Here is a 115,343-nt window from a genome sequence, read left to right as displayed (position 1 = left end):
TCCATGGCCCGGTCAGGCATGCCGCCCGCCGGGGATGGCCGCGAGCAGGGCGCGGGTGTAGTCGTGGTCCGGGCGGTGGAAGAGGTCCCCGGTCGTGCCGATCTCGACGATGCGGCCGTCCCGCATGACGGCCACCCGGTGGGCGATCTGCCGCACCACGGCGAGGTCGTGCGAGATGAACAGGTACGCGACGCCGGTGGCCGCCTGGAGTTCGGCGAGCAGGTCGAGGACCTGGGCCTGCACCGAGACATCCAGAGCGGAGACCGGCTCGTCGCAGACCACGAGGTCGGGGGAGAGCGCGAGGGCCCGCGCGATGGCGACCCGCTGGCGTTGCCCGCCCGACAGTTCCGCGGGCCTGCGGTCCAGGACCGAGGCGGGCAGCGCGACCCGGTCGACGAGCTCGCGGGCGCGTGCCCGCCGGGAGGCCCGGTCGCCGACGCGGAACACGCGCAACGGCTCGGTGATCACTTCGCTGATCGGGAAGCGCGGGTCGAGCGACGCGTACGGATTCTGGTAGACGAGCTGGGCGCGCCGCCGCAACCGGCGCAAGGCCTCCCCCCGGGCTCGGGTGATCTCCTCGCCGTCGAAGACGATCCGTCCGGCGTCCGGCTCGGCCAGGCGCAGCACCAGGCGGGCCGTCGTCGACTTGCCGGAGCCGGACTCGCCGACCAGGGCGAGGGTCTCGCCCCGGTCGATCGAGAAACTCACGTCGCGCACCGCGCGCACCGATCGTGCGGCGCCTCCGGCCACCTTGGGGAGCGGGAACTCCTTGGCCAGGTTCTCCACCGTCACCAGGGGCCGGCCCGGCGCGGCCCGGCCCGCGCCGGTCCGCGGCGGCGCGGCCGGGCGGGCGGGCGACAAGCTCGGGGCGCTGCGCAACAGCCGCCGAGTGTACGGGTGGCCCGGCCGGTCGAGGATCTGCCGGGTCGGCCCGGTCTCGACGACCCGGCCACGCGACATGACCACGATCCGTCGCGCCCGGTCGGCGGCGACGCCGAGGTCGTGGGTCACCAGCAGGACGGCGGTGCCCAGCGCCTCGGTGAGGCCCTGGATGTGGTCGAGGATCAGCCGCTGAACGGTGACGTCGAGCGCGCTGGTCGGCTCGTCAGCGATGATCATCTTCGGCTTGGCGGCGATCGCCACGGCGATCAGTGCCCGCTGCCGCATGCCGCCGGAGAGCTCGTGCGGGTACTGCCGGGCCCGGACGGCCGGGTCGGGCAGACCTGCCCGCTCCAGCAGTTCGACGGCGTCCAGTCGCGCGGAGCGGCGGCCGGCAAGGCCGTGCACCCGCAGCACCTCCGCCACCTGGTCGCCGATGCGTTGCACAGGATTGAGCGACACGGTCGGGTCCTGCGGGATGAGCCCGATCTGGGCCCCCCGGATCCGCCGTAGCTCCCGCTCGGACAGGCCGGCGAGGTCCTGCCCGCCGAATCGGACGCGCCCGGCGTCGATCCGGCCGTTGCCGGGCAGCAGGCCGATGATCGCGTGCGCCGTCGTCGACTTGCCGGAGCCGGACTCGCCGACGACCGCGACGATCTCGCCGGCGCGGACCGTCAGGTCCACGCCGTCGACGGCGCGCACCACTCCCGTCCGCGACCGGTAGGAGACCGCGAGGTCGCTGATCTCCAGCAGGTTCTCCGGTGTCGCGTCCGGACCGCTCGGCGTGCTCATCGCTGGGTCGTCACCTCTCCGTCGAGGGCGCGGGCGATCCGGTTGGTGGCGAGGACGGTGGCCGCGATCGTCAGGCCGGGCAGCGTCGAGACCCACCACGCGTTCGCCAGGTAGTTCCGGCCGGTGGAGATCAAGGTCCCCCACTCCGGGGCGGGCGGCGGGGCGCCGTATCCGAGGAAGCTCAGTGACGAGACGGCCAGGACCGCGATGCCGAACTCAAGGGTGGCCAGGACCAGCACCGGGCCCATCGCGTTCGGCAGCACATGCCGGAGCAGGACCGAGTACCAGCGGGCCCCGGTGGAGCGGGCGGCCTCGACGTAGGTGGCCTGGCGTACCCGCAGCACCTCCGCCCGCATCACCCGGGCGAAGCTCGCGACGCTGGCGAGACCGACCGCGACGGCGACCTTGACGGTGCCGAACCCGAACACCGTGACCAGGGCGAGGGAGAGGAACAGCGCGGGGATGGCCAGCAGCACGTCCACGATCCGCATCAGCACGTCCTCGACCCACCGGCCGGCGAAACCCGCGACCAGGCCGATCGTGCCGCCGGTGAGGAAGGCGACCCCGACCGCGATCAACGTCGCCTTGAGGGAGAGCGCCGCGCCGTGCACGACGCGCGCGTAGAGGTCCCGGCCGAGTTCGTCGGTGCCGAACCAATGCCTGGCGCCGGGGCCCTGGAACCGGTCGGCGGGCACTCCCAGCAGCGGGTCGATCGAGGTGAACAGCGTGGGCCGGAAGGCCATCAGGACGATGACGGAGACCACGAGCGCCGAGAGCACCAGGCCGGGACGACGCAGCAGGAACCGGAGGAGCCGCCGCGCCTCCGCGCCGCGGGAGGCGCCCGGGTCGGCCGGTTCCGCGTCGTACGGACGGTTCGGCCCGGGTCCGGTCCCCGGCTCGGCCTTGCCGACCAGTGGCCGGCTCATCCGGTGCTCCTCGGCCGGGCGGCGACGACGATGCGCGGATCGAGGAGCGGGTAGATCAGGTCGACGACGAGGTTGGCGAGCACGAAGGTCAGCGCGCCGAAGACCACGATGCCCTGGACCATCGGGATGTCCTGCACCGACACGGCTCTGACGGTCTCCCTTCCGACGCCGTTGCGGGCGAAGACCGTCTCGACGATGACCGACCCCGCCGTCAGGTTGCCGACCAGGATGCCGACCAGGGTGAGCGCCGGCAGTACGGCGTTGCGCAAGGCGTGGCGCAGGTGCACCCTGACCCGGCCCGCGCCCTTGGCCCGGGCGGTCTGGACGTACGGCTCGTGCAGTGTGGTCAGCAGGCTCTTGGTGAGCACCTGTGCGAGCATCGCGCCGGTCGGTATGGCGAGGGTGAGCGCCGGCAGGACCAGGCCGGCCGCACCCTCGTCGCCGAACGCGGGCAGCAGCTTGAGCCGGAAGGCCAAGAGCTGAACGAGCATCAGGCCGGTCCAGAAGGTGGGCAGCGACACCCCCACCGACGGCAGCGACAGCAGCAGTTGGCGCAGCCACAGGCGGGCGGTGTAGGTGCCGTACAGAGCCAGGCCGCCGCCGAGGAGAACGGCCAGCACCATGGCGGTGGCCGTCAGCCGCAGGGTGGAGGGCAGGGCTTCGGCCAGTGTCCAGGTCACCGGTCGGCCGGTCGCCACCGAGTCGCCGAAGTCGCCGCGCAGCGCCCGGCCCAGGTAGTCCACGTACTGGACGAGGATCGGCCGGTCGAAGCCGTACTCCCGGCGCAGCGCCTCCAGGTGCGCCGGGTCGACGGCGGCCTGGTCGAGCCCGCCGGCGGCCATCGCGGAGACCGGATCGCCGGGCAGGAAGTCGAGCACCAGGAAGGAGACCGTGTAGGCCGCCCACAACACCACCACCGCCTGCCCGAGGCGAGTGGCCAGATATCGACGCATGCTCGGTCGTTCCTCCTGTCCGGGCTCCGGCTCCTAGCTCTTCCAGGTGTCGTGGAGCTGGATCCGGGTGGACGCCTCGAAGTCCAGGTCGTGGACCCGCTTGGCGACGCCGAGCACGGTGGTCAGCTCCACCACCGGGACGGCGTAGGCGTTGTCGACGATCAGCCGCTGGGCCTGGCCGGCCAACTCCTTGCGCTTGGCGGCGTCGATGGTCGCGGCCTGTTCGGTCAGCACCGTGTCCAGCTTCCCGGGCTTGAGCCGGTAGATGTTGGCCAGCGCGGTCGAGTAGGTGCTGCGCAGAATGTCCGGGTCGGCCCGGGTGAGGTTCCCCCATAGCGCGTCGAACTCGCCGGACTGCTGGATCTGGGTGAGCTGGGGGACCGGCACCTCCCGCAGCTGGATCTCGATGCCGACCGCCTTGAGCTGCTGCTGGATCAGTTCGAGAGCGGGCCGGTTGGTCGCGGCGACGGCGAACCAGATGACCACCAGGCTCAGCCGGGTTCCGTCCTTGGTCCGGATGCCGTCGGCGCCGCGCCGCCAGCCGGCCGAGTCGAGCAGTGACTCGGCCTTGCCCTTGTCGAACGCGAGCCCCGTGCCGAGGTCGGTGTAGAGCGGGGTGGTGTGGGCCAGGATGCTGGTCGCCGGCCTGCTGCCGGCCGGGAAGACCGTGTCGACGATCTGCCGCCGATCGATCGCCGCCTGGATCGCCTGGCGCACCCTGGGGTCGCCCAGCAGCGGGCGCGCGTTGTTGAGCCCCAGGTTGAACACCACGCCGGGGGTTGGCCCGCGCCTGCAGGCCGACGTCGCCGCTGCTCTGCAGCGTGCTCTGGTCGGAGAGGCCGACGCTGCCGATGGCGTCGACCTGGCCCGACGCGAGGCTGCCGGTACGGACTCCTGCCTCCGGGACGATGGTGAACACCACCTTGTCCAGGTACGCCTCGCCGGGCTTGCGCCACAGTGATGACCCCCAGTGGTAGCCACTGCGCCTGGCCAGAGTGATCGACTGGTTCGCTTCGTATCCCTGCAGCGTGAACGGGCCCGACCCGGCGATCCCCTCGGTGCAGCGCTGGTCGGCCGTCTTGCGGGCGCTCGCCGGCGAGACCAGGCCGAGCGAGAAGGTCGATGTCGCCTGCAGGAACTGGGCGTTGGGCTGCTTGAACGACACCTTCGCGGTCAGGTCGTCCACGATCTTGGTGCCGGTGTACCCGCTGAGGTAGCCGATCGCCAGGGTGGCCTTGGCGCCGAGCTTGGGCGCGGCGTCGAAGGTGTCCTTGACGGCCTGGGCGTCGACGGGCGTCCCGTCGCTGAACGTGGCTCCCCGGCGGAGGTGGAAGGTGAAGGTCCGCGCGTCCGGGCTCACCTCCCAGCGCTCGGCGAGCCAGGGAACGATCTCGCCGGTGGACGGGTCCTGGTCGGTCAGCGAGTCGACGATCTGCCGCAGGGCGTAGATGGTGTCGTTGCTTCCGACCTGCTGGGGGTCGACGCAGCCGGCGTACGACCCGACGGCGAACGTCAGCGTCCCGCCGGCCTTGGCGGTGCCGGTGCCGGTGCCGGTGCCGCCGCCGTCCGCGGCTCCGGCGCCGGCACCGCAGGCGGCGATCGGCAGGATCGACCCGGCGACGGCGAGCGACGCGATCAGCCGCCGCCGTCGGACAGCGGTGGGGTGGTGGGCTCGGTGCACGTGTACTCCACTTGTGTCGGAGGCGCCAAGGCCGCCCCTGTGCCGCCCGGACGGGAGCGGACCGATCGGTGAGGTCGATGCCGGAAACGTGGTCGGGGTAGGTATCGGGGTGCCTGGCCGGCGGAGCTGGTCACGCGGAGGTGAGGGTCCGTCCGGGGCGTACGGCCGCCTCGGCGGGCGGCACGGTGTGACGGGCTCGCGACCGAGCGCGTCGTGCCGCCCAGCGCACCCTCTGGCCGGGCTCATGGTAGGCAGCGCGTCAGATTAGAGTCAATCCCTACATGAAAAGTAGAGATATCCGGATGGCACCTCTGAAGGGGAGCGTGGACTCAAAGCCAACTATTTAGGTAGGTATAGACAGATATCTGGAAAGCGGCGTAGCCTCCGGCCAACGGCCATCGATCGGCGGAGGGGCCATCGTGGCGCCCTTCGATCCGGAGGTGGTCAATGCTGATGTCCGATTCGTTTCCCGCGCTCCATGTCGCCGTCGCGCCCGACGGGGCCGGCCGGCATCCGGCCGCACGGCGCGCGCCGCGGGCGAGGGAGCTCTTCACCGCCCGCTACCGGTCCGACCTGGTCACGGAGGCCGAACGGGGCCTGGCCGAGCCGCGGCGGAGCGGCGAGGACAGAGGGGACGGCTCGTGAGATTCCTGCTGATCACCCTGATCGTGCACGCGCCGGATCCGGTGACCGGGGTGCGCAAGCCGACCTACGAGCGGTTCTGCGAGGTGCTCGACAACGCCGTGCTCGCCGAGGAGCTCGGCTTCGACGGCTTCGGCGTGGGGGAGCGGCATGAACGACCCTTCATCTCCTCCTCCCCTCCGGTGGTGCTGAGCCACATCGCCGCGCTCACCTCCCGTATCCGGCTCTTCACCGCGGTCACCACACTGAGCCTGCTCGACCCGGTCCGGGCCTACGAGGACTACGCGACCCTCGACCACCTCTCCGGCGGCCGGCTGGAGCTGATCATCGGCAAGGGCAACGGCACCGCCCAACGGGAGCTGTTCCACGTCACGCCCGAGGACCAGTGGAACCGCAACGCCGAGGGCTACGAGCTGTTCCGCCGGCTGTGGCGGGAGGACCAGGTCACCGCCACGCCGCGCTTCCGGCCGAGCCTCACCGAGGCGGAGGTGTGGCCCCGGCCGCTGCAACGGCCGATCCGCGTCTGGCACGGCAGCGCGACCAGCCGGGAATCGGTCGACCTGGCCGCGCGCTACGGCGACCCGCTCTTCTCGGCGAACGTCAGCAACCCGATCGAACCCTACGCCGAACTGGTCCGCCACTACCGCGAGCGGTGGGCCGCCTACGGTCACGATCCGGCCGCTGCCGTGGTCGGGGCCGGCACCGCCGGCTACTACGCCGACCACCGGTCGCAGGACGCCCTCGCGGCCTACCGGCCGGTCTTCGAGGGAACGCTCGCGTTCCAGCGGCGACTCGGGCTGGAGCCGGTCTTCCCCACCCTGGAGGACTTCGTCGAGCGCAGCTCCGCCCTGATCGGCAGCCCGCAGCAGATCGTCGAGAAGGTCCACCGCTACCACGAGCGTTTCGGCCACAGCGTCATGCACTTGCACGCCGACGCCGACGGCCTGACCGACGCCCAGCACCGCGCGTCACTGGAGCTCTTCCAGTCCGACATCGCGCCGGTGTTGCGCAAGGAGATACCGGACCCGCCCTGGGAGTGGGGGCCGGTCACTCCGTAGCCCGTTTCCGCCTTCGTAGAAGGGTGACACATGGCCACCATCCCACTGGCAGTGCTCGACCTGGTGCCGATCTCTTCGGGATCGACCGCCGCGCAGGCCCTGCGTAACAGCATCGACCTGGCGCGGCAGGCGGAACGCTTCGGCTACGCCCGCTACTGGTTCGCCGAGCACCACCTCAACCCGGGGGTCGCCGGGACATCGCCCGCCGTACTGCTGGCGCTGACCGCGTCGGCGACCTCGACGATCCGGATCGGATCCGGCGCGGTGCAGATGGGCCACCGCACGGCCCTTGCGACGGTCGAGGAGTTCGGGCTCATCGACGCGCTGCACCCGGGGCGCCTGGACCTCGGTCTCGGCCGGTCGGGCGGGCGGCCGGCCGAGACGGCCCGGGAACCGGCGCTGGTGTCCGGCGCCACGGTGGTCGACGGGCGGGCGCCGAACGGGTTGCCGATCCCGCCGAAGTTCTCCTTCGCCCATCTGCTCGCCTCGCCGCGTTTCGCGCTGCAGAAGACGCTGCTGCAACTGCCCGGCGCGCGGTCGCAGGACTACACCGAACAGGTCGGCGACATCCTCGACCTGCTGCGCGGCACCTACCGGTCCCCGGAGGGCGAGGAAGCGCATGTGGTCCCGGGTGAGGGCGCGCAGGTGCAGCTCTGGATCCTCGGCAGCAGCGGCGGCGAGAGCGCGAACGTCGCCGGCGCGAACGGCCTGCGGTTCGCCGCCAACTACCACGTCAGTCCCGGCAGCGTACTGGAGGCGGCCGAGGGCTACCGGGCCGCGTTCCGCCCGTCCGCGGAGCTGGACCGGCCCTACGTCAGCGTCTCCGCCGACGTCGTCGTCGCCGGGACCGAGGCCGCCGCCCGCGAGCTCGCCGCGGGTTACGGGCCGTGGGTGCGCAGCATCCGGACCGCCGAAGGGGCGATCCCGTTCCCGACCCCCGCCGAGGCCCGTGCCATCCCGTGGAGCGAGGCCGACCGTGAGCTGGTCGCCGACCGCGTCGACACCCAGTTCGTCGGGACCGCCGGGCAGGTCGCCGACCAGCTCGAACAGCTTCGGGAGGCGACCGGCGCCGACGAGCTCGTCGTCACCACCATCACCCATGACCACAAGGACCGGGTGCGCTCCTACCGGTTGCTCGCCGAGGAATGGCACCGCCGGTGAGATGGCCGGGCGATAAAAACCCACTAAACAAGTAGGTCTTGACGGGAACATCAGGCTGTGTTGAGGTGAAACTGTCTACCTCGCCCAGAAAGGCGGCATCCATGCCCGTCGAGTTTCTCGGTATCGGCGGGACCAACGACGGCTCCGAAACCTCGCCGCGCTCCGGTCCCTCGTTCGACAAGCAGTACACACTCCGTCTCGCCCGGGCCCATGAGGAGTACGGCTGGGACCGGGTGCTGTTCGCCTACGGATCCGGCTCGCCCGACCCGGCGCAGGCGGCCGCGTTCGTCGCCACGAGGGTCACGGATCTCGGCATCCTCCTGGCCCACCGGCCGAACGTGTCGTACCCGACGTACGCCCTCAAGACGTTCGCCACACTGGACCAGATCAGTGACGGACGGCTGACCGTCCACTTCATCACCGGCGGCAACGACCACGAGCAGGGCCGCGAGGGCGACTTCCTGACCAAGGACGCCCGGTACTCCCGCACCAGGGAGTACATCGGGATCGTCAAGAAGGGCTGGACCTCGCGCGAGCCCTTCGACCACGAGGGGGAGCACTACAGCTTCAAGGACTTCGTCTCCGACGTGTTCCCGGTCCAGGAGCCGCGCCCGTCGGTGTCCTTCGGCGGGTCCTCGGCGGCGGCGTACGCGGCGGGTGGAGCCGAAGCCGACATCTACTGCCTGTGGGGTGAACCCCTGGCCGACACCGCGCAGCAGATCACCTCGATCAAGGAGGCCGCGTCGCGGGCGGGACGTGCGGACGTGCCGAGGATCCAGGTGGCCTTCAGGCCGATCATCGCTCCGACCGAGGAACTGGCCTGGAAGAAGGCGCACCGCATCCTCGGCGACCTGCGGGGAGCCGGGACGACCAGGCGCCGCCTGTCCGGGCCGCCGGAGAACACCGGATCACAACGCCTGCTGGAGGTGGCGGCCAGGGGAGAGCGTCACGACCGTGCGCTGTGGACGCCGACCGCGGCCGCGACCGGCGGCGCGGGCAACTCCAACGCGCTGGTCGGCACCCCCGAGACCGTGGCGGAGGCGCTGCTGGACTACTACGACCTCGGCGTGGACATCATCTCCGCGCGCGGTTACGACATCCTCGACGACGCGATCGACTTCGGCCGGTATGTGATCCCGCTGGTCCGGGAGGGGGTCGCGGAACGCGACCGCGCCAGGGCCGCCGCGCTCAGCTCGGTGGGATCATGACGCTCTCCGGCACCCGGACGGCGCCGGGCGTCCAGCGGGACGAACTCCCGCCGAAGGTCGTCCCGACCCGACATCCGCTGCGCTGGGCGTCGACCGCTCTCGTGCTGCTCCTGCTCGCGATGGCGGCCAACTCGCTCGCCACCAACCCCGCATGGGACTGGGAGATCGTCGGACAGTACCTGTTCGCGCCCTCGGTCCTGCGCGCGGTGGGACTCACCCTGGAGCTGACGGCGTTCGGCATCGTCCTCGGATTCGCCCTGGGCACCGTACTGGCCCTCATGCGCCTGTCGCCCAACCGGCTGCTGTCGTCGGTGGCCTGGGGCTACGTCTGGCTCTTCCGCTCGGTCCCGCTGATCTTGCAGTTGCTGTTCTGGTACAACCTGGCACTGCTGTATCCCCGGCTGTCGTTCGGGATCCCCTTCGGACCCGGGTTCTTCGCCATCGGCACCATGGACCTCATCGGGCCGCTGACCGCCGCCGCCCTCGGCCTGGCGCTGCACCAGGCCGCGTACGCCGCCGAGATCGTACGGGGTGGGCTGCTGTCGGTGGACCCGGGCCAGCGGCAGGCCGCCGCGGCGCTGGGCATCCCCCGCGTGCGCCGGCTGTTCCGGATCATCCTGCCGCAGGCGATGCGCACCATCGTGCCGAACGCGGGCAACGAGATCATCGGCCTGGTCAAGGGAACGTCGGTCGTCTACATCATGGCGCTGCCCGAGCTGTTCTACCAGGTGCAGGTGATCTACATGCGCAACGGCCGGGTGATGGCCCTCCTGCTGGTGGCGGCGGTCTGGTACCTGGTCCTGACCACGGTGCTGTCGGTCGTGCAGTACTACGTCGAGCGTCACTACGGCAGAGGGCGCTCATGACCACGATGGTGGAACTGCGCGACGTGCACAAACACTTCGGCCCGCTGCACGTGCTGCGCGGAGTGAGCCTGAGTGTGCGGCAGGGCGAGGTGGCCGTGATCCTCGGCCCGTCGGGCTCGGGCAAGTCGACGTTGCTGCGGACGATCAACCATCTGGAGAAGGTGGAGTCGGGGACGGTCGAGATCGAGGGCGAACTGCTCGGCTACAGAAGGTCGGGCGATCGGCTGCACGAGCTGCATGAGCGGGAGATCCTCCGGCAGCGGACGCGGATCGGTTTCGTCTTCCAGAACTTCAACCTCTTCCCGCACCTCACCGTGCGGCAGAACGTGGCCGAGGCGCCGCTCTCGGCACAGAAGCGGTCCAGGGCCGAGGTCGAGACCCTGGTGACCCGGCTGCTCGACCGGGTGGGCCTGGCGGACAAGGCGGACGCCTACCCGCGCACCTTGTCCGGTGGCCAGCAGCAGCGGGTGGCCATCGCCCGGGCGCTGGCGCTGGAGCCCAAGGTCGTGCTGTTCGACGAGCCGACCTCGGCGCTGGACCCCGAACTCGTCGGCGAGGTCCTCGAAGTGATGAAGGACCTGGCCCGCACCGGCACGACCATGCTCGTCGTCACCCACGAGATCGGCTTCGCCCGCGAGGTGGCCGACACGGTCGTCTTCATGGACGCCGGCCGGATCCTCGAACAAGGACCCCCGTCCCAGGTCCTGGACGATCCGCTGCACGAACGCACCCGCGCCTTCATCGGCAAAGTCCTCTGACGCTAGGAACCATCATGCGCTCTTCTCCCAGGTGGGCCGCCTCCGCCGTGCCCGCGATGCTCCTGGCCCTCGCCGTCGCCGCGTGCGGCGCCGAGCCGACCGACGCCGCCAAGGGCGCCGCCACGGGTGCCGCCACGAGCGCCCCCACCGGCGCGAACGCCGCCGCCGGAGCCGACAAGAAGATCAACACCGGTCCCGACCAGAACCGCGTGCGCGCACGGAAGGTCGACTCCATCGCCGCGCAGGTGCCCGCCGCCATCGCGGCGGACGGCAGGCTCGCCGTCGGCCACAGCGGCCAGGGCGCTCCGCCGCTGGGCTTCCTCGCCGACGACGACACGACGTACATCGGTGTGGAGACCGACATCGCCCAGCTCGTCGCCGACGTCCTCGGCCTGGAGGTGAAGCAGGAGATCACCTCCTGGGAGAACCTCTTCGTGGGCGCGAAGTCCGGAAAGCTGGAGGTCGTCTTCAACAACGTCACGGTCACCGAAGAGCGCAAGGACATCTACGACTTCGCGACCTACCGCGTGGACCAGCTCGCCTGGCAGGTCCCCAAGAGCAGCCCGATCACCTCGATCACCAAGCCCGCCGACATCGCCGGGCTGCGGGTCTCCGTCGGGTCGGGAACCAACCAGGAGAAGATCCTCCTCGACTGGGACGCGCAGAACAAGGCGGCCGGTCTCAAGCCGGCCGAGATCCAGTACTACACGGCTTACGGCGACGCCCTGCTCGCGCTGAAGTCGGGACGCATCCAGGCGTACTTCGGGCCGAATCCGTCCATCGCCTACAACGTCACGGTGAGCGGCGACTCCCGGATCGCCGGCACCACCTCGGGCGCCGGTCCTGATCTGCAGGGCCTCATCGCGGCGATGACCAAGAAGGACAACGGCCTGGTCAAGCCCCTCAACGAGGCGCTGAACACGGTGATCAAGGACGGGAAGTACAAGGAAGTGCTCGACCGCTGGGGCCTGGGCAACGAGGCGATCCCCGAGTCGCAGATCAACCCGCCGGGCCTGCCCCGCCAGTCGAGCTGATCGAGGACGAACATGCCTGTGACATCACTGATCACCGGGCCCGCCCCCGGCGCGGTCGTGGCCGAGGTGACCCGGTGACGCATCCGCTGGACAACCCCGCATGGGCCTCGCTCACCGGGCCGCACGCGCATCTGGCCGAAGTGCGCGGCGCCGTCCGGCGCTATCCGGCGGACATGTCTCCCTTCCTCGCGGTTGGAAGCGAGCCGTCGGCCGCCGACTGGGACGACATCGCCGCGTTGTCGGGCCCGGGCATCATCGTGTCCGTGGCCGGCGCCACGACCTCACCCCCGGCCGGCTGGGAAGTGGTACAGGTCGTGCCAGGTGTCCAGATGTCGGGCACCGCGGTGTTCGGCGCACCCGACGAGGAGGCGGTACGGCTGACCGCGGCCGACGTGCCCGAGATGCTCGACCTCGCCGGACGCACCCAGCCGGGCCCCTTTCTCCCGCGCACCATCGGCCTCGGCGCCTACCTCGGCATCCGCCGCGGCGGCACGCTGGTCGCCATGGCGGGTGAGCGGCTGCACCCGCCCGGCTGGACCGAGATCAGTGCCGTCTGCACCGACACCGCGTTCCGAGGTCAGGGCCTGGCCACCCGCCTGGTGCTGGCGGTCGCCGCGGGCATCCGGGCACGAGGGGAGATCCCGTTCCTGCACGCCGCGGCGAGCAACACCGGCGCGATCCGCCTGTACGAATCGCTCGGCTTCTCCTTGCGGCGAAGGACGTCGTTCAACGCCCTCCGCGTCCCCGAGAACGAGGTGGTCAGCGCGTCCCGCACGCGACCGTGACCATTCCGGAGCCGCGAACGGCGCGGCCGGCCGCCCTCCCGGGGTGAGGCGTCACGGGCGGGTGGCGGTGACCATGGCGGTGCGGGCGTGCGGGCCGCCGTACCAGAACCGCGGGCCGAGGTCGCGCACCTCGACGTCCAGGGCTCCACACCATGATTCGCACGCGACTCCGTCACGCTGAGTTCCTACCGATGATGAGGCGCCGTGTACAGAGCCGGGCCGAAAAGGGGCCGCGTCCAGGACCGCGAGGCCGCAGGCGAAACCACGCACATAACGAAGTGAAATGCGGCTCGTATATTGTCCGAATCCGTAGATCCTCGTTGCGGGCCGCGGCGGGCCAAGGGCGTCCGCACGCGGGCCCGGCCGCGCACGGCAGGCGCGGAGGCGAATACAGGGAGGCACGGCGTGGACGGAAATAGCCGGGAACAGGTGGCGGGTCACCAGGAGAACGGCGAATTGAACCTCGGTTACGTCGTCGACCTCTATCGGAAATACGCCGACGACCTGCGGGCCGTGCGCGTCGAACAGCACGCGCTGCGCGCCGCGAACCCGGGGGCCGCGACGAAACTGGACGACCTCGAGGCCGAGATCACCTACCTGATGGTGCGCGAGCACCGTCCCGAGGAGGTCGTCGAGATCGGCTCGCTGGACGGATGGTCGACCACCTGGCTGTTGCGCGCCCTGCGGGACAACGGCTCCGGGCACCTGTACACCTACGACCTGATCGACAACGCGCGCCGCAACGTGCCCGAGGACCTGTCGGCCGGCCGGTGGACGTTCGTGCGCGGCGACGCGCGCCAGATGCTCGCCGGCCACGACCACGAGATCGACTACCTGTTCGTGGACGCCGCGCACACCAGGAGCTTCGCGCGCTGGTACGTGAACGAGCTGTTCCCGACGGTGCCCGCCGGTGTGCCGGTGAGCGTGCACGACGTGTTCCACACCAGGCGGCCGTGGCCGTTCAGCGAGGGCCGCGTGGTGCTGTCGTGGCTGGCCGAGCGGGGCATCGGATACTTCACCGCCTCGCGTGCCGCCGCGCCGGAGGTCAACCGGGGGCTGGTGGAGCTGAAGGAGTCTTTGGAGCTGAGCGAGGCCGTGCACACCGGGCGCAACGACCCGATGCTGTGCTTCTACATGCGCTGACCGCGGGCGGCCGGCGCCGGTCAGACCCAACCGCGCCGGCTGGCCTCGGTGCCGGCCTGGAACCGGCTGACCGCGTTCAGGCGCTCGGTCAGGGCGTTCATCATGCGCTGGACGCTGCGCAGCGAGATGGCCAGGTTGCGCGCCGCCGACTCGTCGGTGTGGCCGTCGGCGAGCAACCGCAGGAGGCTGTGCTCCTGCGGGGTGAGGCCGTGCTCGTTGCGGGCGGGCGGCTCGGTGATCGGGGTGCCGCTGCTCCACACCTGCTCGAACAGGGCGTACAGGCCGGTGACGACGCCGCGGCTGCGCAGTTCGAGCGCGCCGCGGGTGGGGTCGATGGGATCCAGGGGGACCAGCGCGATCTCGCGGTCCACGATGACCAGGCGCATGGGCAGGTTCGGCACCGTGCGGCACTGCTCGCCGAGGGCGACCATGGAGCGGGCGTAGGAGAGGGTGACCGGGTCGTTGCGGATACTGTCGAGATAGACGGTGCGAATCTTGACCCCGCGGCCGAGCGCGATCTGGTTGAGCGGCTTCTCCGACTCGATGGTGGAGGGGTTCTGCGCGCCCCCGGGGCTCAGGGAGACGCATTCGACCACGGCGCTGTGCGACAGCTCCGCCAGCCGGTCGCGCACGGTGTCCAGCCCGTTGAGGCGGCGTCCCTCCTCCGACTGCTCCTGCTCGGCGTAGGCGGCCGCGATGGAGGCGATGGAGGCGCGGGCGCCTTCGAGCTGCTGCTGGCGGGTGCCGAGTTCGGCCTCGACGCGGGCGAGCAGCGCCGTCAGGCCGGCCTGGGGCCGCACCGCCCGCACCGTCCCGTCTTCGATGGTGGAGCGGACCAGGGCCAGGTCGATGAGGGTGTCGAGCGCCTCACGGACGTCGTCGGTCGTCAGGCCCAGATGGGCGGCGATATCGGCCACACCGAAATCGGGGCGGTCCAACATGGTGCGGTAGATGGCCTCATCGCGGGTGGACAGCCCCAGCGCGCTCAGCACCGTTACCTCCCTGCACAGTGAAAGCGGCGCCTCCTGCGCCTTTTCTTCGACCCACTGTCGCCCGGTGAGATGGGGGCTGATTCAAAATTAAATCGAATGACCTGGCTTGCTCAGGGTGACTGCCGTTGACGGCTGGTAGCACCGGAGATTGCCTTGACTATCGAAGTCATTCACCCTGCAAGTCTTCTTCCATCCCCCCGCTCGCCCGTAATATAGATCAAGTGACCTTTTCCTCGCAAGGTCGTCCGAAATGCCCGGGGCAATCTCGCGCAAGGTTACTCTCCGAAGTCGCACGCGCGGATTTCGCGCCCCGCTGAGCCCCTGACCTGGGCCGGCCGGCGAACGCCCCATTTTCCGCGGCGGCCGGTGATGCCGCCGCCCGCGCGGCCGCCGCTGGCGGAAGGCCGCCAGGCGGCCTCGCGCCAACCCCTAGCCGATGACATCAGGGGGCCGGCAACGCATTGTGGGGTGAGCCGCCCGGGGAAAGCGGTCCGTACGGGGCGGATGTCGAAGCATTCAGGCGAAGGAGAGTGCGAGAATCATGGCCTACCTCACGAAGATCGTCCGCCGGCACCTGGCCACGCTGGCAATTGTCGCGACCGCTCTCGCGAGCGCCGCCATTATGTGGGTCGATCCCGGCATACCGTGGCAGCCTGACGGGGGTTTCGGCTGGGGCGACCCCCAAGCCATGGGCGAGATCGTCGACTACGGCCCGCCCGACGGCACCGGTTTCGGCTGGGGGTTCGCACTGCGGCCGGCCGACGGGCCGGCGGCCGGGGGCGCCGGGGCCGCGCCACCCGCCACGTCGGTGGGCCTCTGATGCGGATGTCCGCGCTGCGGGTCGCGCCCCTGGTCTCGTGCGACGCGGACGGCTGGCGGGAGCGGGTGCTGGTCAACACCACCGCCGGAGACGGCCTCGAACACATCCAGGTGCGCGCCGGCCCCCAGGGCCTGGACATCTTCGCCTTTTACCGGGTGGCCACGGCGCAGGAGGCCGACGTCAGGCTCAGAAGACTGGTCGAGACCACGATCGCGAACACCCCTGAGCTCCAGTTCTGGAGAATCGTTTAATTCCCGCACCTTGAAGGTGGTCTCGTGAGTGAGCCGTCGGAAACCGCTCCTTCATCGCTGGGGTTCCGCTATCTGGGTCCGCTGGAGGTACAGGCCGGAGGCCGCCGCCTGCGGATCGGCAGCCCTCGCCAGCGCGTCGTGCTGGCCATGCTCCTCCTGTCCTGCGACTGTGTGGTCTCCGTCGACAGCCTCGTCGACGCCGTCTGGGGCGGTTCGCCGCCCGCGACGGGCCGCACCCAGGTCGCCATCTGCATCGCCGCCCTGCGCAAGCTGTTCGCCGCCGCCGGCTACCACGACGTCATCGCCACCGTCTCCCCCGGCTACAAGCTGGTGTCGGAGGGCTGCCGCATCGACGGCGAGCAGTTCGTCCGCCTGGTGGAGGAGGGGCAGGCGGCCCTGCAGCAGGGACGCACGACCGAGGCCAGCGCCAAGCTGGACGAGGCGCTGAAACTGTGGTGGGGCCCCGCGCTCGCGGGCGTCCCGAGCTCCGTCGTGGAGGGCAAGGCGATCAGGCTGGAGGAGACCCGCCTGGCCGTCTACGAGGAGTCGCTGGCGCTCAAACTGGAACTGCGGCAGCACACCGACCTGGTGCCCGACCTCGCCGCCCTCGTCAGGGAACACCCGCTCAGGGAACGCGCGCGGGCGCTGCTCATGCTGGCGCAGTACCGCGGCGGGCGGCGCAGCGAGGCGCTGGAGATCTTCAACGAGGGCCGCCGGCGGCTGGTCGAGGACCTCGGCCTCGAACCGGGGCCGATCCTGCGCGACATGCAGGCGGCGATCTTCCGGGACGATCCCAAGCTCGCGTCGGTGCGCGCGCCGGTCCCGTCGGTGTGGACCAGGGTCGTGCCCGCGCAGCTCCCGCCGAGCGCGCCGCTGTTCACCGGCCGGCAGGCCGACCTGGCCGCGCTGGACGGGCTGCTCGACCAGCGCGCCCGGAGCGGCCCGGTGCCGGTGGGCGTGCTCACCGGCCGGGTCGGGGTGGGCAAGACGGCGCTGGCCGTGCACTGGGCGCACGGCGCCGCCGAGCACTTCCCCGACGGGCAACTGTTCGCCGACCTGCGCGGATGGGATCCCGACCAGCCGGCCTCCGAGGCCGCGGCCGTGCTCAGCGGGTTCCTGCACGCCCTCGGCGTGCCGCTCGCCGAGATCCCGGCGCGGCTGGAGGAGCAGACGTCGCTCTACAACAGCCTGGTGGACGGCCGCAAGGTGCTCATCGTCATCGACAACGTGCGCAACGCCGCGCAGGCCCGGCCGCTGCTGCCGGGCAGCGGCACCTGCTGCGTGCTGCTGACCGGCCGCGCCCTGCCGGACGCGCACGGCAGCGTCCGGCTGCACCTGCGGCCGTTCAGGACGGCCGAGTCCTCGGCGCTGCTGCGCGGCATCATCGGCGAGGAGCGGGCCCGCGACGACCCCGACTCGCTGGAACGGCTCGGTGAACTCTGCGACGGGATGCCGCTCGCGCTGTGGAGCGCGGCCCTGCGGCTCGCGGCGAGGAGCCACTGGACGCTGAAGGACCTGCTGCTGCGCCTGGAGGACCCCGAGCGGCGGCTGAGCGAGATCAGCCACGGCATCTGGGACGTCCGGGCGCGCATCGGCGCGAGCTACCGCGACCTGTCGCCGCGGGCCGCGCTCGCGCTGCGCCGGCTCGGGCTGCTCGGCATCCGCGACGTCACGCCGTGGATGGCGGCCACGCTGCTGGACTGCGGACCGGCAGAGGCCGAGGACCTGATGGAGAACCTGCACGAGACCGGGTTCCTGGAGGTCGCCGCGCGCGACCAGGACGGCCGCCGCCGCTACCGTCTGCCGAGCCTGTTCGCGCAGTACGCCCGGGAGAAGAGCAGGGCCGACGCCCCCGGCGACACCGCGGGCAGCATGGCCGCCCGCGCCCAGTACGCCTGACCGGCGGCACGCACACCTGACCGGCGTGCGGCCGATCCCATCGAAACCTCATCGGCGAGGGGCCGGGCGCGGTCGTCGCGCCCGGCCCCGCACTCCCTGCTAGGCGTTCGCCTCTTCCATGAGGCGGACCAGGCTGGCCGGGCGCATGTCGGTCCAGTTCGCCTCGATGTAGTCAAGGCACTCCTGCCGGCCGTTCTCGCCGAACACGTTGGTCCAGCCGGCGGGGACCTCGATGAACGACGGCCACAGGGAGTGCTGGTTCTCGTCGTTCACCAGGACGAGGTAGGTGCCGTCGTTGTTCTCGAAGGGGTTGGTGGCCATGGTCGTCTCCTCAGGTGCTTGGTGTGGGCGGGGCCTTGACGTCGTGGGCGATCTCGCGGAGGTCCCAGCAGGGTGGTCCCCACTCCTCGCCCGCGTAGTGGTCGTGCAGCCAGGTCTCGGAGTAGATGGAGTCGAGGTAGCGTTCCCCGAGGTCGGGGGCTATGGTCAGCGCGGTGGTCTTCGCGTCGTACCCGCCCGCGGACAGCCACCGCAGGGCGCCGCTGACGACCGTGCCCGTCGAGCCGCCGAACAGGAACCCGTTGCTGGCCATGCGGTGGCAGGCCTGGATCGTGTCGGCCTCGCTGACGTGCACGACGTCGTCCACGAACGACTCGTCGAGCAGGGGAGGGCGCAGGCTCGTGCCCACCCCCGGGATCATCCGCGGGGTCGCGGGACCGCCGAAGGTGACCGAGCCGATGGCGTCCACCGCGACGATGGTCACCCGCGGGGAGTGCTCGCGGAAGTACCGCGCGCACCCCATCAGGGTGCCGGTGGTCCCCGCGCCGACGAACAGCACGTCGAGGTCGGGGAAGGCCGAGGCGATGGCGGGCGCCGTCCGCCGGTAGTGGGCCGTCCAGTTGCTGGGATTGGCGTACTGGTTGAGCCAGACGTAGCGGTCGTCCTCCGCGCACAGGCTCTGGACGTAGTCGATGCGCGCGCCGAGGAGTCCGTTGACGGGGTCGGGCGTGGTGATCACGTGCACCCGCGTGCCGTACAGCTCCATCATGCTTCGCACGGCGGGGTTGCAGCGGGCATCGGTAACGCACACGAACCCGTAACCCCTGCTGGCCGCGATGATGCTCAGGGCCAGGCCGAGGTTACCCGAGGAGGACTCCACCAGCGTCGAGCCCGGCAGGAGCCGGCCGCTGCGCTCGGCGGCCATCACCATCTCGGCGGCCGCCTTCATCTTGATGGAACCGCCGAAATTGAACCCTTCGTACTTGAGATACAGGCGTTGCCCGAACGTGGGCCGCAGGTCGACGTAGACGTCCTCTGCGTTGTACTGGAGTGGATCGCTGATCACCGGCACGATAAAAGGCTATACGGCGGCGATTTCTTGTGGTTATCAGAGCCTTTTCACCGGGCGGCGGAATGCCGTGTCCCGCTGCTACCATTTCAATGGGAAGAATGACCCGAGGAGGGCGCGACGACCATGACAAGTCAGCGGTGGATTTCCTGGCGTCACCAGAATCCGGCGGCCGGTGCCCGCCTTTACTGCCTGCCCTACGCCGGCGGCGGCACCCGGATGTTCGACTCCTGGGCGGGGGCGCTCGGGCCGGGCGTCGAGGTCTGCCCCATCCTGCTGCCGGGCCGGGAGGACCGCATCGCAGAGGACCCGGTGGCGCGGCTGGACGAGCTGGTCCCGATGCTCATCGACGGCCTCGCCCCCACGATGACCAAGCCTTTCGCGCTGTACGGCCACAGCATGGGCGGCCTGGTCGCCTACGAGCTGGCGCTGCGGCTGTGCGAGAAGGGGAACGACGTGCCGGTGCGCGTCTACCTGTCGGGGTGCGGGCCGGCGGCCATCCCCGAGGGGCGCCGCCACCATCTGCTGCCCGACGAGGAATTCATCGAGGAACTGCGCAAGATGAACGGGACGCCGCCGGAGTTCTTCGAGGACCGCGACCTGGTCGACCTGCTTCTGCCCACAATTCGCGCCGATTTCCAGCTTTCGGAGACCTCCGCGGCGGCCGAGGGGTCCGTGCTGCCGGTTCCGATCACCGCGTTCGCCGGGGCGCAGGATCCGAGCGCGCCGCCGGACGACGTGCGCCGGTGGAGCGCGCACAGCGGCGCCGGTTTCGATTTCCACGTCTTTCCCGGCGACCATTTCTTCGTGCACGAATGCCCGGAGATGCTGGCCGTCGTCCGGGAGGGCCTTTCCCGATGACGGGGACGCGGGCCCATTCCCGGTGACCACGACACGGGGACCTTTCCGGTGACCGCCGTCCGGGCGGACGTAAGGGAGAAGGCCGAGACCTTCCGGCCTCGGCCTTCTCCACGGCCGGCTCACCGGCCGTCGGCCCACCTTCCGTACTGCCGCAGCCCGTACAGCAGCGGGACGGTCTCCGCCAGGTCGTCGATGCGAAAGGGCTCGCCGAACACGATGCGCTGGCGGCCCACCAGCACGCTGTCGCTGACCCTGCAGTCGGCCACGGCGTGCGCGTCGTCCAGCAGGTGCGGCCCGCACCCCGGACGGCTCTCCCACCGCACGCCGTCGAAACGGTCCGGCGCACCGGAGGCGAACAGCTCCGCCGTGCGCCTGGCCCGGTCGTGCAGCAGGTTGACCGCGAAGACGCGGCTGTCCAGCAGCGCCTTGAGCGTCGGGCTCTCGGCGCGGATGCCGATGATGAGCGTCGGCGGGTCGGTGGTCGCGCTGCACAGCGCCGAGCAGGTCATCCCCCACGGCCGGCCGTCGAGGTCGGTCGCCGTGATGACGGCGACCCCGCTCGGGAAACCGGACATGAAGCTGCGGAACCGGTCGGGAGTGGTCTCGGCGGGATGGTCGAGGCCGTCTCGTACGGCCCTCGGCGCCATGGTCATGTGATCACCGCTCGGCTAGGTGGATGGAGGAGGGCACGCCCGCCCCGATGCCCGTCGAGCGCGCGTACCGGTCGGTGACCAGCAGCAGCGGGCCGCTGAGCCCCGTGGTGACCAGCGCCATGACCAGCAGCGCCAGGTACATCGCGGGGGACAGGATCCCGGCGGTGAACCCCGCCTGCAGGACCACGATCTCGGTCAGGCCCCGGGTGTTCATCAGCGTCGCCAGGCGCATGCTGGAGATGCGCGACCGGCCGCCCGCCCTCGCGCCCGCGTAGGCGCCGCCGAGCTTGGCCACGATGGCCAGCGCGGTGGCGATCGCGGTGGCCTCCCAGGAGAAGATCCGGTCGGGGCCGGCCACCACGACGGTTCCGGTGACCACGAACGTGACCGGCAGCAGCGACCGGCCGAGACGGCCCAGCGTCTCGGCCGCCTCCGTCCACGGGCCGCGCTCGGCCGCCCCCGGCCTGCCGGGCAGGGCCAGTCCGATGATCACCGCGCCGTACACCTCGGTCAGCCCGAGCCGCTTGGTCGCCAGGGCCGCGCCGGTGGCGGCCGCCGCGATCAGCACCAGGAGCACGACGCGGTGGCGTTCTGCGAGTGCCGCGACTCGCGCGGTGGCCGCCAGGCGGCGCAGCAGCACGGCCACCGCGCCGCCGGCCAGGACCACCGGGATGGTGACGAACCCGCCGCCGCCCTGCGTGAGCCCGATCGTGACACCGAGCAGCACTCCGGTGACCGCGTCGATGCCGGACGCGCTCATCAGGGCGAGCCGCCCGTCCTCGGTGTGCTGGAGGCCGCGGTCGCGCAGGATGCCGGCCAGGACCGGCACGGCGGTGACGGTCAGCGCGATCGCCAGCATCAGCACCAGCGCCACCGTCGGCGCCCCGCCGCGTAACAGCGGGTCGCCGTCCTTGAGCACCCACACGGCGAACAGGGCGCCCGCGGCGAGCGGGACCAGGGTCGCGCCCGCCGACAGCCACGCCACCTGCCGCAGGGAGTGCCCGCCGAAGGACTCGCGCATATGGTGGGCGGCCCCGACCAGGAACATGGCCAGGCCGAGCTGCCCGGCGAACCGCAGGACCTCGAAGGCGGCCGAGCCGGTGAGGTCCCGGCCGAGCAGGGTGGCCGCCACCATGCCGAGGGCCAGGCACAGGGCGATCTCGATCACGATCTCCGGCTGGCTGAGCCGCCGTGCGGCCCAGCCGCCGCAGATCACGATGAGCGCGATCGCGGGAAGCAGCAGCAACACGTACATCTGTTCTCCTAGCGGTGCATCTGGGCGAGGTACTCGTACTGGCTGGGCAGTCGTTTCACCAGGTCCAGCGACTCGTCCTTGAGCATCTGGAACTCCTTGTCGGCCGCCGTGCCGTCCATCAGCGCGAGCGCGGGCGTCGGCTTCATCGGGACGCCGCCCATGCCGAGGAGGATCGCCAGGTAGGAGTAGGCCTCGAAGCCGTGGTAGCGCGGGAAAATGGTGTCGGCCGCGGGGGGCTTGGAGCGCCACTGGTCGAAACGCTCCTGCAGCCCGTCCGGCGTCGTGCGGGTCTTCGCGTCGCGCCAGTACGCGTTGTCGTTGCGGGCCGCCGCCTTGTAGTGCAGGACGAGGAACTCGCGCACGCCGTCGATGGCGTCGGCCATGACGCGATTGTAGGAGTCGGTCAGCGCGGAATCCCAGCCCAGGGCGGGGAAATGCTTCACCAGCTGTTCGATGCCGTGCTGGATGAAGAAGATGCCGGTGGACTCCAGCGGCTCGACGAAGCCGCAGGACAACCCGATGGCCACGCAGTTGCCGACCCACGGGTTGCGGGTGCGGCCGACGCGCATGCGGATGTGGTTGGCCTCCATCTCCTCGGCCTGCGGGCCGACGAACTCGCGCAGGGTGCGCTCGGCCTCCTCGGGGGTGCTGTAGTCGCTGGCGTAGACGTAACCGGTGCCGATCCGGCCGAACAGCGGGATGGTCCAGATCCAGCCGGCGTCCTGGGCGGTCGCCGTGGTGCACGGCCGCAGGCCCTTCTCCTCCATGTCCACCGGCACCCGCAGCGCCACCGCGCTGTCGTTGGGCAGGGTGTCCTGGAAGGAGATGAACGGCTCCTCCATCGTCTTGTTGATCAGCAGGCCGCGGAAGCCGGTGCAGTCGACGAACAGGTCGCCGGTGACGTCGCCGTGCTCGGCCGTCCGCACGTGGCTGATCCAGCCGCGCTCGTCGCGTCCCACCTCGACGACGTCGTCCAGGATCTGGGTGACCCCGCGCTCCTTGGCGTAGCCGGACAGGTAGTTCGCGAGCAGGGAGGCGTCGAAGTGGTAGGCGTAGGGGAACTGGGTGCCCTGGTCGAGCAGGGTCGTGCGGGTGGTCTCCGCCGGCTCCCTGCCCTCGACGAAGTCCTGCTCGAAGAGCCGGCCGTCCAGATACCGGGGCGAGCGCTTGTCGTCGCAGATCGAGGCCATCAGGAACACGTCCCGGTCGAACCGCTCGCTGGGCTTCTTGTGCAGCCACCAGTCGGTCATCGGGAAGCCGTCGACGACCCTCAGCCGCTCGAAGGGGTGGTAGAAGTAGTGGCCCTTCTCGCGCCAGTTCTCGAACCTGATGCCGAGCTTGTAGCTGGCGTTGCAGTGCGGCATCCAGTCCTGCTCGCGCAGTCCCAGGTACTCGAAGAAGTGCCGCACGGTGCTGAAGGTGGCCTCGCCCACGCCGATGGTGGAGATCCTCTTGGACTCGACCAGGGTGATGGAAACGCGGTCGCCGAACGCCGAGGCGAGGTAGGAGGCCGTCATCCAGCCCGCGGTTCCGCCACCGACGATGACAACGTTTTTGAGCATGACAAACCATCCGTTCGTGTCGCTTGGTTTGATCGAGTGATGCCGCGCCGGTCAGTGGTGGCCGCGGCGGGTGTACTGCGTGACCGAGATCGGGACGAAGACGACCAGGATCACGGCGATCCAGGCGAGGGCGCCGGCGATCGGGCCCGCGGCCGCGCGTCCGTCCAGCAGGCCCCGGGAGGCGTTCACGACGAGGGTCACCGGGTTGACGTCGGCGAAGACCCGCAGCCAGGCGGGCATGCCCTCGGTGGGGACCAGTGCGGAGCTGCCGAACTGGAAGGGCAGCACCCACAGGGAGGTGAGGGTGGAGACGGTGGTGATGCTGCGCACCGAGACGCCGATGCAGACGGCGATCCAGGACAGGGCGACGCCGAATGCGAGCAGCAGCGCCACGGCCGCGGCGGCTCCGGCGAGGCCGCCGCCGATGCGGAACCCGATGAGGGTCGAGCAGGCGAGGATCACCACAAGGCTGAGCAGCATGCGCAGGGCGTCCGCGGCGACCCTGCCGGACAGCAGGGCCGAGCGGGCGACGGGCAGGGTGCGGAACCGGTCGACGACGCCGGAATTGAAGTCGACGGCCATGCCGACGCCGGTGTTGCGTGAGACGATCATGAGATTGATGGCCATGATGCCCGGGACGAAGAACTGCGCGTAGTCCGCCGTCCCGCCGGCGATGGCCCCGCCGAAGACCGACACGAAGATGACCGAGATGAGCACGGGGGTCAGGGTCGCGTCGAGGATCAGACCCGGGTCGTTCCTGAACTGGGCGATGTTGCGCCGGGTCATCACCGAGGCGTGCCGGACGGCGTCCATCGCGGTCAGTGCCTGGCTCACGGGTCCTCCTCGGGCGGGCCGGTCGGGGTGGGTCTCACGGGTCCTCCTCGTCGGGTCACGGGTCCTTCTCGCCCGGCCGCGAATCCTCGTCGCCCGGTCGCGGGTCGTTCTCGCCGGTTCGCGGGTCGTTCTCGCCGGGCGGCGGGTCGTTCTCGCCGGGTTCTGACGCCTTGCCGCAGGGTCACTGGTCCTCCCGGTCGCGGGGCACGCTGGTCAGGGCGAGGAACGCCTCGTCGAGGCTGGGCGTGCGCGTCTCGAAGCCGGTGACGACGATGTCCGCGCCGGCCAGGGCCCGCAGCGCGGCCGTCAGGTGGTCGTCCCTGGTGAGCGGCATGCGCAGCACGCCGTCCTCGCCGTCGCCCGCCGGGGCCAGGCCGGCGGCGCGCAGCGCGGACCGCGCCGTCTCGAGGTCGGCCGTGGCGGCCGTGCGGACGTGCAGCATCTGGCCGCCGATGCGCGAGCGCAGCTCCTTGGGGGTGCCGGCGGCGACCACCCGGCCGCGGTCGACGACCACCACGTCACCGGCGAGGGCCTCGGCCTCCTCCATGTGCTGGGTGGTCAGCAGCAGGGTCATGCCCTCGTCGGTCAGGCCGCGGATGAGGTCCCACAGCTCCTTGCGGCTGTGCGGGTCAAGGCCGGTCGAGGGCTCGTCGAGGTAGAGGATGCCCGGCCGGCCGATGAGGCTCGCGGCCAGGTCCAGGCGGCGGCGCTGCCCGCCGGAGTACCCGCCGGCCGCGCGGCCCGCCATCGCGCCGAGCCCGAACAGCTCCAGCAGTTCCTCGGCGCGGGCCCGGGCGGCGCGGGGGCGCAGCCCCAGCAGCCGGGCGACCACGTAGAGGTTCTCGCGTCCGGAGACGCCCTGGTCGACGGTGGCGTACTGGCCGACGACCGCGATGGCCCGCCGGACCAGGTGCGGCTCGCGCACCACGTCGTGGCCGCCGACGGACGCCGTGCCGGAGTCGGGGCGCTCCAGCGTGGACAGGATGCGGACGATGGTGGTCTTTCCCGCGCCGTTCGGCCCGAGCAGGCCGAGGACCGTGCCGGGACGCACCTCCAGGTCGACGCCCTGGAGCGCGTGGACCTTGCCGAACCGCTTGGTCAGCCCCTGGACGCGGATGCCGCCGCCGTTCACCGTGCCGTTCACCGGGCCGTTCACCGGGGCGCCAGACGCACGGGGTCCCCCATGGCGACGACCACCTCGCGCGGCCCCTGGTAGGGCTCGCGGCTGTGCGCCATCCGGAGGTTGTCGACGATCATCAGATCCCCCTTCCGCCACGGTTCGCGCAGGGTGCACGTCTCGTAGACCTTGTTGATCAGATCCACCTCGGCGGCGCCGACCGGTTCGCCGTCGCCGTAGGAGGTGTTGAAGGGCAGGCGCTCGGGTCCGTACACCTCGAGGAGGTACTCGCGGACCTCCGGCGCCATGGTCCAGGCGTTGAGGAAGGCGATCTGGTTGAACCAGGACCGCCGTCCGGTGAGCGGGTGGGCCAGCACCGCGGCCCTGCGCTGGCGGGTGGACAGCGTGCCGTCCGGGCCCCACCGGAACTCGATGGCGTTCTCCGCGCAGTACCGCTCGACCTCGGCGCGGTCGCCGGTGCCGAAGGCCGCCTGCCAGGGCAGGCCGACGTCGTCGCCGTAGTGCCGGGCGAGCAGCCACCCCTCCCGCTCGAACCGCTCGGTCAGCGCGCCGCCCAGCCTGGCCAGCACCTCCTGGCCGTCGGCCAGCCCGGTGACCCCGCCCGCGGCCGGGGCGGTCAGGCAGCCGAACAGCAGCAGCCGCGGCACGGTCAGGGAGTGGCTGAGCTCGTGGTGCATGCACATCGGCTGGTCGGGCGGCCACTCGGCGGAGGAGTACAGGCCGTGTCCGTGGTCGGCGCGCGGGGCGAACCCCTCCCGCTCGACGGCCGGCTCGGCGAGCAGCTCCTTCGCGTAGCCCCGCATGCCGTCGAGGTCGGCGAGGTCCAGGCCGCGCAGCAGCACGGCGCCGTGCTCGGCGACCGTCGCGTACAGCTCGTCGCGGTGGTCGCGGACCCAGTCCGGGCCCGCGCCTTGGGGGACGCCGAGGATCGGCGGCCTGTCCGGGTGGTGCACGGGGGTCGGCATCCGCCGGTCTCCTCCATCGATGTGGGCCGCGAAGGCCGCGAGCACGGGGTGGTCGGCGAGTTCGCGCAGGGTCGTCGCCCTGCCGAGCCTGGCCAGGAACCTGATGGCCGACAGCGAGGTGCCGCCCAGCGCGAAGAAGTCGTCGCCGCGGCCGACGCGGCCGGCGGGCAGGGACAGGACCTGCTCCCACAGCGCGGCGACGCGCCGTTCGGCGGGGGTGCGCGGAGGCAGGTCGCCCGCCGGCCGGGGCGTCTCCCGGGCCAGGACGGCCAGGCTCTTCTTGTCGACCTTGCCGTTGCCGGTCAGCGGCAGCGCGTCCAGCCGGTGAAAGCGCTCGGGCACCATGTAGACCGGCAGGGCCGCGCCGAGCCGGGCGCGCAGGTCGTCCTCGGGGATGTCCGCGCCGGCCGAGTAGAACGCCACCAGCTGCGGGCCGCCGCCGCTCTCGGCGACCAGGACGGCCCCGTCGCGCACGCCGGGCACGCGCAGCAGCCGTCCTTCCACCTCGCCCAGCTCGACGCGGTGGCCGCGGATCTTCACCTGGGCGTCCCTGCGGCCGAGGAAGGCCAGCTTGCCGTCCGGCCGCCACCGGCCGAAGTCGCCGGAGCGGTACAGCCGCAGGCCGGGCCGGTGCGGGTCGCCGGTGAAGGCGAGGCGCGTGCGCTCGGGGTCGCCGATGTACTCCCTGGCCACGCACCGCCCCGAAAAGACGATCTCACCGGGGGAGCCGAGCGGCACCGGCCACAGGTTCTCGTCCACGACGTAGACGCGGGCGCCGGGGATGGCCGCGCCGAGCGGGACCCCCTCGCCGTCGGGCGCGCGTTCCAGCAGTTCGTGGTTGGTGTCGTCGTGGGTCTCTGTGAGCCCGTAGGCGTTGAGCACCCCGATGCCGGGGAAGCGGGCGAACCAGCGGACCAGCAGCTCCTTCTTGACCGCCTCGCCGGTGACCGAGACGAAGCGCAGGTCGGGCAGGTCCCGCGGCTCGTCGTCGAGGTGGGCGAGCACGGCCTCCAGGTAGGAGGGGACGAGCTGGGCCACGGTGACGCGGCGCTCGGCGAGCGTGGCGGCCAAGCGCCGCACGTCCAGGATCACCTCCTGCTCGACGATGAGCGTGCGGGCGCCGGCCATGGGGGCGGCGAGCAGTTGCCACAGCGAGATGTCGAAGCACTGGGGCGCGGTCTGCGCGACCACGTCGCCCGGCGCGATGCGCAGGTCCTCGATCTTGGCGTACAGGTGGTTGAGCATGCCCGCGTGCTCGCACACCGCGCCCTTGGGCAGGCCGGTGGAGCCCGAGGTGAAGTAGATGTAGGCCGCCTGGCCGGCGGCGACGGGAATGCCCGGGTCGTCCTCGCGGGTGACGCCGGCGACGACGTCCGCGTAGGTGACCACCTCGCCGGCGCCCTCCACCGGCCCGTGGCCCAGCACGAAGCGGCACGCGCTGCGCTCCAGCATGGTGGCGACGCGGTCGGCGGGGAAGCCCGGGTCGACGGGCAGGTAGACCCCGCCCGCCTTGAGGATCGCGATGACCGCGGTCATCCAGTCCAGGTCGCGCTCCGCCGCCACGGCGACGACGTCCTCGGCGGCCAGCCCGCGGGCGAGCAGCCCCCAGGCGAGGCGGTTGGCGCGGGCGTTCAGCTCGGCGTAGGTCAGCTCCACGCCGCCGCGGGCCGCGGCCACCTCGTCGGGGCGCTCGCGCGCCCGCTCCTCGAACAGCTCGTGGAAGCGCCGGTCGGGCAGCTCGCGGGGCGGGCCCGCCAGCACGTCGAGCTGGTGGCGCAGCTCCTGCTCCGCCAGCAGGCTCCGCTCCCCGTGGGGGGCGTCCAGGTCGCGGGCGGCGAGCTCCAGGGCCGTGCGGTAGTAGCCGGCGATCCTGCCCGCGTACTCCTCGTCCACCACGTCGGTGCGGTAGCGCAGCAGCAGCCGCCCGCGGGGCAGGTCCACCTCGGCCCGCAGCACGACCTCGCCGAGACCGGCGTCCGGGTCGCCCCCGCCGAGGTCCAGGACCGTCTCGAACCACATGGCCTCGGGGCCGAGCTCCGCGCGCAGGGACGCCACCGGGTGGCCGGCGTGCCGACGCAGCTCCTGCTCGGCGCGGGAGGCGGCGGCGGTCAGCTCGCGCCACGTGCCGTCGCCGACGGTGATCCGGCAGGGGAGCGCCTCGGCCGCCCCGGGGGCGCGGTAGCCGGTGGCCACCGTCGTCTCGCCGGACAGCGCCGCGAGCACCTTGGCGTGCGCGGCGAGCAGCGTCGCCGGCGACGGAGCCGGTGGCGCGGGGGAGCCGGGCGTCTCGGGGGACACAGGGGACGGGGAGAACAGGGGAAAACCGCGCGAGGCCTCGCCTGCGTATCCATGCGACCAGCGGGGCAGCCGTGTGCCGCCTCCCGCTGCGAGTGTTTCGCGCCAGTATTCTTGGTTTCCCCTGTCGGGCACCGTGCCCACCTCCATATTTGTTCCTGTCCCGCAGACTATGGAGGTGTCATATCCGGCACATATCATCTGCTTTTCATAGACGGGTGAAAACGAGCCGATAAGTCGCCGCCCTAGCGTTCGGGCATGGCTATGGTGACGGGCCGAATTGGCGGCGCTCCGGCGAACCTCCTGCACGAGGAGGTGCTGGAGCCGCAGTTCTCCTATGAGGTGCGGCATCTCCTGCCGCACTACCTCCACATTGAGAAGGTCCTGCTGCTCGAATACCGGCGGATGGGGATTCTGGCGCCCGAGGAGGCCGGGGGAATCGCGCGCGCTCTGCATGCGATCACTCCCGAGGACCTCACCGCCGACCCCGAGGAGAATCTGTCCGACATCTCCTTCGGCATCGAGCGCCTGGTGGCCGCGCGGTCCTGCGCGCCGGCGCCGCGCTGGCACGTCGACCGGAGCAGGAACGACGCGCAGGCCTGCGCGCAGCTCATGTTCGGCCGCGAGCGGACCCTGGGGATCGCCGAGGGCCTGGTCGCCTGCGTGGACGCCGCGCACCGGCTGGCCGCCCGGCACACCGAGGCGCCGATGCCGGGGTACACCCACCTCCAGGCGGCCCAGGTGATCACCCCGGGCTTCTACCTCAGCGCGCTGTCGGACCACCTGCTGCACACGCTGCGCCGCCTGCTCGCGACCTACGACCACGCCGACCTGTCCCCTCTCGGGGCGGGCGCCATGGCCGGCCAGGAGCTGCCCTGGGACAGGGCGGCGATGGCCGGGCACCTCGGCTTCGCCGGGCCGCGGACGCACGCGCTTGCCGCCGTCGCCTCCCGGGCGTGGATGCTGGAGCTCGCCGCCGAGGCGGCGACCTTCGCCACCGGGCTGAACAGGTTCGTCAGCGACCTGATGACCTGGGCCGGCAGCCACTACGGGCTGGTCGAGCTGCCCGACGAGCTGGCCGGGATCTCCTCGGCGATGCCGCAGAAGAAGAACTACCCGCTGCTGGAGCGCATCCGCGGCCGGACGGCGCACCTGCTGTCGTGGTTCGTCGACGTCGCCGCCGCCCAGCGCGGCACGCCGTACAGCAACACCGTCGAGGTGGGCAAGGAGGGCGGCGCGCAACTCGATTCCGCGACGCGCACCTTCGCCTCCGTACTCGGCCTGCTCACGCTGGTGCTGGACAACGCCGTCTTCCCCGCCGCGCGGGGACGCGAGCTGTGCGCCGGGGAGCACCTCGGGGGCTTCTCGCTGGCCAACCGGCTGACCCTGGACGCGGGCGTGCCGTGGCGGACGGCGCAGGTCATCGCGGGCCGCTACATCGTCGCCATGATCGCCGAGGGGACGCCCGCCGACCCGGAGGCGCTGGAGCGCGTCTGCGCCGGCGCCGGCCACCCGGTGGCCGACGCGGCCGGCCTGCTGGACGGCACGCTCGAACCGGGCGCCGGACTGCGGCGCAAGCGCTCGCTGGGTTCGGCGCACCCCGACGAGGTCCGCGCGATGCTGGCCGGCCAGGGCGAGGAACTGGCCGTCCTGGCGAGGGAGTGGTCGGCGCGCCGCCGGCGGGCCGAGGCGTCGGTGGCCGCGGTGGACGGGCTCCTCGGTCTCGAGTCCCGGTCGTGATCGGCACAGGGGTGGCCTACGGGACCTTCGGCGAGCTCATGCAAGGGCAGCTCGCCGGCGGCGGCCAGGACTTCCTGGTGACGCTGCCCATCCCGAGGTCCAGCCGGGCGACCTTCCGCCTGGACCCGAAGTCCGCGCAGGTCACCGTGGTGCCCGGGCACAAGAGCAAGTCGCTGCGGGTCGCGAGGGCCCTGCTTTCGGAGCACGGCGTGCTGACCGGCGGCGTGCTCACCGTGCGGAGCGACCTGCCGGAGGGCAAGGGGTTCAGCAGCTCCTCCGCCGACCTGGTGGCGACCGCCCGCGCGGTCGGCGAGGCCATCGGTGCCGTGCCGCAGGCCGCCGAGATCGAGTCGCTGCTGCGGCCCATCGAGCCGACCGACGGCGTCATGTACGACGGCGCCGTCGCCTTCCTGCACCGCGAGGTGCGCCTGCTCACCCGGCTCGGCCACCTGCCTCCGCTGACGATCGTCAGCGTCGACGAGGGCGGCAGCGTCGACACCATCGCCTTCAACCGACGGCCCAAGCCCTTCTCCGACGACGACAGGAAGGAGTACGCACGGCTGCTGGACATGCTCGTGGTCGCCGTGGCCGCCGGCGATGTGGCCGACATCGGGCACGTCGCCACCCAGAGCGCGATCCTCAACCAGCGGCTCAACCCCAAGACCACGATGCGGTCGATGCGCCAGATCTGCGAGGAGGTCGGCGGCCTCGGCGTCGCGGTCGCGCACAGCGGCACCGCCATCGGCCTGCTGCTGGACATCGCCGACCCGCGTTACCGCGACCGGCTCGGCCGCGCCGAGAGGGCGTGCGCGCGGCTGGCGGGACACGCGCACGTCGACCATTCGCTCACCGCCGACGCAGAGGAGGTCCGGTGCTTCACAACAACGTGATCGACGCGATCGGGCACACCCCGCTCGTATCGCTCGACCTGGGCGGCGCAACGGTCTACGCCAAGCTGGAACTGCAGAACCTGTTCGCGATGAAGGACCGGGTCGCCCGGCAGATCATCCTGTCCGCCCGCGAGTCGGGCGAGCTGGCCCCGGGCGCGGCCATCGTCGAGAGCTCCTCGGGGACCATGGCGCTCGGCGTCGCGCTGGTCGGCACCGCGCTCGGCCACCCGGTGCACATCGTCACCGACCCGCGGATCGACCCGATCACTCTGGCCAAGCTCCGCTTCCTGGGCTGCTCGGTGCACATCGTCGACAAGATGACCTCCCACGGCTGGCAGAGCGCCCGCCTGGAGCGGCTGGAACTGCTGCGCGCCGAGCTGCCCGGGTCGTTCTGGCCCCGGCAGTACAGCAACCCCGACAACCCGCGGGCCTACGCCACCCTCGCCGCCGAACTGCTGGCCGACCTCGGGCACATCGACGTGCTGGTCGGCGCGGTCGGCAGCGGCGGCTCGCTGTGCGGCACCTCGCGGGCCCTGCGCGAGACGCTGCCCGAGCTGTGGACGGTCGGCGTGGACTGCGTCGGCAGCGTCATCTTCGGCCAGCCCGACCTGCCGGGACGGCTGCAGAGCGGCCTGGGCAACAGCCTGGTCCCCGACAACGTGGACCACTCGCTGATCGACGAGGTGCACTGGCTCAACGACCGCGAGGCGTTCCAGGCGACGGCCGACCTGGCCGCCGAGCAGCAGATCTTCGGCGGCAACACCGCCGGCTCGGTGTACGGGGTGCTGCGCCACCTGGCCCGCAGGGAGGGCCCCGGCACCCGGATCGTCGGCATCATGCCCGACCGCGGCGACCGCTACTGCGCCACCGTCTACGACGAGGGCCACTGGCTGGAGAAGGACCTGCACGGCATGCCGGTCGCCGACGCGCCCGTGGAGGTCGACGCCTCCCAGACCGTGACGACCTGGTCCAACTGCTTCCCCGGACCGAGACGCCGGGAGGTGCGATGCGAGGCCGCCTTGCCTGCGTAGAGGCCAACACCACCGGCACCGGCATGATCGCGCTGCGGACCGCGGGCGAGCTCGGCCTGGACCCGCTGTTCCTCACCGGCAGGCCGGAGCGCTACCGGGGCCTCGCGGCCACCGGCGCGCAGGTGGTGCGCTGCGACACCAACGACCCGGGCTCGCTCCTCGCCGCCGTCGCTCCCTACGCGGCCGAGCTGTGCGGAGTGACCACCACCAGCGACTTCTACGTCGCCACCGTCGCCGAGCTGGCGGCCCACCTGGGGCTGCCGGGCAACCCGCCCGAGGCGGTGCGGATCTGCCGGGACAAGGGCCGCACCCGGCGGGCGCTGGCCAAGGCCGGGCTCCGGCAGCCGCGCTTCGCCGTGGTCCACGACCAGAGTGAGACCTCCGCGGCCGTCGCGCGGGTGGGGCTGCCGTGCGTCGTCAAGCCGGTCAGCGGCTCGGGGTCTGAGGACGTCCGGCTGTGCGCGACCCCGGCCCAGGCGCTGGCGCAAGTGGCCCAGGTGCTGTCGGTGCGGGTCAACGTCCGGGGCCAGGTGTGCGAGCCGGCGGCGCTGGTCGAGGAGTACCTGGAAGGCCCCGAGTTCAGCGTCGAGATGGTGCACACGGACGGCGAGGCCAGGTGCGTCGGGATCGTCGCCAAGTCGCTCACCGGGCACCCGTACTTCGTCGAGTCCGGCCACCTGTACCCCGCGCCCGTCGGCACCGCCGACGGCGAGGCGATGCGCGAGACGGTCCGCCTCGCGCTCGCGGCGGTCGGCGTCCAGCACGGCCCCACCCACACCGAGGTCAGGCTCCTGCCCGACGGCGTGGCGGTGGTGGAGATCAACCCGCGCCTGGCCGGCGGCATGATCCCCGAGCTGATCTCCCTGGTCGACGGCCTTGACCTGCTCGAACAGCAGATCCGCGGCGCCATCGGCATGCCGGTGACGCTGGAGCAGAGGCACGAGGGCTACGCGGGCATCCGGTTCCTGGTCGCCGACCGCGCCGGCGAGGTCCGCGCCGTCTCCGGCGTGGAGCGGGCGGCGGCGCTGCCGGGCGTCGCGCGGGTCGGCGTCACCGCCGCGCCGGGCACGCGGGTGGGCCCGCCGCGCAGCGCCTACGACCGCTTCGGCCACGTGATCGCGCGCGGCGGGACCGTCACCGAACTCACCGAACGGCTGGACCTGGCGGCCGCGGCCCTGCGCGTGGAGGTGGGCGAATGATCCGGCACATCGTGCTCTTCAAGCTGAAGCCCGGGCACACCTGGGCGGACGAGCGCGTCATCGAGGCGGAGCGGATGGCGGCCGACGTCGGCGCGGAGGTGGAGGACCTCCTCGAGTGGCGGACCGGCAGGAACATCTCCGAGCGCGCCATCGCCTATGACTTCGCCGTCATGGGCCTGGTCCGCGACGCGGACGCGCTCCAGAGATACCTCCTCCACCCCTTCCACCAGAAGTCGGCGGCGCTATGGCGAGAGATCAGCGACTGGGTCATCGCCGACCTCGAAGAGTAGAGACACGAGGCTTTCGATGTTCACGATTCACCACCCCGAGCTCGACGAGATGGCCAGGTCGCTGCGGGATCTGCACCGGGAGTTCCTGGCCGGGGAGTGGGACGAGGCGCGCGTGGCGGCGCACCAGGCCCGCCTGCTCCGCCAGACCATCTCCTACGTCAAGGAACGCTCCCCGTTCTACCGCGCCAGGCTCGACGGGGCGGCCGAGGACGACGACCTGGGCTCGCTGCCCTTCACCACCAAACAGGACCTGCGCGACGCGCAGTTCGACATGCTGTCGCGCCCGATGCACGAGGCGTGGATCTTCTACGAGACCACCGGCACCACCGGCAGGGCCACCCCCTGCCCGCGCGACAACACCGACACCCTGCACAACAACACCGTGCTCACCGCCTACTACCAGACGGTGTTCGACCAGTACGGCGACCGGCAGGTCGTCGGGGTCTCCGGCCCTTCGGAGCTGCACGCGACCGGCGACACCTTCGGCGACGTGTGCCGCAACCTCGGCATCGCCGTCGCCAAGATGTGGCCGCACTCGCCGATGATCGGCTTCGACCGCGCCCTCGAGGTCATGCGCATGCTGCCCGTCACCGGGCTGTTCGCGACGCCCGGCATGGCGCTGTCGCTGGCCAAGAAGGCCAGGGAGGCCGGCCTGGACCCGGCCGCCGACTTCTCGCTGGACGTGCTCATGCTCACCGGCGAGCTGGCCTCGCCGAGCCTGCTCGCCGGGATCGGCGCCCTGTGGGGCGCGCGCGCCTACAACGCCCTGTACGCCTCGCAGGAGGCCTCCGTCCTGGCCGCCTCGGGCGCGGACGGCGGCCTGTACACCGCGCCGCTGATCAACCACTACGAGGTCATCGACCCGGTGACGCTGCGGCCCGCGCGGGCCGACGGCGCCGGCGTGCGCCAGGGCGAGCTGGTGATCACCAACCTCTACCAGGGCGCCAAGCCGCTGGTGCGCTACCGGACCGGCGACATGGTGCGCATGCACCCGGTGGCGCCGGGCGCGACGATCCCCGCGCCGCGCGTGGAGGTGCTCGGCCGGGTGGGCGACCAGATCATGCTGAACGGCCACGCCGTCACCGGCTACGACCTGGAGGACCTGCTGCTGCGGCACGTGGGCGGGTTCATGGACTACCAGATCAGGCTGGAGCGCACGCCCCTCGGCGAGGACCGGGTCGACCTGATGCTGCACGGCGCCTCCGAGAGCCACCCGGGCCTGCTGCTCGCCCAGGAGGAGTGCCGCGAGGTGCTCGGCACCGAGCTGGTCGTCTCCTTCGGCGACCCGGGGAGCATCACGAGCACGGGCGCGATGGTGAGCTGGAAGGCCGCCCGCGTCGTGGACGGCCGCGGCGACGAGCCGGCCCGCGACGACCGCGAGTCCCGCGCCGCCCTCGCCCTGGCCGCGAGGAGAGGGTGATGCGGCCGCTGCCGGGCCGCTGGGTCTACCACCGCGTCCAGAACGAGGGGGGGTTCGTCCGCTTCGACGATGTTCGCCTGCCGCCGACCACCCAGGGCCTGCACTACGGCACCGGGGCTTTCGAGGGCATCAGGGCGCACGCGGCCGCGGGCGGCGGGCGGGTGCACCTGTTCCGGGTGCGCGACCACTACCGCCGCTTCCTGCGGTCGTGCCGGCTGCTGCGCATCGAGGTGGGGCTGAGCGCCGACGAGCTGGCCGACCTCACCGTGGAGCTGCTGCGCCGCAACGGCGACATGGGTGACGTCTACATCCGGCCGCTGGCCTACAAGCTCGGCCTGCTGCCGGGCACCCCGCCGGGGGTGGGCCTGGGCGGGATCTCCGAGGCGGTCACGATCGTCGCCTCCCGCCTGGGCGCCTACACCCCGCCGGGCGGCGTCCGGTGCCTGGTCAGCTCGTGGCGCAGGCCCTCGCGCGCGGCCGTCCCCGTCCAGGCCAAGATCACCGGCGGGTACGTCAACAGCGCGCTGGCCGTCGAGGACGCGCGCGCGGCCGGCTACGACGACGCGATCCTGCTCAACGACGCCGGGCAGGTCGCCGAGGCCAGCACGGCCAACGTCTTCGCGGTGCGCGGCGGCGCCCTGCTCACGCCGCCGCCCGACGCCGACATCCTGCCCGGCATCACCCGGGACACGGTGCTCACGCTGGCGGCCGACCTCGGCCTGACCGCCGCCGAGCGGCCGCTGCACCCCGCCGACCTGCTGCTGGCCGACGAGGTCTTCCTCACCGGCACCGGCGTCGGCCTCACCCCGGTGATCGTGGTCAACGGCAGGCCGATCGGGACGGGTGAGCCCGGCCCGGTCACCTCCCGGCTCGTGGAGCGCTACCGCCAGGTGGTCAGGGCCGAGCGGGAGGACACCCGCGGGTGGCTGACCGCGGTGGAACCGGGTGTGCCGGACTCAAACAGGGGCGAGCCAGTGGAGCGACCGGCATGAAAGGAGCGAGCGGGATGGAACTGCTCGGGTGGATGGAGATCGACGCGCTGAGCCGGGTGGTGCTGAAGGAGATAGGAACGCTCGGCCCCGCGGGGACGAGCAGCGAGACGGCCGCCACCCTGCTGTGGGAGAAGCTCTCCGAGCTGCCGAGCGAACCGCAGCTCTCGCTGTACGACACCTACGAGGGGGCGTGCGACGCCCTGCTCAACCGGGACATCAGCCACTTCATCGTGGCCAACGCCTACCGGGCGGTCAACGAGTTCTACATGGACACGCGGCTGGCCCTGGCGGGGGCGTTCATCATGGACACCCCGCTGTACGGGCTGGCCAAGTCGCGCGGCAACGACGCCCTGCCCGTGCGGCCGTCGATCGCCACGCACCCGGCGCCCGCCCCGCTGATCGCCCAGCTGCTGCCCGCGCCGTTCGCGCAGGGCAAGGTCATGATCATGAACTCGACCAGCGCGGCTGCCATGGCCGCGAGCGGCGGGTTCAGCGACCTGGCGCTCACCACGGCCCCGGCCGTCGACCACTACGGCCTGGAGTTCATCTCGCGCACCCGGCCCATCCGCATGGTCTGGTCGGTGTTCGTCCTGGACGACCTGGACGCCACCGCCGCCGACATCCACAGGGAGAACGCCGATGTTGTTCCTCGATAGCGGGGCGGTGCGCAAGGCCCTGCCCATGGAGCGGGCGATCGGCCTGATGGCCGGCGTCATGCGCTCCTACAGCGGGGGAGAGGTCACCCAGCCGCTGCGCACCATCCTGCGGCCCCCGGGTGAGGGCGGCGTCTTCGCGTCCATGCCCTGCCACGTCACCGGCGACCTGCCCGGATACGGCCTCAAGGCGATCATGCTGCGGCCCGGCAACCGGGACAAGGGCCTGCCCGTGCACATCGGCGTGGTCCTGGTCTTCGACCCCGAGACCGGGTACCCGCTGGCGCTGCTGGACGGCGCCGAGCTGACCGCGATCCGCACCGCCGCCGTCTCGGCGGTGGCCACCGACACGCTGGCGCTCCCCGGCGCCGGCGACCTGGCCGTCATCGGGTCGGGCGTGCAGGCCCGCTCGCACCTCGAAGCCCTCGCGCTCGTGCGCGACCTGCGCAGGGTCCGCGTGTACAGCCCCACGGAAGGGCGCGCCGAAAACTTCCGGCGGTGGGCCGCGTCCTGGCTGACGGTCCCCGTCGAGGTGACGCCCACGGCCGGCGACGCGCTGGCGGGCGCCGACCTGGTCTGCACCGCCACCTCCGCCAAGGAGCCGGTCGTCTTCGGGCGCGACCTCGCGCCCGGCGCGCACGTCAACGCGGTCGGCGCCTCGGTCGCCGACGCGCGCGAGCTGTCCGGCGACGCGGTCGCCAGGTGCGCGGTGTTCGTGGACAGTCGGGAGTCGGCGGCGAGCGAGTCGGGCGACCTGCGCGTCCCGCTGGCCGAAGGGCTGATCGGCCCCGACCACGTGCGCGCCGAGCTCGGCGAGGTGCTGCTCGGACGGCACCCGGGACGCGGCGACGCGGCGGAGATCACCCTGTACAAGTCGCTCGGCATGGCCGCGCAGGACATCGTCTCGGGCTTCGCCGCGGCCCGCGCCGCCCGCGAACTCGGACTCGGCGCCGACGTTCCCTACCCCGCGCCATGAGGATCTACGTGGTCGACGCCTTCGCCGACGCGGCGTTCCAGGGCAACCCCGCCGCGGTGTGCCTGCTCGACCGGCCGCGCGACGCGCGCTGGATGCAGGCGGTGGCGGCCGAGATGAACCTGTCGGAGACCGCGTTCGTCGACCGGTCCACCCCGGCGGACTCCCCGGAGGGCATGGGCCTGCGCTGGTTCACCCCCGCGGGCGAGGTCGACCTGTGCGGGCACGCGACGCTGGCCGCCGCGCACGTGCTGTGGGAGGGGGAGGGCGAGGACGGCGCCCGGCCACTGCGCTTCGCCACCCGCAGCGGCGTCCTGTCGGCCGAGCGGGGCCCGGACGGCATCGGCCTGGACTTCCCCGCCGAGCCCGCCGAGGAGACCGAGGTCCCCGGCGGGCTGCCCGAGGCGCTCGGCGCCAAGCCCGTCTGGATGGGCCGCAACCGCTTCGACTACCTGGCCGAGCTGGCCGACGAGGAGGAGGTCGCCGAGCTGCGGCCCGACTTCGCCGCGCTGAGCGCCTTCCCCGTGCGGGGAGTCATCGTCACCGCCCGGGGACGGCGGGAGCACGACTTCGTCTCCCGCTTCTTCGCCCCCCGGCACGGCGTGGACGAGGACCCGGTGACCGGCTCGGCGCACTGCTGCCTCGGCCCCTTCTGGAGCGCCAGGCTCGGCCGGCGCCGCCTGACCGGCTTCCAGTGCTCCCCGCGCGGCGGCCGCGTGCGCGTGACGACGCGCGGCGAGCGCGTGGGGCTGTATGGCCGCGCGGTGATCTTCATGAGTGGAGAGCTACACGAACGGGAGGAACGATGACGACGTTCGTCATTGGCAACGTGGCCGCCATCCCCGACAAGGAGAAGATGGCCCTCTACCGGGACAAGGTCCTGGCGACGCTCCAGGCGTACGGCGGCGGCTTCGCCATCCGCGGCGGGGCGTTCGACGTGCTGGAGGGGGACTGGCACCCCACGCACCTGTCGGTCATGCGGTTCCCCAGCGCCGAGCACGCCCGGCGCTGGTACAACTCGCCGGAGTACGCGGAGATCACCCCGCTGCGCGAGGGCGTCGAGATGGACCTGATCCTCGTGGACGGGGGCGGCTCGGATGACTGAGCTCCCCGCCGGCCTCCCCGCCGGCTTCTCCGCCGGTCTTCCCGTCGATCTGGACGCGCTGGACCTGGCCGACCCGCGGACCTTCCGCGCCCACGACCAGTACGCGATCTGGCGCCGCCTGCGCGCCGAGGCCCCGGTGTTCTGGAACGCCCCCCGCGGCGGCCGTCCCGGGTTCTGGGCGCTCACCAGGTACGACGACATCATGGCGGTCTACAAGGACGACGACCACTTCACCTCCGAGCGCGGCAACGTCCTGACCACGCTGCTGGCGGGCGGCGACTCCGCGGCCGGCCGCATGCTCGCGGTGACCGACGGCAAGCGCCACCAGGACCTGCGCAACGTGTTCCTCAAGGCGTTCTCGCCCCGCGCGCTGTCCTACGTCGCCGAACGCGTGCGGGAGAACACCCGCGCCCGGGTCCGCGCGGGCGTCGAGATGGGCGCCTGCGACTTCGCGCGGGACGTCGCCGAGAAGATCCCGATCAACACCATCTGCGACCTGCTCGGCGTCCCCGAGGGCGACGAGCACCGCGACCACCTGCTCGACCTGACCAAGACCGCGCTGAGCAGCGACGAGGTGGACGCCGACGACGAGGACGCCGCCGAGGCGTCGCTGGAGGCGCGCAACGAGATCCTGATGTACTTCGACGACCTGGTCACCGAGCACCGCCGCACCCCCAAGGACGACGTCATCGGCGCGATGGTCGCCAGCAGCATCGACGGGGTGCCGCTGACCGACGACGACATCGTCTTCAACTGCTACAGCCTGATCATCGGCGGCGACGAGACCAGCCGCCTCACCATGATCGGGACGGTGCCGGCGATGGTCGGCCACCCCGGGCAGTGGGCCGCCTACCGCGCCGGCGAGATAGAGACCAAGACCGCCGTCGAGGAGATCCTGCGCTGGGTCAGCCCGGCCATGCACTTCGGCAGGAGCGCGCTCAAGGACGTCACCGTCCGCGGAACGACGATCGCCGCGGGCGACATCGTCACGCTGTGGAACTCCTCCGCCAACCGGGACGAGGACGTCTTCGACGGCCCCGAACGCCTGGACCTGCGGCGCTTCCCCAACCGGCACGCCACCTTCGGATACGGGCCGCACTTCTGCCTGGGCGCTTACCTGGGCCGCACGGAGGTCGGCGCCATGCTGGAGGCGCTGCGAGAATTCGTCGCCGAAATGCACATCACGGCCGAGCCCGAGCCGGTCCATTCCAACCTGTTGAGCGGAATAAGCAGCCTCCAGGTGAAACTGCTCCCGGCCTGATCCGGGGCTTCGGGAAATGCGCGGACGAGAATGCGGAATTCGATCGGTGATGCGCGCCCGATAACAAGACGAAACGGCGCGTTTTTAGACTCGGTTCGTCGTGGCGCGAATAGTGACTAGGAGTCGAGTGATGGCTGGCATGCTTATGGACCAGGATTTGCTGCACGACCCGCACGGCGACGACGCGGCGCGCCCCGCCGAGTGGCTTCCTGGCCTGTTCGCCGCCCAGGCACGCCGTACGCCGGACGCCCCCGCGGTCCGCTTCGCGGGCGCCGAGCTGACCTACGCCGAGCTCGACCGCCGGGCCGGCCGCCTCGCCTCCCGCCTGGCCGCGCTCGGCGCCGGCCCCGAGCGTCTGGTCGCCGTGGCGCTGCCGCGTTCGGCGGATCTGGTCGTGGCGTTGCTGGCCGTGCTGAAGACGGGCGCGGCCTACCTGCCGATCGACGTCGAGTACCCGCGTGACCGTGTCGCGTTCATGCTGCGGGAAGCGCGGCCGGTGTGCGTGCTCACCGGCGGCGCCGCGGCGGCCGCCGTGCCGGACGAGGGGCCGCGGGTTTTGGTGGAGGAGCTCACCGAGGACGACGGCGAGCAGCCATGGCCCGGCGAGCCGCTGCTGGCGCCCGCCGGCCACCCCGCCTACGTCATCTACACCTCCGGCTCCACCGGCCGGCCCAAGGGCGTGGTCATCGGGCACGGCGCGCTCTCGGACTATCTGCTGTGGTCGCTGCGCGCCTACCCGAGCCTGGCCGGGGAGTCGCTGTGGCACTCCTCGGTGTCCTTCGACATGACCGTGACCTCGCTGTGGGCGCCGCTGGTCGCGGGCGGGTGCGTCCGGGTGTCGCCGCTCGCCGAGGAGGGCGTGCCCGGCGACGCCGGCGCGTGCACCTTCCTCAAGGCCACCCCGAGCCACCTGCCGCTGCTGGACATCCTGCCCGAGCGGTTCTCCCCGACCCGCGAGCTGATGTTCGGCGGCGAGGCCCTGCGCGGCGAGGCGCTGCGCGGCTGGCGCGAGCGCCACCCCGGCGTCACCGTGATCAACGTCTACGGGCCCACCGAGGCCACCGTCAACGTCGCCGAGTACCGCGTCGAGCCGGGGCAGCGGGTGCCCGACGGCGTCCTGCCGCTCGGCCGGCCGATGGACGACACCCGGGTCCACGTGCTGGACGCCGAGCTGCGCCCGCTGCCCCCCGGCGAGGTCGGCGAGCTGTACATCGCCGGCACCGGCCTGGCCCGGGGGTACATCAACCGGCCAGGGCTCACCGCCGAGCGGTTCGTCCCCGACCCCTCCGGCGTGCCCGGCGAGCGGATGTACCGCACCGGCGACCTCGCCCGGTGGCGCGAGGACGGGGTGCTGGAGTTCGCCGGCCGCGTCGACGACCAGATCAAGGTGCGCGGGCACCGCATCGAGCCCGGCGAGATCGAGGCCGTCATCGGCGGCCATCCGCGGGTCGCCCAGGTGGCCGTGATCGTGCGCGAGGACCGCGCGGGCGACCAGCGCATCGTCGCCTACGTCACCCCGCGCGCGGACGGCCTGAACGGCGCGGACGGCCTTAGTGGGGCGGACGGCCGGGACGGCGGGCACGCCGGCCCGGCCGAGCGGGTGAAGGCCGCCGTGCTGGAGCACGCCGGGGCCGCCCTGCCCGCGTACATGGTGCCCTCCGCCGTGGTGGTTCTGGACGCCCTGCCGCTCACCGCCAACGGCAAGCTCGACCGCCGCGCGCTGCCCGCCCCGCCGCCGCAGGCCGTCGCCGGCCGTGCCGCGCGCACCGCCGCGGAGGAGCTGCTGTGCCGCCTGTTCGCCGACGCGCTCGGCGTGACCGGGATCGGCGTGGACGGCAACTTCTTCGAGCTCGGCGGGCACTCCCTGCTGGCCACCCGCCTGGTCGGCATGGTCCGCGAGGCGTTCGACGTCGAGCTGCCGCTGCGCGCCCTGTTCGAGGCGCCGACCCCGGAGGCGCTCGCCGGCCGCGTCGCCACCGCCGCAAGGGGCCGCAGGCCCGCGCTCACCGCCCGCCCCCGGCCCGAGCGGATGCCGCTGTCCGCCGGCCAGCGCGGGCTGTGGTTCCTGCACCGCCTGGAAGGGCCCAGCGCGACTTACAACCTCCCGCTCGCCGTGCGGCTGACCGGCGCCGTCGACACGGGGGCGCTCGGCCGGGCCGTCGCCGACGTCGTGGCCCGCCACGAGCCGCTGCGCACCCTCTACCCCGACCTCGACGGCGAGCCGTACCAGCTCGTCCTCGACCCGGGGGCCGCCGTCCCCGAGCTGCCGGTGGTGCCCGTCACGGCCGGGGGCCTCGCCGCGGCGCTGGCCGCCGAGGCCGCGCGGCCGTTCGCCTTCACCCGCGAGGCGCCGTTCCGGGCGACCCTGTTCAGGCTCGGCGAGCGCGAGCACGTGCTCATGCTGGTCACCCACCACATCGCCAGCGACGGCCTGTCGGAGCAGCCGCTGCTGGACGACCTGGCCGCCGCCTACGCCCACCGCACCGGGCGCGGCGAGGCACAGGACGCGCCGCGGATCCAGTACGCCGACCACACCCTGTGGCAGCGCGAGCTGCTCGGCGACCTCGACGACGCGACGAGCCCGGCCGCCCGCCAGGTGGCGTTCTGGCGCGAGACTCTGGCCGGCGGCCCCGCGCTGCTGGAGCTGCCGCTGGACCGTCCCCGGCCGGCCGTGGCCGGCAACGGCGGCGCCAGGGTGGCCTTCCGCCTCCCCGAGGGCCTGCACCGCGACCTGGTCGCGCTCGCCCGGCGCGACGGTTCGACCGTCTTCATGGTCGTCCAGGCCGCCGTGGCCGCGCTGCTCACCCGGCTCGGCGCCGGCACCGACATCCCCATCGGCACGGCCACCGCCGGCCGCGGGGACCGGGCGCTGGACGGGCTCGTCGGCAAGTTCCTCAACACGCTGGTGCTGCGCACCGACACCTCCGGCGACCCGAGCTTCCGCGAGCTGCTCGCCCGGGTGACCGAGGCCGACCTGGCGGCCTACGCCAACGCCGACGCGCCGTACGAGAGCGTCGTGGAGGCCGTCAACCCGGTCAGGTCCCTGTCCTACCACCCGGTGTTCCAGGTCATGCTGACCTTCGAGCGCACTCTGCGCGCGCCGCTGCTCGGCCCGGAGCTGTCGCTGTCGGTGGAGCCCACCGTGCACACCGGCGCGGCCAAGGTGGACCTCAGCTTCTTCGTCAGGGAGCCCGCCGAGTGGGGCGGGGCCGGCGAGGTCGAGTGCGCCCTGGACTACGCCACCGACCTGTTCGACGAGCGCAGCGCCGAGGTGCTCGCCGCGCGGCTGGTGCGGCTGCTCGAAGGCGCCGTGCGCGACCCGGCGCGGCCCATCGGCGAGCTGGACCTGCTCACCCCCGGCGAGCGGGACACGCTGCTGGAGGAGTGGAACGCCACCGCCCACCCCGTTCCCGACGCCACCCTGCCCGAGCTGTTCGAGGCGCAGGCGGCCCGCACCCCCGGCGCGGCGGCCGTGGAGTGCGGCGGGGAGATCCTCACCTACGCCGAGCTGGACGCCCGCGCCTCCCGGCTGGCGCGGCTGCTGGCCGGGCGCGGCGTGGGCCCCGAGCGGTTCGTCGCCGTCGCGCTGCCCAGGTCGGCCTCCCTGGTGGTCGCCCTGCTGGCCATCGCCAAGGCCGGCGGCGCCTACCTGCCCGTCGACCCCGCCCTGCCCGCCGAGCGCGTGCGCTTCATGCTGGACGACGTCGCCCCCGTCCTCACCCTGGCCGCGCCGCAGGACCTGGCCGCGCTGGAGGCCGAGGCCGCCGCGCTGCCCGCCGGGCCCCTCGACAGCGGCCCGACGCCCGCCAACCCGGCGTTCGTCATCTACACCTCCGGCTCGACCGGCCGGCCCAAGGGCGTCGTGGTCGAGCACCGCTCGCTCAACCAGTACCTGGCCTGGACGCGGCACACCTACCACAGCGTCGCCGGCCGCGCCCTGGTGCACTCGCCGGTCTCCTTCGACCTGACCGTCACCGGCCTGTTCGGGCCGCTGACCAGCGGCGGGTGCGCGCACCTGGTGGACCTGGACGACGGCGACGCCGCCGCGGCCGCCATGGCCCGCCCGGACTTCGTCAAGGCCACCCCGAGCCACCTGCCGCTGCTCATCGGCCTGCCCGACCGGTTCTCCCCCTCGGCGCAGCTCGTGCTGGGCGGGGAGTCGCTCATGGGGGAGGTGCTGGACGAGTGGCGCCGCCGCCACCCGTCGGCCACCGTGATCAACGAGTACGGTCCCACGGAGACCACCGTGGGCTGCATGGAGTACCGCGTCGAGCCCGGCGACCGGGTGCCCGCGGGCGTCGTCCCCATCGGCCGGCCCATCTGGAACACCCGGCTCTACGTGCTGGACGCCGCGCTGCGCCCGGTGCCGCCCGGCGTGGTCGGCGAGCTTTACATCGCCGGTGACCTGGTCAGCCGCGGCTACCTGAACCGGCCGGGGCTGAGCGCCGAACGGTTCGTGGCCGACCCGTTCGCCGCCGGCACGCGGATGTACCGCTCGGGCGACCTGGCCCGCTGGCGGCCCGACGGCCAGATGGAGTTCGCCGGGCGCGTCGACCACCAGGTGAAGGTGCGCGGGTTCCGCATCGAGCTCAGCGAGATCGAGTCGGTGCTCGGCGAGCACCCCCGGGTGTCGGCCGCCGCGGTGATCGTCCGCGAGGACCGGCCCGGCGACCAGCGCCTGGTCGCCTACGTCACGCTCACCCCCGGCGAGCCGGTGGACCTGCTCGGACACGCCCGGGCCATGCTGCCCGCCTACATGGTGCCCTCCGCCGTGGTGGCGCTCGACGCGCTGCCGCTGACCGCCAACAGCAAGCTCGACCGCGCCGCGCTGCCCGCGCCCGGACCGGCCGCCCCGGTCGGCGGGTCCGCTCCGCGCACCCCGCAACAGGAGATCGTCTGCGGCCTGTTCGCCGAGCTGCTCGGCCTGCCCCAGGTCGGCACCGACGCGAACTTCTTCGAGCTCGGCGGCCACTCGCTGCTGGTGACCCGGCTGGTCGCCCGCGTGCGCTCGGTCTTCGGCGTCGAGCTCGGCGTCCGCGAGGCGTTCGAGGCGCCGACCCCGGCCGCGCTGGTCGAGCGCATCGACCTGGCGGGCCGGGGCCGGTCGAAGCCGGAGCCCGAGCCGCGACCCGAGCGCATCCCCCTGTCCTACGCCCAGCGCGGCGTGTGGTTCATCCACCGGCTCGACGAGGACAACCCGCAGTACAACATCCCGACCGTGCTGCGCCTGGACGGCCCGGTCGACAAGGACGCCCTGCGCGCCGCCGTTTTGGACGTCGTGGGCAGGCACGAGGTGCTGCGCACGCTGATCCGCAGCGAGGACGGCGAGCCGTACCAGGTGGTGCTGGCCCCGCGGGACGCCGAGATCGAGGTGGCCTTCACCGGCGTCCGGCCCGAGGAGCTGAAGGAGGCGCTCGCCGCGTTCGGCCACCGCTCCTTCCGGCTCGCCGAGCAGCCGCCCATCAGGGTCGGGCTGTTCTCGCTGAGCGAGCGCGAGCACGTCCTGCACCTGGTCATCCACCACGTCGCCTGCGACGGCTGGTCGTGGCGGGCGCTGCTGCGCGACCTGGCCGAGGCCTACACCGCCCGCATCGGCGGCGGCGCGCCCGCGTGGCCTCCCCTTCCGGTGCAGTACGCCGACTACGCGCTCTGGCAGACCAGGACGCTCGGCCGCGAGGACGACCCCGGCAGCGCGCTGGCGCGGCAGGTCGGGCACTGGCGCGCCGCCCTGGCCGGCATGCCCGAGCTGCTGGAACTGCCGCTGGACCGCCCGCGTCCGGCCGTTGCCTCCAACCGCGGCGAGATGGTCACCCGCCACGTCGACGCCGCGCTGCACCGCGACCTGGTCACCCTGGCCCACCAGGCCGGGGTCACCGTGTTCATGGTCGCCCACGCCGCCTTCGCCGCGCTGCTCACCCGGATGGGCGCCGGCACCGACCTGCCGATCGGCACCGGCCTGGCCGGCCGCAGCCACGAGAACCTCGACGACCTGGTCGGCTTCTTCGTCAACACCATGGTGCTGCGCACCGACACCTCCGGCGACCCGACCTTCCGCGAGCTGCTCGACCGGGTGCGCGAGGTGGACCTGGTCGCCTACGCCAACCAGGACATCCCCTTCGAGCGGCTGGTCGACGTCGTCAACCCGGCCCGCTCGCTGGCCCACCACCCGTTGTTCCAGGTCAGCATCGTGCTGCAGAACTACGCCGGCGCCCAGGCGCGGATGCCCGGCCTGACGGTCGGCCCGCCGGACGTCGAGCTGGAGGCGGCCAAGTTCGACCTGATGTTCTTCCTGGAGGAGGCGCACGAGGAGGACCCGCTGACCGGGCGGGCGCCCGGCGGGATGAAGATCAACCTGAAGTTCGCCACCGACCTGTTCGACCGGGCGACGGCCGAGGGCGTCGCCGAGCGCTTCTGCCGGATGCTGGCCGCGATGGTCGCCGACCCCGACGGCCGGATGGGCGCGGTGGACATCCTGTCGGCCGGCGAGCGGGCGCGGCTGCTGGTGGAGTGGAACGACACCGCCTCCTCCGCCGCCCCGGTGACGATGCCGGCGCTGTTCGAGGCCCAGGCGGCCCGCACGCCCGAGGCGCCCGCGCTGGTGTCCGGCGAGCGCACGCTCACCTACGCCGAGCTGAACGCCGCGGCCAACCGGCTGGCCCGCCTGCTGGTGGACCGGTACGGCGCCGGCCCGGAGTCGCACGTCGCCGTCGCGCTGCCGCGCTCGGTGGAGGCCGTCGCCGCGGTGCTCGCGGTGGTCAAGACCGGCGCGGCCTACGTCCCGGTCGACCCCGACTACCCGGCCGAGCGCATCGCGTTCATGCTGGCCGACACCCGGCCGTCCCTGGTGATCACCGGCGCGGCCGCCGAGACCGGCGGCGAGGTGCCCCGGCTGGTGCTCGACGCGCTCTCCGACCTCGACGGGCTGGACGGGTACGCCTCGGGCGACCTGGCGGACGCCGAGCGGACCGTGCCGCTGGAGCCGTCCCACCCGGCCTACGTGATCTACACCTCCGGCTCCACCGGGCGTCCCAAGGGCGTGGTGGTCACCCACCACGGCATCGCCGCCACCGTCGCCTCGATGCGCGATCGCCTGCTGGTCCACGACGGCGGCCGGGTGCTCCAGCTCGCCTCCCCGAGCTTCGACGTCTCGGTCATGGAGACGCTGATGGCCTTCGGCGCCGGGGGAGCCCTGGTGGTCGCGCCGCCGCACGTGCGCGGCGGCGACGACCTGGCCGAACTGCTGTCGGCCCAGCGGATCACCCGCGCGGTCATCCCCTCGGCGACCCTGGCCAGCGTCCCGCCCACCCCGCTGCCCCACCTGACCACCCTGCTGACCGGCGGAGACGTCGTCGGCCCCGAGCTGGTGGACAGGTGGGGCGAGGGCCGGCTCATGCTCAACGGCTACGGCCCCACCGAGGCCACGATCTGGGCCACCGCGAGCGGCGCCCTGACGCCGGGGGAGAACCCGCCGATCGGCTCGCCCCTGTGCGACACCCGGGTCTACGTCCTGGACGCGGGCCTGCGGCCGGTCGCCCCCGGCGTGGTCGGCGAGCTGTACGTCGCCGGCGAGGGGCTGGCGCGCGGCTACCTGCGCCGCCCGGCGCTCACGGCCGAGCGGTTCGTGGCCGACCCGTTCGGCGCGGGGCGCATGTACCGCACGGGCGACGCGGTGCGGTGGCGGGCCGACGGGCAGCTGGAGTTCGTCGGCCGGGTGGACAGCCAGGTCAAGGTGCGCGGCTTCCGCGTCGAGCTGGGCGAGATCGAGGCCGCGCTGTCGCGCCACCCGCAGGTCAGGCAGGCCGCCGTCATCGTGCGCGAGGACCGGCCGGGCGACCGGCGCATCGTCGCCTACCTGGTCGCGGCCTCGGCCAAGGCCCCCGAGCCGGGGCAGTTGCGCGCGCACGTGGGCGCCACCCTGCCCGAGTACATGGTGCCCGCCGCGTTCGTGACGCTCGACGCGCTGCCGGTCATGCCCAACGGCAAGCTGGACCGCAAGCTGCTGCCCGCGCCGGAGTTCGCCACCCGCTCGGGCGGCCGGGCGCCGCGCACGGCCCGCGAGGAGATCATGTGCGGGCTGTTCGCCGAGATCCTCGGCGTGCCGCACGTCGGGGTGGAGGACAACTTCTTCGAGCTCGGCGGCCACTCGCTGCTGGCCACCCGGCTGGTCAGCAGGATCAGGAGCACCCTCGGCACCGAGCTGCGGGTCCGCGACCTGTTCCGCACCCCCACCGTCGCCGCGCTGGTCGACCGGCTGCGCGCCACCAAGGACGACGGGCCCGCGCTGGCGCCGATGGAGCGGCCCGAGCGCGTCCCGCTGTCCTACGCCCAGCAGCGCCTGTGGTTCCTGCACCGGCTGGAAGGGCCGAGCCCGACGTTCAACGTCCCGCTCGTGCTGCGCCTGTCGGGGGCGCTGTCGGCCACGGCCCTGTCGGCCGCGCTGGCCGACCTGGTCGAGCGGCACGAGGCGCTGCGCACGGTCTACCTGGACGACGGCGGCCGCCCCTACCAGCGGATCCACCCCGCGGGCGAGGCCCGTCCCGCCTTCGACGTCGTGCCCGCCGGCCGCGACGAGCTGCCCGCGCTCATGGGCGACGCGCTCCGGCACACCTTCGACCTGGCCGGCGACCTGCCGATCAGGGCGACGCTGTTCGCGCTCGGCGCGCAGGAGCACTGCCTGCTGCTCCTGCTGCACCACATCGCCACCGACGGCGTCTCGATGGGCACCCTGAGCCGCGACCTGTCCACCGCCTACGCCGCGCGCCTGGCCGGCACCGCCCCCGACTGGGAGCCGCTGCCGGTGCAGTACGCCGACTACACCCTGTGGCAGGCGGCGGCGCTGGGCAGCGAGGCCGACCCGGCCAGCCCGATCTCACGGCAGCTCGACCACTGGCGCGACCGGCTCGCCGGCGCCCCCGAGCCGCTGGAGCTGCCCGCCGACCGCTCGCGCCCCGCCCGCCGCCACGGCACCGCCGAGCGGGTCACCTTCCAGATCGGCGCCGAGCTGCACTGGGACCTCATCGAGCTGGCCCGCCGCAGCAGCGCCACGCTGTTCATGGTGATGCACGCCGCGCTCGCCGGGCTGCTGACCCGGCTCGGCTCGGGCACCGACATCACCATCGGCACCGGCGTCGCCGGACGCGCGGACGAGGCCCTGGACAGGGTGGTCGGCTTCTTCATCAACATGGTCGTGCTGCGCGCCGACACCTCCGGCGACCCGAGCTTTCGCGAGCTGCTCGACCGGGTGCGCGAGGTGGACCTGGCCGCCTACGCCAACGCCGACGTGCCCTTCGACAAGGTCGTGGACGCGCTCAACCCGGCGCGGTCGATGAGCCACGCGCCTCTGTACCAGGTGACCCTCACCGTGGACCGGGACGTGGTCGGCGGCAACGTCCGCCTGCCCGGCCTGTCGGTCGAGGTGGACAGCCCCGACCCCGGCTCGGCCAAGTTCGACCTGTGGATCGGCCTGACCGAGACCTACGCCGCCGACGGCACGCCCACCGGCATGGAGGGCATCGTCAAGTTCGCCACCGACATCTTCGACCGGGCGACGGCGGAGGGCATCGCCGAGCGGTTCCGCCGGCTGCTCGGGTCGGTGGCGGCCGCCCCCGACCGCCGCCTCGGCGAGGTCGAGGTGCTCTCGCCCGCCGAGCGGACGCGGCTGCTGGTGGAGTGGAACGACACCGCCTCCCCGGTTCCGCCGGCGACGATCCCCGCGCTGTTCGAGGCCCAGGCGGCCCGCGCGCCCGAGGCGCCCGCGCTGGTGTCCGGCGGGCAGGTGCTCACCTACGGCGAGGTCAACGCGGTGGCCAACCGGCTGGCCCGCCTGCTGGTGGACCGGTACGGCGCCGGCCCGGAGTCGCACGTCGCCGTCGCGCTGCCCCGCTCGGCGCAGGCCGCGGTGGCGGTGCTCGCCGTGCTCAAGACCGGCGCCGCGTACGTCCCGGTGGACCCGGACTACCCGGGCGAGCGCATCGCGCTGATGCTCGCCGACACCGCTCCCTCGCTGGTCATCACCGGCGCGGGCGCGGCGGACCCGCCGGGGCAGGCGCCCCGGCTCGTGCTCGGCGACCTGGACGGGGTCGAGGGCCTCGCGGAGTACGCCGCCCACGACCTCGCCGACGGCGAGCGCACCGCGCCGCTGAGCCTGTCGTCCCCGGCGTACGTGATCTACACCTCCGGGTCGACCGGGCGTCCCAAGGGCGTGGTGGTCACCCACCGCGGCATCGCGGCGAGCGCCGCCTCCCAGCGGGAGCGGCTGCGCACCCGGCCGGACTCCCGGGTGCTCCAGTTCGCCCCGCTCAGCACCGACACCTCCATCTTCGAGATGCTCTACGCCTTCGGGGCGGGCGCCGCCCTGGTCATCGCGCCGCGCGACGTGCGCGGCGGGGACGACCTGGCCCGGGTGCTCCTCGACGGGCGCGTCACCCACGCCGTGCTGCCGCCCGCCGCGCTGGCGAGCCTGCCGGTCGTCCCCCTGCCCGACCTGGCCACCCTGCTCGTCGGGACCGACGTCCTCGGCCCCGAGCTGGTGGACCGGTGGGGCGAGGGCCGGCTCATGCTGAACGGCTACGGCCCCACCGAGACCACCATGTGGGTCTCGGCGAGCGGCCCGCTCGTGGCCGGGGAGAAGCCGCCGATCGGCTCCCCGCTGTTCGGCACCCGCTTCTACGTCCTGGACGCCGGCCTGCGGCCCGTCGCCCCGGGCGTGGTCGGCGAGCTGTACGTCGCCGGCGAGGGGCTGGCACGCGGCTACCTGCGCCGCCCGGCGCTCACGGCCGAGCGGTTCGTGGCCGACCCGTTCGGGCCGGGGCGCATGTACCGCACGGGCGACGCGGTGCGGTGGCGGGCCGACGGGCAGCTCGAGTTCGTCGGCCGGGTCGACGACCAGGTCAAGGTGCGCGGCTTCCGCGTCGAGCTCGGCGAGATCGAAGCCGTGCTCACCCGGCACCCCGGCATCGCGCAGGCCGCCGTCGTCGTGCGCGAGGACCGGCCCGGCGACCGGCGCATCGTCGCCTACGTGGTGGCCGGCGAGCTGCCGGAGGGCCTGCGGGAGTTCGTGGGCAAGGTCCTGCCCGCCCACATGGTCCCCTCGGCCTTCGTCCGGATGGACGCGCTGCCGCTGTCGCCCAACCGCAAGATCGACCGCCGGGCGCTGCCCGCGCCGGTGTACGAGGCCGGGACGGGACGGGCCCCGCGCAACCCGCGCGAGCAGGTGGTGTGCGGGCTGTTCGCCGAAGTGCTCGGCGTCGCCGAGGTCGGCGTGGAGGACAACTTCTTCGAGCTCGGCGGGCACTCGCTGCTGGCCACGCAACTGGTCAGCCGCGTCCGCTCGGTCCTGGCCGTGGAGCTGCCGCTGCGCGAGCTGTTCGACAACCCCACCGTCGCCGCGCTGTGCGAGAGCCTGGACCGGGCCGCCGGCGCCCGGCCCCCCGTGCGGCCCGTGCCCCGCCCCGAGCGCATCCCGCTGTCCTACGCCCAGCGGCGGCTGTGGTTCCTGCACCGCCTGGAGGGCCCGAGCCCGACCTACAACATCCCCCTGGCGATCCGCCTGTCCGGCGACCTCGACGCCGGCGCGCTCGGCGCCGCCATCGACGACCTCACCGGCCGGCACGAGGTGCTGCGCACCGTCTTCGCCGAGACCGACGGCGAGGTCCACCAGACGATCCTGCCCGCCGTCCACACCGAGGTCACGCTGGTCGACACCACCGAGCTGGACCTGCCCGACCTGCTGGCCCAGGACATCAGGTACCCGCTGGACCTCACGGGGCAGCCGCCGATGCGCGCCTGGCTCTACCGGACCGGCCCCGCCGAGCACGTGCTGATGCTGCTGGTCCACCACATCGCGGGCGACGGCATGTCGATGATGCCGCTGGCCGCCGACCTGGTCACCGCCTACACCGCCCGGCACGCCGGACAGGCCCCCGAGTGGACGCCGCTGCCGGTGCAGTACGCCGACTACGCGCTGTGGCAGCAGGAGACCGGCACCGAGGAGGCCGAGATCCGGTTCTGGCGCGACGCGCTCGCCGGGGCGCCGGAGGTGCTCGAACTGCCTGCCGACCGGCCGCGGCCCGACGTCGCCGGCCACGCCGGCACCACCATCCCGGTCGCCATCCCCGCGAGCGCGCACCAGGGCGTCGCCGCGCTGGCCCGCGAGACCGGGACCACCGTGTTCATGGTCCTGCAGGCCGCCGTCGCCGCGCTGCTCAGCAGGCTCGGCGCCGGCACCGACATCCCCATCGGCACCGTCGTCGCCGGGCGCAACGATGAGGCGCTCGGCGACCTGGTCGGGTTCTTCGTCAACTCGCTGGTGCTGCGCACCGACGTCTCCGGGGAGCCCACCTTCCGTGAGCTGCTCACCCGGGTCAGGCAGGCCGACCTGGCCGCCTACGCCCACGCCGAGGTGCCCTTCGAGCGGGTCGTCGAGGCGGTCAACCCCGAGCGGTCGATGGCCCACACACCGCTGTTCCAGGTGATGCTCAGCCTGATCAGCGAGGGGCTCCCGCGCCTGGACCTGCCGGGCCTGACCGCCGGGTTCGAGCCGCTGCGCGGCAGCGTCGCCAAGTACGACCTGGCGTTCGGCCTGCGCGAGCACCACGCGCAGGACGGCACCCCGGCCGGCATCGGCGGGTCGCTGGAGTACGCCACCGACCTGTTCGACGACGCAACCGCCGTCGCGCTCACCGAGCGGCTGGCCCGGCTCATCGACGCCGTGGCCGCCGACCCCGACCAGCGGATCGGGCAGGTGGACCTGCTGGCGGACCAGGAGCGCGAGCGCCTCGCGGCGGGCAACGCCACCGCCGCCCCGATCCCCGGCGAGACCTTCCAGGAGCTGTTCGAGGCCCAGGTGGCGCGCACGCCCGCCGCCCCCGCGCTGACCTACGGCGAGCTCACTCTGAGCTACGCCGAGCTGAACGAGCGGGCCAACCGGCTGGCGCACCTGCTGATGGAGCGCGGAGCCCCGCAGCAGTTCGTCGCGGTCGGCCTGCCGCCGAGCGTCGACGCCGTCGTCAGCCTGCTGGCGATCTTCAAGGCGGGCGCGGTCTACCTGCCCTTCGACCCCGAGCACCCGGCGGACCGCGTCAGCGCCGTCCTGAACAGCGCGCGGCCGACGCTGCTCATCGGCTCCTCGGCCTCCGCCGTCCCCATCCCCGGGGTCCAGGCGCCCTGGCTGGTGCTGGACCAGGACGACACCCGCGCCGCGCTGGCCCGTCAGCCGCACGGCGACCCGCCGGCCCGCCCCGAGCTGCGCCGCGACGGGCTGATGTACGTCATCTTCACCTCCGGCTCCACCGGCAGGCCCAAGGGCGCGATGGTGCACCAGCGCGGCATGGTCAACCACCTGTACGCCAAGATCGAGGAGCTGGGCATCGGCGCCGGGGACGCCGTCGTCCTCAACGCGCCGCTCACCTTCGACGTCTCGGTGTGGCAGATGCTCTCGGCGCTGCTGGCCGGCGGCCGCACCCACGTCGTCGACAAGGACGTCGCCCGCGACCCGCTGGAGCTGTTCGCCGAGGTCGAGCGCGCCGGGCTGACCATCGTGGAGGTCGTGCCGTCCTTCATGCGGGCCGGGCTCGACGCCTACGACTCGGGCATCCCGGCGGCGGCGATGCCGACGCTGCGATGGTTCATCGTCAACGGCGAGGTGCTCTCGCCGGAGATCTGCAAGCGGTGGCACGCCCGCTTCCCGCGGGCCGCGCTGGTCAACGCCTACGGCCTGACCGAGTGCTCCGACGACAACACCCACGCCTTCATCACCGGCGACGTCGACGCCCAGGTGGAGCACGGGCGGCTGCCGGTCGGGCGTCCGCTGCGCAACAACGTGCTGCACATCCTGGACGACGGCCTGCGGCCGGTCCCGCCCGGCCTGCCCGGCGACCTGTACATCGCCGGGACCGGCGTCGGCCTGGGCTACCTCGGCGAGCCCTCGCGGACCGCCACGCGCTACCTGCCCGACCCCTACGCCGCCGAGCCCGGCGCGCGCATGTACCGCACCGGCGACCGCGTGCGGCTGCGCGCCGACGACCAGCTCGACTTCCTGACCCGGGTGGACCACCAGGTCAAGATCCGCGGCAACCGCATCGAGCTGGGCGAGGTGGAGGCCGCGCTACGGGCCGCCCCCGGCGTCACCGACGCCGTCGTCATCGCCGACGAGCCGCAGGGCGGGCCCAAGCGCCTGCTCGGGTACGTCGTGACCCAGGATCCCGGCGCGTCCTCGGCCGCCCTGCGCGACCACCTGGCCGCGACCCTGCCCGACTACATGGTGCCCGCGGCGCTCGTCGTGCTCCCCGACCTGCCGCTCACCCCGAACGGGAAGATCGATCGCAAGGCGCTGCCCGACCCGTCCATCGCCGCCGGCGAGGCGACGGGACGCGCGCCGCGCAACGCCCGCGAGGAGATCCTCTGCCGCCTGTTCGCCGAGGTGGTCGGGGTGCCGTCGGTGTCGCTGGACGACGGGTTCTTCCAGCTCGGCGGCGACAGCATCATGTCGCTCCAGCTCGTCTCCCGCGCCCGCAAGGCCGGCCTGACCATCAGCGCCCGCGACGTGTTCCAGAACCAGACCGTGGAGGCCCTGGCGGCCGTCGCCAAGGAGACCCCGGGTGCGACGACCGGCGCCGCCCGCCACGCGGCGACCGGAGACCTGCCCGCCACCCCGATCATGCACTGGCTGCGCGAGCTGGGCGGGCCGAGCGACGGGTTCAACCAGGCGATGGTGCTCACCGTGCCGCCCGGCCTGGGCGAGCACCTGGAGGACGCCGTCCAGGCCCTGCTCGACCACCACGACGTGCTGCGCATGCGGTCCTCGGCCGGCGGGGACGGCGCGTCCCTGACCATCCCGCCCGCCGGCGCGGTCGCCGCTACCGACCGCGTCCGCAGGGTCGACGTCGCGGGCCTGGCCGAGGACCGGGTCCGCGCGGTGGTCGCCGAGGAGGGCGAGATCGCCCGCTCGTCGCTGTCGCCCGCCGCGGGGGCCATGGTGAACGCCGTCTGGTTCGACGCCGGACCCGGCCGCCCCGGCCTGCTGCTGCTCGTGCTGCACCACCTGGCCGTGGACGGCGTCTCCTGGCGCATCCTGGTCCCCGACCTCCAGGCGGCGTGGGAGGCCCTGGCCCGTGGTGGCAGGCCCGTCCTCGACCCGGTGCCCACGTCCTTCCGCCACTGGGCGCACACGCTGGCCACGCTGGCCCGCGACGCCAAGGCGGCCCCGTGGGACGCGCTGCCCGCCGCCGAGCCGCCGCTCGGCTCCCGCGAGCTCGACCCCCGCAAGGACGCCGCCGGGACGGCGCGCGAGCTGACGCTCACGCTGCCCGCCGCCGCCACCGAGCCGCTGCTGACCGCGGTGCCCGCCCTGTTCCACGCCTCGGTCAACGACGTGCTGCTCACCGGCCTCGCCATCGCCGCCGGCCAGTGGCGTGGCCGGGAGGAGCTGCTGGTGGACGTCGAGGCGCACGGCCGCGAGGAACTGGCCGAGGGCCTGGACCTGTCCAGGACGGTCGGCTGGTTCACCAGCATGTACCCGGTGCACCTGCGGAGCGGCCCGATCGACCGGCGGGCCGTCCTGGCCGGCGGCCCGGAGGTCGGCGACGCGCTCAGGCGGGTCAAGGAGACCCTGCGCGCCATCCCCGACAACGGCGTGGGCTTCGGGCTGTGGCGCTACCTCGGCGGCGAGCCCAGGGTGACCCCGGTCCCGCAGATCGCCTTCAACTACCTCGGCCGCTTCGGCGGCGGAGGCGGCGGCACCGGCGGGGACGGCACCGGCGCGTACTGGACGCCCGCGAGCGGCATGCCGACCCCGGTCGCCCGCGACCCGGAGATGCCCTCGGCGCACGCGATCGAGCTGGTCGCCACCGCCGTGGACCGCCCCGGGGGCACCGAGCTGTCGGTCACCTGGTGCTGGCCCGGCGAGCTGTTCACCGAGCGGGAGATCGGCGCCCTCGCCGAGGAGTGGTTCACCGCGCTGCGCGGCCTCGCCGCCCACGCCGACCGTCCGGACGCCGGAGGCTACACCCCCTCCGACCTGTCCCTGACCCTGACCCAGGACGAGATCGACAGCCTCGAAGAGGAGCTGATGGGGCAGTGAAGCGCGCAGCGTTCGAAGACGTCCTGCCTCTGGCGCCGATGCAGGAAGGGCTGCTGTTCCACGCCCTGGCCGAAGAGGACGGCGTCGACACCTACACCGTCCGGATGGTGCTGGAGATCGAGGGCCGCCTGGACCCCGGCGTCCTGCGCACGGCGGCCCGCGCGCTGCTGCGCCGCCACCCGAACCTGCGGGTGAGCTTCCGGCAGCGCAAGACCGGGCAGCCGATGCAGGTCGTGCACCGCGACGTGGAGCCGCCCTGGGAGCAGGCCGACCTGAGCGGCCTGCCCGCGAAGGAGCAGGAGGCCGAGCTGGCCCGCCTGTTCGAGGCCGAGCAGGGCCGCAGGTTCGACCTGGCGACCCCGCCCGCGCTCCGCTTCACCCTGGTGCGGCTGGACGACGAGCACCACCGGCTGATGGTGACCAACCATCACATCCTGTTCGACGGCTGGTCGCTGCCGATCCTGCTGCGCGAGCTGCTGGCCCTCTACCACTCCCGGGGCGACGCCTCGGCGCTGCCCCGGGTCACCCCCTTCCGCGAGTACCTGACCTGGCTGGCCGGGCAGGACGAGGCGGAGGCCGAGCGGGAGTGGCGGGCCGCGCTCGACGGGCTCACCGAGCCCACCCGGCTGTTCCCCGGCGCCGCCGAGCAGGTCCCCGAGCTGCCCGGACGGCTCATCCTGGACCTGCCCCGCGAGGTGGCGACGGACTTCACCGCCGCCGTGCGCGGCAGGGACGTCACCCCCAACACCCTGGTCCAGGGCCTGTGGGGCCTGCTGCTCGGGCGTCTCACCGGCCGCGACGACGTGGTGTTCGGCGCGGTCGTCTCCGGACGGCCGCCCGAGGTGCCCGGCATCGAGACCATGGTCGGGATGTTCATGAACACCGTCCCGGTCCGGGTGCGCCTGGACCAGGCCGAGTCGTTCACGGCCCTGCTCACCCGGCTGCAGGGCGAGCAGGCCGGGCTGCTGGCCCACCAGTCGGTGCGGCTCGGCCGCATCCACCGGATGACCGGGCTCGGCGAGCTGTTCGACACCGTGACCACCGTGGAGAACTACCCCGGCGGCTCGCCCGGCCGCGACGACGCCGAGATCCGCCTGGTCGGGGTCGGCGGGCGCGACTCCGCGCACTACCCGCTGCGCCTGATCGCCGGCATGGCCGGCGACCGGCTGCAGATGGAGCTGGAGTACCGCACCGACCTGGTGACCGACGGCGAGGTGCGCGCCCTGGGCGACTGGCTGGTCCACACGCTCACCGCGCTCGCCACCGCCCCCGACGCGCCGCTGCGGGAGGCCGGGCTGCCCGCGAGCCCGTCCCTCGCCGCGGCGGCCCCCGCTGGGTCCGCGAGCCCGTCCCTCACTGCGGCGGCCACCGCCGGGTCCGCGAGCTCGGCCGTTACCACGGCGGCCGCCGACGGCGCCGCGGGCGAGGCCGGTCCCGCTCGGACGCGCCGCCACCGCGGCGGCCCCCGGGAGGAGATCCTGCGCGGGCTGTTCGCCGAGATCCTCGGCGTGCCCGAAGTGGGCCCCGGCGACGACTTCTTCGCCCTCGGCGGCCAGTCGCTGACGGCCGTGCGCCTGCTCAGCAGGGTGCGCGCGGTGTTCGGCGCCGCCCTCCCCGTCCGGGCGATCTTCGAGTCGCCGACCGTGGCCGAGCTGTCCCGCCGGATCGAGACCGCCGAGCGGGCCGGGCCCCCGCTGACGCCCATGCCGCGCCCGGAACGCATCCCGCTGTCCTACGCCCAGCGGCGCCTGTGGTTCATGTCCCGCCTGGAAGGGCCGAGCGCCACCTACAACATCCCCGGCGCGCTGCGGCTGCGCGGCCCGCTCGACGTCGCGGCGCTGCGGCTCGCCCTGGACGACGTCACGGCGCGGCACGAGTCACTCCGCACCGTCTTCCCCGACCACGAGGGCGAGGCCGAGCAGCGGGTGCTGCCGCCGGAACTCGCCCACGTGCCACTGGAACAGGTGGACCTGGCCCCCGGCGAGCTGGACGAAGCGCTGCGGGCCGCGTGCGCGCACGCCATCGACCTGTCCCGCGAGCTGCCGCTGAAGGCGACGCTGTTCCGGCTGGCCCCGGAGGACCACTGCCTGCTCATCCTGCTGCACCACATCGCCGGCGACGGCTGGTCGATGGGGCCGCTGGCCAGGGACCTGTCCACCGCGTACGCGGCCAGGCTCCAGGGACGGCCGCCCGGCTGGGCGCCGCTGCCCGTGCAGTACGCCGACTACACCCTGTGGCAGCGGGACGCCGACCTCCCGCTCGGCCACTGGCTGGAGGCGCTGAAGGACCTGCCCGAGCGGCTGGAGCTGCCCACCGACCGCCCGAGACCGGCCAAGGCCACCTACCGCGGCGGCCAGGTGCCGATCGACTGGGACCCCGCCCTGCGCGACGGCGTCGCCGCGCTGGCCAGGCGGAGCGGCACCACGGTGTTCATGGTGCTGCAGGCCGCGCTCGCCGCGCTGCTGACCCGGCTCGGCGCCGGCACCGACATCCCGATCGGCACGCCGGAGGCCGGCCGCGCGGACGAGGCGCTGGACGACCTCGTCGGGTTCTTCGTCAACACCCTGGTTTTGCGCACCGACACCTCGGGCGACCCGGCCTTCCGCGACCTGCTCGACCGGGTGCGCGAGACCGACCTGTCGGCCTACGCCCACGCCGGGGTGCCGTTCGAGCGGCTGGTCGAGGCGGTCAACCCGGCCCGCTCGCTCGGCCACCACCCGCTGTTCCAGGTGATGCTCGCCATGCAGGACGACGCCGGGGACGGCGGCGACACCCCCGCGCTGGCCGGGCTCGCCGTCGGCGGCCAGGAGATCCGCACCGACGTCGCCAAGTTCGACCTGGCGTTCAGCCTCAACGCCGACCTGCGCGGCGTGCTGGAGTACGCCGCCGACCTGTTCGACCCCGAGAGCGCCCGGCTGCTCGCCGACCGGCTTGGTTGCCTGCTCCGCTCGGCCGTGGCCGACCCGGCCGCGCCGATCAGCGCGCTCGACGTGCTGCCGCCGGGCGAGGCCGCCCGGCTGGCGCGCTGGGGCGACGGCGGCCCCTGGGAGCCCGTGGCGAGCTTCCCCGCGCTGTTCGAGGAGCAGGTGCGCCGCACCCCCGGCGCCCCCGCCGTCGCCTTCGGCGCCGACCGGCTGACCTACGGCGAGCTGAACGCCGCCGCCAACCGCCTGGCCCACCTGCTGATCGCGCGCGGCGCCGGCCCCGAGGACGTCGTGGCGCTGAAGCTGCCCCCCTCGACCGGCCTGGTCGTCGCGGTGCTGGCGGTGCTGAAGGCCGGCGCGGCCTACCTCCCGGTGGACCCGGCCTACCCGGCCGAGCGGATCGCCGCGATGCTCGACGACGCCGCCCCCGCCCTGGTGCTGTCCGGGCCGCTCCCCGACGCCGCCGCCTTCCCCGGCCACGACCCCCGCGACGCCGACCGGGCGGCCCCGCTGCTGCCGTCGTCCCCGGCGTACGTCATCTCCACCTCCGGGTCGACCGGGCGTCCGAAGGGCGTGGTGGTCACCCACCGCGGCTTCGCCGCCCTGCGCGAGAACCAGGCCCGCGCCTACCCGGCGGGCCCCGGCGACCGGGTCCTGCAGTACGTCTCGCCCAGCTTCGACGTCTCGGTGGCCGAGCTGTGCTGCGCCCTGCTCACCGGCGCCTGCCTGACCGGGCCCGGCGGCGGGCTGACCGGCGAGGAACTGGCCGCCCTGATGCGGCGGGAAGGGGTCACCCACGCGTTCATCCCGCCGGCGGTGCTCGAAGGGCTGCCCCGGGACATCCCGTCCCTGCGCACCCTGGTCACCGGCGGCGAGACGCTGTCCGCCGGGGCGCGCGACTCCTGGTCGCGGGGACGCCGCCTGATCAACGAGTACGGCCCCTCCGAGGTCACCGTCGCCGCGACCGTCAGCGCGCCCCTCGCGGGACCCGCCCACCCGCCGATCGGCCGCCCGGTCCCCGGCGCCGCGGTGCACGTCCTGGACGCCGGGCTGCGGATGGTGGCGCCCGGCGTGGTGGGCGAGCTGTACGTGTCCGGCGTGGGGCTGGCGCGCGGCTATCTGCGCCGTCCCGGGCTGACCGCCGAACGCTTCGTCGCCGACCCGTTCCGGGGCGGGCGCATGTACCGCACCGGTGACGCGGTGCGGTGGCGGGCCGACGGGCAGCTGGAGTTCGTCGGCCGGGTGGACGACCAGGTCAAGGTGCGCGGCTTCCGCGTCGAGCCCGGCGAGATCGAGGCCGTGCTGACCCGCCATCCCGCCGTGGAGCGGGCCGCGGTCGTGGTGCGGGAGGACCGGCCGGGAGACCGGCGGATCGTCGCCTACGTCGTGGCCGGTCAGCTCCCCGCGGGGCTGCGCGACCACGTGGCCGAGGCCCTGCCCGCGCACATGGTTCCTGCGGCGTTCGTCCGGATGGACGCGCTGCCGCTGTCGCCCAACCGCAAGATCGACCGCCGGGCGCTGCCCGCCCCGGTGTACGAGGCCGGGACGGGACGGGCCCCGCTCGGCCCGCGCGAGCAGGTGGTGTGCGGGCTGTTCGCCGAGGTGCTCGGCGTCGCCGAGGTCGGCGTGGAGGACAACTTCTTCGAGCTGGGCGGGCACTCGCTGCTGGCCACGCAGCTCGTCGGCCGCGTCCGCGCGGTCCTGGGCGTCGAGCTGCGGGTCGCCGACGTCTTCGAGGGGCCGACCCCGGCCCGGCTGGCCGCGCGCTCCGGCGGCGGGGCCGGCGGCGCGTTCGACGTCGTCCTGCCGCTGCGCGAGGGCGGCGACCGATATCCGCTGTTCTGCGTGCACCCGCTGGCCGGCCTGGGCTGGCGGTACTCCGCGCTGCTGCGCCACCTCGACCCGGCGCACCCGGTGTACGCGCTCCAGGCCCGCGGCCTCGAAGGGCGCGACGAGCTGCCCGCCGACCTCGCCGAGCTGACCGCCGACTACGTCGCCCAGGTGCGCAAGGTCCAGCCCGCCGGCCCGTACCACCTGCTCGGCTGGTCGCTCGGCGGCAACTTCGCCCACGCTGTGGCAGCCCGGCTGCGCGAGGAGGGCGAGGAGGTCGGCCTGCTGGCCGTCCTGGACGCCTACCCGTCCCCGCCGGAGGAGAAGGACTACTCCGACCGCGCGGTGCTGCTCGCCGACATGTGCGAGCACTACGGCGAGGCCTACGGCGCCGAGCCGGTCGACATCGGCGCGATGAGCCCGGAGGAGATGCGGCGGCGCGTCATCACGCTGCTCGGGAGCAGCACGAGCGAGCTCGGCCACCTGGACGAGGCTCAGCGCGGCCACGCCCTGGAGGTCATGGTCAACAGCATCCGCATCACCAGCGGCCCGCCCCCCGTCCTGGACGGCGGCCTGCTGCTGGTGACCTCCGCCCGGCCGTCCTCGCCGCCGGAGTCCTGGCGTCCGTACACCGCCGGCGCCATCGAGGTGCGCGCCGTCGACGCCGAGCACCACCGCATGCTGGAGCCCGAGCCCGCCGCCCACATCGCCGCCCTCATCGCCGACCGCATCCCGCTGAGGGAGCACGCGGGGGTGTGACGGACGCGGCAACGGCGATGGCCACGGAGATTTCATCCCGTGGCCATCGCCGTTCGCCGCTGTTCTCCCGGGCTGATGCTAGGAACTCCTCAGCACCACCATCCCCCCAACGTGAGGATCCGAGGATGATCGCTTCAAGGGCCCTGCCGTCCGTGTTCGCCGTGGCCGCGTCCGTGCTGCTGATCAGTGGGAGCGCGCGGGCCGACGCGGAGGTGCCGTTACCGTCGGCGATCTTCCGCGCCACGCACAACAGCTACTCCGGTGACGTGGACGGCGCCAAGAAGTCCATCACCTACCAGCTCGACCACGGCGTCCGCTTCATCGAGCTCGACGTCCACGACAACGGGTACGCCACGGCCCACGACTACGCCATCGGCCACGACTCGCCCGGTGACCTGGTCGACCACTCGGGCAACCCGGCCTCCAACCTGCTGCGCGACTGGCTGACCGTGATCGACGCCTGGTCGCGGCAGCATCCCACCGCCGCCCCGATCGTCGTCATGCTCGACCTCAAAGACGACTTGACCGACAACCCCTCCTTCGCCGCCGGCAACCTGACCGCGCTCAACCAGGAGCTCGTCTCGGTGTTCGGGCCCCGGCTGTCGGCCGCCGAGGACTACCAGGCGAGCCCGCCGTCGGTGGACGCGCTGCGCGGCCGGGTGCTGGCTCTGCTGTCGGGCGACGGCAAGACCCGCGCGGAGTACAGGCGCGATCTCGGCGCCAACCCCGCGGTCGCGCTGAACGCGAACGGCCAGGTCGTCGAGGTGCACGACTCCGGCTCGGGCGTGCTGTGGTACTGGACCGGCCGGTACGACAACGGCCGGGTGAGCTGGCTGCGCCATGGGAGGTACGACACCGGCCAGACGCCCGCCGTCGCGCTGAACGACAACGGCGACCTGATCGAGGTCCACCAGTCGCCGAGCGCGACCACGCTGTGGTACCGCGTCGGGCATCTCGGCGCCGACGGCGAGATCAGCTGGTCGGCGAGCCACCAGTACGACAACGGCTTCCTGCCGACGGTCGCGTTCACCAGCCCGGCCGGCACGCAACTGCGCGAGATCCACCGCAGCCAGAGCAACAGCCAGAACTGGACGTGGAGCGGCGCGCTGAACACCGCCGCGTCCACGGTCGCGTGGAGCGGCAACGCCAAGACCTCCGACGCGCGCTTCGACAAGACCACCTCGGCCCGTGGCACGGCGAGGGTCCACGTGTGGACCGGGGCGGACGGCCCCACGCCGGCGCGGACGCTGCGCGTGGACACCGACCGGTTCACCGGCGACCGCGTCCGCTACCGGCAGACGGCCTTCGACGAGTACCAGAAGGGCGACGCCGCGGAGCTGCAGCAGGACGCCCTGTTCTATGCCGCACCGGCCACCGAGTCCGCCTTCATCACCTCCGCGCGGCAGGCGGGCCGGCTCGTGCGCGGATGGGACTTCGACTCGGCGGCCATGGCGACGACCCCCCTCGCCAACTATCCCGCGACCAACCACCCCTACGACGCCTGGTACGACGACCTCCTCACCCGGTCCGGCGCCGTCCAGTGATCCCTCCGGCCGCTCAGGCGAGGGCCAGGGCGTCGAAGAGGTCGTCGGTGTAGAAGTCGTCGATCTCGCAGGCGCCGGACAGGGTGGAGAAGTAGTGGTCCACCAGGTCCTGGCGGCCGGCGATGGCGCGCAGCATGGTGACCCGTTCCGGCTGGATCTCCAGTTCGGCGGCCCTCAGCGTGCCGTGGTAGACGCCCGTGAAGTGCTCGTCGCGGTCCTCGCCGAACCGCGCCAGCGCGGCGTCCAGCCGCACCGGGTCGCCGAGGTCGGCGCCGATCCGGTCCACCAGCATCTGCACCTGGAGGAAGGCGTCGGTGATGCCGCTGTTGCCGATCGAGTCCTTGTGGTAGCCCGCGTCCCCCAGCAGCACCCACCCGGGGCCGGCCGCCTGGCGGAAGAAGTTGCGCTGGTCGCCGGTCCCGTACAGCCGCTCCGCCCGGGTGGCCGAGCGCATCCGCTCGTGCACCTCGGGCGCGGTCGTGCGGACGCTGTCCAGGTAGGCCGTCATGGCGTCCCCGCGGATGCGCTCGAACTCCGCCTGCGGGAAGTACGCCCCGACCAGCGTGCGCCCGTCGTTGGTGGGCACCGTGCCGACCAGGCGGCGGGGCCGCTGGTACACCTCGAACGTGGCCGGCAGGTCCTCGAAGTAGCTGAAGTACACACACGACCTCGGGGCGTCCTCCACCATCGTGCGCGCGCCGGTCAGCGCCGCGACCGTGGAGCGCATGCCGTCGGCGCCGACGACCAGCCTCGCCCGCTCCTCGAACCGGCCCTGCGCCGTCTTGACCCGCACGCCGGCGACGCGGTCGCCGTCGGACAGCAGCCCCTCCACCTGGCATCCCTGCCGGAACTCCACCCCGGCGGCGACGGCGGCGTCGGCCAGGACCGGGTCCAGGCGGTGACGGCGCGGCGCGTAGGCCGTGCGGTAGCCGTCCACCCCCCACGAGCAGCCTTCCAGCCGCACGTCCTCCACCTGGTACACGATGCCGTCGATGGGCGGGCAGCCGGTCGCCACCACGGCGTCCAGCACGCCCCACTGGCCGAGCTTGGCCACGCCCGGCTGGTGGAGGTAGTGCGTGGACAGCTTGTCGCGGGGGAAGCGGGCCTTGTCCAGCAGCAGCACCCGGTACCCGGCCCGCGCCAGCAGCATGGCGGCCGGCGACCCCGCGCAGCGGGCGCCGACCACGATCACGTCGTACATGCCCCGCCCCTCTGGTTCGGCCGGGCGATGACGGGCAGGTTCTTCGGCCCCCACATGCCCCGCTCGTGGTAACCGATCTCCGCGCCGCGGTCCACCTCCAGCGAGGGGAAGCGGCGCAGCAGCGCCTCCAGCGCGATCCTGGCCTCCAGGCGGGCCAGCGGCGCGCCGATGCAGAAGTGGATGCCGTGGCTGAAGGCCAGGTGCGGGTTCGGGTCGCGGCGGATGTCGAAGCGCCCCGGGTCGTCGATGCGGCGCTCGTCGTGGTTGGCCGACATCAGCCACGGCGTGACCACGCGGTTCTCCGGGATGGTCACCCCGCCGAGCTCCACCTCCGCGGCGGTGATCCTGCTGGCGGTGGTGAAGGGCGCGCGGTAGCGCAGCACCTCCTCGATCGCCGGGGGGATCAGCGCGGCGTCGCGCCGGACGGCGGCCATCGCCTCCGGGTGGGCGTCCAGGCACAGCACGGAGCTGCCCAGCAGCAGCGTCGTGGTGACGCTGCCCGCCATGAACACGATGTCGGCGAACTTGACGACCTCGTCCTCCGAGAGCCGCTCGCCGTCCACCTCGGCGGTGCACAGCGCGCTGATCAGGTCGTCCCTGGGGTGCAGGCGCCGGTCGCGGCAGTGCTGGAGCAGGTAGTCGGCCATGTCCTTGGTGACCTGTTCGAGCAGGTCGGCGTACTCGGGCGACTCGGAGGTGATGCCCTCGCGGGCGGTCATGCTCTGCGCGTTCAGCATGCGGTTGATCCACGTGCGGAACAGGTGCCGGTCGGAGGCCGGCACGCCGAGCAGCTCGGAGATCACGATCACCGGGAGCGGGAAGGTCAGCGCGTCGACCAGGTCGAACTCCTCCGCCGTCACCTCCTCCAGCAGCTCATCGGCCAGGGAGGCGATGCGGGGCGCGAGCGCGCCGACCGTCCGGGGGGTGAACGCCTTGCTGACCAGGCGGCGCAGCTTGGTGTGCCCGGGCGGGTCCATCGAGTTGATGTTCCCCTGGCTGATCTCGGCCAGCTCGGGGTTGATGCGACTGATGTCGTTGGAGAAGGCGGCGTGGTCGGTCAGCACGCGCTCCACGTCCGCGTAGCGGAAGACGTGGTAGGCGCCGTCGCCCTCGCGCCACACGGGATGGTGGTCCCGCATGCGCGCCATCCAGTCGAACAGCTCGGTTCCGCCGTCCGCGAGCGGAACGGCGTCGATCATGACCTCGGTCATTTGGCGGACTCCATTCTGTCGTCCCCGCCGAATATGCCCGAGCCGCTTATCACCTGGATATCGGGAATCCGTTTGATATCGGGCTGATAACCGGTGGCCATAGTTTGTGCCAATGGATGTTCTCGGTGTGCTCGGTGGGATGGGTCCGCTCGCCTCGGCCGAGTTTCTGAAGACGCTCTACCACGCCAATCTCCGCTCCCGCGAACAGGACATGCCCCGGGTGCTCGTGGACTCCGACCCCGGCTTTCCCGACCGCACCGAGGCCGTGGACGGCCCGGGCGCGCAGGAGATCGCCCGCCGCCTCGACGCCCGGCTGGGCGACCTGCTCGCGCGCGGCGCCGACCGGCTCGTCATGGCCTGCTTCACCGCCCACCACTTCCTCCCGCTGGTCGACCCGCTGCTCCGGGCGCGGCTGACCTCCCTGGTGGACCTGACGATCGAGGAGCTGGACCGCGCCGAGGGCAGGTTCCTGCTGCTGTGCACCGAGGGGACGCGGCGGGCGCGCATCTTCCAGAGCGCACCGCTGTGGGACCGCGTCGCCGGCCGGGTGGCCCTGCTCGGAGAGCGGGACCAGGAGCTGGTGCACCGCATGGTGTACCGGATGAAGCGCAACGGCGCGCTGCCCGACGTCGCGCCGGCCGTCGACCGCCTGCGCGCCCGCTACGGCTGCACGGGCGTCGTCCTCGGCTGCACCGAGTTCCACCTGGTGTCAGGCGGGCTCGCAGCTCTGCTCGGCGAGGCGAACGTGGTCGACGCGCTGCGCGCGTTCGCCCGGACCCTCCAGGCCCCCTACCGAAAGGACCTCCAGCATGCCGGATGAGAAGCTCGGCCCGCCCCCCTTCGGCGTGCTGCCCGGAGCCGTCGTGCGCCGCGTGCTGGCCGGCCGGGAGAAGCAGGTGGTCGAACTGGTCGAGGAGGCCTACCGCCTCCACGGCGAGGGCCGCACCGTCAACCCGCCGTCGTACTTCCTGCGCTTCCCCGACCGGCCCACCGGGCGGATCATCGCGCTGCCCGCCTCCGTGGGCGGGCAGGACGCCGTCGACGGGCTCAAGTGGATCTCCAGCTTCCCCGCGAACGTGGCACGCGGCATCCCGCGCGCCTCCGGCGTGCTCATCCTCAACGACCCCGAGACCGGCTACCCGTACGCCTGCCTGGAGGCCTCCCTCATCAGCGCGGCGCGCACCGCGGCCTCGGCCGTCCTGGCGGCCGACCGTCTCACGCGCGGAGGGCGGCGCCCGGTACGCGCCGGGTTCTTCGGCACCGGGCTGATCGCCCGCACCATCCACTCCTACTTCGCCGCCACCGGCTGGAGCTTCGACAGTGTCGGCGTGCACGACCTGGTGCCCGAGCGCGCCGCCGGTTTCGCGGCCGACCTGGCCGCCGCCGGCCAGGACGCCGTGGTGCACGACCGTCCCGAGGACCTGCTCCGCGCCTGCGACCTGGTGGTGTTCGCCACCGTCGCCGGCACGCCGCACGTGACCGACCCCGCCCTGCTGGCCCACAACCCGCTCGTCCTGCACGTGTCGCTCCGCGACCTCGCGCCCGAGATCGTCAAGGACGCCGCCAACGTCGTGGACGACGTCGACCACTGCCTGCGCGCCGGCACCTCCCTGGACCTGGCCCAGCAGCTGACCGGCGGGCGGGACTTCGTGGACGGGACCCTCTACGACGTCATGACCGGCGCGGTGACGGTCCGCCGCGACCGGCCGCTGATCTTCTCGCCGTTCGGGCTGGGCGTGCTCGACCTCGCAGTCGGGCGGTTCGTCCACCAGGCCGCCGGTCACTCCGGCGACCTGTCCGTCGTGCCCGACTTCTTTGTGTGAAACCGGCCTTGTGTGAAACCGGCTCTGTGCCAAATCGGGCGAATATCGCCCGCATAAACCGGCTCAATACGCTTCACGAGTCGCTCCGCCGCTGTTCTTAGGAGAGTCAGTTGACAGTTCTGGCAACGGCCGAAAGCGCCACCGGGGGTCTCCGGCTGAGCGCCACGGACGCCGACGAATTGGTGACCATCGCCCGGACGGTGATCCGTCAGGTCCCGGGCGGCCGCATCGACGACGCGGAGATGATCGCCGCCTGCCGCCGGGCGTCCATGCTGATGCCCGCCTCCCTCCGCGGGATGCTGCGCGGCTTCCTGCGCGAGTCCGGGGAGCGCGGCGCCGCGATCATCCACAACCTGCCCATCGATGAGGCGTCGCTGCCCTGCACGCCCGGGACCAGCACCTCGGTGCAGCGGTTCGGCACCGTTCCCGCCCTGCTCCTCATGCTGATCGCCGCCGAGCTGGGCGAGCCCGTGGCCTTCCGCGCCGAGAAGTCCGGCGCCCTGGTACAGGACGTCGTGCCGGTGCGCGGCAAGGAGGAGTTCCAGGGCAACGCCGGTTCGGTGCTGCTCAGCTTCCACAACGAGAACGCCTTCCACCCCTACCGGCCGGACTTCGTCATGCTCCTGTGCCTGCGCGCCGACCGCGACCGGGTCGCCGGCCTGCGCACGGCGAGCATCCGGGAGATCATGCCGCTGCTCAGCCCGGCGGCCAGGACGGCGCTGAGCAGCCCCGACTTCGTGACGGCCGCGCCGCCCTCGTTCGGCACCGGCCAGAGCACCGCTCCCCATGCGGTGCTGTCGGGCGCGCCGGAGGACCCCGACATCCGCGTCGACTTCGCCGCGACCAAGGCCCTCAGCCCCGAGGCCGAGCGGGCGCTGGCCGAGATGGGGGAGCTGTGCGAGCGGGTCGCCCACACCGTCGTCCTCAACCCCGGCGACCTGGCGATCGTCGACAACCGGGTCACCATGCACGGGCGAACCGCGTTCCGCCCCCGCTACGACGGCGCCGACCGCTGGCTCCAGCGCACCTTCGTCCTGCGTGATTTCCGCCGCTCCCGCATAGACCGCCCCAACGACGGCCACATCATCGCCTGACCCCCTCCACTCCACACGGCCCGTCTCCGCGCACCGGCGACGGGCCGTTCCATGTCCCGGGACCCTCTGTCGTGACGGAGGGATCCGCAGAGGGGACGGTGGGTGAGGATGGGGGGTTGTCAGGAAATGTTGGTGAAATTTCTTGGGAGGGGATTCGGGGCTGGGGCGGGGTGGTCGAGGGTGAAATCCGTGTCGCCCGGAATCGGGGGCTGAGCTGCCGGGGGGCGGGTGGCGCGTGGCGGTGCACGGCGGGCGCGGCGGCGTCCGCAGGCCCGGCCGGGGAGGGGGATCCACCGTTTTCCGCGTCCCACAATCGAGCCGGGAGGGCGTGAGGGCCGTTCTAGAGGGGGTAAGGCAGAACGGCCCTGTCATCTCGCCGCCGTTCGCGGCGGGCTGACCAGACAAGCCAATGGAGGATCACGGTGACGCCCACCAACCCTGACAAGCCGCACAAGATCGGATCAGGCGGGCCGCGCTGGCGCCTCTCAGGACCGTCCGTCCTCGCCGCCGCCGTCATGCTCGTGACGTCGGGAGGCGTCGGGATGGCCGCCGCTTCGGCCGCGTCCCCCACGCCGCCTCCCTCCGAGACCCCCAGCCCCACCCCCACGCTCACCGACACCCCGACCGTGCCGCCCACGGACGTCCCCACCGGCACCCCGTCGCCCGCCGTCCCTCCGCCTCCGGCCGAGACGCCGACCGTCTCCGTGCCGCACGTGGCCCCGTGGGCGTTCGTCGGCACCCTGCACGGCGAGTTCGTCATCCCGTCCAAGGACCGCTGCACCACCGTCACCCTGCTCACCCAGACCGGCCGGGCGACCTCCGTGTCCGAGGACGCGATCACCGTGCGCAGCCAGGACGGCTACGAGAAGGCGTACTCGATCATCGACGCCACCCGCGTCGTCTCCGGCCGTCGCGGCGACAGCGTGATCAAGCAGGGCGACTGGGTGGCGCTGACCGCCGTGCCGCAGGGCGACGACACCACCCCCGTCCCGCCGAGCCCGACCCCCACGCCCGAAGGTTCCGTGACCCCCACTCCGGAGGGTTCGGTCACGCCCACCCCGGAGGGCTCCGTCACTCCCACTCCGGAGGGCTCGGTCACGCCCGCCCCTGAAGGCTCGGTGACGCCCACGCCCGAGGGTTCCGTTACTCCCACGCCCGAAGGAACGGTGACGCCCGCGCCCGAGGGGCAGAGCGAGACGGTCGCGCCTCAGGGGGAGACCGCGACCGCCGCTCCCGAGCTGTCCGCGACGGCCGGGTACATCGTGGACCTCTCGCGCCCGAACAAGAGGTACTGGCCGGGCAAGGGCTGGAAGCCCAGCACTTACTGGTGGCCGGGCCAGGCCAAGTGGCGTGCTCCCGCGTCCTGCCCCACGCCGACTCCGACCGAGACGCCGACCGAGACCCCGACCCCCACGCCGACCGTGACCCCGACGACCGAGCCGACCCTGCCCACCGAGACCCCGACGGCCGACCCGACGGCCGATCCGACGGTGACCCAGACGGTGACCGTCACCCCGACCCCCTGAGCCGTTCACACTGACGGGCGTCCGCGTTCGCGTTCGCTGAGCGGTTCACACTGACGGGCGTCCGCCCCCGCGGCCGCGGCACGACCTCCGTGCCGCGGCCGTTCCACGCCCGCCCCGCTGAGCCGGTGGGCCGATGCGCCGCCCGTCGGCCCGGTCGAACAGGAAGAGCCGGTCCGCCCGACGTCACGGGTGTGCCGGACGGCGGGCCGGCTGGACGGATGAGCCGATCGGGCCGATGTCATGGGTGGGCCGTCCGGTGGGCCGGCTGAACGAATGGGCCTGGTACCGATGCCACCCGGTGGGCCGGTTGAGTCGGGGGTCCGCCGGGCTGCGGTGGCGGCTGGTCAGTCGCAGCAGCAGTCGCCGTCGTTCTCGTCGGTGGTGTTCTGGCAGGCGGTGACCTCGTCCGAGGGGGCGTCGGTCGTGGTGACGTCGGCGGACTTCGCCTTCTTGCCCTTCCCCGCCGGGCCGGGGTTGATGATGATGACCTTCAGGTGGATGTTGCACACCTTGGCGTTCTTGCACAGCGCGTTCTGGATGCCGGTCGCACCGCTCAGGGTCTCGGCCGAGGTGTGCTGGATGCCCTTGTTGACGGTGGGGCTGCCCACCTCGATGATGCTCTGGTTCCGCGTGCCGTTCCCGGCCTTCAGGACGGCGGGCACGGAGTCGTCGCCGTCGCCGTCGCCGCGCGGGTGACCGCCTCTGGTCCCGTGGGCGAGCGTGCCGCCGCCGGACCGGCCGGGCCCGTGCGCCCGTGCGCGGCCTCGCCCCCCGGTCGCCGGCCGCGCGTGCTCGCGGATCTGTGCGTGTGTACGGGTGTGGTGGGGCCTGCTTGCCGTCCGGCCAGCGCCGGTGTCGGCCGTCGCGGCGGGCGAGGTGACGATCAGGGGCATCGGGGCGGAGGCGCCCGCAAGCAGCCACATGGCGAGGTGGCCTGCCATGCGGACTCGGCCGCGGTGCCGACGCGTCATCTTCCGCCCCCTGATGCCTCACCCGGAAGCCGGGCGGCCAGGTCTCGATCAGGACCGGCCCGGTCAGCGTAACTCCGGGCGGCACGGCGGGCGGGTCCGCCGCGAACGGCGCGAGCGGGTCATTGCCGGGTCATTGCCTTGGGCGGTGCCAAGCGCGGTGCGTGGCGCGGTTTCGCTGCTTGATGACGCAGACGCGGTGGTGCGTGCACAGAGCCGTCTGCGTGCGCGAGTATCCGCCGGTGATGGTGTTGGTCACCTGCTGCTGGCCGCGGACCACCGTAGGGCTGTAGATGGCGGCGTAGGTGTTGTTGCGCCGGCCGTTGCCCGCCGTCATGTGGATCGGCCCCCGGTCGCCGCCCCTGAGCACAGCGGCGCCGCCACGGGGCGCGGCCGTCGCCTCGGCTTCGGCGGCCGGAGGCGCGGCGACCGCGATCAGCGCGCCGGCCAGGGCACCCAGCAGCACCACCGCCGACACGCGGACGCGGCCGAGGACGGGGACGCGGGCGGGGGCATGGTCCGGCGGGCCGCTCGTTCCGGCGGGCCGGCTCTGCGTGCGGTGAAGGGCCATCGGGCGCACCTGCCTCTCCAGGTCCGTCCGGCGGCGGGCGTTCCCTCCGGCCGGACATCGGCGACGTCAGGCTCCCTACCCCGTCACCGGCCACGCGCTGTGCCGGAATGCTCACGACACGTGTGTCTTTGGACGCTCTTTGTCGCCGTCGCGATGGGTGGCGACGGCGTTGGGCGGGCCTGTACGCGACCATCGGCACGGTCACCCGGCGGGCATCCGCGGGCGGCGGGAACACCGGACCGGCCGGAAGGAGTTCGGCTGGGTGGACGACTGAGACGCGGGGAGCGTGAACGGTGATGGGACGGACCACGACGAGGTTGACGGCCGCCGCGGCGGTGGCGGCGGCGGGCTGGGCGCTGCGGGACGTCCCGGCGGAGCTCGGCGCCCGCCCACTGCGCTCCGGCGCGCGCCGCGCCGCCCGCATGCGCGCCTCGGCGCGGTTCGCGGACGGCGTCTTCGTCAACCCGATGCCCGAACCGACGAAGGTGCCGGGCGGGCCGCCGCCGGGCATGCTCCGCGAGCTGCTCACCGGCGCCGAGCGGCGCCGTCCGCCGGGGGAGGTGCCGCTTCTGACCCCGTCGGCCGAGCCGCCCACCCCCGACGGGCTGCGGGTCGTCTGGTACGGCCACGCTTCGACGCTGGTCGAGATCGAGGGACGGCGGGTCCTGTTCGACCCGGTGTGGAGCAGGCGGGTCTCGCCCTCCCAGCTCGTGGGACCGAAGCGGCTGCACCCGGCGCCGGTCGGCCTGGGCTCGCTCCCGTCCCTCGACGCGATCGCCATCTCGCACGACCACTACGACCACCTCGACCTGGCGACCGTTCGCGTGCTGGCCCGCACGAGCACCGCGCCCTTCCTCGTGCCCCTGGGCATCGGCGCCCACCTGGAGAAGTGGGGGGTGCCGTCCGACCGCGTCGTCGAGCTCGACTGGGACGAGGAGGCCGAGGTGGCCGGGCTGCGGTTCACCGCGACGGCGGCCCGGCACTTCTCCGGGCGGACCTTCCGCCGCGACGAGACGCTGTGGGGCTCGTGGGCGATCGCCGGGGAGCGCCGCAAGGTCTTCTACGCCGGCGACTCCGGGTACTTCCAGGGGTATGCCGGCATCGGCGCCCAGCACGGCCCGTTCGACCTCACGCTGATGCCGATCGGCGCCTACAGCCCCGCATGGCCCGACATTCACATGAACCCCGAGGAGGCGGTGAACGCCCACATCGACCTCGGCGGCGGGCTGCTGCTTCCCGTGCACTGGGCGACGTTCACGCTGGCCCTGCACCCGTGGGCGGAGCCCGTCGAGCGGCTGTGGCGGGAGGCCAAGGCCCGTGACGTCCGCATCGTGGCGCCCCGGCCCGGTGAGACCGTCGACGTCGACGCCGCGCCGGCGGTGGACGGCTGGTGGGAGACCCTGATAAGGCGGTGATGTGGACCTCTCCCAGGCGGTGAGCGAGCTGTACGGCGGCGCGCCGGAAGACTTCGTCGAGACGCGCAAGCGGCTGGCGGCCGAGGCCAAGAAGGCCGGGGACGCCGGCCTGGCCAAGAGCATCGGCGCGCTGCGGCGCCCCACGGTGTCCGCGTGGGCGGTGAACCGGCTGGCCCGTGACGCCCCCGACGAGCTGGACGAGCTGCTCGACCTGGGCGCCGACCTGCGCGCGGCCTGGGGGCAGGGCGGGCAGATCGGCGAGTTGGACCAGCGGCGCGGTGAGCTGGTCGCCCGCCTGGCCCGCACCGTCGACGCGCTGGCCGAGCAGGCGGGCCGTCCGCTGCGCGAGGGGGCCGCGCGCGAGATCGAGGACACCCTGCACGCCGCGACGATGGACGCGGCGGTGGCCGAGGAGGTCCGGCACGGCCGGCTGGCCCAGCCGCGCAGACACGTCGGCTTCGGGCCGGCCGACGACCTGTCCGCGCTTCTGGGGAGCTCCGCCGCCGGCGCCGCGCCGGCCGGAACGGACCGGCGCGAGGGCGGCCCCTCCGCGCCGGCCGGTGGGCGCGCCGCCAAGGGCGCCCCGGCCGCCAAGGGCGATCGGGCCCAGCGGGCGGCCGAGGCGGCCAAGGCCCGCGAGGAGGCCGAGAAGCGGGAGGAAGAGGAGCGGCGCCGCCGGCGGGAAGAGCGCGCGGCGGCGGCCGAGGCCCAGGCCGCGCAGGCCGCGAGCGCCCTCGCCGAATGGGAGGCGGAGGCCGGTGAGGCCGAGCGGGCTCACGCGGCCGCCGCCGAGGAGGCCGACCGGCTGCGCCGCGAGCTCGCCGCGGCCCTCGAACGCCAGGAGGCGGCCACCAAGCGGCTCAACATGGCCGAGCGCGAACGCGACCGCGCCACCCGCCGAGCCGCCGAGGCCCGCCGCCGCGCTCGGCAGGCCCAGGCCGACCTGGAGCCCTGATGCCCGGCGCCGCGCTCGGCAGGCCCAGGCCGACCTGGAGCTCTGATGCCCGGCGTCGCGCTCGGCAGGCCCAGTCCGCCCTGGAGTTCTGACGCCCGCCGCCGGGCCTGGTAGGCGTAGGCCGATCTGGAGCTTTGGCGCGATGCCCGCGGACCCGCACCGGGGCGCCGTTCTCCGCCCGGTGTGCGCTGGAGGCGGCTCGCGCCGGGCCGCAGGCCGTACGGTGGCGATGCCGGCGCCGCCGTACGGTGCCCGGCCCGGCGGATGTTCCTCGCGCTTGTCCGCCCTCGCGGCGTCGCACTACCTTGCCGGTGTGGATCTGTTCTCACTCTCTTGGGCGGCGTTGCGCACGGCGGTCGCCGAACTCCCGGACGAGGACTTCGCCCGGCCGTCCGGCTGTACCGGCTGGCTCGTGCGTGACCTGGTGTGCCATTTGGTGATCGACGCCCAGGACGTCCTGATCACCCTCGTGACCCCCTCCGATGCCGAACCCACTCGCGACGCGGTGACCTACTGGGAGGTCGCCGGTACGCCGCCCACCGGCGACGACCCGCTCGACGCGCTGACCGTCCGGCTGGCCGCCGCCTACGAGGAGCCCAGGCTGCTGAAGTTCCACCTGGACGACGTCGGCTCCGCCGCCGGCCGCGCCGCCGAGCTGGCCGACCCGGCTCTGCGGGTCGGTACCCGCGGCGAAGTCCTCACCGCCGGCGACTACCTGTCCGCGTACGTCCTGGAGTGGACGCTGCACCACCTGGACCTGGTCGCGCACATCCCGGAGGCGGCGGAACCGCCCGCCGGGGGGCTCGCCCGGTCCCGCGCGATGCTGGAGGCGATCGCCGGGACCGCGTTCCCCGCGTCATTCTCCGACAAAGACGCGCTGCTCATCGGCACGGGACGGCGAGCACCGGCCGACGCGGAGCAGGCCTGGCTGGGTGAGCTGGCCGCGAGGCTCCCGTTCGTCCTCGGGTGATCGGCCGCACGCCGCCACCCGGAGGACGATGCTCCGCCACCGGGAGGATGGTGCTCCGCCACCGGGGAGCGGGGGTCTACGAGGATTCGCCAAGGGTCTTGTAGAGCTCTTTGCACCGGGGCGTGCGAGTGTCGCCGGGCGCGCACAGCTCGACGACCATCGAGAAGTCGACGCTGTGTCGCCGGCCCGCGGAGGTGTAGGTGAGCCGCACGCCCTCGGCGCGCGCGGTGGCGTCGCCGGTCTTGCCGTACTGCAGGCCGAGTTCGGTGCGGAGCGTCTGGTCGCCGTCCTTGCCGCAGACGGTGGTGATGGCGGGAGGGCGGGCCGGGAATCCCACCTTGGTCAGGGGCTGGTCGACGTTGCCGAGCATCGGCGTGGTCCGGCTCTGCGGCCGGGCCGAGACGGCCTGCAGGCGGATGCCTCCGGACGGCTTGAGCAGCTCGGCCTTGTCGATGGTGACCGATCCGGGCCGGTCCAGGCACACCACCCAGCTGCCCAGCGAATAGGCCTTTCCCGTGGTCGTGTCGGGCAGGGTGGCGGTGAAGGTGACGTCCTGGTCGATGTAGAGCAGCGCGCTCTCACTCGCGCAGCCGGCGGTGGCCACGACGATGGTCATCGCGGCCGCCCAGGCGGCACGAGTGAGAGCGCGCATGGCTACCTCATCCTTCGGTCGAATGCCGTGATCAGTACTTGTGCGCCTCGACGATGCGCGAGTGACCGTCGACCCACCCGTAGCTCGTGTTGCCGCACAGCCAGGACTTCTTGGACACCGTCCAGCTGATGCTGGAGGAGGAGTTGAAACCCGACTGCGCGGTGACGTTGACCACGCCCAGGTCGACACCGCCGCTGACAGTGGCATTCTTACCGCGAGTCTTGGTGTAGGTGCCACCGCTGTAGGACGTGCACTTGCGGGTGTCCCGGAAGATCACCGGCTTGGCCTTGGTGAACTTGCTCAGCAGGCTGTGCACGCCGATCGGCCTGCGCTCGGTGGGACCGGTGATCTTCGTCCCGTGGTAACAGACCCGCGTGTAGTCGCGATAGTTGACCTTGTTGTAGGCCCACACGCTGATGAGGCCGCCGCGCTCGGCGCTGGCCGCCAGGTCCACCTTGAGCGAGCCGCCTCCCGACCACTGGCCGGCCGTGTTCTTGAACCCGATCCCCAGCTGGTGATCGACCCCGTGCGACTGGTTGATCTTGGCTTTGGCGCCGCTCCAGCCGTGGGCCTCCATGAAGCGTTCCTGGCGGCCGGTGAACTTGGCGCGCGCCTCGGTGATGCATCCGGCCGCGGCGGCGGCCATCCCGTACTGGGCGGCCGCCGTGGTGAAGACGTCCGAGCGGGGCTCCACGGCCACGGCCGACGCCTGGGCGCCTGCCGCGGCGCCGAGACTGTCGTCCTGCCACTCCGGCTCGGTCGAGGGGTCGGGGTCGGGCTGGATCTCGGTGTCCGGGTCGATCTCCTCACCCTCGGGACCCGGGTCGATCCACTCGGCGGGGGTGTCGGCGCGGTTCTCCGCCACGCGGGCGTTGCCGCCCAGGTCGATGGCGAGGGTGGCCGGGCCGCTGTTCTCGGCGACATCGGCCGGGGCGGTCGACCACAGCGGGATGACCGTGGCGGACGCGGTGGACACACCGCCGGCCGGTGTCGCGGCGGGCCGGGTGGCGGTGTAGTGCCAGCGCACCTCACGGGTGGCGTCGGCGATCGCCAGCTGCACGTCCACCGAGCCGTCGTCGGCCACGTAGTCCGCCGGCAACGCGTCGGGGTCGACGTCGATGATGAAGCGGCCCGCGGAGTCGGCCTTGGCCACGCCGATGGTGTGGAGGGGGACCTCGGCGCCGTCGGCCAGGCCGTCGAGGATCTCCTCCCTGGGCCAGGCGTTGGCCACGACGTCGGCCCCGGGAACGGCTTGGCCGTCGATGGCGGCCAGGCCGGTGACCGCGCTCTCGGGGATCGTTCCGTCGGGGTTGGTCGGCGGGGTGTAGTCGACGATCAGTTTGGGTCCCTTGGCCGGGTCGCCGTTCTCGGCGGATCGGAACATGCGCCAGTTCGTCGTGTCGCCCTCGTTGGCGGCGCGCAGCTGGAGCCCCTGGTCGGCGGCGCCGTCGGCCCAGGCTTGCACGATGTCCTCGATGGAGTAGTACAGCTCGGCCTCGGCGCAGTCGGGTTCCCCGGCCGCGCGGGCCAGCGTGACGGCGCCCGTCGTAGTGGTGGCCGGCTGCGCGCTCAGCTGGAGGGACGACGGGGTCCAGGCGGCGGTGACCCGGCGCACCTGGATGCCGGAGCCGACGGTGGTGCCGCAGGCGTTGGACTTGTAGTTCCACAGCCGTAGATCGGCGTTGTTGATCACCGCGCCGGCCAGCCGGGTGGTGCCGAACTTCAGGTACGTACGGGCCGTCTTGGCGCCGGAGCCGAACTTGCCCGCATGCAGCCAGGTGGAGGCGTTCTGCGCGGTCGGGTAGTCGGTGGAGACGAAGGTGTCGGTCTGCAGCGCCAGCGTCGTCCACGGGTCCACCGTGACCGGGTATCGCACGGCCGGGTCGGCCAGGAAGCCCGCGTCGGGCTTGAGCACCAGCACGGGGCCGCCCTTGCCGTGTTCGACGGCGGTGGCCACCTGCGCGCGCCGCCCGGCGTCCGGGGACCGCTCGGCGGCCGCGTCCCACATCTGCGGCCGCGGGGCGGAGGCCACCAGGTCGCCGCCGGCGGAGTCGGTCAGCCTCAGCCGGCCGGCGGCGTCCTCGCCGAACTCCAGGCCCGACAGGGCCAGCGGCATACGGATCTCCAGCGGCTCGCTGGGGCGCTCGCGCAGCACCAGGTCGTGGGCCATGCCGGTCGGCAGGGCGGTCACCACCAGATCGCCGCCTGGGACGACATCGCGGTAGGTCGCCACGTTGCCGGCCACCACGGGCCGAGGCAGGGCCTTGGCCCACCGCACGCCGAAGCTGCGGCCCTTGCCGCGGCTGAGCTTCGCCGCGGGCCCGTCACCGCCGGTGGAGATCTCCATGTCGGCCTTGGCCCGTCGCGGCCGCAGCACGCCGCCACTCTCCACCAGGGTGGTGTCGATGTCGCCCCACACGCCCTTGTCCTTGACCCGGACGGGACCGGAGAACAGCTCCGTGCGCAGCGATCCGTCGGGGTTGGCGTAGGTGGTGCTCTGCTCGGTGCGCAGCGACCAGATCTCCACCGGAGAGCCTTGCCGCTCGGCCGCCTCCAGCGCCGAGTGCCGGTCGGGCGAAGAGGAGATCGTCTCGGCGATCGCAGGAGTGGTGACGGTCGCGCCGGTGACCATCAGTGAGCCGGTCAGGACCAGGACGGTCCCCGCGGACAGGACGCGGGAGGGCCGTAACAGCCACGGTGACCTGCGTTTGTCGTACTGTTCGGGCGTCATTCGCTCATCTCGTTCACGAAGAGACAGGACAGCGAAAATATAGATGGTCTATGCATCATTTTCCGTGACGCGAAGTGAGAGATATCTCGTGAATGAAAGCCCTATATCTGGGTAAATTCCGGAAAAGAAATGCTTTCCTGAATTCATCCATCACCCGGAGCGACCACGGCTCCGGCGAGGGTGACGAGGGCGAGGTTCGCCCGGGAGCCCAGGGCTCCGGCTAGGGGCGCGGTAGCGGGCGGCGGGGGGTGGAGCCTCGCCATTCGACGAGCATGACGGTGGCGTCGTCCTCCATCCGCTGGTCGTGGTAGGTGAGCACGTTGCGGATCAGCCGGCGCAGGGTTTCCTGCACGGGCAGGGCGTCCATCGCGCTGCGGATGACGAAGTCGACGAAGCGCGGCAGTCCGAACTCCTGGCCGTCCTCGTTGCGGGCCTCGGTGATGCCGTCGGTGTAGAGCAGCACGCGGTCGCCGGGCTGGAGTTGCTCCTGGCACGTCACCAGGGGCAGGCCGAGGTAGAGCCCGAGAGGGTGGGACGGCCGGCAGTCCAGCGTGGCCACCCAGTGCCCGTCGCGGATCAGCACGGGGGGGTGGTGGCCGCAGTTGATCCAGGTGAGCAGCCCGCTGGGGATGTCCAGGTTGGCCAGCACCGCGGTGGCGAAGCGCTCGTCGGTGCCGAACTCCTCCATCAGGGCGTCCTCGATCGCCTCGACGGTGGAGGCGAGGTCCTTGCCCTGGTGGCGGTGGCTGCGGCAGGCCGCGACGGCCAGGGTGGCGGTCAGGCCGGCGGAGGCGTCGTGGCCCATGGCGTCGTACATCGCCAGGTGCAGGGTGTCGCCCGCCAGGCCGTAGTCGAAGGCGTCGCCGCTGATGTCGTAGGCCGGCTCCAGCGCCGCGGCGATCATCACCTCGTCGCTGGCGAAGCTCAACGGCGGCATCAGGTTCCACTGCATCTCCGCCGTGACGCTCATCGCGCGGGTGCGCACGAGCCGGGCGTAGGTGTCACTGTGGGCGCTCTTGCTCGCCACCAGCAGGGCCACGGTCGAGGCCAGGCAGCGGATGTCCGCCTGGGTCCACTCGGTCTCCTGGTCCACGCTGACGCGCATCACCCCGAGACGCTCGGTGCCGTCCAGCAGGGGCACCCACCACCACTCGGGACGGCCGTCCTCGCCGGTCTTGGGGAGGACCTGCAGTTGCTGAAAGGCCTTGCCCGCCAGCGTGCCGTCGACCCGCAGCTCGCAGGGCCCCAGAGCCTGGTCCTCAGGGCAGGGGAGCAGGTGCAGGTTCTCCTGCTGGAGGTCGACCAGGTACACAAGGACGTCGCGCAGACCCGCGCCCGGGGCGTGCTCGGCGAGCAGCTCCGGCAGCATCTCCAGGCCCGAGAAGTGGCCGGCCTCCATCAGTTCGGCCATCAGATCGGCGGCACCGGCGGACAGCTTCCTCGCGATCACCTGGCCCCCTGCGTCCTCTCTGAGAGCCTTACCCCCGCTCGAGCAGCGGATGGAACATACCGGGCAAATTGTGGTCATAGGCATGGAAAGTGATGGCGCACGTGCGGGTGCGCGTCACCCTTACCTCTCGCTAATCCCGTGCTCCGTAGACATGGTCCCGTCGGCCGGGCACCGGGCCCGGGGACGCGAGGAGGAGATCGAGATGGTTGTCCGGCGGCTGACCTTGGTGGTGGCGTCACTGTCCGTGCTCGCGCTGGCCGGATGCGGGGGGCAGGCGAAGGGGACGGGCGTCGCCTCGGCCGATGGCGGGGCGTCCGGCGGGCCCGCCGCGTCGGCCTCGCCGGCGACGTCCAGCGACCCGCTGAAGTTCGCGCAGTGCATGCGCGAGCACGGGATCGACATGAAGGACCCCGAGCCGGACGGCCGCATCGAGATCAAGATCGACAAGGGGCGGCAGGGCAAGATGGAGGCGGCGCAGAAGGCGTGCGGGAAGTACATGCAGGGCGGCAAGCGGCTGGACGCGGACGACCCGAAGCGCCGGGACGCCATGCTGCGGTTCGCCCGGTGCATGCGCGAGCACGGTGTCGACATGGCCGACCCCAAGCCCGGCGAGGGCATCCTGCTCAGGATGCCGAAGCCGGGCAGCGGAGGGGAGGAGAAGGCCAAGGCCGCGCAGAAGGCGTGCGAGCACTTCATGGGCGGCGGCATGGGCGGGTGACGGCGGCCAGGTCGGGGTGACGGCGGCCGGGGCGGGTGATCGCGGCCAGGGCGGGTGACGGCGGGCCGGGCGGGTGATCGCGGCCAGGTCGGGGTGACGGCGGCCAGGCCGGGTGACCGCGGCCCGGTCGCGCCGCGCCGCCGGTCATCTCGTGGCGGCGGAGAGGCGGGCCGCGACCGGGGGGCGGGCGGCGGGCAGGCTCACGGTGACGAGCAGGCCGCCGTCCGGACGGGGCGCCGCCTCCACCTGGCCGTCGTGCGCGGCGACGATGGCCCGGACGATCGAGAGCCCGAGGCCGGAGCCCTGCGCCGAGCCGACGCGCTCGCGCAACCGGTGGAACGGCTCGAACAGGTCCTCGACCTCGTAGGCGGGGATCACCGGCCCGGTATTAGCCACCTTGATCACGATATTTCCGGAATCATCGGTTACCTCGACCCGCAGCATTCCGTCCTTGACGTTGTACTTCAGCCCGTTCTCCACCAGGTTGAACACGCACCGCTCGATGAGCACCGGATCGCCCGCCGCCGTCGCCGGGGACAGCCGGCGCTCCAGTGTGACGCGCCGCCGCCGCGCGAGCGCCTCCAGCCCTTCGAGCACGCCGAGCGCCACCTCGTCCACCGCCACCGGCTTGCGCACCACCAGCTCGTGCTCCGACCGGGTGAGCAGCAGCAGGCCTTCGATCAGCCGTTCGTGCCGGGCGTTGGTGCCGAGCAGCGCCTTGCCCAGGCGCACCAGGTCGTCGGAGGCGTCCGGCTCCTCCAGGGCCACCTCCAGCAGAGTCCGGTTGATCGCCAGCGGGGTGCGCAGCTCGTGCGAGGCGTTCAGCACGAACCGCCGCTGCGCGTCGAACGCCCGCTGGAGCCGGTCCAGCATGGCGTCGAAGGTGTCGGCGAGCCGCTTGACGTCGTCCCGCGGGCCCGCGAGGGCGATGCGCTCGTGCAGGGTGCTCTCCGAGAGCCGCTCGGCCGTCTCGGTCACCTGCCGCAGCGGGCGCAGGGCGCGGTCGGCCACCAGATGGCCGAGGACGATCGCCAGCACGCCGCCGACCAGCATGATGATGGCCGAGTTCTGGAACAGGTCGCCGAGCACCTGCTGCCTGCCCTGCTCCACCTGGGCGAGCACGTCGCGCTGCACCTTCATCGCGAACACCATGGGCTTGTGCGGCGAGGTGGGCAGGTCAGGCGGCAGCGTGGTGGTCCCGAAGAACAGCTCCCGCTCCAGCGCGCGGGCCGTGAGCAGGTACGTCACCCACAGCAGTGCCGTCCCGGCCGTGAAGAACAGGCCGCTGTAGAGGATGGTGAGCCGGGTGCGCAGCCCGACGCCGCTCCACCACCCGCGCGCCCGCCGGGCGATCACCGCGCACCCCCCGGCCGCCCCGCCAGCCGGTACCCCATCCCCGGCACGGTCTCGATGACGTCCGGCTCTCCCAGCTTCCTGCGCAGGGTGGTGATGGTCACCCGCAACGCCCCCGTCCCCGACTCCACGTTCTCGTCCCACGCCCGCGCGACCAGCCGCCGCGGCGTCACCGCGGCCCCGGCGGCCCGCACCAGCTCCGCCAGCACGGCGAACTCCTTGCGCGTCAGCGTCACCGGCCGCCCGTCCCGGTGGACCGCGCGGACCGCCAGGTCCACCCGCACGCCCGCCCGCGACAGGACGGCGGGACGCTCCGGCGCGGTGCGGCGGGCGAGCGCGCGGATCCGCGCGACCAGCTCGGTGAACGCGAACGGCTTGGTGAGGTAGTCGTCGGCCCCCAGCGACAGCCCCTCGACCCGGTCGCCCACCCGTCCGGCGGCGGTCAGCATGAGCACCCGCCCGGACGCCCCGGCGGCGGCCAGGCGGCGGCACACCTCGTCCCCGTGCAGCTCCGGCAGGTCGCGGTCGAGGACGACCACGTCGTAGGCGGTGTGGCCGAGCCGCTCCAGCGCCTCGGCGCCGTCGTAGGCCACGTCCACCGCGATCGCCCTGCGCCGCAGCCCGCGGGCTATGGCGTCGGCGAGTTCGTCCTCATCCTCGACGACGAGCACACGCATCGCGCGTCCCCCTTCGCTGGTCTGGCGGGCAACAACGGACGACTGACCAGCGTGCCTCAGACGGCGTTAGCAACCGGTAAGCCCGCCGGCCCCGTCCCGCGCTTACCCGCCGCTAATCCGCCGCTGGTTAGAAACCCACCCATGCCGCGGGCGTGGGTCCCGCGGCGCGGAGGTGAACATCGATGGGAGCTCGGCGCCTGGGCGTCCTGCCGGCCGGGATCGGGGTGACCGCGATCCTGGCCGGGGCGGCCGCGGCGGCTGTGGTGATGAACTCCGGCGCCGGCGCGGCGTCGCCGTCCGCGTCACCGGCGAGGAGCACGGCCGAGATCACGCGTGGTGACCTGGTGGACACCTCCTCGGTGGACGGGACGCTGACCTACGCCGGCGAGCGGAAGGTCTACGCGGGCGCGCCCGGCACCGTGACGGCCGTCGCCGCCGAGGGGAGCACCGTCACCCGCGGCCACGCGCTGCTCAAGGTGGACCGCAGGCCGCTCGTGCTGATGTACGGGCGGGTCCCGGTCTACCGGACGATGCGGCGTGGCGTGAGCGACGGGCCCGACGTCCGCCAGCTGGAGTCCAACCTCAGGGCTCTGGGCTACGGGGACGACATGACCGTGGACGAGGAGTTCACCTACGCCACCGACCAGGCCGTACGGGAGTGGCAGGAGGACCGCGGGCTCCCGGAGACCGGCGCGGTGGACGCGGCCCAGGTCGTGTTCCTGGACGGGCCCGTGCGGGTCTCCTCGGCCGAGGTGGAGGTCGGAGACGCCGTGGGGCCGGGCAGGCGGGCGCTCGCCGTCACCTCCACCCGCCGCACCGTCCACGTGGACCTCGACACCGACTACCAGTCGATGGCCAGGAAGGGGGCGGCCGTGACCGTCGAGCTGCCCGGGGGGCGCCGGGTCAAGGGCACGATCTCCGAGGTGGGCACGGTGGCCCGGTCCAGCGGCCAGGAAGGCGATCCGGGAGGTGGTGACGGGGCCACCATCGACGTCGACATCACGCTGAAGTCGGCCAAGAAGGTCGGCCGGCTCGACCAGGCCCCGGTCACCGTGGACATGGAGAGCGAGCGGGTGAGGGACGTGCTGTCGGTGCCGGTCGAGTCGCTGCTCGCCCTGGCCGAGGGCGGCTTCGGCGTCGAGGTCGTCGAGGGCGCGTCCTCCCGCTACGTCGCGGTGGAGACCGGGGCCTACGGCGGCGGACGGGTCGAGATCACCGGTCCCGGGCTGGCCGCCGGCATGAAGGTCGGGGTGCCGGAGCAGTGAGCGCCATCGTCCGGCTCACCGACGTGCGCAAGGTCTACGGCGGGCACGTGGAGGCCCTGCGCGGGGTGAGCCTGGTCATCGAGGAGGGCGAGCTGCTGGCCATCGTCGGCCCGTCCGGGTCGGGCAAGTCCACGCTCCTCCACATGATCGGCACCCTGGACCGGCCCACCTCGGGAAGCGTCCGCATCGCCGGCCACGAGATCGCCGAGCTGTCGGACCGGGAACTGTCCGCGCTGCGCGCCCGCCGCCTGGGGTTCGTCTTCCAGCAGTTCCACCTGGCGCCCGGCACCACCGCGCTGGACAACGTGGCCGACGGCTCCCTCTACAGCGGACGCCCGCTGCGCGAGCGGCGCGAGCGGGCCGCCGCCGCCCTGGAACGGGTGGGACTCGGGCACCGGCTCGCGCACAAGCCCCACCAGCTCTCCGGCGGGGAGCAGCAGCGGGTCGCCGTCGCGCGTGCCGTCGTCGGAGACCCGCCCCTGCTGCTCGCCGACGAGCCCACCGGGAACCTGGACTCGGCGGCGGGCGCCGAGGTGCTGGAGGTGCTGCGCACCCTGCACGCCTCCGGCACCACGGTCGCGATCATCACCCACGACGCGGACGTCGCCGACCGGACGCCCCGGAGGGTACGCGTCCGGGACGGCCTCATCGCCGCCGACGACGGCCCACCGCCGATGCGACCGGCCCGTACCGGCACCGGCGTCGGCGACGATCCCCCGATGAGCGGCCCGGCCACCCCGCGGGAGACCGAAGGGAGCACCCGATGAACGGCGCGACCGCGGGAGTTCGAGGGGAGCGCCTGACGGGCGGCGTGACCGATATGACCGCATGGCGGGACTTCGAGGGGGACCTCCGATGAGCAGCGGGACGACCGCCGTCAGGGCCGGCGGACGCGGAGAGCGGCTGGCGCCGTCGAGGCTCGCACCTCGTGACGTGCTGCGGGTGGGCGCCGCCGGGCTGCGCACCCGGCCGGCCCGGGTGGTGCTGTCGGCGCTCGGCATCGCGATCGGCATCGCCACCATGGTCGCCGTCATCGGCATCTCCGCCTCCTCGCGCGAGCAACTCCTGCGCGAACTGGACCGCCTCGGCACCAACCTGCTGACCGTGGCGCCCGGCCAGACCATGTTCGGCGACGACGCCAAGCTGCCGAAGCAAGCGCTGGACATGGTCCGCCGCATCGGCCCGGTCACCAGGGCCGGCGCCACCGGGCGGCTGGACGCGACCGTCCGCAGGACCGACCGCATCCCCGAAGCCGTCACCGGCGGCATCGCCGTGCAGGCGGCGGACGAGGGCCTGACCGCCACGCTGGAGGGCGCCGTCCGGCAGGGCACCTGGCTGAACGCCGCCATCGGGCGCGAGCCCGCCGTCGTGCTCGGCTCGGTCGCCGCGCGCCGGCTCGGCATCGAGCGCGTCGGAGTGCCGGTCTGGATCGCGGGCCGCTGGTTCACGGTGGTCGGGATCCTGGACGCGATGCCGCTGGCGCCGGAGATCGAACGCTCGGCCCTCCTGGGCTGGGCCGCCGCCGAACGCTACGTGGGCTTCGACGGGTACCCGACCACGATCTACGAGCGCTCGCCGGACGAAACGGTGGAGGCGGTGCGCGGGGTCCTGCCGCGAACCGTCAACCCCGAGAGTCCCGACGAGGTGCAGGTCAGCCGGCCGTCCGACGCCCTCGCGGCCAAGGCGGCGGCCTCGGGCGCGTTCACGAACCTCCTGCTCGGCCTCGGCGCGGTGGCGCTGCTGGTGGGCGGGGTCGGGGTGGCCAACACCATGGTCATCTCGGTCCTGGAGCGCCGCAGGGAGATCGGCCTGCGCCGGTCGCTCGGCGCGACGCGCGGCCAGGTACGGCTCCAGTTCCTCACCGAGTCCCTGCTGCTGTCGGTGCTCGGCGGGGTGGCGGGCACGGCGCTCGGAGCGGCGGCCACGACGGCGTACGCCATGGCCAAGGGCTGGCCGGCGGTGGTTCCCGCCTGGGCGATGGGCGGGGCACTGCTCGCGACCCTGCTTATTGGCACCCTGGCCGGCATCTACCCGGCGATGCGCGCCGCCCGCCTCGCCCCCACCATCGCCCTGGCCGCCACGTGAAGGCCCTGCCGCTTCCGCCCTGAACAGCATGTGATCGGCCGGGGAGCCGTCACCGGGGGCACGGAAAAGGTGTCAAACGGCTGACGAGGGTAGACGCGCAACGGGTAGGCATGAAGGTGAGCCTTCATCGTCCCGCGTGACCAATCCGGTCAGGATGCGGCGACCTGGAAGCGGGGCGCGCACGCCGGACCGGCCGCCGTGCCGAACGTGAGGGGAAGCATCGTGACGCAGAAGTTCTCTCTGGTGGCCATGGCCCGTCAGCAGCTCGACAAGGCCGTCGAATCGTCCGGCGGGCACGCGGCCGACACCGTCGTGGGCGGGCACGAACGCGTCCTGCGGCAGACGGTCATGGCGTTCGCCAAGGGTTCGGAGCAGAGCGAGCACGAGGCCAACGGCGAGGCCACGATCTTCGTGCTGCTCGGACGGGTGCGCGTGATCGCCGGCGAGGTCTCCTGGGAGGCCCTGGCCGGCGACCTGATCATCGTCCCCGACACCCGCCACCGCCTGGAGGCCCTGGAGGACTCCGCCCTCCTCCTCACCGTAGCCATGCCCCGCTGACCACCGGCCCCCGAATCCCGCCGGCCACCTCGCGATGGACGGCCCGGCGGGCACGGGGTGCCGTCGCCGCCGCTCCGGGAAATGGTGCCTTCGGCGTGCCCTTTTCGCGGCGGTCCTCGTCTGCTGTGCCGCGAGGCCGGAATCCCGGAACGAGACTCCCGCGGAGCCCTTACCAGCCATCGGGCGCGAACCACCATCGCCACCCAACTACTCAACGCACGCGAACCGCTGTCTCTAGCTGACCTGCATTACAGGAATGCCTTACTCAGCGGGGTTCATGATCTCGGTGATCCGGAGAAATCCGTCGGCGCCGTGGCCACGCCCGATGGCGCGGCGCGCCAAGCCTTCGGCCGCACGCATCACGCCCGCATCGATGCCATGTGCCTCGGAGGTGTGGACGATATGGGCCATGGACGACACCGCCGAGGTGATCGGGTTGCCCTCGCCGGAAAACCGCCCGCTGTCCACTTCCTCCGCGGCCTGCTCGAAGATCGGCGGGAGGATCGCGCCGATGCCCTTGGCGAACGGTGCCAACTCCCGCGCGGTGACGCCTTCTGCCCTCGCCACGGCCAGGGCGTGCGCATAACCAGCCATCGCGGTCCAGAAGATGTCGAGCAATGCGATGTCGAAGGCAGCCGCCCGGCCGACTTCCTCACCAAGGTGGGTGTGGGTGCCACCCAGAGCGTCCAGCACCGGCCGGTGCTCCCGGTAGATCTCCTCGGGGCCACTGTGGAGGAACACCGCGGCGGGCGTTCCGATGGTCGTGGTCGGAGTCATGATCGCACCGTCCAGGTACCCGATGCCGTGCTCGGCCGCCCAGGCCGCAGTGTCCCGGGCCCGGTAGGGGGTGTCAGCGGTCAGGTTCACGACCGTGCGCCCCTTGAGCGCGTCGGTGACCGCACCGCGCCGCACAATGCCGTCCACCGCGTCGTAGTTCACCACGCAGACCACGGTCAACCTGCTCGCAATGACCGCCTCCTCGGGCGATGAAGCGCCGACAGCGCCCCGCTCGACCAACTCCCGATCCCTGCCAGGCGTCCGGTTCCAGACCGTGGTCCGCAGGCTGGCATCCAAGAAGGCGCCGGCCAGGGCCCGGCCCATCGGCCCCAGGCCGAGCACGGTGACGGCAGACTGTTCAGTGTGCGAGGTCATGCCTCAACTCCTCGACAATCAGTGAACGGTGATGAATGGGGATGACGATGACGCGCAGCCGCGCCCAGGACCCGAACGTGTGCGGAGTGACCGCCGCGATCGCCGTGATCGACGGCAAGTGGAAGACGATATTGCTCTGGCTCCTGGAATCCGGTCCGCATCGCCCCGGCGAGCTACGCCGGCGGCTGCCGGGCCTCACCGAGAAGGTGCTGACTCAGACGCTGCGGGAGATGGAGACCGACGGGCTGGTCCACCGGGAGGTGCACGAAGTACGGCCGCTGAAGACCGTATATTCGCTGACCTCGTTCGGCCGTGAACTCTCCGAAGCGCTGGCACCGCTTTCCGATTGGGGCCATCGCCGCCTGGAGAAGCTGGCCGAGTCGTCCGAAGCAGTTTCCTGAAACACCGCCAACCTCCCCATCTCATCTAGATGTGAGCGCCCTTCGGCCCGCACGACCAAGCTTCAGGCCGCCCCGGCCCGGTCGACAAGTACCCACAAAAAAGTGGCTACCCAAGGTAGCGCCGGGTACCGGTATGACTACGGCTGCCCAGACGACTCCTGGTGGTGCCCGGCGACGGTCGCCGGACGACTCGCGGGCGGCGGCACGATGGCGCCCCAGGCGTGGCGCCGCTTCGTGCCGCCGCCGAGATGCGACGGCGAACGGGGTGGAATTCGCCGCCGCACCGGTTCGTGGCCGGTCGGCGGTGAAACCGATCCGGATGTCAAGCGAGCCGATATGGCGGCTTGTATATGCGGTGCTATTTCGTTGCTCACCTACGTCATGAACAGCGTGATCGCTCAGTTCATGTGCCGGTCAACGAGCGCGTAAGTGAATCAGGCGGCGGTGAGGAAAGCATGCTTCTAATCCGACGCAGAAGATTTCGCCTCCGCTCACAGCTCTTCCCTGCCAGGCCCAGCGTTCTATGAATCGCCCGGTACGCATTTTTTTCGGTGAGGCTTCCGGTGACCGCCCGAGCCGCGTATCCGGCGGTTCGACGTAAGGCGCTCTCGCCGCCGTCCGGCGACGCCCGCACCCAGGGGAGGATCGCGGAGGCGGCCCTGTCGCGCTCGTACTCCACCTGGAACCACACGGTCCGGCTAGTCGCATCCTGACGCACTCCCCAGCGAGCGGCGAGGACCTGCACGATTTGAAGACCCCGCCCACCTTCGCCTGAGTCGTCGCCGCGTACGTGCGGAACCCCTGAGCCGCCCGTGTCCACCACGTCAACGTGAATGAAGTCGTAGCAGTCGGCGAGCGCCAGAGTGACTCTTCCGCCGTGCCGGGAATCCGAATGGACCACCGAGTTGGTGACCACTTCGGAAACCAGGAGCGTCAAGGTGTCCAGCGCCGTGTGGCCTTCGCCTACTCGCTCCCGTACGAACTTACGGGCCGTCCTGGCAGACCTGGGGTCGCCGGCCAGTTCGATGACGCCTAATAGTCTTCCTGTCCGCATTGCGCTCGCCTTTTCGTCCGATCCAGGACTGCGCGTCTTTCAGACTTCGCCCTATCAGAGTGGCGGCAGAGAGTTACGATCGAGAGCGATTGACGCTTACATAGTTTCACATCTTCCGTGAGCTGCCCTGTGAGCGCAGAAATATGTCGGAAATCGCCACAGAAAGGAGTAGGTTGTCCCCCACGAAGGACGTAGACCCGGGTGAGTCCCCCCGCGCCGTCTTCGCCTGCGAACTGCGGCGGTACCGTGAGGCGGCCAGGCTTTCTCAACGGGCGCTGGCGTCTCGCATGGGCTTCTCGGACTCGTTGGTAGCCATGGTCGAAACCCTCAGACGCCCGCCGACCGACGACTTCGCCCGCGCATGCGACCGAGCCCTCGGCCTGGACGGCATCATGTTCGGCCTCTACATCGCCACGACATGGAACCGTGCGCCTGCACACCTCAGGCCCTGGCTCGAACAAGAGGAAGAGGCCGAAGTGCTTCGCAGTTGGGAGCCCATCCTGATCCCCGGGCTCCTGCAAACCGAGGCATACGCGCACGCGATGTTCTCGGCGGCTCCTGGCCTCACCCCTCAGGAGGTGGGGGAACGGCTTGCCAGCCGGATGCAGCGGCAATCGATCCTGCAGAGGGACAGGCCTCCGGCGACGAGCTTCATCATGGATGAGGCCGTGATTCGACGTTGCGTAGGCAGCACGGAAGTTCTACGGGAACAGCTACGGTTCCTGCTGGAGGTCGCACAGCAGCCCAAGGTCACCATACAGATCGTGCCCTACGACGCAGGAGAGCACTGCGGGCTGGCCGGGGGGTTCATCATCGCCGAGCGGAACGGATCCCCCTATGCGGCCTACACGGACGCGCAGCCGAATGGGCGAACGATAGAAGACCGGCAGGTCATCGTGGAGCTGACAGCTAGATATGACGCGGTGCGCGCTGAGGCTCTACCGTTCAAACAGTCACTCCGCCTCATACAGGAAGTGGTGAACCAAAGTGGGTGACCTTTGGGGCGCACAATGGCGCAAGAGCACCTACAGCACAGACAACGGCAACTGTGTCGAGGTCGCGTCGAACGTGCCGGGGATCATCGCGGTGCGGGACAGCAAGAGCGCGGCGTCCGGAGCCCTCGTCCTGCCGCCGGCCGAGTGGTCCACGTTCCTGGGCGCGCTCAAGACCGGGGAAATGATCGCCTGACACCCGCGGCCGCGCACGAGAGGAAGGAGCCCTGGCCCACCCGGCAGGGCTCCTTTCGCATCCGCGCACACCCCCAACCTCAGCGTTGGTCTCACCCCGGCTGCCAGGTCAAAGACGCAGAAGTTCTCTCTGGTGGCCATGGCCCGTCAGCAGCTCGACAAGGCCGTCGAGTCGACCGGCGGGCACGAACGCGTCCTGCGGCAGACGGTCATGGCGTTCGCCAAGGGTTCGGAGCAGAGCGAGCACGAGGCCAACGGCGAGGCCGCCATCGCCGTGCCCCGCTGACCGGACGATCGCCAAGGGGGTCGTGGAGGCTTCCAGGTCCGGTGTGTCGTCCTGCCATCGTTCTCCCGCACAGCGGGCACGCGCCGGGTACCTGTACGTAGCCTGACCTTTATGAGCGCAGAGCCGGTCCATCACGAGGATCCGCACGACCCCGAGGTGATACTGCGGGATCTGCCCCAGCGGGAGCGCGAGGAATTCCTGCGGCAATACCAGGCGGCGGTCGACGCCGCGCACCAGCCTTCCGGCTACCGGGAGCTGCAGCGCTTGTTGCGACACTGGAGTCTGGCGGTGGTGGCCACGAGCCGGTCAGGCTATTACGAGGAGCTGGGGGCCGTGAAGAACGGCACGGCCCGCACCGTGCCGGTCGAGGCCGCCATCTCCGGCTGGGAGGAGCGCGTCGACGCGGCGCGGGCCGCGCGGCGGTGATCTATCGCGTCTAGTTGAGCGCGAGGGCTCTCGGTCAGCTCGGAGGTTTTCCTCCACGGGTGATGGACGCGCTTATTGAGGCACTGTCGTGGGTGGTCGAGTAGTCGGCTGACCCGCTCCGCACGTTTCCCACGAGCGATCCCTACGTCCGGCGGGCCGAGTTCGGCGCGGTCGGCTTGGTGACCTACCGCATCGACGACGGCGCGTTGTTGGTCGCCGTGGCGGACGTGACCTGGGCCGGATGACTTGCGTCAGCTCTCCGCTGGAGATGGGCCGTCATGGTGCCGGAGTTGCGTCGCCTCCACGATCTCCCTGTTCTTGTGAGCCTCTGCCATGATCTTGCGGTAGCGGGTCGAAAGATCATGCTCGCCGCTTTCTCCGAGGCCGACCCAGGGGAATCGTCGCCGGACGGACTCGTAGTCGATCGGCTCCTCGTCGATCATGTCTCCAGCATAGACAGGCTGTCCACAGCAGTTGGTGCGCACTTCGTTGCCAACATTCTCAGCATGGAGTCGGCATCTCGGCACTTTGCGTCGAACCGGTGGGTCCGCCGATGCGCACGACTTTGCGTGGTCAGCCGTACCAGGCGTCGAGTATGAGGCCCTCGCGGGTGCGCAGGAGGACGTGCGTCTGGGTGACGGTGGGGTCCGTCGTGATGACGACCGCGCCGATCTGTTCGACGACGGTGTCGCCGGCCGGCGTGCCGAGGCGGCTCCACCACCATCGGCCGACCCCCATGACCGACCAGGCCTCGCCGTCACCGTCGCCGTCGGTCGCCAGGGCCACCGGCGCATAGTCCTGACCGGCGTGCGGCTGGACGACACCGGCGCCGAGGCCGATGTTCGGCCTCTGCCCGTCCGAGGGCATGCCCGCGTCCTCCCAGCGGGGCGTGGCGGCGTCGGTCACGTACGCGTACATGTGCCCGTCGACGCCGTCGATGATGAAACGTAGGTCGACACGACCGGCTTGCCCGGGCTCTGTACGGCGACCGGGCCGATTCATCAGGTCAGTGAGCCCGGCATCCTGCCCAGATCGGTCCATGTCGAGCCTTTGAGGTCCCAGACGCAACGCCACAGGTGGGAGTCGGCGCAGAGCGCGTATATGTGCAGGGCCTCGGCGCCGGTCGACGGGTCCGCCACGATGACCGCGTCGATCATCTTCGGGAGTATGGACGCCTCCGGGCGGTCCAAGAAGGTCCATACCCAGCTCAGGCCCAGGGGGTTCCACCAGTTCACCCACACCCGGCCGTACTTGTCCAGAACGGCGGCGAACGGCAGGGTCCCCTGTGAGGGCGAGGGCGTGATGGTCCCCGCGCCGACGCGGCAGGCGGCGCGCTGGAGGGGGGTGCGGGGCGGCGTGCCCTGGTCGGTCCAGACCCATTTGGTCCCGGTCCACCAGTTGCACCACAGGTGATCACCCGCCCGGACGAACACCTAGGGGCGGGTCCCGTCACCAGGGCCGTCGTTCAGGGCCGCCACGCCCACGCCTTCGTCGAAGACGCCGCTCTGATCGGTCCACTCCAGTCGAGCGGGGACGACTGGGAGATCATCCAGAGGTTCCCCTTCGTGCCTCTCACGAACGCCATGGGCGAGGGAGACATGGCGAGGTCGGGGTTGCGCACCCTTATCGCGCCGACCCCCTCGGTGATTCCGCCCTCGGGCGGCGTGCCCGTCCCCGTCCAGTGCCACGTCCGGGGGATCGGTGCGCCGACCTCAGGGTCCTCCGGCGGCATCTGGGCGATTCGCAGGTCCCTGCTGGCTTCCATGGCTTTCCTTCCTTCCTGGTGGACTCCCAGAGTGTGCGTCGCGCCGATTGCCGAACCGTCAACACGCGATATGCGACATGTAGGGGACATGGCAGGGACGGTGCGACGGGAAGCGGCGGCCCGCTCGCACGGCACGGCTCGGGCCGGGCGGCCGGTGCGTCCGCGAGGAGCCGGGCGAGGCGGGGTTGGTAGGGTTCTCGGAAGGTTGTCAGGTGTGCCGGGAAGTCTGGTCGGCGATGCAGTTGGAGTTGTCGCAGGCTTCCGGGAGGTGCGCTGGTGATCGCGATCGCGGCCGTCGTCGTGTTCGTCGCCGTCTATGGGCTGATCGCGACCGAGCGCATCCATCGCACGGCCGCCGCGCTCGGCGGCGCCGGGCTGATGTTGCTGATCCACGCGGTGGACGGCCGGTCGGCGTTCTTCTCCGAGCGTTCGGGCATCGACTGGAACGTCATCTTCCTGCTGCTCGGCATGATGATCATCGTCGGCGTGCTCAAGCAGACCGGCGTGTTCGAGTACGTCGCGATCTGGGCGGCCAAGCGGGCCAAGGGCAGGCCGTTCCGGCTGATGGTCATGCTGATCGTGCTCACGGCGCTGGCGTCGGCGCTGCTGGACAACGTCACCACCGTGCTGCTGATCGCTCCGGTCACCTTCCTGGTGTGCGACCGGCTGGCCCTGCCGGTGGCGCCGTTCCTGATCGCCGAGGTGATGGCGTCAAACATCGGCGGCACCGCGACGCTGGTGGGCGACCCGCCCAACATCATCATCGCCAGCCGGGCCGGGTTCACCTTCAACGACTTCCTGGTGCACCTGGCGCCGTTCATCGTCGTGGTGCTGGTGGTCTTCGTCGGTCTGTGCAGGTGGCTGTTCCGGGCGGCGTTCGTGTACGACCCGGCGCGGGCGCTGCAGATCATGAAGCTGAACGAGCGCGAGGCCATCGCGGACCACCGCCTGCTGGCGCAGAGCCTCGCGGTGCTCGCCGTGGTGATCGCCGCGTTCGTCCTGCACCCGGTGCTGCACTACGAGCCCGCGGTCGTCGCGCTGCTCGGCGCCGGCCTGCTCGTCGCCGCGACCAGGGTGACGGTGGAGGAGGCGATCCGCGACGTCGAGTGGGCCACGCTGGTGTTCTTCATGGGCCTGTTCGTCATGGTGGGCGCCCTGGTGGAGACCGGCGTCATCGGCCAGGTGTCGCAGGCGGCGGCCTCGGCGACCGAGGGGAGGCTGCTGCCGGCCACGATGGGGCTGCTGGGCGGGTCGGCCGTGCTGTCGGCGATCGTGGACAACATTCCCTATGTCGCCACGATGAGCCCGATCGTCGCCGACCTGGCCCACGCGAGCGGGCCGTCCGGCGACGTGCTGTGGTGGGCGCTCGCCCTGGGCGCCGACCTGGGCGGCAACGCGACGGCGGTGGGCGCGTCGGCCAACGTGGTCGTGCTCGGCATCGCCGCCCGCAACGGCGTCCGCATCAGCTTCTGGGAGTTCACCAAGTACGGCCTGGTGGTCACGGTGGTGACCGTGGGGCTGGCGGCCCCGTACCTGTGGTTGCGCTATCTCGCCGGTTAGGCTCGGCAAGGAGGTCTTCGGTGCACGCGCGTGATCTCGTCTGCGGCTTTCCCACGGTGACGGCCGGCACTCCTGCGGCGGAGGCGGCCCGGCTGCTCGCCGAGCAGGACCTGCCCGGCCTGATCGTCCTGGACGGTGACGGCCGGCCGCTGTGCGTGCTGCCCGGCACGCAGGTGCTGCGGCTGGCCGTGCCGCGCTACTGCCAGGACGACCCGGCGCTGGCCCGCGTCATCGACGAGGACCAGGCCGACGCGTTCGTCCGCGCGCTCGGCGGCCGCACGGTGGGCGAGTGCCTGCCCGAGCAGCCGCGCGAGCTGCCGATCACCGACCCGGACGCCACCGTGCTGGAGGTGGCCGCCCTCATGGCCCGCACCCGCAGCCCGCTGATCGCCGTCGTGGAGGAGGGCGTGCTCCTGGGCGCGATCACCCTCCAGACGCTGCTCGCCCGCGCGCTGGCCGTCTGAACGCCGACCGTCTGAACGCCGACCGTCTGAACGCCGACCGTCTGAAGGGCGGCCGTCTGAACGCCGACCGTCTGAAGGGCGGCCGTCTGAGGGGTGTCCGTCTGAACGCCGCGGAACCGCGCGCCGCCTCCACGATGCCAGGGGCGGCGCGCGGTCCCGGTGACGCGTCAGGAGAGGGTGGCCTCCTCGGGGTTCCAGGCGGCGGGGAGCGGCTCGGGTTCGCGGACCGTCGTGGACAGGTGCCGGAACTCGCCGTCCTCGGCCGAGCCGGCGATGGCGGCCATCGCCTCCAGCACGTGCAGGGCGAGGCTGCCGGAGGCGCGGTGCGGCACGCCGCCGCGCAGCGCCCGCGCCATGTCCAGCACGCCGAGGCCGCGCCCGACGGTGGTGCCTTCCACCGGCAGCTCGCGCCAGTCGTCGTCGCCGGCCGCGCGCACCTTCAGCGGCCCGCCGAAGGTGTTGGGGTCGGGCAGCGACAGGCTGCCCTCGGTGCCGATGATCTCGATCATCGTCACGTGCGCGGGGGAGTCGAAGCTGAACGTCGAGGACGCGCTGGCCCCGCCCGCGAAGTCGAGCAGCGCCATGACGTGCGTGGGCACCTCCACGGCGAAGCGCGTGCCCCCCTTCGGGCCCGAGCCGATCACCCGGTACGGGCGGGCCCTGCGGGCGGTGGCCGCGACCTTGGCCACCGGTCCGAGCGCGGCGACCAGCGCGGTCAGGTAGTACGGCCCGATGTCGAACAGCGGGCCCGCTCCGCGCTGGAACAGGAACTCGGGGTTGGGGTGCCAGGACTCCGGGCCGGGGTTCTGCATGACGGCGGTCGCGGCGACCGGCGCGCCGATCAGGCCGGACGCGAGGGCCCGCTGGGCCGACTGCAGGCCGGCGCCGAGGAAGGTGTCGGGCGCGTTGCCGACCCGCAGGCCCCGTTCGGCGGCCTCGGCCAGCAGCTTCTCGCCCTCCTCGGGGTCCAGGGTCAGCGGCTTCTCGCCGTAGACGTGCTTGCCCGCGCGCAGGGCGGCGGTGGCTACGGCGGCGTGCGCGGCGGGGATGGTGAGGTTGACGACGATCTCCACCTCGGGGACGGCCAGGACGGCGTCCACGTCGCCGGCCACGGGCACGCCGTACGCGCGGGCCTTCTCCTCCGCTCGCGCGACGTCGAGGTCGGCGACGCCGAGCACCCGCACGTCGGGGAAGGTGGTGAGGTTGCGCAGGTAGGCGTCGCTGATCGCGCCGGCGCCCACGAGGGCGACGCCGACGGGCCCGCCGGTCATGCGCGCTCCAGCTCGGTGAGGTAGGCGTGGCTCTTGGCCAGGGCCTCGTAGATGTCGGTGTCGCAGTTGTCGAGCTCGACGATGCGCAGCGCGCCGGGGGCGGCGGCCAGGAAGTCCGGCACCGGCATCACGCCCTCGCCGAGGGCGGTGTGGGCCTGGCCCTTGACGCCGGGGCCGTCCTTGACGTGCAGGGCCAGGACGCGGTCCCCGAGCCGTCCGAGCAGCGCGGGCACGTCGGCGCCGCCCACGGCCGCCCAGTAGGTGTCGATCTCCAGGAACACGCCGGGGGCGAGCAGTTCGGCGAGCGCCTCGATGGCGTGGACGCCGTCGATCTTCGGCTCGATCTCCCACCAGTGGTTGTGGTAGCCGAGCCGCATGCCGTAGCGGCCGGCGTGCTCGGCCAGGCCGTTGAGCAGGTCGGCGGTGCGGTTGAGGCCGTCGCGGGTGGTGAAGTCCTCCTCGGGGATGCCGCCCGGGATGATCACCAGGTCGGCGCCCACGGTCGCGATGGCGTCCAGGACGGCGTCCGGCTCCTGCGAGAGCAGCGCGTAGGCGTGCGTGCTCGGCACGGTGAGCCCGAGCTCGTCGGCGGTCCTGCGGAATCCCTTGGGGTCGTCGGTGGGGTCGTAGGCCTCGACGGCGCCGTATCCGATGTCCGCTATCCGCCGTAACACCTCGTCACGATCGACCTTCACCTGGTCACGAACGGTGTAAAGCTGTACGCCCAGCGGCTTCGCCATCGGGAGGGAACCTCCTGGTCCAGAGGGCGGAGTGCCCGCGTCGGCACTCCGCGTAACAACCGGGTAATCGGTACGTAAAGACGCTAAGTCGCCGGTATTGGAAAGACAATGGCCAATTTCAGTTCTGAACCGGGAAAGCGCCGGTCGCCGCGATGGACGGCCGGCGCTTTCTCGCCACCCGGTAGCGGGTCAGGCGTGGCCCGGCGCGCTCACGGCGGGCTCGCTGGGCGTCTCCTCCCGCGGGGGCGGCAGAGGCGTCCCGCCCTTGCGGCGCTCGCGCCGGGCGCGGGCCTTCTCCTTGCGGTTCTCGACCATCGTGTACAGCGTCGGCACCAGCACGAGGGTGAGCAGCGTGGAGCTGATCAGGCCGCCGATCACCACGACGGCCAGCGGCCGGGAGATGAAGCCGCCCCCGTGGGTGATGCCGAGCGCCATGGGCAGCAGCGCGAAGATCGTGGCCAGCGCCGTCATCAGGATGGGCCGCAGCCGCCGCCGGCCGCCCTCGACGACCGCCTCGTGCAGAGGCATGCCCTGCTCGCGGTACTGGTTGACCAGGTCCATCAGGACGATGGCGTTGGTGACGACGATGCCGACGAGCATCAGCATGCCGATCATCGCGGCCAGGCCGAGCGAGGTGTCGGTCACCAGCAGCAGGCCGATCGCACCGGTGGCGGCGAACGGGATCGAGACCAGCAGCAGCAGCGGCTGCACCAGGCTGCGGAAGGTCGCCACCATGACGAAGAACACCAGCGCGACGGCCGCCACCAGCGCCAGTCCGAGGTTGCCGAACGCCTCGGCCTGGTCGGCGCTGACGCCGCCGATCTCGACGGAGGCGCCCGCCGGTAGCGACAGCGCGTCCACCCGCTTGCGCAATTCGGCGGTGGTGGCGCCGAGGTCGGCGCCGGTGGACTTGCCCGACACCGTGGCGCTGCGGTCGCCGTCGATGCGGGTGACCTCGACCGGCCCGTTGACCTGCTTGACCGTGGCGACGTCGCCGAGTTCGACCGTGCCTGCGAGCTTCAAGTCGCGCAGGTCGGCCTGCGAGGCCGGCGCCTTGCCGGGCCGGAGCACGACGTCGGCCGTGGTGCCGTCCAGGGCGATCTGGGTGACCGTGCTGCCCCTGAACGCCTGCGCCACCGCCTGCCCGATGGCGACCTCGCTGAGGCCCTTCTCCGCGGCCTTCCTGCGGTCCACCGTGACGTCGATGCGGGGCGCGGTGTCGGCGACGCTGCTGGTCACCTCGGCGACGTCCGGAACGCCGGCCATGGCCCGCTGGACGGTGCGCGCGGCGGTGCGCAGGGTGTCCAGCTCCGCCGCGCGCACGACGACCTGCAGCGAGTTGCCGCCGAAGCCGCCGGCCTGGCCGACGCTGATCTCGCCGATGCCCGGCGTCGCGGCGAGCCGGTCGGTCAGCCGGCGCTCGACCGCGCCCGCGTCGGCTCCGTCGCGCAATGTCAGGGAGTGGCTGGCCCGGGACGTCCCGCCACTACGGGCGCGCCCGCCGAAGCCGATGCCTCCGCCGCCGCCCACGGTGACCTGGTACGAGGCCACCTCGCTGGTGCCGGAGACGACCTGCTCGACCTTCTTGGCCATGGCGTCGGCCGCCGCGAGGGAGGTGCTGACCGGGAAGGTCTGGCGGATGCTGATGGTGTTCTGACCGGAGTCCTCGATGAAGCTGGTGCGGATCATCGGCACCAGGCCCAGCGTCCCGATGAAGATCACCATGGCGATGGCGACCGTGGTGATCCGGTGCCGGGTCGCGAAGCGGATCACCGGGACGTAGGCGCGCTGGAGCAGGCCCCGGCGCTCCTTCTCGTCCGCCGCCCGCCTGATCGCCTCGGAGTCGCCGTCCTTGGGCGCCTTCATGAACCAGTAGGCGAGCACCGGGACGACGGTGAGCGCGACCAGCAGCGAGGCGAGCAGCGCCACCGTCACGGTGATCGCGAACGGGCTGAACAGCTCGCCGACCAGGCCGCCGACGAAGGCGATGGGCAGGAACACCGCGACGGTGGTCAGCGTGGAGGCGGTCACCGCGCCCGCCACCTCGCGCACGCCGTTCTCGACGGCCTGGCGCTTGGGCTCGCCGTAGGACAGGTGCCGCTTGATGTTCTCCAGGACCACGATCGAGTCGTCCACCACCCGGCCGATCGCGATGGTCAGCGCGCCGAGGGTGAGCATGTTGAGCGAGTAGTCGCGGATCCACAGGGCGATCAGCGCGATCAGCACCGACAGCGGGATGGACACGGCCGTCACGATGGTCGACCGCAGCGAGAACAGGAACACCAGGATCACCAGCACGGCCATGGCCAGGCCGAGCAGGCCCTCGGTGGTCAGGCTCTCGATGGCCTGCTCGACCGACGGCGCCTGGTCGAAGATCACGGTGAACCTGGCGTCGTCGCCGAGGGCGGAGGCCAGCGCGGGCAGCTTCGCGCGCACGTCGTGCGAGATCGACACAGCGTTGCCGCCGGACTTCATGGTGACCGCGATGCCCAGGCTCGGCCGGCCGTTGGTGCGGGTCAGCGTGGTGGAGTCGGCGACCCCGAGCTTGACGGTGGCCACGTCGCCCAGGCGTACGGGCTTGGGCTTGGCGGGCGCCCGAGGAGCCCGCGAAGCCGCGGCTCCGGCGGCGCCCGCGGTCCCGGACGCCCCGGGCACGCCACCCTGGCCGCCGGCGCCCGCCCGGCCCTGCCCGGACGCCTGGCCTTGCCCTTGGCCCTGTCCTTGACCCTGTCCCTGGGCGGCGGCGGGCGGGGTGAGGTAGAGGTCCTTGATGTCCTGCACCGAGCCGAGCTTGGTGCCCACCTGGACGCTGAGGAACTTGTCCGACTTCGTCAGCGTGCCCGCGGGTACCGGAGTGCCGGCCGACTGGATGGCCGAGGCGATCGAGGAGGCGCTCAGCCCGTGCTCGGCCAGCTCGTCGTCGTCCGGCTCGATGGTGATCACCTCGTCGCGGGCGCCGGAGACCGACACCTCGCGCACCCCCTCGACCCCGCTGAGCGCCGGGACGACCTCGGCGGTGAGCCGGTCGGCCAGCCGCCGCTGGTCACCGGCCGAGCTGGCGGCGAGCTGGATCACCGGCAGGTCGTCGGTGCTGCCCGTGACGGCCTGCGGGTCCACCCCGTCGGGCAGCTGGGTCTGCACGCGGCCGATGGCCTGCTGGATGCGGTTCTGGGCCGCGTCGATGTCGGTGCCGTAGTCGAACAGCACCTGGACGGTCGCGCTGGACTCGCGGGAGGTCGAGTTCACGCCGGTCACGCCGGACAGCCCGCGCACGGCGTCCTCCAGCGGGCGGGTGACGCCGTCCTCCACGATCTGCGGCGCCGCGCCGGGATAGGAGGCGACGATCGACACGGTGGGGAAGGAGAGCGACGGCAGGAGCTGCTGCTTCAACGCGGGGATGGTGTACACCCCGAAGGCGGCCACCACGATCGTGATGAGGGCGACCAGGCCGCGGTTGGCGAGGCTCAGTCTGGCGAGTAACGACATCGGTCCATCTCTTGGTCGGGTTCGGCAGGGGCGGCCGGCGCCTGTGGGAGGGGCGCCGCTCGCGGTCGCGGGCCGGTCGCCCGGCACCGTACTTCAAGGCTCATCGCCGCCTGGGCGAAGGGTGTCCGTCGCTGGGAGGGTCTTGTCCTACCGCGAACGTCGTAGGGGACCGGGAGGGCTACCGCGCGCGGGGGCGCACGAGGCCCGTCTCGTAGGCGATCACGACCAGCTGGGCACGGTCGTGCGCGCCCAGTTTGATCATCGCCCGGTTGGCGTGCGTCTTGGCGGTCATGCGGCTGATGCCCAGGTGGTCGGCGATCTCGTCGTTGGTCAGCCCGGCGGCGACCAGCGTCATCACCTCGCGCTCGCGGTCGGTGAGCACGTCCAGGTGCTCGGGGGTGTGGTCGGGCCGGGCTCCGGGCGCCGACAGGAAGCGGGCGATGAGCCCCTTGGTGGCGCCGGGGGACAGCAGGGCGTCGCCGCGCGCCACGACGCGGATGGCGTCCTGGAGCTCGCCGGCCTCGACGCTCTTGCCGAGGAACCCGCTGGCCCCCGCGCGCAGCGCGGCGAAGACGTACTCGTCGATCTCGAAGGTGGTCAGCACCAGCACCCGCACCCCCGCGAGGTCGGCGTCGGAGGTGATCGCCTGGGTGGCGGCCAGGCCGTCCATCCCGGGCATCCTGATGTCCATCAGCACCACGTCGGCCCTGGTGTCCCGGGCGAGGCGCACCGCCTCGTGGCCGGTGTCGGCCTCGCCGACCACCTCGAGGTCGGGCGCGGAGTCGACCAGGACGCGAAAGCCGGCCCGCACGAGGGCCTGGTCGTCGGCGAGCAGCACGCGGACGGTCATACGGCGCTCGCCGCGGGAGCGGGCAGGACCGCGTGGACGCGGAACCCGCGGCCGGGAGAGGGGCCGACGCTGAACGTCCCGCCCACCGACAGGGCCCGCTCGCGCATGCCCACCAGCCCGTGCCCGGTGCCGGCCGGCGCGAGGCCGTCCAGGGAGCCTGGGGAGCCGTCCGGAGGGCCGTCCGCGGGGGTGGCGCCCGGGACCGCCGCGCAGCCCCGGCCGTCGTCGCTGACCTCGACGGTCAGCTCCCGCCGCCCGTAGGCGATGCGCACCCGCGTCGTGGCCGGGCCGGCGTGCTTGCTCACGTTGGTCAGCGCCTCCTGCACGACGCGGAACGCCGTCAGCTCCACCGGGGAGGGCAGCGGCCGGGGGGTGCCCTCCAGATGACAGTCCACGTCCATGCCCGCCGCGGTGAAGGAGGTGATCAGCTCGGGCAGGCGGTCCAGCCCGGGCGCGGGCTCGGTGGGCAGCTCCTCGGCGCTGCCCGGCCGGCGCAGCAACCCGACCGTGGTGCGCAGCTCGTCCAGGGCCGCCCGCCCGGCCTGGCGGATGTGGCCGAGGGCCTCGCGCGCCTGCCGCGGCTCGGCGTCCATGACGTGCGCGGCCACCTGCGCCTGGACGTTGATGAGCGCGATGTGGTGGGCCAGCACGTCGTGCAGCTCGCGGGCGATGCGCAGCCGCTCCTCCATGACCCGGCGCTCGGCCTCCTCCTCGCGGGTCTGCTCGGCGCGGCGGGCGCGTTCAACCACGGCGGCGATGTACGCGCGGCGGCTGCGCACGGCGTCGCCGACGGCGATGGCCATGCCGATCCACGCGATCTGCCCGGCCACCTGCGGGGTGAGCCAGGCGTCGCCGGACAGGACGATGCGGGTGCCGCCGAGGACGAGCGCGGCGACCACGCCCCACGTCCACGAGACGCGGCGGGGGGTGTGGACCGCGAGGGTGACCAGGGCCACGGCCGAGACCAGGTCGAACGGGGGGCGGGGGCCGCCCGTGATCAGCTGCGTCACCGAGCCCGCCACGGCCAGCGCGGCGACCAGGCGAGGGGAGGCGCGGCGGAACACCAGCGCAAGGCACATCACCGCCGCAAGGGCCACCGCGGCCGGGGCGGGGCCGGGGATCGGCGGCAGGTCCACGCGGGGCCGGTGGCCGGCCGGCGGCCCGAGGACGGTCCCCGCGAAGGTCAGGCACGCGATGAGGGTGTCCACCAGGTACGGGTGGGAGGAGCCGGCCTCGCGTAGCCGGGTCACGCTAATCACGCCCACCACGGTACGGCCGCGGCGCCGCTTCCTCCTCGTCCGGGGGGACCGTCCTTCGCTACGGCGATCGTGGTACGCCCGCCACCGGGCGATCTTGACCTCGTTGTTGCCGCGGGGTGGAAATTTTCCGTCAGCCGCTCATAATCGAAAACGTGATCGGTGCGGATACCGGGACGACGGCGGACGAACCCGGGGAAGTCACGAACTACGCGAAAAATTTTCTTGACCCGTTCGTGAACATGGCTTTCTCGTCCTTCGGTGCAGTGTTGCTGCAGGTTGAACAGACGGGCGGGCGCCCAGCTCCTCCGCTTGACGGCCGATGGTAACGGCCCGCCGTCGCCTCCGCGGCGGTCAGGCACAACGGCGAGTCGTACGGCGACACGTGAGGAGACGACATGGCCGGACGGAAACGACCCCCCAGCCTGCTCGGTGAGCTGGCCGCGGAATTCGCGGGCACTCTGATCCTGATTCTCATCGGAACGGCCGTCGTGGCCCAGGTCGTCGCCGGCGGCCTGGGCGACCACGACAGCATCGCCTGGGCGTGGGGCCTCGGCGTGACGCTCGGCGTCTACACCGCGGGCCGCATCAGCGGCGCCCACCTCAACCCGGCCGTCACGATCGCCCTGGCGGTGTTCAAGGGCTTCGCATGGCGCAAGGTGCTGCCGTACTCGCTCGCCCAGACCGCGGGCGCGTTCGTCGCGGCGCTCCTGGTGCGGTGGAACTACACCGAGGTCCTCGCCCAGGCCGACCCCGGCCACACGATCAAGACGCAGGGGGTCTTCTCCACCCTGCCGGGCAACGGCACGCTGCCGGTGCACGAGTGGGGGGCCTTCCGCGACCAGGTGATCGGCACGGCCATCCTGCTGTTCCTGGTCCTGGCCGTCACCGACCTGGCCAACAGCGCTCCGGCCGCCAACCTCGCCCCGTTCGTGGTGGGGCTCATCGTGGTGGCGATCGGCATGGCCTGGGGCACCAACGCCGGCTACGCGATCAATCCGGCCCGCGACTTCGGGCCGCGACTGGCCTCGTTCCTGACCGGGTACGGGTCGGCCTGGCGAGATCAGTACGGCAACCTCTATTTCTGGGTGCCGATCGTGGCCCCGGTCATCGGCGGCGTGCTGGGCGCCGGGCTGTACCAGGCGCTGGTCGCACGATTCCTGCCCGAGCCGGGCGAGCCGGAGCCGGGTACCGTGCCCACCGAGAGGGAAGCGTCCGATGGGACCCTCAGGGCCTAGCGGCAGACGGCAGGACGGCGGACGGCAGGACGGCAGGACGCCGTGCAGGGCGTGGACGGCGTGAAAGGCGCGAGGCCCGCCAGTGGCCGGGCCACTGAAGGAGGCGATCATCCATGGCTGACTTCGTCGGAGCAGTCGACCAGGGCACGACGAGCACCCGCTTCATGATCTTCGATCACGGCGGCAACGAGATCTCCCGCCACCAGCTCGAACACGAGCAGATCCTGCCCCAGGCCGGCTGGGTCGAGCACAACCCGGTGGAGATCTGGGAGCGCACCCGCGCGGTCGTCGAGACCACGTTGGGCAAGGCGAACCTCTCGGCGGCCGACCTGGTGGCGCTCGGCATCACCAACCAGCGCGAGACGACCGTCGTGTGGAACCGCAGGACCGGCCGACCCTACTACAACGCCATCGTCTGGCAGGACACCCGCACCGACCGCATCGCGAGCGCACTGGAACGCGAGGGCAAGGGCGAGGTCATCCGCGCCAAGGCCGGCCTGCCCCCGGCGACCTACTTCTCCGGCGGCAAGATCCAGTGGATCCTCGAGAACGTCGATGGCGTGCGCGCGGACGCCGAGGCGGGCGAGGCCGTCTTCGGCAACACCGACACCTGGCTGCTGTGGAACCTCACGGGCGGCACCGACGGCGGCGTGCACGTCACCGACCCCACCAACGCCAGCCGCACCATGCTCATGAACCTCGAAACCCTCGACTGGGACGACGAACTGCTGTCGTTCTTCGGCATCCCCCGCGCGATGCTCCCCGAGATCCGCCCCTCCTCCAACCCCGAGCTGTACGGCGTCACCCGCGCCACCGGCCCGCTGCGCGGGGAGGTCCCGCTCTCGGGGGACCTCGGCGACCAGCAGGCGGCCACCGTGGGCCAGGTCTGCTTCGGCGTCGGCGAGGCCAAGAACACCTACGGCACCGGCAACTTCCTGCTGCTCAACACCGGCAACGAGCTGGTCCGCTCACAGCACGGCCTGCTGACGACCGTCTGCTACCAGTTCGGCCAGGAGAAGCCGGTCTACGCGCTGGAGGGCTCGATCGCCGTCACCGGGTCGGCCGTCCAGTGGCTGCGCGACCAGCTCGGCATCATCTCCGGCGCGGCGCAGAGCGAGCAGCTCGCACGGCAGGTGCAGGACAACGGCGGGGTGTACTTCGTGCCCGCCTTCTCCGGGCTGTTCGCCCCGTACTGGCGCTCCGACGCGCGCGGCGCCATCGTGGGGCTGTCGCGCTACAACACCAACGCGCACATCGCCCGCGCGACGCTGGAGGCGATCTGCTACCAGAGCCGCGACGTGGTCGAGGCGATGGAGAACGACTCGGGCGTGCGCCTGGACGTGCTGCGCGTGGACGGCGGCGTGACCGCCAACGAGCTGTGCATGCAGATCCAGGCCGACATCCTCGGCGTCCCGGTGTCCAAGCCGGTCGTCGCCGAGACCACCGCCCTGGGCGCCGCGTACGCCGCCGGGCTGGCGCTGGGGTTCTGGGGCTCCACCGAGGAGCTCAAGCGCAACTGGAACGAGGACCGCCGCTGGCAGCCCACCTGGAGCGAGGACCAGCGCGAGAAGGGCTACGCCGGCTGGAAGAAGGCCGTACAACGCACCCTCGACTGGGTCGACGTCGACTGACAGGAGACCCCCGCCTTCCGGCGGGCCACGACAGGCCCGCCGGAAGGCAGACCCCACAGGCGATCGCCGCCCGCCGGTTCCGCCGGAAAGGCCTGAAGGCTCAGACGGGTATCTCTCCGCCGCTCGAGAACGCCTCGCCGACACCGGCGACAGATAGGGCTCCAACTTCTCGCTCCTGTTACCGGGGTCATGGCAACGGGCCGGACTACTGTCTCTCGTCTGGCCTATGGATCGTGGCAAAGCGCGAAATAACGTTGAGTGATCGATCCGTGACTGTGGAGGCCAGTGTTTTCTGTCGGACGCCGGGGTTACCTTGACAACAGCAGACCGATTCACGTGGCTCAGCGGAGGTCTGGGAGGAGGTCAGGATGGCAGTCTTACAACACATGGACCCACAGCAGCCCGACGACGTGGAAGTCATCGAGCTGACGCACGAGGAGTACGAGGCGGCGAAGGAGCAGGCGCTGCACGGGCTGGGTGTCACCTATGACGAACTGGCTCGACAGGCTAAAGAGCGCCGGTTCGACTCGCTCCAGCACCGCAAGCTCTGGCTCCTCATCCGCGAGTACTGATGGGGCGAAGCTTCACACGGAGGCACGAAAATTCGGAGAATACGTCCAACGTACTCTTAACGCGACCATTTGTGATCACATAAGGATTTCCGCGGTCATCTCCCCCCGAGACCGCAACGTCGTCATCGTCGCCAAGGGGTTGACGAAGTCGAACCTGATCCCGGAGCCCTTCCCCCTCCGGTATCTCCCCGGGAGTCGCGTCAGGCCATGGATGGACCTGTCGTTTCGGTTCTGCTACGACCCTGAGGGCGAGTACCTGACCGTGCTGTCCTCCTTCGTGGCCATCTATGCGGACCCTGAGGGCGAAGGACGTCTCTGTCACTTCGACTACGAGCGCAACAAGGCAGACGGCTACCCCGAGGCCCACATCCAGGTGTACGGCGACTCGTCCGTCCTCAAGCAGTGGGGTGGAGAACTTCTGGAACGGGGACTGCACCGCCTGCACTTCCCGGCCGGTCACCGCCGCTTCCGCTGGTGCCTGGAGGACGTGATCGAGTTCCTCGTGAGCGAACGTGTCGTCGAAGGCAAGCCGGGATGGGCTGAGGCGATCGGACCCGGCCGACGCAAGTTCCATCAGATGCAGCTCAGGGCGGCGATCAGGCGTGACATGGATACCGCCATCGCCTACCTGGAGACGGAGGGATACACGGTTACGCGCAAGAAATGATCCATGCGTACAGTCTGGAGGCTTTCCGAGTGCCGGGATCTTCGCGGGGTCAGAGGGAGCGGAGGTGGTCGATGGCGGCGCGGGCGGCCAGGCCTATGGCGGCGTCGGCTCGGGGTTGGTGCTGGGCCGTGCCGATGGAGCGGGTGAAGACCGCGACGGCGTAGCGGCCGCCGTCGGGGTACTCCACGACGCCGACCTCGTTGCGGAGGGTCGGCAGCGACCCGGTCTTCCCGCTGACCACCACGTCGTCGTAGGGGAACCCGGAGGCCAGGCGGTGCGGCCACACCTGCAGGCCGAGCAGGCGGCGGATCGCGGCGCACGCCTCGGGGCCCGCCACCTCGTCCCGCCAGACCATGCCGAGCAGCCGGGTCATCTCGCGCGGCGTGCTGCGGTTGGTGGTGGCGGGGTCGAGCACGCGCAGGCGAGCCAGGTCGCGCGGGTGCGGTGGTCCCTCCAGCGGTCCGAGGTCGGCCTCCAGCGCGGCGAGCATGCCGCGGCAGTCGTGCTCGACGAACGTCCCAGGCAGTCCGAACCGGGCGAGCATGGCGTTCACCGCCTCCAGCCCGACGTGCCGGGCCACGACGTCGGCGGCGGCGTTGTCGCTCACCGCGATCATCAGGTACGCCAGGTCGCGCAGCGAGAGGGTGGCCCCGTCGATCATGGCGGCCAGCCCCGTGCCGCCCGCCGTGCGCTCGCCGGGCTCGACGCGGCACGGCAGCGCCGGGTCGAGCACCCCCGCCTCGGCCTGCCGGTAGAACTCGACCAGCAGGGGGAGCTTGAACACCGACGCCAGCACCACCGGGTCGTCGGCCCCCACGCCGACCTGCGCCCCGGTGTCCAGGTCGATCGCGTGCAGGCTGCCGGTGACCGCGGCGGCCCGGAAGACCGACGCCAGATCGGGAGGCCGCGTACGGGCGGCCCGACCGGCCGGGCGGGAAGGCCCGGCGGCGGTGTCGTGCGCGGCGGGGGCCCGGTCCTCGGGGGTCATGCGAGCAGGCCGGACGCCGGGCGCGGCCTGACCGCGCGGGGCGGCGCCGTTCCCTCGTGGACCATCCCGGCATTGTCCCGCAGGACGCGCAGGGCCACCGCGCCGAACTCCTCCAACGCCTGCGACGTGCGCTGCCAGGCGACCGACACCCGCCAGGCCAGCGGGTCGCCGAGCAGCGGCCGCCAGGCGACGCCGGCCTGCTCGGCGCGGGGGCCGAAGGCCACGGCCGTGCCGGACATGACCAGCCCCAGCGTGAACTGCGGGTGCCGCCCGATGTGCACCTCGCCGGGCACGTACCCGTGGCGGCGGCACTCCGACAGCGTCTCCTCGTGCAGTCCCGGCTCGCTCTCGCGGGGGAACAGCACCAGGTGGCGCGGCGCCAGGTCGGCCAGGTGGACCGAGGAGAACGCGGCCAGCGGGTCGTCCTCGGCGAGCAGCACGCCCGGGTGCTGGACCAGCACGGGCCCGAACCGCAGCCCGGGGGCGCTCACCGGGTGGCGGATCACGCCGCCGTCCAGGGCGCCGTCGGTCAGCGCCCCCACCTGGTCGGCCGTGCCCATCTCGATCAGGCCGAGCCGCACCTCGGGGTGGGCCTCGCGGAAGCCGGCGAGCAGGGCCGCGATGGCGGACCCGCCCAGGTCGGGCGGCACGCCGACGCGCAGTGTGGCGCCGCCACCGGTCGCGCGGGCCAGCAGCGCGGGGATGGCGTCCACCCGCTCGACGATGTCGCGGGCCTCGGCGAGCAGCAGCCGGCCCGCCTCGGTGAGCCGGACCTGGCGGCTGGAGCGGTCGAACAGGCGCACGCCCAGTTCGTCCTCCAGGCGTTTGATGCGCTGGCTGAGCGGCGGCTGCGCCATGCCGAGCCGCACCGCCGCGTTGCCGAAGTGCAGCTCGTCGGCGACGACGGTGAAGTAGCGCAGGTGCCGTACCAGGTCCATCACCAGCGACTATATCCAGATCCGTATGAAAAAGGCGTACATAGCAATATTGGACATAACGGTCAGTCGTCTGCTGTCCTCCTCCTGAGTCGAAGGGGGAACGATGAGACGAGTGACAGTGGTGACCGCCATGGCGCTGGTGCCGCTGGCCGTGGCGGGCGGGGTGGTGTGGGCACTGCGCACCGAGGGGTCGGCCCAGGACACCGCCGCCCGCTACCTGGCCGCCTGGTCCAAGGGTGACTACGCCGCGATGCGCGCCATGGTGGCCGCGCCTCTGGGCGACTTCGAGCAGTGGTACCGCCGCTTCCACGACGACCTGCGCCTCACCTCCGCCCGCTTCACGCCCGGCGCGGTCAAGGAGGGCGGTACGGCGACGACGGTGGACTTCCGCGCCGACCTGCGGGGCCCGGTGGACTTCGGGTACACCGCCACCCTGCGGCTGGTCGAGCGGGACCGCGCGTGGAAGGTGTCCTTCTCGCCCTCATCACTGCACCGCGACCTCACGGCCGGCGCGCGTTTCCGGGTCACCCAGGTGCCGGCGGAGCCCGCGCCGATCCTCGCCGCCGACGGCGCCCGCATCGACACGCCCACCGCCCCGGGCTCGGTGCTCCAGATCGTCGACGGGCTCAAGGCCGAGTACGGCTCCCGGCTGAAGGGCAGGCCGTCGGCCCGCGTGGAGATCGTCAAGGACGGCCGGGCCGTCGGGACGGTGGCGGCCGGGCAGGCCGCGCCGGGCACGCCGCTGCGAACCACCATCGACCTGCGGGTCCACCGGGCGGGGGCGGCGGCGCTGGACGGGGTGCGCAAACCCGCCTCGCTGGTGGCGCTGCGTCCCTCGACGGGCGAGGTGCTGGCCGCTGTCAACCGGCCGGGCGGTTTCAACCGCGCGCTGCTCGGCGCCTATCCGCCGGGGTCGACGTTCAAGGTGGTGACCGCTTCCGCGCTGGTCGCCGGCGGCATGGCCCCCGGCGACACCGTCGAGTGCCCGCCGGAGCGGACCATCGGCGGGTTCGCCTTCCACAACGCCGAGTTCCACGACTTCGGGCGGCTGTCGCTGGAGGACGCCTTCGCCCACTCGTGCAACACCACCTTCGGCAGCCTGGCGGTGGACCGGCTCGGCGGCGCGCGGCTGGCCGAGGTGGCGCGCGGCTTCGGATTCGGCGCGCCGATCACTCCCGGGGTGCCGGCCGTGCGCGCGGCCTTCCCGGCTCCGCGCGACGACACCGACCTGGCCTCGGCGGCGATCGGCCAGGGCCGCGTGCTGGCCAGCCCGCTGAACATGGCCGCCGTGGCCGCCGCCATCGCCGACGGGACCTGGCGGCAGCCCCGGCTCGTGCCGCCGTCTCTGGTGCCCGCGGGCGGGTCGGCGCCGCGCGTGCTGGAGCCCGCGGTCGTCCGCGCCCTGCGCGATCTGATGCCCGCCGTGGTGAGCGAGGGCACCGCGAGCGGCGTGGACTTCCCCGGCGGGACGGCCGGCAAGACCGGCACGGCCGAGTACGGGTCGGGCCGCATGCCGCCGACCCACTCGTGGTTCATCGGTTACCGGGGCGACCTGGCGTTCGCGGTCATCGTCGAGGGCGGGGGGACCGGCGCGGCGGTCGCGGCGCCGGTCGCCGCCCGCTTCCTGTCCCGGCTCGCGACCGGCTGAGGCGCCGGTTGAGACGACGCCCCGCACGGAACGGTGGTGCGCGGGGCCCCGCCCCGGGGCGTCGGTGCGGGCGGCGTCCCGGGGCCGGGCGCGGGGCGGCTCAGTGCCGCGCGCGGGCGGCGACCATGTCGCGGATGCGGTCGGCGGCGCCCACGAACAACCCTGCGGCCTTGAGCAGCCCCGGGTTCGGCGGCGTGTGCGGGTGCGGCCGGGTCGGGGCGATCCTCTTCGCCTTCTCCATCTTGGTGCCGAGCTCCATGGCGCGGTCGGGGCTGATCACCAGGCGCAGCTCCGGCCAGACCTGCTCCTCCTCGTAGGCGATGTGCTCGCGCGCCTCGGCGATGAACTCCGTCAGCATGTCCTCGTACCTGGACTCGCCGGGCTCGTAGTCGATGAGGTCGTTGAGGGTGTACTTCGCCCGCTGTTCCTGCTTGATCGCATGCTCGGCCAGCTCGTCGCCGTGCGGGACCAGGTGCCGCACGGCGGGCCAGAAGTACTCCTCCTCGACCGCCTCGTGCTTGGACTCCTCGATGATGAGCCGGCGCACCTGCTGCTTGCGCTGCCGCATCCGCTCGTCCCCGTCGCCGGTGACGGGCATGTCCTCCAGCTCGACCAGCATTCGCTTGACGTCCTGGTGATCCCGTTCCAGAAACTCGAACACGTTCGCCATGGCTCTGCCTCCCGTGCGATGGCGCGTTCCCCCTTTTGTGGGCTTTGCCCGCATCACCGCAGGTAAACATGGGTTTTGGGTATTCGGCGTTTTTTGTCGGACGGCTCCCGTACGCTCCCCGCATTCGATCAAGGAAGGGACGGCCGGCATGGCGCCGCAGACTACGTACCTGGAGCTCTCCGAGGACGCCGGAAGCGCCCACAAGTTCTACGAAGTGGCGGTGTCGGGCACCCAGGTGACCATCACCTACGGGCGCATCGGTGAGCAGGGCCAGACCAAGGTCTCGGCGTTCGCGAGCACCGAGAAGGCCGAGGCCGCCGCGGCGAGGAAGGTCGGCGAGAAGATCCGCAAGGGGTACGCGCCCGCCGTGCGCGGGATGCGGCAGCGGCGCGCGGTCACCCGCAGGACCATGGTGAGCGTCCGCTCCACCGCCAGCCAGGCCCCGGTGCTGTGGCGCTTCGCCAGCGGCGCCGCCGCGTTCGGCATCTTCGTCGACGAGGACCGCTGCTGGGTCGGCAACCAGAGCGGGGACGTCTACACCGTCACCCACGGCGGCACGGTCACCGGCCACTTCCGCCTGCCCGACGGCGTCAAATGCATCGTCGCCGACGACTTCTGGATCTACGCCGGCGCCGACGACGGCAAGGTGTACGACCTGAGCGGCAAGGTGCCGCGGGTGGCCTACGAGATCGCCGAGGACGTCGACATCTACTGGCTCGACATCGACGACGGCGTGCTCGGCGTCTCCGACCGGGAGGGGCGCATCACCACGATCGACCACGAGGACGAGTTCCAGTGGACCCGCACCGGCGAGGGCAGCGCGGCGTGGATGGTGCGCTGCGACCAGGAGGCCGTCTACCACGGCCACTCGCGCGGCGTCGCGCGGTACGACGCCGCCGACGGCACGCCGGTCTGGCACACCGGCCTCGACGGACAGGTGCTGTTCGGCTGGCAGGACCACGGCGCGGTCTACGCCGGCACCAGCCACAACAAGGTGTACCGCCTGGGCAAGCGCGACGGCGCCGTCGAGGCGGTCTACACCTGCGACGGCGCGGTGTTCTCCTGCGCCGCCGCCCCCGACGGGCGGTTCGTCTTCGCCGGCGACAACCACTCCTCGGTCTACTGCTTCGACCGGTCCGGCAACCGGCTGTGGAAGCTCGCCACCGGGTGCGGCTCGGCCTACTCGATGCAGTTCCTGGACGACCGCCTCTACATCGTGACCACCAACGGCACGCTCGCCTGCGTTGACGCGAGCGAGGAGGCGATCAGGGCGGCCCAGGCCGGCACCGTCCCCGAGCCGGTGGACGTCAAGGCCGCCTCCTCCCTGGCCGTGGTGCGGCCCTCCGCCGTCCTGGAGAGCGTCTCTGTCTCGCACGCCGACGGCGGCATCATGGTCGAGTGCGTCCGCGAGGGCGACCGGCTGCGCGTGCGCGTCCTGAGCCCCGGCTACGACCCGGGGTGGAACGTCCAGTTCCCGAAGGGCGTGCGCGAGGCCGGGGCGCGTTACCTGGTCGAGGGCGTCCGCTCCTCCGAGCGCGGCGGCTACTACCGCGCCTACGGCGACATCCGCCGCCTGCTCTGACCACGCCCGCGCCGCCCAGGACCGAGCGCCTCCGCGAGGCCGCCCGGCCCGGCTCCGCTCACCCTTGCCGGGCTCGAGGTCGGGCGCGCTGGTGAGCCGCGCCGTGGCCGGGTTCGCCCGGCGGAGCATGAGACGAGATGGGCATGCGGAGGCCGGCCCTCTCGTACTGTGAGCCTGTCATAAAGTCAGGTTCTCCGGTAAGAAGCGGGCTTCACGGCTGTTGGGCTGGGGGAGCGCTGGGTATGTGAGGCAGCGGCGAGGCGTCGCCGTCCCTCACGAGGAGGCCCCCTGTGACCGTGACCGGACAGCCCCCGGTACCCGTGTCCCGCACCCCCTGGAAGGCCGTGCTCGGCGGCTCGATCGGCAACATGGTCGAGTGGTACGACTGGTTCGCCTATGCCAGCTTCGCCACCTACTTCGCGGCGTCGTTCTTCCCCAAGGGCGACGCCACGGCGCAGTTGCTGAACACCGCCGGCATCTTCGCGGTCGGCTTCTTCATGCGTCCCGTCGGGGGCTGGCTGCTCGGCAGGTACGCCGACCGCAGGGGACGCAAGGCCGCGCTCACCCTCACCGTCACCCTCATGTCGCTGAGCGCGCTGCTGATCGCCGTCGCCCCGACCTACGCGCAGGTCGGCTACTTCGGCGCCGCGGTGCTGCTGCTCGCCCGGCTGCTGCAGGGCCTGTCGGTGGGCGGGGAGTACGCGGCGAGCGCCACCTACCTCACCGAGGCCTCCCACCCGCGCCGGCGCGGGTTCTCCTCCAGCTTCCAGTACGTCTCGATGACCATCGGCCAGTTGATCGGCCTCGGCCTGCTGATGGCGCTCCAGCACACCATGACCGACCAGACGCTGCACTCCTGGGGCTGGCGCGTCCCGTTCGCCGTGGGCGCGGTGGGGGCCGTCGTGGTGCTCTACATCCGGCGCGGCCTGCTGGAGACCGAGGCGTTCGAGGAGGAGGAGACCGCGGCGCCCGCGCGGCGCGGCACGATCAAGGGGCTGCTGTCGCACAAGAGGGAGTTCGCCCTGGTGGTGGCGCTGACCATGGGCGGGACCTTGGCTTACTACACCTACACCACCTACCTCACCAAGTACCTGTCCAACACCGTGGGGCTGTCCAAGTCGGACGCCACGCTGGTCAGCTTCATCGCCCTGTCGATCTTCTGCCTGCTCCAGCCGCTCGCGGGCGCCCTGTCCGACCGCATCGGGCGCCGGCCGCTGCTGATCGGCTTCGGCGTCGGCTCGATGCTGGGCACCGTGCCCATCATGACCGCGCTCCAGGGCGCCGAGACCGTCGGCCGGGCGCTGCTGCTCTCCCTGGCCGCGCTGGTCATCGTGACCGGCTACACCTCGATCAACGCCTGCGTGAAGGCCGAGCTGTTCCCGACCCATGTGCGCGCGCTCGGCGTCGCTCTGCCCTACGCCATCGCCAACGCGCTGTTCGGCGGCACGGCGGAGTACGTGGCGCTGTGGTTCAAGGACGCCGGCGTGGAGTCCGGCTTCTTCTGGTACGTCGCCGGCTGCGCGGCGGTCTCGCTGGTGGTGTACCTGACGATGCGCGAGACCCGGAACGCGGCGCTCAGCCGCTCCGAGCGGGCCGGCGACGTCCCCCAGCCGGCCTGACGCCACCGGCACGCCGAGCGCCTGAGCGGCAGAGCCAGAACGTCAGGCCCAGAACGTCAGGCCCAGCACGTCAGGCCCAGCACGTCAGGGCAGGAACGCCGACGGGCTCGACCGCTGCCGATGGTTCAGGCGACGCTGTCCGGGTGTCGCTCGGCGGCCCCGGCGGGAACGGGCGCCGGGTTGACGATGAACAGGTGCGAGCGGGCGTGCCGGCCCAGCTCGCGCCCGGCGCTGGCGTCCATCAGGGCGGCGATGCCGCCGTGGGTGGGCGCGCCGACCACGATGACGCTCGCGCCGATCTGGTTGGCGTGCTCGGCGACCAGCCGCCCGGCGCCGCCGTGGTCGCAGGCGCCGAGGAGCACGTGCCCGACGGCGGGGACGTCGCTGCGGGCCAGCAGTCGCAGGTGCCGCCGCACGGTCGCCCTGGACGCCTCCAGGCTCTCGCCTTCGGCCGCGCCCTCACCGGTGACGGCGCCCTCCTGGGCGTGCAGCAGGTGGACGGACCTGCCGGCGAGCGCGGCCAGCCGCGCGGCGGCCTCGGTCACCCTGACGGCCGCGGGGGAGCCGTCGATCGCCGCCACGATCGGCGCCCCGCCGCCGCCCGCCGTCGCGCCGCCGCGGTCGCCCTCGGTGTCGCCGTTCAGGGTGACCAGGACGGCCCCGGTGCGCGCGGCGACGGCGGGCTCGGAGGTGGCGGGCTCGGAGGTGGCTGGCTCGGAGGTGGCCTGGCCGCCTTCGGCCTGGACGCGCTCCGCCTCGACCAGGTGCCCGTGCGCGGTGGACAAGATCACGATGCCGAGCACCAGCGCCCCCGCCCCGATGAAGAACGGCACGTGGATGTTGGTGAGCTCGACCAGTTTGCCCGCCGCGAACGGGGCGAGGCCGCCGCCGATGAAGCGGACGAACCCGTAGGCGGCCGACGCGATCGGGCGCTCGACGGGGGCGACGGTCATCACGGCCTGCGTGGTGACGGTGTTGTTGATCCCGATGAAGACCCCGGCCACGATCACCGCGGTCACCAGCACCGGTGGATGCGTCGTCCAGATCGCGATGACGAGCACGGTCACCGCGAACAGGGCGAGGTTGGCGTACAGCGTCCGGGCGATGCCGAAGCGGCTCTGCAGCCAGGGCGCGCCGAACACCGAGAACAGCGCGACGAGCAGGCCCCAGCCGGTGAAGACGAAACCGAGCTGGATGGCGTCCAGCCCCATCGGGAAGGGG

The 115,343-nt window shown here is 72.4% G+C and carries 92 protein-coding genes and 1 pseudogene (1 of these 93 running past the window's edge); 55 read left to right on the top strand and 38 right to left on the bottom strand.

Annotated elements, in window-relative coordinates:
* Positions 1–12 precede the first annotated feature (12 nt).
* The 5 genes and pseudogenes from ACWEN6_RS27345 to ACWEN6_RS27325 form a co-directional block, all read right to left on the bottom strand.
* Positions 13–1,671 carry a dipeptide ABC transporter ATP-binding protein gene (locus ACWEN6_RS27345; RefSeq protein WP_452574049.1) on the bottom strand — a complete coding sequence of 553 codons (1,659 nt, stop codon included), beginning with the start codon at positions 1,669–1,671 and terminating at the stop codon, positions 13–15.
* Positions 1,668–2,597 (bottom strand): ABC transporter permease, encoded by a 930-nt coding sequence (locus ACWEN6_RS27340; protein ID WP_452574085.1) that lies wholly within the window; start codon positions 2,595–2,597, stop codon positions 1,668–1,670. The genes ACWEN6_RS27345 and ACWEN6_RS27340 overlap by 4 nt, the downstream gene beginning before the upstream one ends.
* Positions 2,594–3,550 carry an ABC transporter permease gene (locus tag ACWEN6_RS27335; protein ID WP_452574047.1) on the bottom strand — a complete coding sequence of 319 codons (957 nt, stop codon included), beginning with the start codon at positions 3,548–3,550 and terminating at the stop codon, positions 2,594–2,596. The genes ACWEN6_RS27340 and ACWEN6_RS27335 overlap by 4 nt, the downstream gene beginning before the upstream one ends.
* A 33-nt stretch (positions 3,551–3,583) precedes the next feature.
* The gene (locus ACWEN6_RS27330) at positions 3,584–4,321 is read right to left on the bottom strand and encodes an ABC transporter substrate-binding protein (RefSeq protein WP_452574045.1); all 738 of its coding nucleotides are present in this window, start codon (positions 4,319–4,321) and stop codon (positions 3,584–3,586) included.
* 79 nt (positions 4,322–4,400) lie between these two features.
* Positions 4,401–4,910 (bottom strand): annotated as a pseudogene (locus ACWEN6_RS27325) (ABC transporter substrate-binding protein); the annotation flags it as partial.
* A gap of 774 nt (positions 4,911–5,684) precedes the next feature.
* On the opposite strand from ACWEN6_RS27325, the gene ACWEN6_RS27320 reads away from it, so the two are divergent.
* The 9 genes from ACWEN6_RS27320 to ACWEN6_RS27280 all read left to right on the top strand — a co-directional run bounded on the left by ACWEN6_RS27320 (position 5,685) and on the right by ACWEN6_RS27280 (position 13,886).
* Complete coding sequence (locus ACWEN6_RS27320; protein ID WP_452574043.1) at positions 5,685–5,876, top strand: hypothetical protein; 192 nt, start codon at positions 5,685–5,687, stop codon at positions 5,874–5,876.
* Positions 5,873–6,931, top strand: a complete 1,059-nt coding sequence (locus ACWEN6_RS27315) for an LLM class flavin-dependent oxidoreductase (RefSeq protein WP_452574041.1) — start codon at positions 5,873–5,875, stop codon at positions 6,929–6,931. Before ACWEN6_RS27320 ends, ACWEN6_RS27315 begins: the two co-directional genes overlap by 4 nt.
* Positions 6,932–6,961: 30 nt before the next feature.
* Positions 6,962–8,092: an LLM class flavin-dependent oxidoreductase gene (locus tag ACWEN6_RS27310; RefSeq protein ID WP_452574039.1), complete on the top strand. Its 1,131-nt coding sequence runs from the start codon at positions 6,962–6,964 to the stop codon at positions 8,090–8,092.
* A gap of 101 nt (positions 8,093–8,193) precedes the next feature.
* A complete protein-coding gene (locus ACWEN6_RS27305) occupies positions 8,194–9,300 on the top strand; it encodes an LLM class flavin-dependent oxidoreductase (RefSeq protein ID WP_452574037.1) in 1,107 nt (368 codons plus the stop codon).
* Positions 9,297–10,166: an amino acid ABC transporter permease gene (locus tag ACWEN6_RS27300; protein WP_452574035.1), complete on the top strand. Its 870-nt coding sequence runs from the start codon at positions 9,297–9,299 to the stop codon at positions 10,164–10,166. The genes ACWEN6_RS27305 and ACWEN6_RS27300 overlap by 4 nt, the downstream gene beginning before the upstream one ends.
* Positions 10,163–10,924: an amino acid ABC transporter ATP-binding protein gene (locus ACWEN6_RS27295; RefSeq protein WP_452574033.1), complete on the top strand. Its 762-nt coding sequence runs from the start codon at positions 10,163–10,165 to the stop codon at positions 10,922–10,924. Before ACWEN6_RS27300 ends, ACWEN6_RS27295 begins: the two co-directional genes overlap by 4 nt.
* A 14-nt stretch (positions 10,925–10,938) precedes the next feature.
* Positions 10,939–11,958: an ABC transporter substrate-binding protein gene (locus ACWEN6_RS27290; protein WP_452574031.1), complete on the top strand. Its 1,020-nt coding sequence runs from the start codon at positions 10,939–10,941 to the stop codon at positions 11,956–11,958.
* A gap of 74 nt (positions 11,959–12,032) precedes the next feature.
* Positions 12,033–12,743, top strand: coding sequence for a GNAT family N-acetyltransferase (locus tag ACWEN6_RS27285; RefSeq protein ID WP_452574029.1), 711 nt, complete (start codon positions 12,033–12,035; stop codon positions 12,741–12,743).
* Positions 12,744–13,148: 405 nt separating this feature from the next.
* Positions 13,149–13,886, top strand: a complete 738-nt coding sequence (locus ACWEN6_RS27280; RefSeq protein WP_452574027.1) for a class I SAM-dependent methyltransferase — start codon at positions 13,149–13,151, stop codon at positions 13,884–13,886.
* A 20-nt stretch (positions 13,887–13,906) separates the two neighbouring features.
* On the opposite strand, the gene ACWEN6_RS27275 is transcribed toward ACWEN6_RS27280, so the two are convergent.
* The gene (locus tag ACWEN6_RS27275) at positions 13,907–14,878 is read right to left on the bottom strand and encodes a LuxR C-terminal-related transcriptional regulator (protein WP_380830301.1); all 972 of its coding nucleotides are present in this window, start codon (positions 14,876–14,878) and stop codon (positions 13,907–13,909) included.
* 541 nt (positions 14,879–15,419) lie between these two features.
* On the opposite strand from ACWEN6_RS27275, the gene ACWEN6_RS27270 reads away from it, so the two are divergent.
* Genes ACWEN6_RS27270 through ACWEN6_RS27260 form a run of 3 tightly spaced genes read left to right on the top strand, consistent with a single transcriptional unit; the run spans position 15,420 to position 17,848 of the window.
* Positions 15,420–15,698, top strand: a complete 279-nt coding sequence (locus tag ACWEN6_RS27270) for a hypothetical protein (RefSeq protein WP_452574025.1) — start codon at positions 15,420–15,422, stop codon at positions 15,696–15,698.
* Positions 15,698–15,949: a hypothetical protein gene (locus ACWEN6_RS27265; protein WP_452574023.1), complete on the top strand. Its 252-nt coding sequence runs from the start codon at positions 15,698–15,700 to the stop codon at positions 15,947–15,949. The genes ACWEN6_RS27270 and ACWEN6_RS27265 overlap by 1 nt, the downstream gene beginning before the upstream one ends.
* Before the next feature lie 24 nt (positions 15,950–15,973).
* Positions 15,974–17,848 carry a BTAD domain-containing putative transcriptional regulator gene (locus ACWEN6_RS27260; protein WP_452574021.1) on the top strand — a complete coding sequence of 625 codons (1,875 nt, stop codon included), beginning with the start codon at positions 15,974–15,976 and terminating at the stop codon, positions 17,846–17,848.
* 99 nt (positions 17,849–17,947) lie between these two features.
* On the opposite strand, the gene ACWEN6_RS27255 is transcribed toward ACWEN6_RS27260, so the two are convergent.
* Positions 17,948–18,169, bottom strand: coding sequence for an MbtH family protein (locus ACWEN6_RS27255; RefSeq protein WP_354848073.1), 222 nt, complete (start codon positions 18,167–18,169; stop codon positions 17,948–17,950).
* Between the two features lie 10 nt (positions 18,170–18,179).
* Positions 18,180–19,199: a 2,3-diaminopropionate biosynthesis protein SbnA gene (gene sbnA / locus ACWEN6_RS27250; protein WP_452574019.1), complete on the bottom strand. Its 1,020-nt coding sequence runs from the start codon at positions 19,197–19,199 to the stop codon at positions 18,180–18,182.
* Positions 19,200–19,322: 123 nt separating this feature from the next.
* Here sbnA and ACWEN6_RS27245 point away from each other — a divergent pair, with 123 nt between their 5' ends.
* Positions 19,323–20,057 (top strand): thioesterase II family protein, encoded by a 735-nt coding sequence (locus tag ACWEN6_RS27245; protein WP_452574017.1) that lies wholly within the window; start codon positions 19,323–19,325, stop codon positions 20,055–20,057.
* A gap of 119 nt (positions 20,058–20,176) precedes the next feature.
* On the opposite strand, the gene ACWEN6_RS27240 is transcribed toward ACWEN6_RS27245, so the two are convergent.
* The 6 genes from ACWEN6_RS27240 to ACWEN6_RS27215 all read right to left on the bottom strand — a co-directional run bounded on the left by ACWEN6_RS27240 (position 20,177) and on the right by ACWEN6_RS27215 (position 28,762).
* The gene (locus ACWEN6_RS27240; RefSeq protein WP_452574015.1) at positions 20,177–20,710 is read right to left on the bottom strand and encodes a flavin reductase family protein; all 534 of its coding nucleotides are present in this window, start codon (positions 20,708–20,710) and stop codon (positions 20,177–20,179) included.
* 4 nt (positions 20,711–20,714) lie between these two features.
* Positions 20,715–21,965, bottom strand: coding sequence for a cation:proton antiporter (locus tag ACWEN6_RS27235; RefSeq protein ID WP_452574013.1), 1,251 nt, complete (start codon positions 21,963–21,965; stop codon positions 20,715–20,717).
* A gap of 8 nt (positions 21,966–21,973) precedes the next feature.
* Complete coding sequence (locus ACWEN6_RS27230; protein WP_452574011.1) at positions 21,974–23,527, bottom strand: tryptophan halogenase family protein; 1,554 nt, start codon at positions 23,525–23,527, stop codon at positions 21,974–21,976.
* 51 nt (positions 23,528–23,578) lie between these two features.
* Positions 23,579–24,361 (bottom strand): ABC transporter permease, encoded by a 783-nt coding sequence (locus tag ACWEN6_RS27225; RefSeq protein ID WP_354848091.1) that lies wholly within the window; start codon positions 24,359–24,361, stop codon positions 23,579–23,581.
* 181 nt (positions 24,362–24,542) lie between these two features.
* Positions 24,543–25,517: an ATP-binding cassette domain-containing protein gene (locus ACWEN6_RS27220; protein ID WP_452574009.1), complete on the bottom strand. Its 975-nt coding sequence runs from the start codon at positions 25,515–25,517 to the stop codon at positions 24,543–24,545.
* The gene (locus ACWEN6_RS27215; RefSeq protein ID WP_452574007.1) at positions 25,514–28,762 is read right to left on the bottom strand and encodes a non-ribosomal peptide synthetase; all 3,249 of its coding nucleotides are present in this window, start codon (positions 28,760–28,762) and stop codon (positions 25,514–25,516) included. Before ACWEN6_RS27215 ends, ACWEN6_RS27220 begins: the two co-directional genes overlap by 4 nt.
* Before the next feature lie 255 nt (positions 28,763–29,017).
* Here ACWEN6_RS27215 and ACWEN6_RS27210 point away from each other — a divergent pair, with 255 nt between their 5' ends.
* The 15 genes from ACWEN6_RS27210 to ACWEN6_RS27140 all read left to right on the top strand — a co-directional run bounded on the left by ACWEN6_RS27210 (position 29,018) and on the right by ACWEN6_RS27140 (position 63,448).
* Positions 29,018–30,499 (top strand): lyase family protein, encoded by a 1,482-nt coding sequence (locus ACWEN6_RS27210; protein WP_452574005.1) that lies wholly within the window; start codon positions 29,018–29,020, stop codon positions 30,497–30,499.
* Positions 30,496–31,389 carry a GHMP family kinase ATP-binding protein gene (locus tag ACWEN6_RS27205; protein WP_452574003.1) on the top strand — a complete coding sequence of 298 codons (894 nt, stop codon included), beginning with the start codon at positions 30,496–30,498 and terminating at the stop codon, positions 31,387–31,389. Before ACWEN6_RS27210 ends, ACWEN6_RS27205 begins: the two co-directional genes overlap by 4 nt.
* On the top strand, positions 31,371–32,420 hold the full coding sequence (locus ACWEN6_RS27200) for a PLP-dependent cysteine synthase family protein (protein ID WP_452574001.1): 1,050 nt from the start codon (positions 31,371–31,373) through the stop codon (positions 32,418–32,420). Before ACWEN6_RS27205 ends, ACWEN6_RS27200 begins: the two co-directional genes overlap by 19 nt.
* A complete protein-coding gene (locus tag ACWEN6_RS27195; protein ID WP_452573999.1) occupies positions 32,396–33,619 on the top strand; it encodes an ATP-grasp domain-containing protein in 1,224 nt (407 codons plus the stop codon). Before ACWEN6_RS27200 ends, ACWEN6_RS27195 begins: the two co-directional genes overlap by 25 nt.
* Positions 33,616–33,909, top strand: coding sequence for a Dabb family protein (locus tag ACWEN6_RS27190; protein ID WP_452573997.1), 294 nt, complete (start codon positions 33,616–33,618; stop codon positions 33,907–33,909). The genes ACWEN6_RS27195 and ACWEN6_RS27190 overlap by 4 nt, the downstream gene beginning before the upstream one ends.
* Positions 33,910–33,925: 16 nt before the next feature.
* Positions 33,926–35,329 carry a phenylacetate--CoA ligase family protein gene (locus ACWEN6_RS27185; protein WP_452573995.1) on the top strand — a complete coding sequence of 468 codons (1,404 nt, stop codon included), beginning with the start codon at positions 33,926–33,928 and terminating at the stop codon, positions 35,327–35,329.
* Complete coding sequence (locus ACWEN6_RS27180) at positions 35,329–36,321, top strand: branched-chain amino acid transaminase (RefSeq protein WP_452573993.1); 993 nt, start codon at positions 35,329–35,331, stop codon at positions 36,319–36,321. The genes ACWEN6_RS27185 and ACWEN6_RS27180 overlap by 1 nt, the downstream gene beginning before the upstream one ends.
* Before the next feature lie 14 nt (positions 36,322–36,335).
* Positions 36,336–36,977, top strand: coding sequence for a hypothetical protein (locus ACWEN6_RS27175; protein ID WP_354922354.1), 642 nt, complete (start codon positions 36,336–36,338; stop codon positions 36,975–36,977).
* Positions 36,961–37,950 carry an ornithine cyclodeaminase family protein gene (locus ACWEN6_RS27170; RefSeq protein ID WP_452573991.1) on the top strand — a complete coding sequence of 330 codons (990 nt, stop codon included), beginning with the start codon at positions 36,961–36,963 and terminating at the stop codon, positions 37,948–37,950. Before ACWEN6_RS27175 ends, ACWEN6_RS27170 begins: the two co-directional genes overlap by 17 nt.
* Positions 37,947–38,756 carry a PhzF family phenazine biosynthesis protein gene (locus ACWEN6_RS27165; RefSeq protein ID WP_452573989.1) on the top strand — a complete coding sequence of 270 codons (810 nt, stop codon included), beginning with the start codon at positions 37,947–37,949 and terminating at the stop codon, positions 38,754–38,756. Before ACWEN6_RS27170 ends, ACWEN6_RS27165 begins: the two co-directional genes overlap by 4 nt.
* The gene (locus tag ACWEN6_RS27160) at positions 38,753–39,052 is read left to right on the top strand and encodes a DUF1330 domain-containing protein (RefSeq protein WP_354848127.1); all 300 of its coding nucleotides are present in this window, start codon (positions 38,753–38,755) and stop codon (positions 39,050–39,052) included. The genes ACWEN6_RS27165 and ACWEN6_RS27160 overlap by 4 nt, the downstream gene beginning before the upstream one ends.
* On the top strand, positions 39,045–40,313 hold the full coding sequence (locus tag ACWEN6_RS27155) for a cytochrome P450 (RefSeq protein WP_452573987.1): 1,269 nt from the start codon (positions 39,045–39,047) through the stop codon (positions 40,311–40,313). The genes ACWEN6_RS27160 and ACWEN6_RS27155 overlap by 8 nt, the downstream gene beginning before the upstream one ends.
* Before the next feature lie 130 nt (positions 40,314–40,443).
* A complete protein-coding gene (locus tag ACWEN6_RS27150; protein WP_452573985.1) occupies positions 40,444–56,391 on the top strand; it encodes a non-ribosomal peptide synthase/polyketide synthase in 15,948 nt (5,315 codons plus the stop codon).
* Positions 56,388–61,904, top strand: a complete 5,517-nt coding sequence (locus ACWEN6_RS27145; protein WP_452573983.1) for an amino acid adenylation domain-containing protein — start codon at positions 56,388–56,390, stop codon at positions 61,902–61,904. The genes ACWEN6_RS27150 and ACWEN6_RS27145 overlap by 4 nt, the downstream gene beginning before the upstream one ends.
* Positions 61,905–62,029: 125 nt before the next feature.
* The gene (locus ACWEN6_RS27140) at positions 62,030–63,448 is read left to right on the top strand and encodes a hypothetical protein (RefSeq protein ID WP_452573981.1); all 1,419 of its coding nucleotides are present in this window, start codon (positions 62,030–62,032) and stop codon (positions 63,446–63,448) included.
* A gap of 13 nt (positions 63,449–63,461) precedes the next feature.
* Here ACWEN6_RS27140 and ACWEN6_RS27135 read toward each other — a convergent pair whose 3' ends face one another.
* Together ACWEN6_RS27135 and ACWEN6_RS27130 are read right to left on the bottom strand one after the other, a co-directional pair.
* The gene (locus ACWEN6_RS27135) at positions 63,462–64,649 is read right to left on the bottom strand and encodes an NAD(P)/FAD-dependent oxidoreductase (protein ID WP_452573979.1); all 1,188 of its coding nucleotides are present in this window, start codon (positions 64,647–64,649) and stop codon (positions 63,462–63,464) included.
* Positions 64,637–65,860, bottom strand: coding sequence for a cytochrome P450 (locus tag ACWEN6_RS27130; protein ID WP_452573977.1), 1,224 nt, complete (start codon positions 65,858–65,860; stop codon positions 64,637–64,639). Before ACWEN6_RS27130 ends, ACWEN6_RS27135 begins: the two co-directional genes overlap by 13 nt.
* A 112-nt stretch (positions 65,861–65,972) precedes the next feature.
* Here ACWEN6_RS27130 and ACWEN6_RS27125 point away from each other — a divergent pair, with 112 nt between their 5' ends.
* The 4 genes from ACWEN6_RS27125 (at position 65,973) to ACWEN6_RS27110 (ending at position 70,303) form a co-directional block, all read left to right on the top strand.
* The gene (locus tag ACWEN6_RS27125; RefSeq protein ID WP_452573975.1) at positions 65,973–66,680 is read left to right on the top strand and encodes an aspartate/glutamate racemase family protein; all 708 of its coding nucleotides are present in this window, start codon (positions 65,973–65,975) and stop codon (positions 66,678–66,680) included.
* Positions 66,670–67,683, top strand: coding sequence for a 2,3-diaminopropionate biosynthesis protein SbnB (gene sbnB, locus ACWEN6_RS27120; protein WP_452573973.1), 1,014 nt, complete (start codon positions 66,670–66,672; stop codon positions 67,681–67,683). Before ACWEN6_RS27125 ends, sbnB begins: the two co-directional genes overlap by 11 nt.
* Before the next feature lie 110 nt (positions 67,684–67,793).
* Positions 67,794–68,777, top strand: a complete 984-nt coding sequence (locus ACWEN6_RS27115; RefSeq protein WP_452573971.1) for a TauD/TfdA family dioxygenase — start codon at positions 67,794–67,796, stop codon at positions 68,775–68,777.
* Between the two features lie 422 nt (positions 68,778–69,199).
* Complete coding sequence (locus ACWEN6_RS27110; RefSeq protein ID WP_452573969.1) at positions 69,200–70,303, top strand: hypothetical protein; 1,104 nt, start codon at positions 69,200–69,202, stop codon at positions 70,301–70,303.
* Positions 70,304–70,647: 344 nt separating this feature from the next.
* On the opposite strand, the gene ACWEN6_RS27105 is transcribed toward ACWEN6_RS27110, so the two are convergent.
* Both ACWEN6_RS27105 and ACWEN6_RS27100 read right to left on the bottom strand, forming a co-directional pair.
* Positions 70,648–71,244, bottom strand: a complete 597-nt coding sequence (locus tag ACWEN6_RS27105; RefSeq protein ID WP_452573967.1) for a hypothetical protein — start codon at positions 71,242–71,244, stop codon at positions 70,648–70,650.
* A gap of 160 nt (positions 71,245–71,404) precedes the next feature.
* Positions 71,405–71,842, bottom strand: coding sequence for a hypothetical protein (locus ACWEN6_RS27100; protein WP_452573965.1), 438 nt, complete (start codon positions 71,840–71,842; stop codon positions 71,405–71,407).
* A gap of 296 nt (positions 71,843–72,138) precedes the next feature.
* On the opposite strand from ACWEN6_RS27100, the gene ACWEN6_RS27095 reads away from it, so the two are divergent.
* The 3 genes from ACWEN6_RS27095 to ACWEN6_RS27085 all read left to right on the top strand — a co-directional run bounded on the left by ACWEN6_RS27095 (position 72,139) and on the right by ACWEN6_RS27085 (position 75,182).
* On the top strand, positions 72,139–73,257 hold the full coding sequence (locus tag ACWEN6_RS27095; protein ID WP_452573963.1) for an MBL fold metallo-hydrolase: 1,119 nt from the start codon (positions 72,139–72,141) through the stop codon (positions 73,255–73,257).
* 1 nt (position 73,258) lies between these two features.
* Positions 73,259–74,212 carry a hypothetical protein gene (locus ACWEN6_RS27090; RefSeq protein WP_452573961.1) on the top strand — a complete coding sequence of 318 codons (954 nt, stop codon included), beginning with the start codon at positions 73,259–73,261 and terminating at the stop codon, positions 74,210–74,212.
* A gap of 313 nt (positions 74,213–74,525) precedes the next feature.
* The gene (locus ACWEN6_RS27085) at positions 74,526–75,182 is read left to right on the top strand and encodes a maleylpyruvate isomerase N-terminal domain-containing protein (protein ID WP_452573959.1); all 657 of its coding nucleotides are present in this window, start codon (positions 74,526–74,528) and stop codon (positions 75,180–75,182) included.
* 76 nt (positions 75,183–75,258) lie between these two features.
* Here the strand turns inward: ACWEN6_RS27085 and ACWEN6_RS27080 are convergent, their stop codons facing one another.
* The 3 genes from ACWEN6_RS27080 to ACWEN6_RS27070 all read right to left on the bottom strand — a co-directional run bounded on the left by ACWEN6_RS27080 (position 75,259) and on the right by ACWEN6_RS27070 (position 80,015).
* A complete protein-coding gene (locus ACWEN6_RS27080; RefSeq protein WP_452573957.1) occupies positions 75,259–75,834 on the bottom strand; it encodes a hypothetical protein in 576 nt (191 codons plus the stop codon).
* A 31-nt stretch (positions 75,835–75,865) separates the two neighbouring features.
* Positions 75,866–78,565, bottom strand: coding sequence for a DNRLRE domain-containing protein (locus tag ACWEN6_RS27075; RefSeq protein WP_452573955.1), 2,700 nt, complete (start codon positions 78,563–78,565; stop codon positions 75,866–75,868).
* 220 nt (positions 78,566–78,785) lie between these two features.
* Positions 78,786–80,015 carry a PP2C family protein-serine/threonine phosphatase gene (locus ACWEN6_RS27070; protein WP_452573953.1) on the bottom strand — a complete coding sequence of 410 codons (1,230 nt, stop codon included), beginning with the start codon at positions 80,013–80,015 and terminating at the stop codon, positions 78,786–78,788.
* A 202-nt stretch (positions 80,016–80,217) separates the two neighbouring features.
* Between ACWEN6_RS27070 and ACWEN6_RS27065 the strand changes: the two genes are divergently transcribed.
* A complete protein-coding gene (locus tag ACWEN6_RS27065; RefSeq protein WP_452573951.1) occupies positions 80,218–80,733 on the top strand; it encodes a hypothetical protein in 516 nt (171 codons plus the stop codon).
* Between the two features lie 144 nt (positions 80,734–80,877).
* Here ACWEN6_RS27065 and ACWEN6_RS27060 read toward each other — a convergent pair whose 3' ends face one another.
* Together ACWEN6_RS27060 and ACWEN6_RS27055 are read right to left on the bottom strand one after the other, a co-directional pair.
* Complete coding sequence (locus ACWEN6_RS27060) at positions 80,878–82,089, bottom strand: HAMP domain-containing sensor histidine kinase (RefSeq protein ID WP_452573949.1); 1,212 nt, start codon at positions 82,087–82,089, stop codon at positions 80,878–80,880.
* Positions 82,086–82,763, bottom strand: a complete 678-nt coding sequence (locus tag ACWEN6_RS27055) for a response regulator transcription factor (protein WP_452573947.1) — start codon at positions 82,761–82,763, stop codon at positions 82,086–82,088. Before ACWEN6_RS27055 ends, ACWEN6_RS27060 begins: the two co-directional genes overlap by 4 nt.
* Positions 82,764–82,945: 182 nt before the next feature.
* On the opposite strand from ACWEN6_RS27055, the gene ACWEN6_RS27050 reads away from it, so the two are divergent.
* From ACWEN6_RS27050 to ACWEN6_RS27035, 4 genes are all read left to right on the top strand, one after another.
* The gene (locus tag ACWEN6_RS27050; RefSeq protein ID WP_452573945.1) at positions 82,946–84,028 is read left to right on the top strand and encodes a peptidoglycan-binding protein; all 1,083 of its coding nucleotides are present in this window, start codon (positions 82,946–82,948) and stop codon (positions 84,026–84,028) included.
* On the top strand, positions 84,025–84,795 hold the full coding sequence (locus tag ACWEN6_RS27045) for an ABC transporter ATP-binding protein (protein WP_452573943.1): 771 nt from the start codon (positions 84,025–84,027) through the stop codon (positions 84,793–84,795). The genes ACWEN6_RS27050 and ACWEN6_RS27045 overlap by 4 nt, the downstream gene beginning before the upstream one ends.
* Before the next feature lie 88 nt (positions 84,796–84,883).
* Positions 84,884–86,113: an ABC transporter permease gene (locus ACWEN6_RS27040; protein ID WP_452573941.1), complete on the top strand. Its 1,230-nt coding sequence runs from the start codon at positions 84,884–84,886 to the stop codon at positions 86,111–86,113.
* Positions 86,114–86,335: 222 nt separating this feature from the next.
* The gene (locus ACWEN6_RS27035; RefSeq protein ID WP_354922420.1) at positions 86,336–86,671 is read left to right on the top strand and encodes a cupin domain-containing protein; all 336 of its coding nucleotides are present in this window, start codon (positions 86,336–86,338) and stop codon (positions 86,669–86,671) included.
* 261 nt (positions 86,672–86,932) lie between these two features.
* Here the strand turns inward: ACWEN6_RS27035 and ACWEN6_RS27030 are convergent, their stop codons facing one another.
* Positions 86,933–87,823, bottom strand: coding sequence for an NAD(P)-dependent oxidoreductase (locus ACWEN6_RS27030; protein WP_452573939.1), 891 nt, complete (start codon positions 87,821–87,823; stop codon positions 86,933–86,935).
* Positions 87,824–87,864: 41 nt separating this feature from the next.
* Here ACWEN6_RS27030 and ACWEN6_RS27025 point away from each other — a divergent pair, with 41 nt between their 5' ends.
* On the top strand, positions 87,865–88,224 hold the full coding sequence (locus ACWEN6_RS27025) for a winged helix-turn-helix transcriptional regulator (RefSeq protein ID WP_452573937.1): 360 nt from the start codon (positions 87,865–87,867) through the stop codon (positions 88,222–88,224).
* A 403-nt stretch (positions 88,225–88,627) separates the two neighbouring features.
* On the opposite strand, the gene ACWEN6_RS27020 is transcribed toward ACWEN6_RS27025, so the two are convergent.
* Entirely contained in the window at positions 88,628–89,278 is a 651-nt protein-coding gene (locus ACWEN6_RS27020) for an ATP-binding protein (protein WP_452573935.1), read from the bottom strand.
* A gap of 143 nt (positions 89,279–89,421) precedes the next feature.
* Between ACWEN6_RS27020 and ACWEN6_RS27015 the strand changes: the two genes are divergently transcribed.
* The 5 genes from ACWEN6_RS27015 to ACWEN6_RS26995 all read left to right on the top strand — a co-directional run bounded on the left by ACWEN6_RS27015 (position 89,422) and on the right by ACWEN6_RS26995 (position 91,281).
* Entirely contained in the window at positions 89,422–90,273 is an 852-nt protein-coding gene (locus ACWEN6_RS27015; RefSeq protein WP_452573934.1) for a helix-turn-helix domain-containing protein, read from the top strand.
* Positions 90,266–90,466, top strand: coding sequence for a DUF397 domain-containing protein (locus ACWEN6_RS27010; RefSeq protein ID WP_452573932.1), 201 nt, complete (start codon positions 90,266–90,268; stop codon positions 90,464–90,466). Before ACWEN6_RS27015 ends, ACWEN6_RS27010 begins: the two co-directional genes overlap by 8 nt.
* A gap of 132 nt (positions 90,467–90,598) precedes the next feature.
* Positions 90,599–90,751: a hypothetical protein gene (locus ACWEN6_RS27005; RefSeq protein ID WP_452573931.1), complete on the top strand. Its 153-nt coding sequence runs from the start codon at positions 90,599–90,601 to the stop codon at positions 90,749–90,751.
* 111 nt (positions 90,752–90,862) lie between these two features.
* Complete coding sequence (locus ACWEN6_RS27000; RefSeq protein ID WP_452573929.1) at positions 90,863–91,177, top strand: DUF6247 family protein; 315 nt, start codon at positions 90,863–90,865, stop codon at positions 91,175–91,177.
* A gap of 14 nt (positions 91,178–91,191) precedes the next feature.
* A complete protein-coding gene (locus ACWEN6_RS26995; RefSeq protein WP_452573927.1) occupies positions 91,192–91,281 on the top strand; it encodes a hypothetical protein in 90 nt (29 codons plus the stop codon).
* A gap of 147 nt (positions 91,282–91,428) precedes the next feature.
* Here ACWEN6_RS26995 and ACWEN6_RS26990 read toward each other — a convergent pair whose 3' ends face one another.
* The 4 genes from ACWEN6_RS26990 to ACWEN6_RS26975 all read right to left on the bottom strand — a co-directional run bounded on the left by ACWEN6_RS26990 (position 91,429) and on the right by ACWEN6_RS26975 (position 92,942).
* Complete coding sequence (locus ACWEN6_RS26990; RefSeq protein WP_452573925.1) at positions 91,429–91,620, bottom strand: hypothetical protein; 192 nt, start codon at positions 91,618–91,620, stop codon at positions 91,429–91,431.
* A 130-nt stretch (positions 91,621–91,750) separates the two neighbouring features.
* Positions 91,751–92,179: a hypothetical protein gene (locus tag ACWEN6_RS26985; protein WP_452573923.1), complete on the bottom strand. Its 429-nt coding sequence runs from the start codon at positions 92,177–92,179 to the stop codon at positions 91,751–91,753.
* The gene (locus ACWEN6_RS26980; RefSeq protein WP_452573921.1) at positions 92,179–92,610 is read right to left on the bottom strand and encodes a hypothetical protein; all 432 of its coding nucleotides are present in this window, start codon (positions 92,608–92,610) and stop codon (positions 92,179–92,181) included. The genes ACWEN6_RS26985 and ACWEN6_RS26980 overlap by 1 nt, the downstream gene beginning before the upstream one ends.
* A gap of 32 nt (positions 92,611–92,642) precedes the next feature.
* Positions 92,643–92,942, bottom strand: a complete 300-nt coding sequence (locus tag ACWEN6_RS26975) for a hypothetical protein (protein WP_452573919.1) — start codon at positions 92,940–92,942, stop codon at positions 92,643–92,645.
* A gap of 276 nt (positions 92,943–93,218) precedes the next feature.
* Here ACWEN6_RS26975 and ACWEN6_RS26970 point away from each other — a divergent pair, with 276 nt between their 5' ends.
* Both ACWEN6_RS26970 and ACWEN6_RS26965 read left to right on the top strand, forming a co-directional pair.
* On the top strand, positions 93,219–94,502 hold the full coding sequence (locus ACWEN6_RS26970) for an ArsB/NhaD family transporter (RefSeq protein ID WP_452573917.1): 1,284 nt from the start codon (positions 93,219–93,221) through the stop codon (positions 94,500–94,502).
* Between the two features lie 20 nt (positions 94,503–94,522).
* Positions 94,523–94,966, top strand: coding sequence for a CBS domain-containing protein (locus tag ACWEN6_RS26965; protein WP_354922437.1), 444 nt, complete (start codon positions 94,523–94,525; stop codon positions 94,964–94,966).
* 167 nt (positions 94,967–95,133) lie between these two features.
* On the opposite strand, the gene ACWEN6_RS26960 is transcribed toward ACWEN6_RS26965, so the two are convergent.
* The 5 genes from ACWEN6_RS26960 to ACWEN6_RS26940 all read right to left on the bottom strand — a co-directional run bounded on the left by ACWEN6_RS26960 (position 95,134) and on the right by ACWEN6_RS26940 (position 102,572).
* A complete protein-coding gene (locus tag ACWEN6_RS26960; protein ID WP_452573915.1) occupies positions 95,134–96,237 on the bottom strand; it encodes a Gfo/Idh/MocA family protein in 1,104 nt (367 codons plus the stop codon).
* The gene (locus tag ACWEN6_RS26955; protein WP_452573913.1) at positions 96,234–96,977 is read right to left on the bottom strand and encodes a sugar phosphate isomerase/epimerase family protein; all 744 of its coding nucleotides are present in this window, start codon (positions 96,975–96,977) and stop codon (positions 96,234–96,236) included. The genes ACWEN6_RS26960 and ACWEN6_RS26955 overlap by 4 nt, the downstream gene beginning before the upstream one ends.
* A 189-nt stretch (positions 96,978–97,166) precedes the next feature.
* The gene (locus ACWEN6_RS26950) at positions 97,167–100,463 is read right to left on the bottom strand and encodes an efflux RND transporter permease subunit (protein ID WP_452573911.1); all 3,297 of its coding nucleotides are present in this window, start codon (positions 100,461–100,463) and stop codon (positions 97,167–97,169) included.
* Positions 100,464–100,641: 178 nt separating this feature from the next.
* The gene (locus ACWEN6_RS26945; RefSeq protein ID WP_354848219.1) at positions 100,642–101,313 is read right to left on the bottom strand and encodes a response regulator transcription factor; all 672 of its coding nucleotides are present in this window, start codon (positions 101,311–101,313) and stop codon (positions 100,642–100,644) included.
* A complete protein-coding gene (locus tag ACWEN6_RS26940) occupies positions 101,310–102,572 on the bottom strand; it encodes a sensor histidine kinase (protein WP_452573909.1) in 1,263 nt (420 codons plus the stop codon). Before ACWEN6_RS26940 ends, ACWEN6_RS26945 begins: the two co-directional genes overlap by 4 nt.
* Before the next feature lie 395 nt (positions 102,573–102,967).
* On the opposite strand from ACWEN6_RS26940, the gene ACWEN6_RS26935 reads away from it, so the two are divergent.
* The 4 genes from ACWEN6_RS26935 to ACWEN6_RS26920 all read left to right on the top strand — a co-directional run bounded on the left by ACWEN6_RS26935 (position 102,968) and on the right by ACWEN6_RS26920 (position 106,677).
* The gene (locus ACWEN6_RS26935) at positions 102,968–103,807 is read left to right on the top strand and encodes an MIP/aquaporin family protein (RefSeq protein WP_452573907.1); all 840 of its coding nucleotides are present in this window, start codon (positions 102,968–102,970) and stop codon (positions 103,805–103,807) included.
* Positions 103,808–103,920: 113 nt separating this feature from the next.
* Positions 103,921–105,438 carry a glycerol kinase GlpK gene (gene glpK, locus ACWEN6_RS26930; RefSeq protein WP_452573905.1) on the top strand — a complete coding sequence of 506 codons (1,518 nt, stop codon included), beginning with the start codon at positions 103,921–103,923 and terminating at the stop codon, positions 105,436–105,438.
* 368 nt (positions 105,439–105,806) lie between these two features.
* Positions 105,807–106,010: a hypothetical protein gene (locus ACWEN6_RS26925; RefSeq protein ID WP_380830374.1), complete on the top strand. Its 204-nt coding sequence runs from the start codon at positions 105,807–105,809 to the stop codon at positions 106,008–106,010.
* Between the two features lie 211 nt (positions 106,011–106,221).
* A complete protein-coding gene (locus tag ACWEN6_RS26920; protein WP_452573903.1) occupies positions 106,222–106,677 on the top strand; it encodes a hypothetical protein in 456 nt (151 codons plus the stop codon).
* Between the two features lie 49 nt (positions 106,678–106,726).
* On the opposite strand, the gene ACWEN6_RS26915 is transcribed toward ACWEN6_RS26920, so the two are convergent.
* The gene (locus ACWEN6_RS26915) at positions 106,727–107,665 is read right to left on the bottom strand and encodes a serine hydrolase (RefSeq protein WP_452573901.1); all 939 of its coding nucleotides are present in this window, start codon (positions 107,663–107,665) and stop codon (positions 106,727–106,729) included.
* Complete coding sequence (locus ACWEN6_RS26910) at positions 107,662–108,603, bottom strand: LysR substrate-binding domain-containing protein (RefSeq protein WP_452573899.1); 942 nt, start codon at positions 108,601–108,603, stop codon at positions 107,662–107,664. Before ACWEN6_RS26910 ends, ACWEN6_RS26915 begins: the two co-directional genes overlap by 4 nt.
* Before the next feature lie 103 nt (positions 108,604–108,706).
* Here ACWEN6_RS26910 and ACWEN6_RS26905 point away from each other — a divergent pair, with 103 nt between their 5' ends.
* Positions 108,707–110,251, top strand: coding sequence for a penicillin-binding transpeptidase domain-containing protein (locus ACWEN6_RS26905; RefSeq protein WP_452573897.1), 1,545 nt, complete (start codon positions 108,707–108,709; stop codon positions 110,249–110,251).
* 100 nt (positions 110,252–110,351) lie between these two features.
* On the opposite strand, the gene ACWEN6_RS26900 is transcribed toward ACWEN6_RS26905, so the two are convergent.
* Complete coding sequence (locus tag ACWEN6_RS26900; RefSeq protein ID WP_452573895.1) at positions 110,352–110,921, bottom strand: hemerythrin domain-containing protein; 570 nt, start codon at positions 110,919–110,921, stop codon at positions 110,352–110,354.
* Positions 110,922–111,069: 148 nt separating this feature from the next.
* Here ACWEN6_RS26900 and ACWEN6_RS26895 point away from each other — a divergent pair, with 148 nt between their 5' ends.
* Together ACWEN6_RS26895 and ACWEN6_RS26890 are read left to right on the top strand one after the other, a co-directional pair.
* Positions 111,070–112,503 carry a WGR domain-containing protein gene (locus ACWEN6_RS26895; RefSeq protein ID WP_452573893.1) on the top strand — a complete coding sequence of 478 codons (1,434 nt, stop codon included), beginning with the start codon at positions 111,070–111,072 and terminating at the stop codon, positions 112,501–112,503.
* 290 nt (positions 112,504–112,793) lie between these two features.
* Complete coding sequence (locus ACWEN6_RS26890; RefSeq protein WP_452573891.1) at positions 112,794–114,122, top strand: MFS transporter; 1,329 nt, start codon at positions 112,794–112,796, stop codon at positions 114,120–114,122.
* Between the two features lie 125 nt (positions 114,123–114,247).
* Here the strand turns inward: ACWEN6_RS26890 and ACWEN6_RS26885 are convergent, their stop codons facing one another.
* A protein-coding gene (locus ACWEN6_RS26885) for an MFS transporter (protein ID WP_452573889.1) crosses the window boundary here: on the bottom strand, positions 114,248–115,343 show its 3' portion. The gene runs 704 nt beyond the window's last position; only the last 1,096 of its 1,800 coding nucleotides appear in the window; the start codon falls outside the window, past its right edge; the stop codon is at positions 114,248–114,250.

It is taken from the genome of Sphaerisporangium sp. NPDC004334 (genome assembly GCF_053602655.1).
This window is presented reverse-complemented; position numbering and strand designations above follow the sequence as displayed.

What these genes read in the sequence shown, in the direction of transcription:
- ACWEN6_RS27345 (WP_452574049.1), bottom strand. Translation starts at nt 1,671, where the DNA reads ATGAGCACGCCGAGCGGTCCGGACGCGACACCGGAGAACCTGCTGGAG.
- ACWEN6_RS27340 (WP_452574085.1), bottom strand. Translation starts at nt 2,597, where the DNA reads ATGAGCCGGCCACTGGTCGGCAAGGCCGAGCCGGGGACCGGACCCGGG.
- ACWEN6_RS27335 (WP_452574047.1), bottom strand. Translation starts at nt 3,550, where the DNA reads ATGCGTCGATATCTGGCCACTCGCCTCGGGCAGGCGGTGGTGGTGTTG.
- ACWEN6_RS27320 (WP_452574043.1), top strand. Translation starts at nt 5,685, where the DNA reads ATGTCCGATTCGTTTCCCGCGCTCCATGTCGCCGTCGCGCCCGACGGG.
- ACWEN6_RS27310 (WP_452574039.1), top strand. Translation starts at nt 6,962, where the DNA reads ATGGCCACCATCCCACTGGCAGTGCTCGACCTGGTGCCGATCTCTTCG.
- ACWEN6_RS27305 (WP_452574037.1), top strand. Translation starts at nt 8,194, where the DNA reads ATGCCCGTCGAGTTTCTCGGTATCGGCGGGACCAACGACGGCTCCGAA.
- ACWEN6_RS27300 (WP_452574035.1), top strand. Translation starts at nt 9,297, where the DNA reads ATGACGCTCTCCGGCACCCGGACGGCGCCGGGCGTCCAGCGGGACGAA.
- ACWEN6_RS27295 (WP_452574033.1), top strand. Translation starts at nt 10,163, where the DNA reads ATGACCACGATGGTGGAACTGCGCGACGTGCACAAACACTTCGGCCCG.
- ACWEN6_RS27290 (WP_452574031.1), top strand. Translation starts at nt 10,939, where the DNA reads ATGCGCTCTTCTCCCAGGTGGGCCGCCTCCGCCGTGCCCGCGATGCTC.
- ACWEN6_RS27270 (WP_452574025.1), top strand. Translation starts at nt 15,420, where the DNA reads ATGGCCTACCTCACGAAGATCGTCCGCCGGCACCTGGCCACGCTGGCA.
- ACWEN6_RS27265 (WP_452574023.1), top strand. Translation starts at nt 15,698, where the DNA reads ATGCGGATGTCCGCGCTGCGGGTCGCGCCCCTGGTCTCGTGCGACGCG.
- ACWEN6_RS27255 (WP_354848073.1), bottom strand. Translation starts at nt 18,169, where the DNA reads ATGGCCACCAACCCCTTCGAGAACAACGACGGCACCTACCTCGTCCTG.
- ACWEN6_RS27245 (WP_452574017.1), top strand. Translation starts at nt 19,323, where the DNA reads ATGACAAGTCAGCGGTGGATTTCCTGGCGTCACCAGAATCCGGCGGCC.
- ACWEN6_RS27240 (WP_452574015.1), bottom strand. Translation starts at nt 20,710, where the DNA reads ATGACCATGGCGCCGAGGGCCGTACGAGACGGCCTCGACCATCCCGCC.
- ACWEN6_RS27235 (WP_452574013.1), bottom strand. Translation starts at nt 21,965, where the DNA reads ATGTACGTGTTGCTGCTGCTTCCCGCGATCGCGCTCATCGTGATCTGC.
- ACWEN6_RS27230 (WP_452574011.1), bottom strand. Translation starts at nt 23,527, where the DNA reads ATGCTCAAAAACGTTGTCATCGTCGGTGGCGGAACCGCGGGCTGGATG.
- ACWEN6_RS27210 (WP_452574005.1), top strand. Translation starts at nt 29,018, where the DNA reads ATGGCTATGGTGACGGGCCGAATTGGCGGCGCTCCGGCGAACCTCCTG.
- ACWEN6_RS27195 (WP_452573999.1), top strand. Translation starts at nt 32,396, where the DNA reads ATGCGAGGCCGCCTTGCCTGCGTAGAGGCCAACACCACCGGCACCGGC.
- ACWEN6_RS27190 (WP_452573997.1), top strand. Translation starts at nt 33,616, where the DNA reads ATGATCCGGCACATCGTGCTCTTCAAGCTGAAGCCCGGGCACACCTGG.
- ACWEN6_RS27185 (WP_452573995.1), top strand. Translation starts at nt 33,926, where the DNA reads ATGTTCACGATTCACCACCCCGAGCTCGACGAGATGGCCAGGTCGCTG.
- ACWEN6_RS27180 (WP_452573993.1), top strand. Translation starts at nt 35,329, where the DNA reads ATGCGGCCGCTGCCGGGCCGCTGGGTCTACCACCGCGTCCAGAACGAG.
- ACWEN6_RS27175 (WP_354922354.1), top strand. Translation starts at nt 36,336, where the DNA reads ATGGAACTGCTCGGGTGGATGGAGATCGACGCGCTGAGCCGGGTGGTG.
- ACWEN6_RS27170 (WP_452573991.1), top strand. Translation starts at nt 36,961, where the DNA reads ATGTTGTTCCTCGATAGCGGGGCGGTGCGCAAGGCCCTGCCCATGGAG.
- ACWEN6_RS27165 (WP_452573989.1), top strand. Translation starts at nt 37,947, where the DNA reads ATGAGGATCTACGTGGTCGACGCCTTCGCCGACGCGGCGTTCCAGGGC.
- ACWEN6_RS27160 (WP_354848127.1), top strand. Translation starts at nt 38,753, where the DNA reads ATGACGACGTTCGTCATTGGCAACGTGGCCGCCATCCCCGACAAGGAG.
- ACWEN6_RS27155 (WP_452573987.1), top strand. Translation starts at nt 39,045, where the DNA reads ATGACTGAGCTCCCCGCCGGCCTCCCCGCCGGCTTCTCCGCCGGTCTT.
- ACWEN6_RS27150 (WP_452573985.1), top strand. Translation starts at nt 40,444, where the DNA reads ATGGCTGGCATGCTTATGGACCAGGATTTGCTGCACGACCCGCACGGC.
- ACWEN6_RS27140 (WP_452573981.1), top strand. Translation starts at nt 62,030, where the DNA reads ATGATCGCTTCAAGGGCCCTGCCGTCCGTGTTCGCCGTGGCCGCGTCC.
- ACWEN6_RS27135 (WP_452573979.1), bottom strand. Translation starts at nt 64,649, where the DNA reads ATGTACGACGTGATCGTGGTCGGCGCCCGCTGCGCGGGGTCGCCGGCC.
- ACWEN6_RS27130 (WP_452573977.1), bottom strand. Translation starts at nt 65,860, where the DNA reads ATGACCGAGGTCATGATCGACGCCGTTCCGCTCGCGGACGGCGGAACC.
- ACWEN6_RS27125 (WP_452573975.1), top strand. Translation starts at nt 65,973, where the DNA reads ATGGATGTTCTCGGTGTGCTCGGTGGGATGGGTCCGCTCGCCTCGGCC.
- sbnB (WP_452573973.1), top strand. Translation starts at nt 66,670, where the DNA reads ATGCCGGATGAGAAGCTCGGCCCGCCCCCCTTCGGCGTGCTGCCCGGA.
- ACWEN6_RS27105 (WP_452573967.1), bottom strand. Translation starts at nt 71,244, where the DNA reads ATGGCAGGCCACCTCGCCATGTGGCTGCTTGCGGGCGCCTCCGCCCCG.
- ACWEN6_RS27100 (WP_452573965.1), bottom strand. Translation starts at nt 71,842, where the DNA reads ATGGCCCTTCACCGCACGCAGAGCCGGCCCGCCGGAACGAGCGGCCCG.
- ACWEN6_RS27095 (WP_452573963.1), top strand. Translation starts at nt 72,139, where the DNA reads ATGGGACGGACCACGACGAGGTTGACGGCCGCCGCGGCGGTGGCGGCG.
- ACWEN6_RS27080 (WP_452573957.1), bottom strand. Translation starts at nt 75,834, where the DNA reads ATGCGCGCTCTCACTCGTGCCGCCTGGGCGGCCGCGATGACCATCGTC.
- ACWEN6_RS27075 (WP_452573955.1), bottom strand. Translation starts at nt 78,565, where the DNA reads ATGACGCCCGAACAGTACGACAAACGCAGGTCACCGTGGCTGTTACGG.
- ACWEN6_RS27065 (WP_452573951.1), top strand. Translation starts at nt 80,218, where the DNA reads ATGGTTGTCCGGCGGCTGACCTTGGTGGTGGCGTCACTGTCCGTGCTC.
- ACWEN6_RS27055 (WP_452573947.1), bottom strand. Translation starts at nt 82,763, where the DNA reads ATGCGTGTGCTCGTCGTCGAGGATGAGGACGAACTCGCCGACGCCATA.
- ACWEN6_RS27050 (WP_452573945.1), top strand. Translation starts at nt 82,946, where the DNA reads ATGGGAGCTCGGCGCCTGGGCGTCCTGCCGGCCGGGATCGGGGTGACC.
- ACWEN6_RS27040 (WP_452573941.1), top strand. Translation starts at nt 84,884, where the DNA reads ATGAGCAGCGGGACGACCGCCGTCAGGGCCGGCGGACGCGGAGAGCGG.
- ACWEN6_RS27030 (WP_452573939.1), bottom strand. Translation starts at nt 87,823, where the DNA reads ATGACCTCGCACACTGAACAGTCTGCCGTCACCGTGCTCGGCCTGGGG.
- ACWEN6_RS27025 (WP_452573937.1), top strand. Translation starts at nt 87,865, where the DNA reads ATGACGATGACGCGCAGCCGCGCCCAGGACCCGAACGTGTGCGGAGTG.
- ACWEN6_RS27020 (WP_452573935.1), bottom strand. Translation starts at nt 89,278, where the DNA reads ATGCGGACAGGAAGACTATTAGGCGTCATCGAACTGGCCGGCGACCCC.
- ACWEN6_RS27015 (WP_452573934.1), top strand. Translation starts at nt 89,422, where the DNA reads ATGTCGGAAATCGCCACAGAAAGGAGTAGGTTGTCCCCCACGAAGGAC.
- ACWEN6_RS27000 (WP_452573929.1), top strand. Translation starts at nt 90,863, where the DNA reads ATGAGCGCAGAGCCGGTCCATCACGAGGATCCGCACGACCCCGAGGTG.
- ACWEN6_RS26990 (WP_452573925.1), bottom strand. Translation starts at nt 91,620, where the DNA reads ATGATCGACGAGGAGCCGATCGACTACGAGTCCGTCCGGCGACGATTC.
- ACWEN6_RS26985 (WP_452573923.1), bottom strand. Translation starts at nt 92,179, where the DNA reads ATGAATCGGCCCGGTCGCCGTACAGAGCCCGGGCAAGCCGGTCGTGTC.
- ACWEN6_RS26975 (WP_452573919.1), bottom strand. Translation starts at nt 92,942, where the DNA reads ATGGAAGCCAGCAGGGACCTGCGAATCGCCCAGATGCCGCCGGAGGAC.
- ACWEN6_RS26960 (WP_452573915.1), bottom strand. Translation starts at nt 96,237, where the DNA reads ATGACCGGCGGGCCCGTCGGCGTCGCCCTCGTGGGCGCCGGCGCGATC.
- ACWEN6_RS26955 (WP_452573913.1), bottom strand. Translation starts at nt 96,977, where the DNA reads ATGGCGAAGCCGCTGGGCGTACAGCTTTACACCGTTCGTGACCAGGTG.
- ACWEN6_RS26950 (WP_452573911.1), bottom strand. Translation starts at nt 100,463, where the DNA reads ATGTCGTTACTCGCCAGACTGAGCCTCGCCAACCGCGGCCTGGTCGCC.
- ACWEN6_RS26945 (WP_354848219.1), bottom strand. Translation starts at nt 101,313, where the DNA reads ATGACCGTCCGCGTGCTGCTCGCCGACGACCAGGCCCTCGTGCGGGCC.
- ACWEN6_RS26935 (WP_452573907.1), top strand. Translation starts at nt 102,968, where the DNA reads ATGGCCGGACGGAAACGACCCCCCAGCCTGCTCGGTGAGCTGGCCGCG.
- glpK (WP_452573905.1), top strand. Translation starts at nt 103,921, where the DNA reads ATGGCTGACTTCGTCGGAGCAGTCGACCAGGGCACGACGAGCACCCGC.
- ACWEN6_RS26925 (WP_380830374.1), top strand. Translation starts at nt 105,807, where the DNA reads ATGGCAGTCTTACAACACATGGACCCACAGCAGCCCGACGACGTGGAA.
- ACWEN6_RS26920 (WP_452573903.1), top strand. Translation starts at nt 106,222, where the DNA reads ATGGACCTGTCGTTTCGGTTCTGCTACGACCCTGAGGGCGAGTACCTG.
- ACWEN6_RS26915 (WP_452573901.1), bottom strand. Translation starts at nt 107,665, where the DNA reads ATGACCCCCGAGGACCGGGCCCCCGCCGCGCACGACACCGCCGCCGGG.
- ACWEN6_RS26910 (WP_452573899.1), bottom strand. Translation starts at nt 108,603, where the DNA reads ATGGACCTGGTACGGCACCTGCGCTACTTCACCGTCGTCGCCGACGAG.
- ACWEN6_RS26905 (WP_452573897.1), top strand. Translation starts at nt 108,707, where the DNA reads ATGAGACGAGTGACAGTGGTGACCGCCATGGCGCTGGTGCCGCTGGCC.
- ACWEN6_RS26900 (WP_452573895.1), bottom strand. Translation starts at nt 110,921, where the DNA reads ATGGCGAACGTGTTCGAGTTTCTGGAACGGGATCACCAGGACGTCAAG.
- ACWEN6_RS26895 (WP_452573893.1), top strand. Translation starts at nt 111,070, where the DNA reads ATGGCGCCGCAGACTACGTACCTGGAGCTCTCCGAGGACGCCGGAAGC.